Genomic DNA, 115,343 nt, shown 5'->3' with positions numbered 1-115,343 from the left:
CCGCTTCGGCATCGATTTCAGTGCGCAGGGCGGTGTCGGCCTGGGGCAGTTCGGCCAGCCCCTGCAGCAAGGCACGAAAATACAGCATCGTTCCGCCAACCAGAACGGGAATCCTGCCCGCGGCAGTGATTTCCGCCATGGCCGCCAGCGCATCGCTACGAAAGCGCGCGGCAGAATAGCTTTGCTCTGGTGAAATCAGGTCGATCAAGCGGTGCGGATAATGGGCCAATGTGGCCTGATCAGGCTTGGCTGTGCCGATATCCATGTCGATGAACACTTGCGCCGAATCGACACTGATCAGTTCGACCGGCAGATGGTCGGCCAGTGCCATGGCGGCGGCGGTCTTGCCGGAGGCGGTTGGCCCCATGATCAGGATGGCGGGGGGCAGGGCTGGTTTCATGGCGGCGAATGCTAGCATGGTGCACGGCAGACTAAGATTTCTTGTCTGCCGATGTTGTTGTCTGTTTGATCTGCACGAATGCGATGGGTCAGTTTTTTTCCTGTCGAAGCAGGGCTTCGGCTTGCGCCGCGTCGCTCGGGCGACCGAAGTGGTAACCCTGCATCAACCGGCATCCCTGGCTGAGCAGGAAATCGATCTGTTGTGGCTGTTCGACACCCTCGGCAATAACTTCCTTTTGCAGACTTTCGGCAATCGCGATGATCGCACGCACGATGGCGATGTCGTCGGTATTGTCAGGCAAGTCACGAACGAAGGATTGGTCGATCTTGATGCGGTCGAAAGGCAATCGTTTCAAATAGCCCAAGCTGGAATAGCCCGTGCCGAAGTCGTCTACCGACAGCTTGATTCCGAGTGCACTGAGTTGTTGCAAGACTTCGATGATGCGTTCGGTATCGCGAATGAAGGCGCTCTCGGTAATTTCGAGTTCCAGCCATTGAGGCGCCAGCTTGCTTTCGGTGAGTACCGTGGCAACCCTTTCGGCAAACCCGCTCTGGCGCAACTGCATGGCGGACAGATTGACCGCCATGACGACGGGCGGCAATCCCATGTCCTGCCACGCACGGTTCTGGCGACAGGCTTCGCGTAGTACCTGATCGCCGATCTGGTTGATCAGGCTGCTCTCTTCGGCGATCGGGATGAAGCGACTGGGTGGGATATTGCCTTGCTCGGGGTGATGCCAGCGAACCAAGGCCTCAAAGCCGATCAGTCTGGTATTTTTGACATCGACCTGCGGTTGGTAATGCACGTGAATCTGCTCACTGTGAAGTGCCCGGCGAAGGCTGTTTTCGAGCATGACGCGCTCGAAGATGCTGGCGTTCATTTCCGGCATGAAGAAACGGTAGGTGTTACCGCTGGCAGCCTTGGCTTGATACATCGCGGTATCGGCATTCTTCAGGAGTGCGCCGATATCCTGCCCGTCCTGTGGATAGGTGCTGATGCCGATACTGGCGCTGACCCGCAGTTCGTGGCTTTCTACCGCAAAGGGTTCGGACAAGACATCGTTGATCCGCTGGGCGATCATTGCCAGGCGTGCCGGTGTGCCGTAGCCACGAATAAGAATGGCGAATTCGTCTCCGCCCTGTCGGCTGATTGTGTCGCGCTCATCAAGGTTGGCACGCAGGCGCTGGGCAACCTGGAGCAGGAGTTGATCCCCGATTTCATGGCCCAGGGTGTCGTTGATGTTTTTGAAATGGTCGAGGTCGAGAAAGAGCAAGGCAATTTCTGCCTGTGGGCCGAGCGTTTCAGCCAGTGCGCTGGCCATGTGGGTGCTCAGCAGGCTGCGGTTGGGCAAATCGGTGAGTAGATCGTGTTCGGCCAGATGGCGGATGCGTTCCTGGTCATCGCGCAGTTGCGTGATGTCACGCGCTACGCCAGCCACTCCGGCCAGTTCTCCTTTGTCGTCGAAAACTGGCGTGGCGACATATTCGAAATGCCGTTGCTTGCCGTTGTCCAGTAACTGGCTGTCCAGGCGTTTTTGCTGGCACTGCTGCGTGAGTGCGCTGCTATCCAGTTCGCTCAGCAGACGGGCTGCGTCTTCCGGCCAGACTTGTTCGACGGTCTGGCCGAGGATGGTTTGTGCCGGCTTGCCGGCCAATGCGGCATAAGCATCGTTGACCGCAATCAGGCGGTATTCCCGGTCACTCAACCAGGCGGGGTCGGGCAGGCTGTCGAGCAGGGCGCGGGTGCGGCGGAAGGTGGTTTCATAAGCGCTGGTCATGCCCTGGGCAATTTCCCGTGCACGGTCGTAGGTGCGTAGCCAGACGATGATCCAGCCGCTCAGTACGACTGTCAGGACAAGGATGCTGAGCAAGCCCCAAAAAAGCTGTTGGTACCAATTCGCCAGGTAGTCGGATTCTGCATGTCCGACCAGGACGTAGAGTGGATGATTGCCAACCTGCCGGACGACGTACAGACGCTCGATGCCATCCACGGCGGACAGCGTGGTGTAACTGGCGTGCTGCTTTCCGGCGCTGATCATTTCCTTGAGATAGCTGCTCTCCAGCGGTTGCCCCAGTTTTTCCCGGGCAATTGGGTAGCGGGCGATCAAGCGTCGTTGGGCGTCGATCAGCGTAATGCTCTGGCCTGGTCCCAGATCGAGATTGGCAAAGAAGTCCTGGAAATATTCGGCGCGAACCGCGGCTTGGACCAGTCCGGCAAATTGTCCACCACTGGCATTTAGGCGGCGACTCAGGGTAATCACCCAGTTATGGGTGATACGGGCGAAGAGCGGTTCGGAAATGACCAGTTTTCCCGAGGTGTCGTCCCGGTTCTGGCGGAAGTAGTCGCGGTCCTGGATGCGTGCTGGAAAGAGGGTGCCCGAGGCATCATGAATGAAGCTGCCATTGGCGTCGGCGACGCGCAGGCTTTGCGACTCATCGTTGATCAGTGCCAGATAACGGCCCAGTGTCGTGTTGAAAGCCGTTTGGTCATGTGCTGCGACAGCGTTGTTTTGGTCAAGTTGTAGCTGGCTGGCGAGCAGGATTGTATCGATCTTGTCGATTGTGCTGCGCGCGTGACCTTCAAGAACGCGTCCCAGGTTTTCCAGGTTGCGCGAGGCGAATTCGACTTCGCGGTCATGGGCGATCTTGAGGCCGCCCGCGACCAGGACTGCATAGGTCAGCATCGCCAGGAGGCCCAATCCCACAAGGATTTTTCGCCGCCAAGGGTCCTGGCGATATGTTTGCTTGTTCGGCGAGCGGGGAAGCAGGCGTTTCATGCGGGCTCGAATTTTGGCGAAAGCCAATTATCGGCCGCGCATAAACAATTTGTCGAGTTCATTAAGCGACAGCGCCGTCCAGGTCGGCCGGCCATGGTTGCACTGGCCGGCGCGCTCGGTTTCTTCCATCTGGCGCAACAGGGCGTTCATTTCCGGAATGCTCAGTTGCCGGCGGGCGCGCACGGCGCCGTGGCAGGCCATGGTGGCGAGCAGTTCGTTGCGCCGGGCGGTGGCCAGCCGGGTGATGCCGTGTTCGCGCAGGTCGGCGATCAGCGCGCGTGCCAGCGCCACCGGATCGCCCGATTGCAGCAGTGCCGGCACGGCGCGCACGCCGAGCTGGTTCGGGCCGAGCGGGGCGATCTGGAAACCGAGTTCGGCCAGTGCGTCGCCATGTTCCTCGACCGCCGCGACATCGACCGGATCAGCGGAGAAGACCGCCGGAATCAGCAGGTTCTGCGTCGCCACCTGGCGATCGTCGAAAGCGGTCTTCAGTTTTTCGTAGAGGATGCGTTCGTGTGCCGCGTGCATGTCCACGATGATCAGCCCGCTGGCGTTCTGCGCCAGGATGTAGATGCCGTGCAGCTGGGCGACGGCGTAGCCGAGCGGCGGGCCGTCGCGACCATAGAGGCTAGTGCTGGTCCCAGGGGCGACGGCGATTTCCGGGCGGAATTGCGGCGCATCGGCCGGGGCGCTGCTGCCCGGTGTCAGGCGCTGGGCGGCTTGGGCGAAAGCCAGGTAGGCGGTGGCCGCGGGTTCGGCGACGCCGAGGCTGCCCTGGTGGCGCAATGGTGGCGGGAAATTCGTTGGCGGGCTGGAAATTGCCGGAATATTGCGGTCGACCGCAATATTTTGTGGATTTTCCGCTGGCGCAGCCTGGATCGGCGTTGCCAGCGTGCGCTGGATGGCGTGATAGACGAACTGGTGCACGGCGCGGCTGTCGCGGAAACGGACTTCGGTCTTGGCCGGATGGACGTTAACGTCGACCAGCGTCGGGTCGATTTGCAGGAACAGGCAGACGGCCGGCTGGCGGCTGCCGTGCAGCACGTCGCGGTAGGCTTCGCGCAGTGCGTGGCCGATGATCTTGTCGCGGACGAAGCGGCCGTTGACGAAGACCTGCTGGCCGTCCTTGATCTCGCCGGCGCGGGTCGGATCGATGGCGAAACCGCTCAGCAAAATCGGTCCGGCGGTAGCGTCGACCGCACGCGCGGCACCGAGGAAATCGTCGCCGAGGATATCGGCGATGCGCCGGGGGCGGTCGGCCGGCGCCAGCTGGAACAGCGTGCGGCCATTGTGGGCGAGGCTGATTGCCACGTCCGGCCGGGTCAGCGCCAGCCGTTTGACGGCGTCGGCGCAGTGGGCGAATTCGGTGCCTTCGGCCTTGAGGAACTTGCGCCGGGCCGGCGTGTTGAAATACAGGTCGCGCATCTCGACGACGGTGCCGGCCATCAGTGCTGCCGGTTCGGGTTCGGCGCCAGATTCACCGCGCAGTTTCCAGGCATGGCTGGCGCCACGTGCCCTACTGGTCAGCGTCAGCCGGGCGACCGAGGCCACCGAGGCCAGCGCTTCGCCGCGAAAACCCAGGGTGGCGACTTGTTCGAGGTCGTCGAGCGAGGTGATCTTCGACGTCGCATGGCGGGTCAGCGCCAGCGCCAGTTCGTCGCGGGCGATGCCGCAACCGTCGTCGGTGATGCGGATCAGCTTGATGCCGCCTTCCTCGAGATGCACCTGGATGGCCGTGCTGCCGGCATCGAGGCTGTTTTCGAGCAACTCCTTGAGCACGGAGGCGGGTCTTTCAACCACTTCGCCGGCGGCAATCTGGCTGATCAGGAGGTCGGGGAGGCGGGCAATGGTCGGCATGCGCGGATTATAATGCGCACTCGTTCATTCCCCGGTTCATTGCATGGAACTCCCATCCCGGTCAGCCAGCCTGAAATACGGACTGTGGCTGCTGCTTGCTTTTGCGCTGGGTGCCTGCTCGACCAAGTTGGGGCGGGATGGCTTCAGCGAAACAAAGGTGGACGCCAAATATCTGCTGAAAACCGAGGTTGACCGCATTGCCGATACCAACCGGGCCGAAGTGGTCGATGGCCTGCTGCGCATCGCTGACAAACTCTACCGGCGCAATCCGCGTGAATGGAAGCAGGCCGGCCTGACCAGCAGGGAAGCGGCGGTGGAACGTTTGCGTAAGCGTTATCGGCACGGCTGGCCGGAGTTGCTCGGCCAGCGCGAGCGTCTGGCTGCGGCGCAGGCGTTCAATGAAAACTACGCCGGCGACCGCGTCGCGGCATTGATGTTCGGCCTGCTGACGATGGTGGATGCAGCATTTGAGCACAAGGATGATTTCTACATTCTCGACAGCCTGAACGAAACGAAATTGTTCAATGCCGCGCGCAACATGGAAATTGCCATCTGGCGGTTGGGCAACGACCGCCAGCCATCCGGCGAACTGTTCCTGCTGTCCAATGAACTGGACCCGGCCAACCGCAACCTGTCCTTCGAGCGCGAATTCGGTCGCGTCATGGGCTTGCTCGACTTCATGGCGCATATCGTTGCCGACCGCAACGGTCGCACGCTGTCGCGCGTTACCCAATCGGTGGCGACTGCCATCTTTCTCCCTGTAGGTTTTTGAACATGAAAAACATCGTCATCCTGATTTCCGGTCGCGGCAGCAACATGGAGGCGTTGATCGCCGCCCGCGACGCCGGCCAGTTGCCGGTCAATATCGCCGCCGTGATCAGCAACCGGCCGGATGCCAAGGGGCTGGAGACGGCTTCACAGGCGGGGATTGCCACGCGCTGCCTGGATCACAAGGCCTATGCCGGGCGCGAGGCTTTCGATGCCGCGCTGGCCGAATGCATCGATGCCTTTGCCCCGGACCTCGTCGTGCTGGCCGGATTCATGCGCATTCTGACGGCGGATTTCGTGCGCCATTACGAAGGTCGGCTGTTCAACATCCATCCGTCGTTGCTGCCATCCTTCCCCGGTTTGCACACACATCAGCGGGCGCTGGATGAAGGCGTGCGGATTCACGGCTGCACCGTGCATTTCGTGACTGCCGAGCTCGATCACGGCCCGGTCGTCATCCAGGCGGCGGTGCCGGTGCTCGATGGCGACGACGAAGACAGCCTGTCGGCCCGCGTCTTGCGCCAGGAACACCGGATTTATCCGCAAGCCGTGCGCTGGTTTGCCGAAGGACGCTTGCGCCTGGAGAATGGCCGGGTTCGCGTGAGCGGCGAAATGGCGGAAAGTGCGGCGCTTGTCGTTCCCGAATTGCGCTGAGTTTTGATGCCGCGAGTCCTGTTAGCTGCGCTTCTGGGGTCCTTGGTCATCCATGCCGTGCTTTTGTTCGGTACGGATTTTCATTGGCCAGACGAAGTTCAGGAAAAACAGGTCATCCAGGCGACCTTGCTCAAGCCGCCGCCCGCCTTGCCGGTGGCGCAAGTCAAACCACCGGCCCCTGTAGCGGCACCTGCCAAGCTGCCGGTAAAGCAGCGCCGGCTCAAGCGGGCGCCTGAGCCGTCAAGTGATTTCCGGGATCCGGTGGGCGATGTGCTTGCGCCGCAGGAAATACCGGAATCCCTGCCGTCGACCGCAGAAATTGCGCCAAATCCCCCGCCCGTCAATCGCGTTCTCGAGCCTGTCCTGCCGTCGACCGGCGGTCTCAGCTTCGCGGTATACAAGGATTCGCTGGGTGTGCCGATCGGTCGTGCCGAACATCAGTGGGTGTTTCCTGGTGATGGCACATATCGCTTGACCAGCACCATGGAAACCAGCGGTTTGGTCTCCCTGTTCAAACCGGTGCGGCAGGTGCATGAAAGCCGGGGGCGGCTGACGGTCGGCGGTTTGCAGCCGGAGCATTTTGCCGTGTCGAAGAATGGCGAAGCCAGCACGGAAAATGCCGATTTCGACTGGTCGACCGGAGAAGTCCGTCTGGCGCGCGATGGCAGCGTGCAAGCGATTGCTGCCGGGACGCAGGATATGCTTTCGCTGCACTACCAGTTGGCCTATCTGGAAAAGCCGGAAGACGGATCAACGATTGGTGTGGTTACCGGTAAACGTTATGAGCGTTATGCGCTGGACTCGCTCGGCGAGGAATATATCGAAACGCCGGTCAGGCGTTTCCGCACCCTGCACCTGCGTGCAGCCGGTGAAACGCTGACTGAAATATGGATTGCACTCGATCAGCAGCGCTTGCCGGTTAAAATTCGCTTTACCGACAAAAAAGGCGATAGCTATGAGCTGCGTCTTACGGAAATTGGCGCCGATCTGCCGCCATCAGACTGATTCAGGATGCCCATGAAAGCTCGTTTTACTCCCGCCCTTTTTGCTCACGCCGAAGCCGTGCTCGACCAGTTAATGCGTTTTGAACATCCGGCCGATGCTGTTGTATCGCGTTATTTTCGCGAGCATCGTCAATTGGGGCATGCCGACCGCGCCTTTGTCGCGGAAACGGTATTTGCCGTTTTGCGCCGTGGACGCAGCCTGGAGGCGCGTTGTGCCGGGCGATTGTCGAATCGGCATCGTTTGCTGGTGGCCCTGGCCGTAACGCGTGGCTGGAGTCAGCGCGAGCTGGTGCCGGTGCTCAATAGCAATGAGGAAGGCTGGCTGGCGGCCGCCAAAGCCATGCCGGATAGCGACATGCCGCCGGCTGTGCGCTGCGATCTGCCGGACTGGTTATACGAGCGGCTGGTTGCCCAGTATTCGCCGGAAGCGGTACTGGAGCTGGCCGCCGCGCTGAATCAGCCGGCGCCGCTCGATCTGCGCGTCAATACCTTGAAAACCAGTCGCGAGGCGGTGCTGGAGCGCCTGGCGGCCGATGGCATCGGCGCTATCCCCGGCAAGCTTTCCCCGCTGTCGGTTCGGCTCTCCGGCAAACCGGCACTGGCCAGTCACCCGCTGTTTATCGAAGGTGCTGTCGAGGTGCAGGATGAGGGCAGTCAGTTGCTCGGCCTGGTCATGGAAGCCAAACGTGGCGAAATGGTCGTCGATTTCTGCGCCGGGGCCGGTGGCAAGACCTTGCTGCTTGGCGCGCAGATGCGCAATACCGGCCGGCTGTATGCCTTTGATGTATCGGACAAGCGGCTGACCAAATTGAAGCCACGGCTGGCGCGTTCTGGCTTGTCCAATGTGCATCCGGTACGCATCGAACATGAGCGCGACAGCCGGGTCAAACGCCTGTCCGGCAAGGCCGACCGCGTGCTGGTCGATGCCCCGTGTTCCGGCCTGGGGACCTTGCGCCGCAATCCCGACCTGAAATGGCGGCAAGGCGAGGAGTCGATTGCCGAATTGACCGCCAAGCAGACGGCCATTCTCGATTCGGCGGCCCGCCTGGTACGTCCCGGTGGTCGTCTGGTTTATGCCACGTGCAGCTTGTTGACCGCAGAAAACGAGGCCGTGGTCGACGCTTTCCTGGCCGGACATCCGGATTTTTCGCTACTTCCGGCCTCGATCGTCCTTGAGCGGCAAGGTGTTGCCTATGAGGGCGATTTATTGCGCCTGTTGCCGCACCAGCACGATACGGATGGCTTTTTTGCCGCCATTCTGGAACGCAAGGCATGATGGATAGCAGTACTCAGGCCCTGAAGCTGATTGGGCATTTGCTCGACGACTTTCAGAACCCGAATTTTGTCTGGCAGGTTGCTGCGTTGGTGGTCAGCCTGCTGGCTGCCTGGTTCATCGCCAGTTGGTGGCAATCGACGCATCCTTCGTCACCCGGTCGTTTGCAGCAGGCCGGTCGGCGCTTGGTCTTTCCGCTGGCCGGCATGCTGCTGACCGGGATTGCTCAACTGCTGCTCAAGCCTTTCTTTTCGATCACCTTGCTCAAGTTGGCCATGCCCTTGCTCGGCTCGATGGCACTGGTGCGCAGCGTGGTTTTTGTCTTGCGCCAGGCGTTTCCCGGTGCCGGTTGGTTGACGGCCTGGGAGAAAGCCATCGCAATGCTGGTCTGGGGCTGGTTGGCGCTCTATATCACTGACCTTGCACCGTATGTTATTGACTCCCTGGAGAATTTTGAATTTACGCTGGGCAAGCAAAAGCTCAATCTATGGCTGATCCTGAGCGCTGTTGCGACGGTTTTTCTGACCGTGGTATTTGCGCTATGGATCGGTGGTGTCATCGAAGCGCGCCTGATGCGCATGCAGACGCTGGACGGCAACTTGCGTATCGTCGGCGTGCGCATTGCCAAGGCAGTCCTGACCGTGATTGCCATCATTGCCAGCCTGTCGCTGGTCGGTATCGACATGACGGCGCTGTCGGTATTCACCGGCGCGCTGGGCGTCGGCCTGGGCTTTGGTTTGCAGAAGATTGCCAGTAACTATGTGGCCGGTTTCATCATCCTGCTCGACCGCTCCATCCGCATCGGCAACCTTGTTCAGGTGGGGGCCGATAGCGGTGAGGTGACACAAATCACGACGCGCTATACGGTACTCAAGCATCCGGGCGGGACCGAGTTCATCGTGCCGAATGAAACCCTGATCGGCACGACGGTACAGAACCAGACCTATTCGGACAACCGCCTGCGTCTGGCGACCACGGTCGGCGTGGCCTATGACAGCGATGTCGAATTGGCGATGCGCTTGATGGCGGAGGTGGCGGGGGCCACGGAGCGCGTATTGGCCGATCCGCCGCCCAAGGTATTCATTACCCAGTTTGCCGATAGCAGCATCAATCTCGAACTCGGTTTCTGGATCACCGATCCGGAAAACGGCAGGATGGGGGTGGTTTCCGAACTCAATCTGGGTATCTGGAAAGCCTTCAAGGCGAACGGTGTCGAGATACCGTTTCCGCAGCGTGAAATACGTGTTTTGAACAATCCGCCAGCGGAAACCGTATTGCCCGCCTGACTTCGCTTGTCGCCTGAACGGCGACGGCGGATCGGAAAGTTCGTGTTGCGCTCCGCCGAGCGAGCGCTGGCTTTTTGATTGTTTTTCCAGAAACCACTGCATATACTCCATCTACTGCTTTGATCTATTGGGGGTTTTATGCAGGCAGCGATGGTCAGTAAATATATCTTCCGGATCCGGACGCGTAATGGTGTGATTGTCGAACACCTGTCGCTCTATGGTCGGGATGAGGCTGATGCGCGACGCAAGGTCGAGCAGATCTACAATTATTGTGAAGTGCTGGCCTGCGTGCACCAGTTGGCACCTCTGCAAAGCCGCTCCGCTTCGATGAATTACGAAGACGTGGTTGACCTGATCAGCGCGGCGTGACCGGCAGGCAGCCCCGCGCAATCAGTTCGGTCAGCAGACTCTGGTAATCATGGGCGCCTGTGCTGCTGGGGTTGTGGCGGAAGACATCCTGGTTCAGGGAAGGGCTTTCCGCAACCGTCACATTTTCTGCAATGACGGTTTCCAGAACTTCATCACCGTAACGTTCGCGCAATTTGCTGCGCACGTCTTCACTCATGCGCCGCCGGCGGTCGAAACGGGTGAGCAGGTAGTAGCGATTGACCCGCCGCTTCATTACCGGTTCGAGGACTTGCAGGGTGCGACTGATGTGATCGGCGGCCTGCAATGACAGATAGTCGGTAGACACGGGAATGATCAGGTGGTCGCAGGCAAAGATGGCATTCAGGGCAAGTACGCCAATATAGGGACAGCAATCGATCAGGCATTGACGTTCAGGCTGTGTTTCTTCCAGCGCATCCAGTCCATAGCGCAATTTGTTGAGAATTGCCGGCCCTTTGCCGAAAATCGAATCGACCTTGATCAGTTGCTGATGCGCCGGAATCAAGCGCCCGATTTCTGCCCATTCAATTTCCAGATCCTGCAGTGTGCGAACTTCCTGAAAGAAGCCGAACAGGCTCTGGTTGGCTTCCAGCGGCGCCTGACCGTGAATGCTGGAAAGGTGACCTTGCGGATCGAGGTCGATCAGAAGTGGCGGGTTGCCTGAGCGATTCAGGGCAGCGCCGAGATTGAGTGCAGTCGTCGTCTTTCCGACGCCGCCTTTCTGGTTGAATATGGCGATTCGCATGGTTTTGCCGTTCTATACAAGGCGCTATTTTTCACTTAACATTCAGCTTTCTGCAACTGTTTCCGGATATTTCTTCGGTTTTGGTTGTGGTCGTTCCGGCGGCGGTGGCCGCCGTTTTCGTTTTATGGGGTTGTCTCATGTCGCATGTCATGAATACCTACGCCCGGTTGCCGGTGGCATTCAGCCACGGTCAAGGCAGCCGGATCACCGATACCCAAGGGCGCGAGTATCTGGATGCCCTGTCCGGTATTGCTGTCAATACCTTGGGCCATGCCCACCCCAAGCTGGTGGCCGCGATTGCCGCCCAGGCCGGGCGCATGCTGCACACCTCCAATCTTTATGGGGTTACCGGCCAGGAATTGCTGGCCGACAAGCTGACTGCGCTGTCCGGCATGCAGGAAGTGTTCTTCTGCAATTCCGGTTGTGAGGCGAATGAAGCAGCGATCAAGCTGGCGCGTTTTTACGGTCACAAGAAGGGCATCGAACTGCCCACCATCATCGTCATGGAAAAATCTTTCCATGGCCGGACCATGGCAACGCTGTCGGCTACGGGCAATTACAAGGTTCAGGCCGGTTTCGAACCGCTGGTCAGTGGTTTCATCCGGGTGCCGTATGGCGATCTGGAGGCAATCAAACAGGTTGCGGAGCATCACAACAACATCGTTGCCGTCATGCTGGAAGTGATCCAGGGTGAGGGTGGCATTCATCTGGCAGATCCCGCCTACTACCAAGGGGTGCGCGCACTCTGCGATAGTCAGGAATGGCTGATGATCTGCGATGAAGTGCAGTGCGGTATGGCGCGCACCGGCAAGTGGTTCGGTTATCAGCAGGTTGCCGTTCAACCGGATGTCGCAACGCTGGCCAAGGGGCTGGGTTCCGGCGTGCCGATCGGTGCCTGCATGGCGGGTGGCAAGGCGGCCGGACTGTTCGGGCCGGGTAATCATGGTTCGACCTTCGGCGGTAATCCTTTGGCCTGTACGGCGGCGCTGACCACCATCGAATGCATTGAGGAAGAGGGTTTGCTGACCAATGCCGATCAGGTCGGCGCGCTGATTCGCCAGTTGTTCGGTGAGGCGCTGGCCGGGGTCAAGGGCTTGGTCGATGTGCGTGGCCATGGCTTGATGATCGGTGTCGAACTGGATCGTCCCTGCGCTGCGCTGGTTGGTCAGGCGCTGGCGGCGGGGCTGTTGATCAACGTGACGGGCGATACGGTCATTCGCCTGCTACCGCCACTCAATTTCAGTGAAAATGACGCGCGTGAGCTGGTCGACCGCATGATTCCGCTCATCAAGGCCTTTTTGGCGGGGTAATCATGGCGATCAAGCACTTTCTGCAGTTCAAGGATTTTACGCGCGAGGAACATCAGTATGTTTTCGAGCGTACGCGCTGGATCAAGGATCAGTTCAAGTCGTATCAAAAATACTGGCCGCTCAGCGACCGCACGCTGGTGATGATTTTCGAGAAGGCCAGCACGCGCACGCGCTTGTCCTTCGAGGCTGGCATGCATCAGCTCGGCGGTGCGGCGATCTATCTGAATACCCGAGATTCGCAACTCGGTCGTGGTGAACCGGTTGAGGATGCAGCACAGGTCATCTCCCGCATGAGCGACATCGTGATGATCCGTACTTACGAGCAGGACATCATCGAGCGTTTCGCGGCCAACTCCCGCGTGCCGGTGATCAATGGGCTGACCAACGAATATCATCCGTGCCAGATACTGGCCGATATCTATACCTACATCGAGCATCGCGGTTGCATCCAGGGCAAAACGGTAGCCTGGGTTGGTGATGCCAACAATATGTGCAATACCTGGTTGCAGGCAGCGCAGGTGCTGGATTTCAAGGTGCATGTGTCCACGCCGCCCGGTTATGCGCTTGATCCGGCCTTGATCGCCGGGGTCGACGCGGCACACTACGAAGTTTTTGCCGATCCGATGGATGCCTGCCGTGGTGCCGATCTGGTCACCACCGACGTGTGGACGTCGATGGGTTTTGAGGCCGAGAACGAGCAGCGCATCAAGGCCTTCGCCGACTGGTGTGTCGACGGCGACATGATGCGCGTGGCCAATGAAAAGGCCGTGTTCATGCACTGCCTGCCAGCGCATCGTGGCGAAGAAGTGACGGCTGAAGTGATCGACGGCCCGCAATCGGTGGTCTGGGACGAAGCCGAAAACCGGCTGCACGTCCAGAAGGCTTTGATGGAATATCTGCTGCTCGGCCGCCTCAAGGCTTGATCGGCATCGTAAAACGCAACAAGGAAAGCAAATGAGCGACGTCAAGAAAGTGGTTCTCGCCTATTCGGGCGGTCTGGATACCTCGGTCATCCTGAAGTGGTTGCAGGATACCTACCAGTGCGAAGTGGTTACCTTTACCGCCGACCTCGGCCAGGGTGAAGAGCTCGAGCCGGCGCGTGCCAAGGCGCTGCAGTTCGGCATCAAGCCGGAAAACATCTTCATCGACGACCTGCGCGAGGAATTCGTCCGCGATTTCGTCTTCCCGATGTTCCGTGCCAACACCGTCTACGAAGGCGAATACCTGCTCGGTACCTCGATTGCCCGGCCGCTGATCGCCAAGCGCCTGATCGAGATCGCCAACCTGACCGGCGGCGATGCCATTTCGCACGGCGCCACCGGCAAGGGCAACGACCAGGTCCGTTTCGAACTCGGCGCCTACGCGTTGAAGCCGGGCGTCAAGGTCATCGCACCGTGGCGCGAATGGGATCTGCTGTCGCGCGAGAAGCTGCTGGCCTATGCCGAAACCAACGGCATTCCGATCGAGATGAAGCACAAACAGGGTGGTTCGCCGTATTCGATGGACGCCAACCTGCTGCACATCTCCTTCGAAGGTCGCCACCTGGAAGACCCGGCAGCCGAAGCCGAAGAAAGCATGTGGCGCTGGACGGTTTCACCGGAAGCTGCACCGGACCAAGCGGAATACCTCGATCTGGAATTCGCCAAGGGCGACCTGGTCGCCATCAACGGCCAGAAAATGAAGGCGCACGAACTGCTCGCCAAGTTGAATGAACTCGGCGGCAAGCACGGCATCGGCCGTCTCGACCTGGTCGAAAACCGCTACGTCGGCATGAAGTCGCGCGGCTGCTACGAAACTCCGGGTGGAACGATCCTGTTGCGCGCCCACCGCGCCATCGAGTCGATCACGCTCGATCGCGAAGTCGCCCACCTCAAGGACGACCTGATGCCGCGCTACGCCAGCATGATCTACAACGGCTACTGGTGGAGCCCGGAGCGTCTGGCACTGCAGTCGCTGATCGACTTTACGCAGCAGACGGTCAACGGCTCGGTGCGTCTGAAATTGTACAAGGGCAATGTCATCGTCGTCGGCCGCGATTCGCAGACCGATTCGCTGTTCGACTCGACCATCGCCACTTTCGAGGACGATGCCGGTGCCTACGACCAGAAGGATGCGGGCGGCTTCATCAAGCTGAACGCGCTGCGCATGCGCATCGCCGCCAACCTGAAAGCGCGCAAGGGATAATTGGCCATGGAAAACGGGACCGTCTTCGGATTCAACGAAGCGCAAATCGCTGACTTCTTTTCAACCTGGGGCGTCGGCGCGTTCATCCTGTTCATGCTGTTCATCATCGGCGAGATCGCCTGGAAGTCGAAAGCCGGCAAGACGGGCACCTTTGTGCTCTTCTTCGTGCTGGCTTTCGGCATGGTCGGCTTTATCGCCAAATCAGTCATTCAGAAAATCTGGGGTATTTAAATGTCGCAATACGACAACGTTTCCGTGGTCAAGAAGGCCAATGTTTATTTTGATGGCAAGTGCGTCAGCCACACCGTCGTGCTGGCTGATGGCACCAAGAAGACCGTCGGCGTGATCCTGCCGTCCAGCCTGACTTTCAACACCGGTGCGCCGGAAATCATGGAAGGCGTCGGCGGTTCCTGCCGCGTCAAGCTCAAGGGCGAAACCGAGTGGACGACCTGGGGCGAAGGCCAGTCGTTCAATGTGCCGGGCAACTCGTCGTTCGAGATTTCCGTTGCCGAAGGCGATGCTTACCACTACGTCTGCCACTTCGGGTAATCGCCATGCCGAGCTTTGACTTCACCTCCGAAGTGGACATGGTGGCGTTGAAGAACGCCGTCGATATCACCTCCCGCCAGATCGATAACCGCTACGACTTCAAGGGCACCTCGGCCAAGCTCGAGTTGAACGAGAAAGACAAGGTCATCACGCTGCATGGCGATTCCGATTTCCAGCTCGACCAGATCAAGGACATCCTGTTTCCCGCGATGGAAAAGAAGGAAACCGAGAGCACCAAGCGGCTCGATCACCAGCCGGTGCAGAAGGTGTCCGGCAACAAGGTCAAGCAGGAACTGAAGATCAAGAATGGCATCGAGACCGAAATGGCGAAGAAGATCGTCAAGATGATCAAGGACGCCAAGCTCAAGGTTCAGGCGTCGATTCAGGGCGAAGAAGTGCGTGTCCAGGGCGCCAAGCGCGACGATTTGCAGGAGTGCATCGCCTTGATCAAGAAATCGATCACCGACTTTCCGATCAAGTACGGCAATTTCCGCGATTGATTGCGGTTGACCTTGGGGCCAGCACTTGATTTTATGGTCCTGGGGCCAGCCGTTGTTTCTATGGTCCTGATAAAACGACAAAAAGGCAGCCGCGGCTGCCTTTTTGCTTTCTCTCACGGTTCAGCGCTGCAGGCCGCCGATCCACACCGAATAGAGCTGTTCCGATAGTTGCCGCATGACCGGCAAACGCTCGCTGATTTGTGCCAGCATTTCTTCCGGGGTTTGTACGCTGGGCTGGTCGGCAACGGCGATGGCTTCATCGGCCCATTGCTCGCACCAGGTGGCGATCATCTCCGGGGTCATTTCGACATGGCACTGCATGCCGAGGTGCGGGCCGAGGACGTACATCTGGTTGGCGCAGTAAGCGTTGGCAAACAGGCGGCTGGCGCCGGGGGGCAGGCTGAAGGTTTCGCCGTGCCACTGGAAAATGGTACTCGCAGCACTGGCCATATCGCCCAGCCAGTGACGTGCCAGGGCATCATCGCCAGACTCGGCGCTTCCCCAACCGATTTCCTTGACCGGATTCTTCGTGACCTGACCGCCGAGCGCCTTGCTGATCAATTGGCCGCCCAGACAATGACCAATGACCGGAATATTGCGCGCAACGGCATCGCGGATCAGCGCGCAAACCGGGGATATCCAGGGCAATGGATCGTTGACGCTCATCGGCCCGCCCATGAAGCACAAGCCGGAGTAATTTTCTGCTGTCGCGGGCACTGCCTGGCCTTCGTCGATGGCGATCAGCGTCCATGGAATCCCTTGCTGCTCAAGGAATATGGCAAAATAGCCCGGACCTTCTGTGGGGGAGTGGCGAAAAATGGCAACAGGTTTCATGGCTTCGACTCGGCTGGGGAAAACAGCCGCTGATTTTACGCTGCTCGGTCTGTGTTTTTTGCTATCGCTGCCGCTTAATGCTCAGGAGGTCGGGCTGGCAGGCATCATGGGCAACAAGGCCTTGTTGATCATCAATGGCGCGCCGCCACGTTCGGTGCCCTTGGGGGCGACGGTGGATGGGGTCAAGGTGCTGGCAGTGCAGGATAATCAGGTAATCATCGAACTGGGTGGGCGCAAGCGTCCGCTGCGTGTCGGCCAGCACGCGGTGGGTACCTCGACCGGAGGTGCTGAGCAGATGGTGTTGAACGCAGATTCGCGTGGGCATTTTTTTACCACCGGGACGATCAATGGCGTTTCGCTGCGTTTTCTCGTCGATACCGGTGCCAGCATGATTTCACTGGGTGCGAGTGATGCACGGCGCATGGGGCTGGATTTCAATCGCGGTCAGAAGGGGATGTCCCAGACTGCCAATGGCCAGGTTATGGTCAGCAAGGTGCAACTCGACAATGTCCGCATTGGCGGTGTTACCCTGCATCAAGTTGACGCCCTGATTCATCAGTCGGATATGCCGGTTGCCCTGCTTGGCATGAGTTTTTTGAATCGTATGGAAATGCAGCGTGATGGCAACACCATGACGCTGAAAAAACGTTTTTAGGAGAGAGAAGATGCCACACCGGGACGAGGAAATTGCGCTCTTGAGCGATGAGTTGGAAATGTTGATGCAAGAGCGGCAGTTCCTGTTGCGTGTTGTCGGTGCCAGTGCCGCCCTGATTGCTTCGCTGGACAGCAAGCATTTGCCGGTAGGGGCGATCGAAGCGGCCGATATGGTGGCGACGACGATCAACAGTTTGTCCGAGGAAACCCTGCAAGATGCACTTTCTGCGGTCCACGCTGAAATCGAGGAGAATTCGGCGGCGGCATGAGCATTGATCTCGAGCGCTTGCAGCGCTGTTTGCTGGCAAGTCCGCCGAATGGCGAGGCAGTGATCGAGGATGGCGCGCAGTCGGAAGCAGGCAAGCTGACCGCAGCTGCCGTTCTCTTTCCGATTGTTCGACGCGACAACGGATACACGGTTTTGCTTACCCAGCGGACGGCCCATTTGCGCGATCACGCGGGGCAGGTCAGCTTTCCTGGCGGCCGGGTTGAGCCTGATGACAATTCGCCGCTCGATACCGCATTGCGGGAGACCGAAGAAGAAATCGGTCTGGCACGTCAGCACGTGCAGGTTCTGGGTTATCTGCCTGAATACCGTACCGGTACGGGTTTTCGGGTGATTCCCGTGGTGGCTGTGGTTTCCCCACCATTTGAACTGAAGCCCGATCCCTTCGAGGTCGCCGAGGTTTTCGAAGTGCCGCTGGCCTTCTTGCTTGACGAATCGAATCATCAAAGGCATTCCGTTCATTTGCGCGGTGCCTTGCGGCATTACTTTGCCATGCCTTACGGCGACTATTTCATCTGGGGGGCAACCGCCGGCATGATCCGTTCGTTGACCGAAAGGCTTGTGGTATGTTGACGTTCTAAACCAAGACAACACGCCGCGAACGCTGTTTTTACCTTCATGAGTCTTTTCTCGCTGATTGCCGTTTTTCTGCTCGAGCAATTCAAGCCGCTGGATTATCGTCGTATCGTCGCGGAACCGCTGGGAGCCTGGGCGGCCTTCGTCGAAGCACGCTTCAATGCCGGTGCCCGCCATCACGGTGTGGCTGCTTGGTGCGTGGCAGTCGCTTTGCCGGTGCTGCTGCTTGGCCTGGTTTATCTGGCGTTGTACTGGCTGAATCCCTTGCTTGGCTGGACGCTCAATGTGGCTGTGCTTTATCTGACCATGGGGTTTCGCCAGTTCAGTCATCATTACACCGAGATTCAGTTGGCCTTGCGCTTGGGCGATCTTGATCGAGCGCGTCAGTTGCTTGCCGAATGGCAGGGACGTGCGACACATGACATGAGTGTGCAGGAAGTGGCGCGCTTGTCGATTGAGGGCGCGCTCGGTGCATCGCATCGCCATGTTTTTGCTGTATTGCTCTGGTTTGTGCTGCTGCCCGGCCCGTGCGGCGCGCTGCTCTATCGACTGGCACTCATCGTCCGTGATCAATGGACGTCCGACATCTCGGCGGAGCATAATGAATTTTCCTTATTTGCCCGTCGGGTTTTCGGTATTATCGACTGGTTGCCTTTACGCACGACAGCTGCAGCCTTTGCCGTTGTTGGCGATTTCGAGGATGCCGTGCATTGCTGGCGGACGCAACCGGCCATGTGGCCGGACCGTGATCTGGGTATTGTTCTGGCTAGCGGCGCTGGTGCGCTGGGGGTTCAACTGGGTGGCTCGGTCGTGGATGAGGTGGAAGTTTCCGACCGTGCCGAACTTGGGCTGGGTGATCCGGCCGATGTTGATTTCATGCAGAGTGCCGTCGGGCTCGTCTGGCGCGCGACGGTGTTGTGGATGTTGTTGCTCTTTTTGTTGGGGCTTGCCAGTCTGGCGGGCTAGAGAAATTTTTACGAGGAGTTCTATATGAGCAGAGATGTTGTCGTTCTGAGCGCAGTTCGTTCCCCGATTGGTTCTTTTGGTGGTTCCCTGGCCGATTTTGAAACCAGCGAACTCGCCGGTATCGTGATGAAGGAAGCTGTGGCCCGCTCCGGTGTCGATCCCCAGCAAATCAACTACGTCACCGTCGGCACGACGATGCCGACCGATTCCCGTTATGCCTACGCGTCGCGCGTTGCCTCCATCCAGGCTGGCCTGCCGATGGAATCCGTTGCCATGCAGGTTTCCCGTCTGTGCGCTTCCGGTCTGCAAGGTATTGTGACCACCGCCCAGAACATCATGCTGAGCGATGCCGACTACGGTATCGGTGGTGGTGTTGAAGTCATGTCCAAGGCTGCCTACCTGATGCCGGCGCTGCGTTCCGGTGCACGCATGGGTGACACCAAGGCCATCGACTCGATGGTTGCCGTGCTGACCGACCCGTTTGGCGTTGGCCACATGGGTATCACGGCAGAAAACCTGGCAACCAAGCACGGCATTACCCGCGAAGCCCAAGATGAGTTTGCCGTTGAATCGCAACGTCGTGCTGCCGCTGCCATTGCTGCCGGTCACTTCAAGTCGCAGATCATGCCGATCGTCAAGCAGACCCGCAAGGGCGAAGTGGTTTTCGATACCGACGAATACGTCAAGGCCGGCACCACGCTGGAATCCCTGGCCAAGATGAAGCCGGCTTTCAAGAAAGACGGTACCGTCACCGCCGGTAACGCTTCCGGCATCAACGACGGCGCTGCCTTCTTCGTGCTGGCCGCGGCCGACGTCGCTGCCAAGGCTGGTTACAAGGCCCGCGCCCGTATCGCCGGTTACGCCGTTGCCGGTGTGCCGAACGACATCATGGGCGAAGGCCCGATCCCGGCCACCAAGCTGGCCCTGAAGAAGGCTGGCCTGACGCTGGACCAGATGGATGTCATCGAGTCGAACGAAGCCTTTGCTGCCCAGGCACTCTCCGTTTCCAAGGTGCTCGGCCTGGATCCGGCCAAGACCAATCCGAACGGCGGCGCCATTGCCCTCGGTCACCCGGTTGGTTGCTCCGGTGCCTTCATCGCCACCAAGGCCTTGTACGAACTGGAACGCATCGGCGGCAAGTACGCGCTGGTCACCATGTGTATCGGTGGCGGTCAGGGTATTGCCGTGATCTTCGAACGCGCCTGATCGATTCGCGCTTCGCCAAAAAACCGCCGGTGTGTACCGGCGGTTTTTTTATGTCTGTGGTAATTCCTGCATGGACTTAAATGACCAGTTGCGTGCCAAGTTCGACCACGCGATTGGTGGGTATCTGGAAAAACTCGCTGGCATTGGTGGCGTTCTTCGACATAACGGCAAACAATCGGGCGCGTGGCAGGGAGAATTTTTTGGCCAGTGCGGGAACGATGGTTTCGCGCGACAGATAAAAAGTGGTTTCCATGAGGTCGAATCGTTCACCGAAGCGTTTGCATTGTTCGAGTGCGCCCGGCACGTCCGGACTCTCCATGAAGCCATAGCGCACAATCAAGCGCTTGAAACCGTGGTCCATTTTATGCAGAAAAATACGCTCGAAGTCGTTAACGTGCGGTGTATCGGTGGTCTGGATGGTCAATAAAATGACCCGCTCATGTAGCACCTGATTGTGTTTCAGATTGTGGAGCAGGGCCGCTGGTACGCCATCCTTGGAACTGCTCATGAATACAGCCGTACCTTGGACTCGGTGCACGTCGCCCAGCGAATCGAGGAAAGCGTCCATCGGGATGCTCTGTTTGGCCATTTCCTGCGAGACAAGACTGCGACCGCGTCGCCATGTCGTCAGAACAACGAAGGAGATGATGCCCATGGCGATGGGGAACCAGCCGCCATCCGGAATCTTGATGGCATTGGCCGAGAAGAAGGCGATATCGACGCTTAGCATCAACCCGGTGATCAGGGCGACGAGGAGTTTGTTCCAGCGCCACATCAAGACCATGACAAAGGCGATCAGGATGGTGTCGATCAGCATCGTGCCGGTCACCGCAATGCCATAGGCAGCCGCCAGGTTGGATGAACTCTTGAAACCGATGACCAATGCGACGACCGCCAGATAGAGCGTCCAGTTGGTAAAAGGAACGTAAATTTGTCCTTGCTCCTGGCCGGATGTGTGGATGATCTGCATGCGCGGCAACAACCCCATCTGGATCGATTGGCGAGCCACGGAAAATGCGCCGGAAATCACCGCTTGCGACGCAATGACCGTGGCTGCCGTGGCCAGGATAACCATTGGAATCAGGGCCCAGTCAGGTGCCAGATGGAAGAATGGGTTGGCAATGGCATCCGGCTCGGCCAGCAAAAGTGCGCCTTGGCCGAAGTAGTTCAGGACCAGTGCGGGCATGACGAAACCGAACCAGGCGAGACGAATCGGGAAACGGCCAAAATGGCCCATGTCGGTATACAGCGCTTCGCCGCCGGTGACTGCCAAAACCACGGAGCCGAGTGCGAGAAATGCCAGTGCCGGGTGCGTCTGGATGAAATGGAAGGCATAGCTAGGCAGCAAAGCCATCAAGACGCTGGGGTTGTGAATGATTTCAAGCACGCCCAACACGCCAAGAATACCGAACCAGGTGATCATGATCGGGCCGAAAAACATGCCGACTGTGCCGGTGCCACGCTTCTGGATGGCAAACAGGATGGTGATGATGACCAGGGTAATCGGGATCACGTAGTGTTTCAGTCCGGGGGCGATCAGTTCGATACCTTCGACCGCCGAGAGTACCGAGATGGCCGGTGTGATCATGCTGTCCCCGTAAAACAGGGCGGCAGCAAAAATGGCCAGCAGCGTAATGATGCGCGCGAGTACCGGGTTCTTTGCCCGTTCCGTGATCAGTGCCAGCAAGGCCAGTGACCCTCCTTCGCCACGGTTGTCGGCGCGCATGATGATGGCGACGTACTTGATGGAAACCAGGGCCACGATGGACCAGAACACCATGGACAGAATGCCCAGGATGTTTTCCGGGGTGACCGGGATGGGATGATGGCCGTTGAATATTTCCTTCAGGGCATACAACGGACTGGTGCCGATGTCGCCAAATACCACGCCAATCGCGGCAACGGTAATTCCCGGCAACATGGCCTTTGAACTGGATTTCATTTTTTCCCCCGATATCACGCGCCGCCGATACTATGAAATCAGGTGTAAAAAAGCTGTAAAAACGATGGGGGTGAGCGCTGTTGAATTGCCTCTTTAGTCTTCCTGGCAACTCCTGCCGGTATTTGGCAAGCCCGAGCATGCTGCATGCTTGGCGTCGAATGTTCACAAATTCCTAATGTTTGCACCAGCATGAGTTCATTTGGCACCACAATGGGGCAGTGGTTATAGGTATGTTTTGCTAATTCACTGATTCAACGTGTATTTGTTGTGTGGCACGGAATCTGCTGAATTTCATCCGAGAGCATCCTCAGTGACGAGTCCAAAATGAACTTCTATAACGAGATGTACGACGCCAACGGCGGGGTCAGGGAGCACTACAAGGGTTACGAGACATGGCTGGCGGCAACGCCGGCAGAACGTATCGAACGCAAGCGGGCGGAGGCCGATCTGGCATTTCACCGTGTCGGCATTACTTTTGCGGTCTACGGTGAAGAAGCCGGAAAAGAGCGCTTGATTCCCTTCGATGTCATCCCGCGCATCATTCCGTCGAAAGAATGGAAAGCGCTGCAAAGCGGCATGCGGCAACGGGTCACGGCGCTCAACATGTTCCTTTGGGACATCTACCACGATCAGGAAATTCTCAAGGCGGGAAAAATTCCGGCTGAACAAGTCCTGAACAATGCCCAGTATCGTCCTGTGATGCAGGGGATCGATGTGCCAGGCGGGATTTACGCGCACATTGCCGGCGTGGATATTGTTCGGGCTGGCGAGGGCGAGTTCTACGTATTGGAAGACAACCTGCGGGTGCCATCGGGTGTCTCGTACATGCTCGAAGACCGCAAGATGATGATGCGCCTCTTCCCCGAATTGTTTGCCAAGCACAAGGTGGCTCCGGTGCAGCATTACCCGGACATGCTGCTGGAAAAACTGCGCGCCGTGGCGCCTCAGGGCATCGCCGATCCGACCGTGGTTGTGCTGACGCCGGGGGCTTACAACAGCGCCTATTTCGAACATAGCTTCCTGGCCCAGCAAATGGGCGTCGAGCTGGTCGAGGGACGCGACCTCTTCGTCAAGAACGATACGGTTTACATGCGCACGACGCAGGGGCCGCAGCGCGTTGATGTGATCTATCGCCGGATTGACGACGACTTCATGGACCCGCTCGTATTCCGTGCCGACTCGGCACTGGGGGTACCGGGCATCCTGAAAGCCTATCAGGCCGGTAATGTCACCTTGTCGAATGCGATCGGGACCGGTGTGGCTGACGACAAGTCGATCTACCCCTACGTGCCGGACATGATCCGTTTCTATCTCGGCGAAGAGCCGACGCTGAACAATGTGCCGACCTACATGTGCCGCAAGAAAGACGATCTGGCCTACGTGCTCGATCATCTGGCCGAACTGGTGGTCAAGGAGGTGCATGGCGCCGGCGGCTACGGCATGCTGGTCGGCCCGGCATCAACGAAGGAACAGATCGAACATTTTCGCCAGTTGCTGATTGCCAAGCCGGATGGCTATATCGCCCAGCCGACGCTCGCCTTGTCCAATTGCCCGACCTTCGTTGAAGAGGGGATTGCGCCGCGCCACCTCGATCTGCGGCCCTTCGTACTGTCCTCGGGCAAGTGCGTGAACATGGTGCCGGGCGGCCTGACCCGCGTTGCCCTGACCAAGGGTTCGCTGGTCGTCAATTCGTCGCAGGGCGGCGGTACCAAAGATACCTGGGTTCTGGAGGATTAAGCCATGCTGAGCCGTACTGCCGATCACCTGTTCTGGATGTCGCGCTATATCGAGCGCGCCGAAAACCTTGCCCGTCTGCTCGATGTGACGTGGCAAACTTCTCTCGTGCCGCAATCCGAGGAAGCCGCCAACCAGAGTTGGGCTGCAATCATCGCCCTGAACAGCCTGGAAGAGGCTTATGCCGCCAAGTATTCTGCGGTCAACGGGGAAAATGTGCTGCGTTTCATGGTCAGTGACCACGACAATTATGCTTCGATCCATAGTTGCCTGCGCCTGGCACGGGAGAATGCGCATGCCGTGCGTGGCACCTTGACTACGGAAATGTGGGAAACCTTGAATTCGACCTGGCTGGAGGCACGTGAAAAGAGCTTCGAGCAGATCATGAATGCCGGTGTCGGCGACTTTTTCGAGTGGGTCAAGGTACGTTCTTCGCTATCGCGCGGTACGACCATCGGTACCTTGCTGCAGGACGAGGCCTTCCATTTCATTCGTCTGGGCACCTTGCTCGAGCGGGCAGACAATACCGCACGCATCCTCGATGTCAAATACCATGTGTTGCGTCCGCACGGCGATGAGGGCGCGACCGATTTCTACCAGTGGGGCGCCTTGCTTCGTTCGGTTTCGGGTTTCGAGGTTTATCGCAAGGTGTACCGCGATGTCATTACGCCGGAGCGAGTTGCCGAGTTGCTGATCCTGCATAGCGACATGCCGCGTTCGCTGCGTTTCTGTCTGTCCGGTGTGGTCAAGAACCTGGAGTTGGTGGCCAATAGCCATTCGGACGAAACCATGCGCCAGGCCGGACTGCTTTACTCGCAACTGCGTTATGGGCGGATCGAGGATATCCTGAAAGTTGGTTTGCATACTTGGCTGACCGACTTCATGGATCGCATCTACCTGCTCGGCGACGGGATCAGCAAGGACTTCCTGATTCCAATGAGCGAGGCAGCTTGAGGCCGGCTCAATCCACGCTTAACGCCTCTTGCCCTTCTTCGCCCGTTTCCTCGCTGGAGACGGGCGTTCCCAGCGGGACTGGGCTGAGTGTTTCCAGTATCGCCGCCGCCTTGTGCGCCTGTTCGACCAAGCGGCGCAATGCGCTGAAACCGCTCATTACTTCATCCATGCAGTCAATATTGATTGTCCCGGCGGCACCGGCCTCGAGCAGTCTGGCCTTGAGCGCGTGATAGTTCAGCTCGAAGTCGGCAAGCCGTTCGGCGTCGGGTAGCTGGAAATCCGCTAGTAGTGGGTCCAGTTGCTCAAGCAGGCCTACAGCTTGGCGTGCCAGCGTCCGGGATGCGTCGACCAGCGCCGCGTCAGCGATGGTCGGCAGGGCGGTATGAATCCTGCCGAGTTCGGCACTCAGTTCGTGGCAGGTATCGTAATAGCGATGAACGCGCAGCAGCGAGGCAAGATTGCGCGCGGTGTCCTGTGGCATCGGGTGCCGATTCACTTCGGTGACGAAATCGACGATGGCCCGTGCCAGCGGCGGGAAGGGATCGACTTTCGGCCAGGCTGATGGGCCATCGCCATCGGGCGTGGCGCGCCGGCGTACGGTATCGAGCACGATGTTGCCCAGGCGGGAAATTTCACGATGCAGCGCGTCGACCGCAAGAGCGGGCACCGAGCCGACATTGCGGTCGATATAGCGCGGCTGGCCGATTTCCTCTTCCTGGGTGCGGAAACGGCCCTGGAGAAAACGGGCAAGACGATCCGTCAGCGGCCACATCAATGCCACGCCAAGCAGGTTGAAGACGGTATGGAACAAGGCCAGGCTGACCGCCGGCTGGGCGCCCAGTTCCAGCCAGTCGCGCAGCATGGCGATCAGCTGGAGCAACAACGGCAGGCTGAGCAGGGCGACGACACCGGTCAGCAGATTGAACATCACGTGCGCCAGTGCCGCCCGGTGGGCGTTCGGGGTGGCGCCGATCGAGGCGAGCAGTGCGGTAGTCGTTGTGCCGATATTGGCACCAATGACTGCCGCCGCGGCCTCAGTCAGGGGCAGTACGCCAGCTTCGGCCAGCGTCAGCACGATGGCGAGGGCGGCCGCAGAAGCCTGCATCAGCACTGTCAGCACCGTACCGGCGAGGACAAAGGCCAGGATCGACCAGATACCGTGACCGGAGAGTACGCTCAGGTCAAGCGCGCTGCCGCCGCCGGCAAAGGCCTGCTGGAGAAAGCCGATGCCGAGAAAGAGCACGCCGAAGCCGCCGATCGCACCGCCAATCGCGCCGCGCCGGGTTTCCGGGCCGGACAGGCGCAGCATGATGCCGATACCGATCAAGGGTAGTGCTGCGGCTTCGAGCTTGAGCTTGAAGCCGATGACGGCAACCAGCCAGCCGGTGAAGGTCGTGCCCACGTTGGAGCCGAAAAATATCCACAGCGACTGGCCGAGTGGCAGCAGGCCGGCATTGACGAAGCCGATGGCGGCCACGGTGACGGCGCTCGACGACTGCACTAGTGCCGTGGCAAAGATGCCGAACAGCAGGCCGCGCAGCCGCGTTGCCGTCCACGTGTGCAGCAGCCTCGACAGCGAGGGGCCGACGGCAAGTTTCAGGCCGTCGGTCATCATCGTCATGCCGAGCAGGAAAAGCCCGACACCGCCGAGCAAGCCGCCGAGGTTGATTCCATCCATAAGGCACCATATGGTTTGTCGTAACCCAAGAGTGGCGCCGGAGGCCTGCGCCGTCAAGCACCGTCAGGTGCATAAGGGGCGATGTTAGAATCCGCCGCCTGATGCCCAGCGAAGCGGAGTGCCATGCAATTTGACGTGATCATCATTGGTGCCGGTGCTGCCGGCATGATGTGTGCCGCCCAGGCCGGTTTGCGTGGCCGGTGTGTGCTGCTGGTCGATCATGCAGAAAAGCTCGGTGAGCGTATCCGGATTTCCGGTGGCGGACGTTGCAACTTCACCAACCGCACGGTCAGCGCCGAGAATTACCTGTCGCAGAATCCGCATTTCTGTCGTTCGGCCTTGGCCCGCTTCACCCAGCACGATTTCATCGCCATGCTGGACAAGCGCCGCATTCCATACCATGAGCGCGAACACGGCCAATTGTTCTGCAACGACTCGGCCGAGGACATCATCGCCATGCTGCGCGATGCCTGTGAGGACGCCGGCGTGCGCTGGGCCATGCCGTGCCGTGTGGCACAGGTCGAATGCCTGCCGGGCGATGTTGCGCTGCCTTGGCGCTTGAGTACCGACCAGGGGAGTTTTCGCAGTCAATCGCTGGTCGTTGCCACGGGGGGGCTGGCGATTCCGAAAATTGGTGCTAGTCCTTTTGGTTATCGGCTGGCTGAGCAATTTGCCATCCCGGTCGTGCCGCCACGACCGGCACTGGTACCGCTGGCGCTGGCACCGGAACTGCTGGAGCCGTTGAAGCCGATGGCCGGCGCCACACTCGACGCCAGCGCCCGCTTTGATCAAGCGGCCTTCCGTGAAAACGTGCTGATCACCCATCGTGGCCTGTCCGGCCCAGCCATCCTGCAAATCTCCAGTTACTGGCAGATGCAGGAGTACGGCAGTGGGAAAAAGCAGCCGGTCGAGATCGATTTGCTGCCCGGTATCGATGCCGGGGCCTGGCTGGAGCAGCATCGGCAGGGGCGCGTGCATTTGCCCAACTTGCTGGCCGAACATTTGCCCCGGCGTTTCGCCCATGAATGGTGTGCGCTGTATGGCGGCGACAAGGCGGTCAATCGGCCGATCGGCGAACTTGGCCGGCGCGATCTCGAACAACTGGCCGGCAAACTGAATGCCTGGCCGCTGATGCCGGCCGGTACCCTGGGTTTTGCCAAGGCGGAAATTACCCTGGGCGGTGTGTCGACCGCAGCATTGTCGTCCAAGACCATGGCAGCCCGGGATTTACCGAGTCTGTTCTTTATTGGTGAAGTGGTCGATGTCACCGGTTGGCTCGGTGGCTACAATTTTCAATGGGCCTGGTCTTCCGGCTGGGTGGCCGGGCAGTTTGCCTAGGTGTCCGGCGTGCAGCCGCCGCCCGCCCGGTTTCTCGGGACATGGGGATTTATTTTCTGTAGCGCTTTTGCCGGACAATCCACCGCCATCCCGGCTCATTTAGAATTTCAACGATGAATCCCGCCAGTCCTTTCAAGCAAGTTCAATCTCTGCCACGGTTTGCCTGGTTGATCCTTGGTGCGCTCGCTTATTTCCTGACGGCAAAACTGGGAATGGCGTTGTTTTCCTTGCAGCCAAGCAATATCACGCTGCTCTGGCTGCCATCCGGCATCGGTTTCGTGATGTGCCTGTACGGTGGGGGAAGGGCGGTCCCCCTGATCCTGCTGGCCAGTTTTGTCGCCAATTTCCCCGGCATGTCCTTGCCCTCGGTCGGTATGCACCTTCTGCACACCCTGATTGCTGCGCTGGCCGATACCTTTGCCGCCTGGCTGGCTGCATTCATGATGCGCCGGCATCTGCCCGCAGGCTTGTCCCGGCCGCTGGACCTTCTGCTTTTCATCCCGCTGGTATGCGTCCTGCCGACACTCGTTTCGGCCGCCATACTGGCTGCCAATCTGGCCGTCGGGGCTTATATTCCCTGGTCGGCGGCAAGTGCATTCATCGGCATGTTGTTGCTGGCCGACAGTCTCGGTATCTTGATCCTTTTCCCGCTCGTCGAAGCCTGCAAGACGGATTGTTCCCGCTTGCGGGCAGCGTTTGGTTCGTGGCTGCTCATGATGCTGGTCGTCTTTGCCTTGATTTACCTGGCTTTTTCCGGGATGCCCGGGCTCATCTTTCTGGTGATCCCGGCATTGCTGTACATGGTTTTTCTGGGGGATCGGCTGGGGACTCATCTGGCGCTGGCGCTGGTGGTTTGTCTGATCGTCGGTCATGCCGCGCAGAATCTAGGGCCATTCGATATTGCCAATACCGCGCAAGGGCAGTTGATGCTGGTGATTTATCTGTTTTCCACGGCCCTGATCGTGACCGGCATGTTGTTGCAGCAGTATCAGTTGATGTGCGAGCAGCGGCACGTTGTGGAGCAGACGCTTGCGTTGCGCCAGGCCAAGGAGGCGGCAGAAGCAGCCAACCTGGCCAAGAGTTCATTTCTCGCCAACATGAGCCATGAATTGCGCACGCCGATGCACGGCATCATGGGCATGATTACCCTGGCGCGTCGGCGGATGAGCGATCCCAAGGGGCTGGATCAACTGGGCAAGGCGCAGGCTGCCAGTGAGCATTTGCTGGTGATCATCAATGACATACTCGATATCGCCAAGATCGAGGCCAATCACCTGGTGCTGGAGAAGCGAGAATTCAAGCTGGGTGAGGTTCTGGAAAACCTGCATGTTCTGGTTAGCGGCAAGGTCATGGAAAAGGGACTGGCGCTGAACATTGTTGCGGCGCCTGACTTGCTCAAGGAATCTTTTGTCGGCGACGCGTTTCGTTTGGGGCAAATCCTGCTCAATCTGACCGGCAATGCGATCAAGTTCACCGAACAGGGTGCCATTACGCTCCGGGTGTGCCGGATCGAGGCGGGGCCTGCGGCGGACTTGTTACGCTTCGATATTCAGGACACCGGTATCGGAATCAGCGAGGAAGCAAAAAGCCGCTTGTTCGCGGCCTTCGAGCAGGCCGATGGATCGATGACCCGGAAATACGGCGGAACCGGTCTGGGTTTGGCCATCAGCAAACGCCTGGCCTTGATGATGGGTGGCGAAATCGGTGTCGATAGCGAACCAGGGCAAGGCAGTACTTTCTGGTTTTCCGTCTTGCTCAACCGGTCGCAACGGGATACCGACCAACTGCATCAGCAAGCCGCTGCATCTGATTTGCTGGCGAGCACATTATCCGGAAAGTACCGGGGAAGCAGGGTCTTGCTGGTCGAAGATGAACCGATCAGTCAGGAGGTTACGCGGGACATGCTGGCCGAGATCGGCCTCAGTGTGGACTTGGCGGAAGACGGGCTGGCCGCTCTGGCGTTGGCTGGGGCGACGCGTTATGACTTGATCCTGATGGACATGCAAATGCCCAACATGAATGGTATCGATGCAACGCAGGCAATCAGGGTGCAGTCGCTGAACCGGCAAACGCCAATCCTGGCCATGACGGCAAATGCCTTTGAAGAGGACAGGCAGCGTTGTCTTGCTGCCGGCATGAATGATCATATTGCCAAGCCGGTCAATCCGGCCTTGTTGTTCGCTACCCTGGCCAAATGGCTGCCGCCAGCCTCGGCAGGCGAACAGGGTAAGCCGCCCGCCTGATCAGGTTGTCATCGCCCGCGCCAGCGCTTCCGCTACCTTGATGCCATCGACACCCGCCGACAGAATGCCGCCAGCGTAACCGGCGCCTTCGCCGGCCGGGTAAAGGCCGCGTGTGTTGATGCTCTGGAAATCGGCGCCGCGCTTGATGCGGATCGGCGAAGAGGTACGTGTCTCGACGCCGGTCAGCACTGCGTCGGCCATGGCGAAACCCTTGATCTGCCGGTCGAAAGCTGGAATGGCTTCACGCAGCGCATCGATCACGTAAGGCGGTACGCAGGTCGACAAATCGGTCATGTGCACGCCGGGCTGGTACGAGGGATCGACACTGCCGAGTGCGGTCGACGGCTTGCCGGCGAGAAAATCGCCGACCCGTTGGGCGGGAGCGGCGTAAGTGCCGCCGCCGGCGACGAAGGCTGCTGACTCCCATTGGCGCTGGAAATCGATGCCGGCCAGCGGATTGGTCCGGTAGTCGCCGGGGAAGTCGGCCGGTTCGATATTGACCACCAGCGCCGAGTTCGCGTTGCGTTCGGCGCGTGAATACTGGCTCATGCCATTGGTCACCACGCGGCCCGGTTCCGAGGTTGCGGCCACCACCTGGCCGCCAGGGCACATGCAGAAGCTGTAGGCGGCGCGGCCGTTGGCGCAGTGATGCACCAGCTTGTAATCGGCGGCACCGAGAATTTCGTTGCCGGCATTCGGGCCGAAGCGGGCGTGGTCGATCAGTGTCTGCGGGTGTTCGATGCGGAAACCGATGGCGAAGGGCTTGGCTTCGACATAGACGCCGGCGTCGTAAAGCATCTGGAAGGTGTCGCGGGCGCTGTGGCCGATGGCCAGCACGACGTGTTCGGTGGCGACCTGTTCGCCGCCGGCCAGTTCGACGCCACGTACTTGATGGTTATCGATAATGACGCGGTCGACCTTGCTGCCGAAGCGAATTTCACCGCCCAGCCCGGTGATCGTGGCGCGCATGTTTTCGACCATCTTGACCAGCCGGAAGGTGCCGATATGCGGCTTGCTGACGTAGAGGATTTCCTCCGGTGCGCCGGCCTTGACGAATTCTTCCAGCACCTTGCGGCCGTGGAATTGCGGGTCCTTGATCTGGCTGTACAGCTTGCCGTCGGAAAAGGTGCCGGCGCCGCCTTCGCCGAACTGGACGTTCGATTCCGGGTCCAGCGTGTTCTTGCGCCACAGGCCCCAGGTGTCTTTGGTCCGTTCGCGCACGGCCTTGCCGCGCTCCAAAATGATCGGCTTGAAGCCCATCTGGGCGAGCAGCAGTCCGGCCAGCAGGCCACAGGGGCCAGTGCCGATGACGACTGGCCGGCAGGGCAGCACGGCCGGTGCCTGCGCGACGAACTTGTAGGCCATGTCCGGTGTCGGCCCGATGTGGCGGTCTTCGCTCAGGCGTGCCAGTACGGCAGCTTCGTCGCGTACCTCGGCATCGATGGCGTAGATCAGCAGAATGGCGGATTTCTTGCGCGCGTCGTAGCTGCGTTTGAAAATCGTGAAGTTCAGCAGATCGCCGTCGGCGATGCCCAGACGCTGGCAGATGGCCGGACGCAGGGCGTCGGCGGCATGGGCTAGCGGCAGCTTGAGTTCGTTGATGCGCAGCATGGTGGGTCAGCGTGCCTTGAACGGTTTATGGCAGTTCTGGCAGGTTTCGTAAACGGCCTTGTAGGCCGTGTCGACCGCAGATTTTTCCTTCTTTTGTGCGGCAGCCAGCAAGGCGTCGGTGGCGGCAAAAAAGGCCACGCGTTCGCGCTCGAAACGTTCGGTTTCCTGCCACAGCAGTGCGGTGGCCTTGGTCGGCGGATAGTTGGTATCCGGCCCGAAATGCGTCCACGGGGCATCGCGTCGGGCGATCAGGTCATTCGCCATGCTGAGGAATTTGTCCGCATCGTAGCGGTCCTGCCGCAGCATCACACCCATCGGCTCAAAGGTCTTGATGATCTCCTTGAAGGCGGTTTGCCGGGTCTTGACCGGCTGGCCGGGACGCGTGTCCTCGACCTCGCCGCAGCCGGCAATGAATATTGCGGTCAACAAGGCAACAAGGGGGAAAATCGATTTTTTGGCCATGGGGTTTCGGGTCATGCTTGGGGAAGGGGGGCATTATACCCGGCTAGATTCACCCCCCGAACGCCCCGGCCAGCTTTCTACCAGCTTCTGGCCCCCTTCAGGTAATTGCGCATTTCGCCAACCTGCCTCGATGTGGCGACTTCACTGATCGGCGGATTGTTTGCTGCCTGTTCCGGGACCACCGGCAAAAGGTAATCGCGCAAGCGCAACACCATGATCAGCAGGTCTTCGTCGTCGGCAAGATCCTCAATTTCATTCAATCGTTGCCTGGCATAAGCGGGGTCGCGGGTCAGTCGTTCCAGATCGACCGATTCGCCGAGTGTGCGCTTCGCCTGTAATTTGAAGCGGGCCAATAATTGAGCCATTTCCATCTGCTTGTTCATTGTGCAATTTCTCCTTATGGGTGCAGCGCCCTGCTGTTAGGGGGGCAGGAGAATTTAGCGAAAATCATGCCGGCCGATGCAAGCTGCATCAGCTGAATGAAATCAATTGCTTAGTGTTTTCAGCAGAAGACGGGAAATGCGGTCTCCTGGTGCGGTCGACCGCATTTTTGGAGAGATTCTGGTGCATTGCCTTGTGTCTGCTTGGGGCAGCGAGGCGCCAGCATCAGCGTCCCGGCTTTGTTCGGCCGGGATTGCTGGCAGGTATTACTGGCGAATTTCCCGCGTGTTGTCCGGCGTGTCGAATTCGCCGGTCTGCCGGAACGGGTTGATGTCCAGCCCGCCGCGCCGCGTGTAGCGGGCGTGCACGGCAAGCGCGGCTGGGGCGCAATGACGGCGGATGTCGCAGAAAATGCGCTCGACGCACTGTTCGTGGAATTCGTTGTGGTCGCGGAACGACACCAGGTAGCGCAACAGGCCGGTCTGCTCGATCGGACGGCCACGATAGCGGATGACCACCATCGCCCAGTCCGGCTGGCCGGTGACCAGGCAATTCGACTTGAGCAGGTGCGAATACAGCGTTTCTTCGATTTCCGGCGCGTCGACCGCAGAAAGCAGGCTGGGGGCTGGCTGGTAATCGGTGCAGGCGATATCCAGCTCGTCGAGCAGCGTACCTTCGGGGTAGCGGATTGCCGCCTGCGGGCGCTGGTTCAGTGGGGTAATCTCCACGACAACCGGCGCGCCAGCCGCTGCCGACAGGTCGCGGCAGACGATGGCGCTGACTTCTTCCTGGCTGGCGAAGGCTGTCTGGTTCAGCGAATTGAAATAGAGCTTCAGCGACTTCGATTCGATCAGGCGCGGGCTGTCGGCCGGCACGCGCAATGTGCCGACGGCCACGACAGGTTTGCCCTTCCCATTGAGCCAGGACAATTCGTAGGCATTCCACAGGTCTTCGCCGACAAAGGGCAGGGAGTCGGCCGTGATGCCCAACTCGTCGCGCTTCAGCTGGCGGGCAATCGGAAACAGCAGTTCCGGGGCGTACTGACTGGCGTAAGCGGTGCTTTTGCCGAGTGGCGAATGGCGGTGATCGGTTTGCGTGGTCATTTTCGGATTTTACCGGACGCTGGCTTTGCGGGGGGCTCCTGGGTTAAAAGGGAGGTATCGATGTTTTGTTGAAGGAAATGGTCTTGAGCACGAGCTTGCAAGCAATCGAACTGGAGCATGGCGGCCCGGTGGCGTATTCGGTTATCTGGTTGCACGGCCTGGGGGCGGACGGTTCGGATTTTGTTCCGGTGGTGCCGGAACTCGGTCTGGAGGAATCGCCCGGTGTGCGCTTCATTTTTCCGCATGCGCCGGAAATCCCGGTGACCTGCAATGGCGGTTATGTGATGCCGGCCTGGTACGACATCATTTCGCTGGCGCCCCATGCGCGGCAAATTGATGTGGCCGGGCTGAGTCGTTCGCGCGATGCGATTCGCCAGTTGATCGCCCGGGAAAACGCGCGCGGCATTCCGGCGGCGCGGATTTTTCTTGCCGGGTTTTCACAGGGCGGCGCGGTGGCCTACAGCACGGCGCTGACGCATCCGGAAGCCCTAGCCGGCGTCATCGCGCTATCCACCTACATTCCGTCTACCGACTTGCTGTTGCCTGAACTGAGCGTGGAAAACCGGCAGATTCCGATTTTTGCCGCCCACGGCAGTCTGGATGATGTGGTTGCGCCGGCCCTGGGTAAACAGGCGCGGGATTTCCTGCTGGGCGAGGGCTATGCCGTGCGCTGGCAGGAATATCCGATGCCGCACACCGTCTGTCTGGAAGAAATTCAGGCCATCGGTGCCTGGCTGGCCGAGCGTTTGGCATGAGCGAGGCAGAAGTCGAAACAGGAGCCGAAGCCGAAGTCAGTCGCGACGATCTGGCAGCCGAGTTGCCGCTTTATCCGGGGCTGGGGCTCGACCGGATCACCTTGGTGCAGTCCGATGCGCAGCGTGCCCTTGCCGCGCAGGCGTTGCTGGCGGCCGATGCGATCGGTTTTGACAGCGAATCGAAGCCGACTTTCCGCAAGGGTGAGGTGTCGACCGGGCCGCATCTGGTGCAACTGGCGACCGACGATCATGCCTACCTGTTTCCCGTTGCAGACGCTGCCGGGCATGCGCTCTTGAAGGAAATTCTTCAGGCGCCGGGGGTACTCAAGGTCGGTTTTGGTCTGGGCAATGACCGCAGCGTGCTCAAGGCGCGGCTCGACATCACCCCGCAAAACCTGCTCGATCTCGGTGAAACCCTGCGTGGGCCGGCTCATCGGGGAACGGTGGGGGCGAAGGTGGCGGTGGCGCATTTCTTCGGTCAACGCTTCCAGAAGTCGAAAAAGACCGGCACCAGCAACTGGGCGCATCCCCGCTTGAGCGAGCGCCAGTTGCTTTACGCCGCCAACGACGCACATGTGGCCTTGATGCTTTATCGCGCCTGGCTGAAAAACCGCTGACCGGGATATCCGGCCGTTTATTCTTGATTTTTTGTCGTTAAGAGATTGTTCGATGTCCGATAACTTGTCCTCGCCTTCCCTGGTGCTTGCTCCGCTCGAAATACGCGTTCTCGGTACCTTGATCGAGAAGCAGCGAACCGTGCCCGATACTTACCCGCTCTCGCTCAATGCGCTGGCGGCCGGTTGCAATCAGAAAACCAGTCGCAATCCGGTGATCGAAGCCACTGAACCGGAAATCCTGCAGGCGCTGGAAACACTGATCGCGCTTGATCTGGTCAGTGAAGTCAGTGGCAGCCGGGTGGTGCGTTTCGCGCATCAATTCGAGAAAGTGCTGGGTGTGCCGAAGCAGGCCAGCGCCTTGCTCACCGTATTGATGCTGCGCGGACCGCAGACCGCTGGCGAATTGCGCCTGAACTGCGAACGGCTGCATAAATTCGCCGATATTTCAGCGGTCGAGGCTTTTCTCGAAGAACTGGCCAGTCGCGAAAGTGGCGGGCTGGTGCAGGAACTGCCACGGCTGCCGGGAGCGCGGGAAAATCGCTGGACCCACCTGCTGGGTGGTCAGCCGGTGCTTGATGCGGGGAGCGGGCGGGGCAGTCAGCCCGTTACCCATCCGCTCATTGATGCGTTGAGCGCCCGGGTTGCCGTGCTGGAACAGGAACTGGACGAATTGAAGGAAACGGTGTCCCGGCTGCTGGCCGGGAAACCGTAGATTACGTCAGCGTGGTTTTACATCAGCCGAGCACGTATCGGGTGAGCGATTAGCGACCGAGGTCATCGATGGCATCAACCACCATGCTGGTGCCGATGGCGATCATCAGGATATCCGATGCGACGCGCACATATTTGTGCCCGCTGGGCGGCGGCCCAAGGTGGATGAGAACGTCGCGTGGCAGGTCGTAGTAGCGTACGTCTCTGGGCAAGGCATAACCCTTGCGCCATTTTTTGGCTTGGCCCGGCGGCTGGCAGCCGTTGTTTTTCTTGGCCAGCCCCGGTGGGCAATGACCCGAGTGTGAGCGCTCGGCGTAATAGGCGTGCAGGTCGTTGCGCTGCCGGTCATTGAAGCGGCCGGATTCATGGCTGTTGCGCCGATCGTGGCGCTTGTCGTATTGCCGGTTGTCATCGCGGCGTTCGTGCTGGCGTTCATCGGCACCGCGCGCGTCTCCTCCGTGTGAATTGTGAGCATTGTTTTCCGACCTGCCATGATTGCCCTTGTCCGGCTTGTCGGCCAAGGCTGGCCCGCAGGCGAGCGTGAGGCTGAGTAACAGCGCGAATATCGATTTTCTGTGGGGAATACGCATTTTTCTATCTCCTGATCTTGATATGGCTTGAGACCTTGCTTGCCGCATGGCGTTTCTTGCCAGCCAATGATTTTTACAAGGAGCGAGTTTCATCATGGCACGATCCGTCGGTGCCGGATAGACAAGTTGTGTACGCGCTGCGCGTCTTGTTCAGGCGGCCGGTTCGGCGGCCTTGGTCAACCATTGCAACAGGCTTGAGAACAGGCGTTCCGGGCTGACCGGTTTGCTCAGGAAATCGTCCATGCCGACGGCCAGGCAGGCTTTGCGGTCTTCGTCGAAGACATTGGCGGTCATGGCCAGAATGGGCGTGTTGCGGTTCAGCGAATTGTTGCGGATGGCCCGGGTGGCTTCGAGGCCGTTCATGTTGGGCATCTGCATGTCCATCAGGATCAATTCGTAGCGCTTCTGACGGGCGAGATCGAACGCTTGTTGGCCATCTTCGGCAATGTCGACTGCCAATCCGGTGTCTTCGAGCAGACACAGCGTGATTTCCCGGTTGATCGGTTCATCCTCGACCAGCAGGATGCGGGCACCGGCGTGGTCGCGCTGCAATTGTCGTTCGGCATCATGCGTTTCTGCGGTCGACGTGCTGGTCGGGGTCAAATTACTTTTGGCCAGCGTAATCGTGAAGCTGAAGACGCTGCCTTTTCCTGGCTGGCTTTCGACGCTGATTTCACCACCCATCAGTCTGACCAGGCGTTGGCTGATTGCCAGCCCGAGGCCGGTGCCGCCATATTGGCGGGTCATCGAGTTGTCGGCTTGTTCGAATGCCCTGAACAGCCGGCTCAGGACATCGGCAGGCATGCCGATGCCGCTGTCGATGACGGAAAAACATAGCTGCACCTCGTCTGTTTGATCCGCTATCGCCTGTACGCGCAAGGTAACGCCTCCTTGCCGGGTGAATTTGATTGCGTTGCTGCTCAGGTTCAGCAAGACCTGACCCAGGCGCAGCGGATCGCCGATCAGCGCCTGCTCTGCCAAACCGGCAGGTATTTCGAAGTTCAGTTGCAGGTCTTTTTCGCTGGCGCGCAGTTCGATCAGGCCGCGCAGGTTGCGACAAACCTCCGCTAGCTGAAAGTCGGTTTGTTCCAGGGTCAGGCGTTCGGCTTCGATCTTGGAAATATCGAGGATGTCGCTGATGACGGCGAGCAAGTGCTTTGATGCTTGTTCGACCTTGGCCAGTTGTTCGTGCTGCTGTCGATCTTCGGCGCGACGCAAGGCCATTGCCGTCATGCCGATGATGGCATTGAGCGGGGTGCGCAGTTCATGGCTCATGTTCGCCAGGAAGGTGCTTTTTGCCCGATTGGCTGCTTCGGCCGATTCCTTGGCGATGGACAGGGCGGTTGTTCGTTCTTCGACCAGCGATTCCAGGTGCTGGCGATGCCGGGCCAGTGCGCTGCGCGCATTGGCGAGACGAATAAACAGCAGACCGATGGTGAACAGCGCAATCAGAAGTAACGTGATCGGCCATTGATAGCGCGTCCAGACATCGGATAGATGGAAATCCGCCTGTTCATAGGGCGGCAGGCGCAGGGCGCGGGCCAGTTGATCTACGGTTTGATAATCCGCCGGGATCGTGAAACCGTAAATTCCGGCGGCGCGGGCAACCGGCATGTCGGGTTTGATGGTCAACAAGGCCAGGTTGACGCGCTTGACCACGTCTTCCGGTACCGAAGGGAGAGCGGCAAAGGCCCATTCCGGATAAAGCCGGGTGGAGCTGGCAAAGGGAAAATAGGGGAGATTCTGCCGATTGATGATTTGCAGCCGGTCTTCCTGCCAGCGACCTTCGTGAATCAGCGCTTCGACCATGCCGCTGCGGACAAACGCAGCATCTGCCTTGCCGGCCAGCAGGGTTTCGAATGCCTTGTCGTGTGCCCCAGCTTCAATCAGGGTGGCGTCGTCAGGGAGGTGAATGCCCGCCTGCTGCAATTCGTAAGCCTGGGCCTGGTAGCCGCCCAGGTATTTTGGCCCCGGGATGACGATGCGCTTTCCCTTCAGGTCTTTCAGTTGCTTGATCGGGCTGTTCATTGGCGCCAGGATGACGCCGCCGAGCGAGTCGCTGATCAAACCGTTTTCCAGCGTTTGCAGCGTGGCGATGGCGCCCGACAAATGATTGTCGTGCCGCAGACGAACAAAATGGGAGGGATTGGTGAACAGGAAATCCAGACGTTTGGCAGCCAGTGCGCTTTCAATTTCGTGCTGATCCAGGTATTCGACCTTGAAGGTGTAACCTGGGGTGGCCTGGCTCAGGTAGATGCCAAGCTCGTCATATTTTTGCGCCATGACCGGTTTGGGGCGAAAGGCAAAAATGCCGACGGTCAAGGTTGGCTCGGCCGCCAGCAAGGGACAAAAGGCGAGCAGAAAGAGCGGAATAAAACGTTTCATGCGCAAGAGTCAGAAAGCATCAGTTGGCGTTGTTTGTCGGGGCGCCTTCATCCAGTGCCGCTTTAAGGGCGCTGGTCAGTTCGGGCAGTAGCTGCGCCAGTTCATCCAGCACCACAGTGGCGGCTGCTGCATCCTGTTGTTTCAGCAGCGCGTCGAGACGGATGGCGACCTGTGCCAGCGCCGTCGCCCCCAAGTTGCCGGCGGCACTTTTCAGTGAATGGGCGAGGCGTTCTGCGGTCAACAGGTCGTTGGCGGCAAAAAGGCTGCGCAGGCGGGAGACTTCATCGCCATGTTCGGTAACGAACAGGCGGAGAATGCGCGCGTAGCTGCTCAGTTTGCCGCGCACCATCATCAGTCCGGTGTTTACGTCGAGGCCGGGAATGGCTTCAAGCCGGCGGCGCAAGGCATCGTCGGTGTTACCGTTGCTGGGCGTGCGGTACGGTTGTGCGGCGACAGCTTCGGGACGCGCCAGCTCAGGCGTCGCTGCATGGCGTGAGGACAGCCATTGCAGCAGTGTGGCGTAGAGCTGTCCCGGTTCGACCGGCTTGGCAACGAAATCGTTCATGCCGGCCTCGGCGCAAGCCCGCCGGTCTTCGGCGAAAGCATTGGCGGTCATTGCCAGAATCGGGATCCCGGCCCAGCCGTGGAGTTTGCGGATGGCGCGGGTTGCGGCAAGGCCATCCAGATTCGGCATCTGGACGTCCATCAGCACCAGGTCGTATTTATGCAGGCGGGCTTTTTCCAGTGCTTCGACGCCATCTTCGGCGATATCCACGGCCAGCCCGGCGCCGTGCAGCAATTCGAGCGCCACTTCGCGATTGATCGCATTGTCTTCGGCCAGCAGCAAGCGGGCGCCCACATGTTGCGCGCGCAGTTGTTCACTCGCATCCTGGACGATCTGTTCGCTGGGCGGCAGGATGCCGTGACCGCGTTGCAGCCGTGCTGTGAACCAGAAGGTGCTGCCCTGGCCTGGCAGGCTTTCTGCCCCGACATCGCCACCCATCAGTTCGGCCAGGCGACGGGTGATGACCAGCCCAAGGCCAGTGCCGCCGAATTTTCGCGTGGTTGACGGATCGGCCTGCTTGAAGGCCCGGAATAGTTCGGAGAGGCGTTCCGGTGCAATGCCGATGCCGGTATCGAGCACTTCGAAGCGGACCAGCAGGTCGTCGCCGGATTCTTCAAGTAGTTTGGCGTGCAGGCTGATGTGGCCGTGTTCGGTAAATTTGAGCGCATTTCCCGCCAGATTGAGCAGGCCCTGACGCAGACGCATGACATCGCCCTTCAGCCAGAGCGGGACGTGATCGTCATCGATCAGGATTTCCAGTCCCTTGCTCTGGGCGGCGTCGGCCAGCAAGGAACGAACATGGTCAAGGACAGACGACAGGGCAAAGTCGCTGTGTTCGAGTTGCAGTTTGCCTGCCTCGATCTTGGAGATGTCGAGAATATCGTTGATCACCGAGAGCAAATGCCGGCCAGCTGCATCGATCTTGCTCAGGCGTTCGATCTGCGCGGCGCTTGCTTCGCTGCGCAGCAGGTGAGTCAGGCCGAGGATGGCATTGAGCGGTGTGCGGATTTCGTGGCTCATGTTGGCGAGGAACATGCTCTTGGCCTGATTGGATGTTTCGGCCGCTCCTTTGGCAATTTCGAGCTCGGCGGTGCGCGATGTCACCAGTTCTTCGAGGTGCAGTCGATAGGTCTCGAGCTCGGCCTGACTGCGCCGATGTTCGGCCAGCAAGGTGGCCAGTTCTTCGATGCGCGATTCAATGGCGCTGGCCATGCGTGCGAAATTCCGGCTCAATTGCCCGATTTCGCCAGCTTCTTCGGTTGGCAAGGCGACCTGGTAATCGCCTGCGGCAATCCGCGTACTGGCGCTGGCCAGAGTTGCCAGATGACGGGTCAGCCAGTAGCCGATGGCAAACAGCACCAGCCCGGTCAGAAAAACGCCAAGCAGCGCAATCAGGATGCCCTGGATCAACAATTCGTGGCGGGCGGTTTCGAGAAACTTGAGCGACAGGCCGTAATGCAGGTAGCCGTAATGCTGACCATAAACCTCGATCGGGAAATTGCTGTGCAGCAGTGGGGCATCGGCAGCCTTGCCCGGTGCTGGCAAGGGTTCGCTATCCGGCCAGGCGATGTTGGCCAGACGCTTGCCCTGGATATCGCTGAGGACCAGGTACTCGATTTCACCCGGTGCCTGCCAGCTTTCAAGGATGTCGTACAGGCTGGCGTAATCGCGATCGGCCAATGGAATGGCGATTGCCACTTTGTAGGCGCGCTGGATGGCAGATTGGTGGCGTTCCGTCTGTTCCGATAGCTGTTGATCAATCAGGCGCAGGCTATTGCCGAGCAACAACACGACGATCAGAATTTCAATCGCCAGGCTGGCAAGCAACAGGCGAAAACGCAGACTTCCGGTAAAGGCGGGTAATTTCAAGGGGGCTACCTCATCATCTTGACGGTCAGATTGATGAAGGGACGGAGTTTTTCCAGGTCGGCGGGAGTTACCTCCGCATAACCCTGATAGCCGGTCTCACGGAAAAAGGTTTGACCGCTCGTCGTATTGCCAAAGCTGAGCAGTGCTTGCCGCACTCGTTCGATTTCTGCTTTGGGCAGGCGGCTATGGGCCAAGGTCATGACGTGCGGCAGCCGGATATCGGTAGCGAGCAAGCGGGTTTTTACCCGGGTACTCTCCGGTGCCTGTTGCCAGGCGCTTGCCGCCGAGAGTGTGATGTCGACCTCGCCAGCGACCGCAGCGGCAATGGCGGCGCCGTGCGAGGCGTATTCAATGCTCTGGTAATCCAGACCGAGGCGCAGTCCTTGGTCGTCCAGCCATTTGATGCTGCTGCTTGAAATGACGGCAAGCCTGTGCGGCATGCCCAGCCGCTTACCGCGCAGATCGCCGATCACTTTGATTGGCGAGTCGGTGGGGACGACAAAACTGGGACGCAGGTCTGCCGCATAGCGGAACAGGGGGCGATAGCCTTTTTCGGCGGCCATTATGGCGAAGTGCGGTCCGGTGATTGCCAGATCGAAATCGCCGGCCAGCAATTGATTGATATGGGTGAAATAGTCGGCCGACGTCAGTAGCTGGATCTTGCGTCCCAATGCCTGTTCAAGATGTGCTGCCAGTGGCTGATGGGTACGAATCAGCGCCAGCGTACTGTTGAACGGCATGATGCCGAGCTTGAGCGGGGCGGTTTCTGCGGCTGTTGCATGCAGTGCGATGAGCAGACATGAGCACAGAATCAGGCGGGCACGATGAGCCAGGAAAGAGATGTTCGACACGCAAAACCCCTATGCATTCTGTGGTATTTGCCCATTATGGTGCGTGCGGGGGGCACCAAGCAATTGGATTAACGCTTTAGTGCAAAGTCGAGGTTTGTTCTGGCTATCCTGTGGCCAGGGAAATACTGCGGTCGACGGTGAAAAATGCTGGATTTTTGCCGTCGACCGCAATTATTTCGTGTTGCTTAGTCCTGCGATTTTTCGATGGCAGCGAGTAACTTCAGTGCGCGTTCGCGGTTCTTGGCGATGGCAGCGGCGCGTTCATCGACATTGGCAGAATCGGCGAGTGATGCCTTGAGCAGGGCTTGATGTGGCGTCAGGCCGCCAAGCGCAGCATTGAGCATGCTGTCTGCGTAGGCTTCCAGGTCTTTGTCCGACATGGGCATATCCCTTGAGATGGTAGTTTCATTGTCCGACATGGAAAAGGCCCCGCGAATCTCGCGGGGCCTTTTTTGTTTCGGGAGGCCCGAGAGACTTACTTGCCTTGCTTGGTAGCAGCAGCGATGTTCTTTTGTGCGGCTTCGGCAAATTGCTTGGCGACACTGTTCATGTTGCCGAAAGCGGAGTTTGCTGCAGCAATGGCGTTCTGGATTGCGGCAACGGCGCTTTCCGAACCAGCCGGGGCAGACTTGGCAGCCTTTTCCAGCATGCCGGCAACGGATTTCTGGAAGTCGCCGAACTGGGCTTCAACCATCTTGGCCAGTTCTTGCTGGGTCTGGGCAGTGATTTCGTACATCGAACGCGAGTAGGCAACAGCCTTCTCGACAGCCGGCTGGGTCAGCGCGGTCTGGGCGGCCAGGGCAGCTTGCGGGTCCTTGGCGCTCATCACGGTCTTGACGCCGGAAACGGTGTCTTCCAGCGTGGCGCGGGCGGTGTTCAGGTTCAGGGCAGCGATGCGCTCGGCCGAAGCCAGGGCGGTGTTGGCAACCGACAGCAGGGAATCAACGGTAGCTTTGTTGGCAGCGGCGAATTGTTCGGTATTGATGGACATGTTTGTCTCCAGAATTAGGTGGTCAATGTGTTCGGGGGTGAGTATAACGCAGTTGCCAATAGAATTGTGCACCGCAACAAAATGATTTCGATACATTTTGTGCTGTGCGTCGTCTGATCTTGCCTTGGTGGCCGCTCGGCTTGGGCTGCTTGTTGCACCAGTGTGGTGCGTTGCTTTGGGTGTCGAGCCTTTGCCGGGTGCATGGGAAAAGTCCATGTTTTTAAAAAACAATGACTTGCAAGCTGGTTCGTGTCTTGCTTTTAAGCCCTTAGTCATTTTGTCTGGAGCAAACCTGTGTCTATCCATGTCGCACTGAATCACGTCACGCACTATCACTATGATCGCCTGATCAATCTTGGGCCACAGGTCATTCGCTTGCGTCCGTGTCCACATTCCCGGACGCGCATCCTTTCCTATTCCCTGAAAATCGGTCCGGAAAAACACTTCATCAACTGGCAGCAGGACCCACAGGGCAATTATCTGGCGCGCCTGGTGTTTCCGGAAAAAACCCGCGAATTCAGGGTAGAGGTTGATCTGGTCGCCGAAATGTCGGTGATCAATCCCTTCGATTTCTTCCTTGAGCCGCATGCCGAAAAAATTCCCTTTGCCTACGAAGAAGGCGAACGCCAGGATCTGCTGCCTTTCCTGAGCAAGCTGCCGGCCACGCCGGCCTTCCAGAAATACATCGACGGCATTTCGCGTGAGCCGTTGCGCAGTGTCGATTTTCTCGTGGCGATCAATGCCCGATTGCAGCAGGACATCAGCTACACCATCCGGATGGAGCCGGGCGTGCAGACGCCGGAAGAAACACTGACCAAGCGCTCCGGTTCCTGCCGCGATTCGGCCTGGCTGCTGGTGCAGGTGCTGCGCCACCTGGGCCTGGCCGCACGTTTCGTTTCCGGCTACCTGATCCAGTTGACCGCCGATGTGAAGTCGCTCGACGGCCCGTCCGGCCCGGAAAAGGATTTCACCGACCTGCATGCGTGGACCGAAGTCTATCTGCCCGGTGCCGGCTGGATCGGTCTCGATCCGACCTCCGGCCTGTTCGCCGGCGAAGGCCACATTCCGCTCGCCTGCACGCCGGAGCCATCGTCTGCCGCGCCGGTCAGCGGTGCCATCGACGAATGTGAAACCGAGTTCACGCATTCGATGGGCGTCACCCGCATCTGGGAAGCGCCGCGCGTGACCAAGCCGTATACCGATGAGCAGTGGGTGGAGATCGAGGGACTCGGCCACCAGATCGACGAAGCGCTGATGCGCATGGACGTACGTCTGACCCAGGGCGGTGAGCCGACTTTTGTTGCGGTCGACGACCCCGATGGCGCCGAATGGAACACCGCCGCGATGGGGCCGACCAAGCGCTTCTTCGCCGCCGAACTGTTCCACCGCCTGCGCGACAAGTATGCGCCGAACGGCCTGATGCACTTCGGTCAGGGCAAGTGGTACCCCGGCGAGCAGTTGCCGCGCTGGTCGCTGAACTGTTTCTGGCGCAAGGACGGCGAGCCGATCTGGAACAACCCGGCGCTGTATGCCGACGAGCGCAAGGATTACGGTGTCACCGCCGATCAGGCCGGGCACTTCCTCAAGCGTGTCGCCGAACGCCTGGGCGTGACTGCCGACTACGTTTTCCCGGCTTTCGAAGACGTTTTCTACTACATGTGGCGCGAGCGCCGCCTGCCCGGCAACGTCGATCCTTTCGATTCGCGCGTCGACGATGCGCTTGAGCGCGAGCGCCTGATGAAGGTGTTCACGCAAGGCATGACCTACACCGTCGGCCACACGCTGCCGATCATGAAGAACGTTTACGGCGAATGGCAGACCGGGCCGTGGTTCCTGCGCGCCGAGCGCTGCTACCTGTTCCCCGGCGATTCGGCGATGGGCTACCGCCTGCCGATCGACTCGCAACCGTGGACGGCGCAGAGCGACTATCCCTACGTCAATGTCCCGGACGCCGAGACGGCGACCGACCCGTTGGCCAGCTACGCCGCACTGCGCGCCCGCGTCAGCGGCCAGACCGGCGCCCGTGGGCCGCAGATGCAGGACCGGCGCAGCGCTGCCGTCGGCATCGCTGGGGACGGCAAGGGTCGGGCCTGGGAAAAGCCGACCGACACCCGCCCCGGTTTCAAGGAATCCGCCGGCTGGATCACCCGCCTGGCGATGTGCGCCGAGCCGCGTGACGGCAAGCTGTACATCTTCATGCCGCCGACCGAAAAACTCGACGATTACCTGGAAATCGTCGCTGCCGTCGAGTCGACCGCAGAAGAGATGGCCCTGCCGGTGATCATGGAAGGCTACGAGCCGCCGTCCGACCCGCGCCTGACGCATTTCCGCGTCACCCCCGATCCGGGCGTCATCGAAGTCAACATCCATCCGGCCAAGAGCTGGGACCAACTGGTCGAGCAGACCACGCATCTCTACGATGCGGCCCACGTCACCCGCCTGACCACGGAAAAATTCATGGTCGACGGGCGCCATACCGGCACCGGTGGTGGCAACCACTTCGTCCTTGGCGGCGCGACGCCGAACGATTCGCCCTTCCTGCGCCGGCCGGACCTGTTGAAGAGCCTGGTCGCCTACTGGCAGAATCATCCCAGCCTGTCCTACCTGTTCTCCGGCCTGTTCATCGGGCCAACCAGCCAGGCGCCGCGCATCGACGAGGCGCGCAACGATTCGCTGTACGAACTGGAAATTGCCTTCAGCCAGATTCCGCCGGCCGGCCCTGGTGTTGCAAATTCGGTGCCGCCGTGGCTGATCGACCGCATCCTGCGCAACCTGCTCACCGACGTCACCGGCAACACGCACCGTTCCGAGTTCTGCATCGACAAGTTGTATTCGCCGGACGGTCCGACCGGTCGCCTTGGCCTGCTCGAACTGCGCGCCTTCGAAATGCCGCCGCACGCGCGCATGTCGCTGGCCCAGCAACTGCTGCTGCGGGCACTGATCGCCCGTTTCTGGAACGAACCGTACAGCCCGCAACGCCTGGCCCGCTGGGGCACCGAGCTGCACGACCGGTTCATGCTGCCGCATTTCGTCGAGCAGGATTTCCGCGACGTCATGGAAGAAATGACCGCCGCCGGCTATCCGTTCAAGCACGAATGGTTTGCCCCGCATTTCGAATTCCGCTTCCCGAAATACGGCGATTTCGCCGTCAAGGGCATCGAGTTCGAACTGCGGCACGCGCTCGAACCCTGGCACGTCATGGGCGAGGAAGGCTCGGCCGGCGGCGCCGTGCGCTATGTCGATTCGTCGGTCGAGCGCGTCCAGGTCAAGGTCACCGGCATGGCGCCGGATCGCTACATCCTGACCTGCAACGGCGAACCGGTGCCGCTGACCAATACCGGCAAAAACGGCGAGTTTGTTGCCGGCGTCCGTTACCGGGCCTGGCAACCGGCGTCGTGCCTGCATCCGACCATCGGCGTCCATGCGCCGCTGGTGTTCGACATCGTCGATACCTGGATGCAGCGTTCGCTGGGCGGTTGCCAGTACCACGTCGCGCATCCGGGCGGGCGCAGTTTCGACACCTTCCCGGTCAATGCCTTCGAGGCTGAAAGCCGTCGTCTGGCCCGCTTCTTCCGCTTCGGCCACACGCCGGGCAAGATGCAGGTCAAGGCGCCGCAGATCAGCGCCGAGCACCCGTTTACGCTAGACTTGCGCCGTAACTAAACCAAGAAAAACGCACCCTGCGGTCGGTTGACCGCAGCAACAGGCCGAAAAGGCCTGTTTGCGTTATAGACGAGGCCGAATGGCACGCACCCTCCTGGCAATTTATCCCCACAGCGCCCGCCGCTACGACGAAATGTTGAAAGCGGACGGTGCAGTGCGTCCGCACTGGCAGCGTTTTTTCGATCATCTCGATTCCGTATCGCCTGAAGAAATGCGCAGGCGCCTGGATTTCGCCGACCGGCGAATCCAGGAAAATGGTGTCACCTACAACGTCTATGCCGATCCCAATGGTGCCGACCGACCGTGGGCACTCGACCCACTGCCGCTGATCATTCCACCCGACGAGTGGGCGCAGGTGTCGGCGGCGGTTGCCCAGCGGGCGACCCTGTTGAATGCCATCCTGGCCGATCTGTATGGCGAAAAGACCTTGCTGGCCGAGGGCCTGCTGCCGCCGGCGCTGGTTTACGGGCAGCATGGTTATCTCTGGCCCTCGCAGGGCATCAAGCCACCGGGCGGTATCTGGTTGCACCATTACGCCGTCGATCTGGCGCGCGCACCGAACGGTCGCTGGTGGGTCATCGCCGACCGTACCCAGGCGCCGTCTGGTGCCGGTTATGCGCTGGAGAACCGCCTGGTCGTCTCGCGTGTTTTTCCGGAGATGTTCCGCGACTTGCATGTCCAGCATCTGGCCGACTTCTTCCGCGATCACCAGGACGGCCTGACGGCGCTGGCGCCGGTTGAGGGCGACGAGCAGCCGCATATCGTGCTGCTGACCCCGGGGCCGTACAACGAAACCTATTTTGAGCACGCCTACCTGTCGCGCTACCTGGGCTTTCCGCTGGTTGAAGGTCAGGATCTGACGGTACGCGGCGATAGCGTCTATCTGAAAACCCTGCGTGGCTTGAAGCGCGTGCATGTCATCCTGCGCCGGCAGGACGACGATTATTGCGATCCGCTGGAACTGCGCGGCGATTCGGCGCTCGGTATTCCCGGATTGCTCAACGTGGCGCGGGCCGGCCGGGTGGTCATTGCCAATGCACTGGGCAGCGGCATGCTGGCGTCCAGCGCCTTGATGGGCTTCCTGCCCGCGATCTGCCGCCATCTGCTGGGGGAAAAACTGGCGATGCCGTCGGTCGGCACCTGGTGGTGCGGTGAAAAGCCGGCGCTCGACTACGTCAAGGAGAACTTTGACGATCTGGTGATCAAGCCGGCCTATCCGACGCAGCGCATGGAGCCGGTATTCGGTCATGAACTCGAAGGCGAGGCGCGGGAAGAAATGCTGCGCCGGATCGAGGCCAGACCGCATGCCTACGTGGCGCAGGAAATGGTCAATCTGGCCCAGGCGCCGACCTGGAGCCGGGCGCATGAACGGCGCCTGATCGCCCGGCCGGTCGGCCTGCGGGCCTACGCGGTGGTCAATGCCGACGGGGGCTATTCGGTCATGCCTGGTGGTTTGGCCCGCGTTGCCCAAGGGGCTGGCGCACGGATCATCTCGATGCAACGGGGCGGGGCATCGAAAGATACCTGGGTGCTGACCGATGGGCCGGTCAGCGAATTTACCCTGCTCAAGCCTTCGATAGGCGTCCGCGATCTGGTCCGTTCCGGGGCCAATCTGTCGTCCCGGGTCGTCGAGAATCTTTTCTGGCTGGGGCGTTATTCCGAACGTTTCGACAATAGCGCGCGGCTGTTGCGCGTGGCCTTGGCCCGTCTGGTCGACGTCGGTGGCGAAAAGACGCCGGCGGTGGCATCGGTGCTGGAACTGGCCGAGCGTCTGAAAGTCTTGCCGACCCCGGAAGAAGATAGCCCACCGAGTGAAGGTGGCGAACATGTCTTGCTGGAAGCGATCTACGATCCAGCGCAACCGGGCAGTCTGGCCGCCAATATCCGCAGTCTGATGTGGTCGGCCTCGCATGTGCGCGAGCGTTTGTCGCTGGATCACTGGCATTCGCTGAATCGCTTGCAGCGCGAACAGCAGGCGGCACAGAAGACGCATCCGACGCTGACTGAAGCGATTGCCTTCCTCGACCGTGTGCTGCTGGTCTCGTCCTCGCTCAACGGTTTTGCCATGGACAACATGACGCGCGATGACGGCTGGCGTTTCCTGATCATCGGTCGTCGCCTGGAGCGCTTGTCTTTCTTTGCTCGCAGCATTGCCAGCTTCCTGCGCATGGAATCCACTCGGGGACCGGGGTGCCTGGAATGGTTGCTCGAACTGGCCGACTCGATCATCACCTATCGCTCGCGTTATTCCCGTTTTCCCGAATTGCTGCCGGTACTCGATCTGCTGGTGTTCGACGAAAGCAATCCGCATGGCGTGATGTTCCAGGCCAGCGTGCTTGGCCGCTATCTCGAACGCATGACGCGGGAACTGGGGGCTGATGATGATCCTGGTCTGAGCAAGGCAATCGAACGTTTGCGTAATTTCAGTCTGGAGCCGTTTGAAAATATGCAATTCAATCAGTGTGTCAGCTGTTTGCCCTGTGAAGAGCTGGCTCTTCTGCTTGATCAACTGGATGCTGCCGCCGGCTGTTTGTCGGATGCACTGGGCATGCGTTATTTCACGCACGTCGGCGATGTCAGCCGGCAAACGATGGCTTTGTGAACATGGAACCCGTTCGTTACCACGTACTGCACGAAACGCGTTACGACTACGGCAGCACGATTTCGTTGTCGCAGCAGCAACTGCATCTGTCACCCCGTTTCTTGCCCTGGCAGCAGATTGTCGAGCAACGCATCGATATCGAGCCGGCACCGACCTGGCGGCGCGATGGTCAGGATGCCTTCGGCAATCCGGTGACCTGGATTTCCTTCCACGCGCCGCATGATCATCTGTGCATTCGTTCGACGATGAATATCGCCGTCTTGCCGCATTTGCCGGATGCGGCGATGCTGGCAGAGTCGATGCCCTGGGAAGCGGTGCGTGAACGCCTGGCCTACGATTCATCGGCACCCGAGGCAGAAGATCTTGATGCCGTGCGCTTCCTGTTCGAGAGCCCGCACGTCCGGGTCAAACACGAACTGGCCGATTATGCCGCCGATTGTTTTCCCCCCGGTACGCCGGTGCTGGTCGGGGCAAAAAAATTGATGAGCAAGATTTTCGACGAGTTCGAGTTCGATCCGGAAGCGACGACCGTGTCGACGCCGGTGCTCGAAGTGCTGGAGAACAAGCGGGGTGTTTGCCAGGATTTTGCCCACCTGATGATCGCCTGCCTGCGCGCGCTGGGCTTGTCTGCGCGCTATGTCAGCGGTTACCTGCTGACCCGCCCGCCGCCGGGCAAACCGCGCCTGATCGGGGCCGACGCCTCGCATGCCTGGGTTTCCGTGTATGCGCCGGGTAGCACCGACAATTGGGTCGATTTCGATCCGACCAACAATCTGCTGCCGGATACCGAGCACATCACGCTGGCTATCGGTCGGGATTTCACCGATATTTCGCCCTTGCGCGGCATCATTCTCGGCGGCGGCGGTGCCGAACCCGAGGTTGCGGTGACCGTGGTGCCGCTCGACGAAGAAGAAATGCCGGCCGGCCTGCTGGCTGTCCCGGTGGTCGACAAAGCGGAAGCCTGATGCGTACCGTCGTCATTATCGGCGCTGGTCCGGCCGGCTTGATGGCGGCCGAACAACTGGCAACTTCCTGTGCCGCGGCCATAAAAGCACAGACTGGTCCTGGGACCATAGAACCAACGGCTGGCCCTGGGGGGGATGGACTGGATATCGTCGTTTTTGATGCCATGCCGTCGGTTGGCCGAAAGTTTCTGATGGCCGGCAAAGGCGGCATGAATATCACGCATGCCGAACCATTGCCTGATTTCATTGCCCGTTATGGCGAGCGTGCCGCCCAGGTCGGACCTTTGCTGGATGACTTTGGGCCCGCTGCGCTGCGTGAATGGATTCATGGCCTGGGGATAGCGACTTTTGTCGGTACTTCGGGCCGGGTTTTTCCGACGGAGATGAAAGCCGCGCCGCTGTTGCGCGCCTGGTTGCACCGCTTGCGCGGACTGGGGGTGCGCTTTCATGTCCGGCATCGTTGGCTGGGTTGGAGTGGCGATGGCCAATTGCGGTTTGCGACGCCAGCGGGCGAGATCGCCGTGGCAGCCGATGCTACCGTGCTGGCACTGGGCGGCGGCAGTTGGGCCAAGCTGGGTTCCGATGGTCGCTGGGTGCCACTGCTGGCAGCAGAAGGAATCCCGGTGGCCCCCTTGCAGCCCGCCAATTGTGGCTTCGATGTCGCGTGGACCGCACATTTTCGTGAGCGCTTTGCCGGTAGCCCGGTCAAGCCGGTGTTGGCCTCTTGCGGTCAACTGCATCAGCAGGGCGAATTCAACATTACCGAAACCGGCATCGAAGGTGGCCTGATCTATGCCATGTCGGCCCCGTTGCGCGATGCGCTGAGTGCCGGAAAACCGGCCGAGCTGTGGCTCGATCTGGTGCCGGGGCGCAGTCTGGAACGTTTGCGCACCGATCTGGCTCGGCCGCAGGGGCGTGATTCGCTGGCTAATCACTTGCGCCGCCGGGTCGGGATCGATGGCGTCAAGGCCGGCTTGTTGCGCGAATTGTGTCCGCCCGAGGTGTTGACCGCAACAGATCGTCTGGCTGCGGCACTGAAGGCGTTGCCAGTCCCGGTGACGGCAACCCGGCCGCTCGACGAGGCGATCAGTACGGCTGGCGGGGTTTGCTTTGCGGCGCTGGATCAATGCTTGATGGTGCGTGAGCGGCCCGGCTTGTTTTGCGCTGGCGAGATGCTGGACTGGGAGGCACCGACCGGCGGTTATTTGCTTACTGCCTGTTTGTCCAGCGGTTACCGGGCCGGTCGCAGTGCCGCCGACTGGTTGCTGCAGTAGTTTATCGCCGGCTTGGCGGCACAATCAGGGCAGGCGGGCCAGGGCGGCATCGAGTTGTTCGGCCGCTGCTTCAAAGTCGAAATCGGCAATTTTCCGGTCGAAACTGGCGAACTCGCTACCCAGTAGCTGTTGCAGCACAGCCGTGTCAGCTTGCAAGCGACTTTGCACGGCAAAATCGCACTCCTTGAGTTGCCGGGCCAAGGTACCGAGCTGCTGGCGCAGACGTTCTGACGTCATGCCGGCATTTTCCTGATCCAGTGGCTTAAGCGTCGGTTGCTGCAATGCCAGAATCGCATGGTGCAGCTGGTTGTAATGCATTTCGCATTGTTCGATCAGTGCCGGTAGCTGGTCTATTGGCGTTTGCTGGCGGATGGACTGATCCAGTTCGGCGGCTGACTGAAAAACTGCCATTGCCCCTAGTGTGCCGGCTGCTCCTTTGATCGAATGGGCGAGTCGACGTACTTCTTCTGCGTCTCCCTGGGCCAGTAATTCGCGCATGTGGCGAAAGTCAGCCAGATGATTGGTACTGAAACTTGCCAGCAGGCGTTGATAGGTGGCCAGTTTGCCGCGTACAGCATGCAGTCCCGCCTTGCAGTCAAGGCCTTCAATTCGGCCAAGGGCATCGATCTGGGCTGCTTCATCGATGCCGGATAGCGCAGGCATGGACGCGCCGTCGGTTGGCCGGATGAGCGGCGCTGGCGGGCGTTTTTCTTCCACAGCAGCGTCGACCGCAAGCAAGTTGATGGTGAAGCAGAATTGGCTACCGCTGCCATAGGTGCTGCTGACTTCGATCCGTCCTTCCATCAGTTCGACCAGGCGACGGCTGATCGCCAGTCCCAAACCGGCCCCGCCATGACGCCGCGTGGTTGAGCTGTCGGCCTGGGCAAAGGGCGTGAACAAGCGCTTTTGGACTTCCGGTGTGATACCGATGCCCGTGTCGTTGACACAAAACCGCAGGGTCAGCCGTTTGCCCTCACGGGCTTGCTCCTGAACGGTCAGTCGGATGCACCCCTGTTCGGTAAACTTGATGGCGTTGCTCAGTAACTGCAACAGGATCTGCCGAATGTGCGGTGCGTCGCCGCGCAGGCGGGCCGGGATTTTCGGTTCGATCTCGATGCCGATGTCGAGTCCTTTGCTGTGCGCCTTATCGAGAACTTGCTGACGGGTTTCCTGCAGTGCATCAGCCAGGTGGAAGTCGGCGTTGCTCAGGGCCAGGTTGCCGGCTTCCAGGCGAGACAGGTCGAGAATGTCGTTGAGCAGTTGCATCAACTGGTTGGCGGCATCGGCAATGCGGCCCAGACGTTCGGTGGCCTCGGTGTCGGCGGTATCGCGCTGAAGCAGATGGGTGACGCCAAGAATGGCGTTCATCGGCGTCCGGATTTCATGGCTCATGTTGGCCAGGAAGCTGCTCTTGGCTCGGTTGGCTGCTTCGGCCTCGTCCTTGGCCTGTTGCAACTGCCGGGTGCGCTGTTCAACCAGATGCTCAAGTTCCTGGCGATAACGTGCCAGTTCGGCCTGGTCACGCTTGATCTGGGTAATGTCTTCTTCAATGGCGAGGTAGTGCGTGACTTCGCCACTTTTTTGCCGAACCGGAGAAATGATGGCCCGCGCGATGTAAAGCGATCCATCCTTGCGCTGATTGGCGAACTCACCACGCCAGATGTCGCCATTCAGCAGGCTGGACCACAGGTCGGGCGGCGTGGGGCGCTGACTGTTTGTCGGTTTCAGGATACGAGGATTGCGGCCGATGATTTCCTCGGCGGTATAGCCCGTAATGTCGACAAAGGCCTGATTGACATACTCGATGCTGCCATCCTTGCGCGTGATGACGATGCTGTGCGGGCTTTGCTCAATGGCCAGCGATAGCTGCCGCTGGCTGGCCTCGCTGACAGCAAGGGCTTGCCGTGAGCGCTGCATGGCAATACCGAGACCGATTTCTCCGGCCAGATCGCTGAGTAGTCCTGCTTCCTCGGCGTCGATGTGGTGTCCGGCTTCAAGGCCAAGGAACAGGTGACCAATAATCTCGCTATCGCTGACGATGGGCAGCGAGTAGTCGGCGGCCAGGCTGGGTGCTGGTACTGTCTTTGCGGCAACGAAAGCTGCAGAACGATAGCCACCGATTTCGGTGGCCAGCCGGCAGGCAGTATCCAGCAGGGCCGATTCGTCTATCTCGCGTACCACGCTGCGGGCTATGCCACCAAGCAGGCGCAAGGAGCGATTTTGCCGCTCGATGCGATGACGGTCGGTGCGCCTTTGGGAGATGTCGGTCAGGATGCCACTAATGATCAATGGCTGGTTCTGGCTATCTCTTTCGGTAGTGCAACCGCGATCTTCGACCCAAAGCCAGTGTCCCAAAGCATGCCGGATACGGTATTCCATCCGGTGCTGCGGAATTTTTTCGTGCAGGACATGCTGCATCACCAGATCGTAATGTTCCTGATCCTGCGGATGAATGCGCTCGCGCCATTCGCCGATGGCGAGAGGCGTGCTGTTGGTTGTATCGCCGAGCAGATTCAGCAGGCTGTCGCTGCTGATGAAGCGGTCTTCGTGTGGGTGATATTCCCAGGCACCAGCCCCTGCTGCAGACAGGGCAAGATTGAGGTGGGCCTCCAGACGGAGTTGGTTGCGCTCTTCGCACAATTGGTGCAAGGTCATTTCAAGCTCATGCAATGCCAGTTGTTCGAACAGGCGGTGCTGGCTGATGACGCCACTGACTTGTCCGTTGTTGCTCAGAACCAGCATGTGCCGGACGCGGTTGCTGGTCATGGCATCCAGGGCATCGCTGACTGATTGCTCAAGCGCAATGTAATGCAAGGGCGTCGTCATGGCTTGAGCCAAGATCATTTCACTGGCATTGGGCTGCTGGCTGAGCAGTCGCGGAATATCGCGTTCGGTCAGGATGCCCAGCGGTTTTCCTTGTTCGCTGACCAGCACATAGTCACTGGCCAGTTGCAGCATTTTGGTCAATGCATCATCAAGCCGGGCCGTTGGCGGAAGTTGTGGCATTTCCCGATCCATTGCACCTTCCAGCGTGCTCAGGTGCTGAAAAGCCAAGGCGCCGAGGTGGCGACGGAAGTCGGTTTCGCTGACGATGCCGATGGTTTTTCCCTGCGGGCTGACAATGACAAGATGGCGAATCTTGTGTTTTTCGATCAGTCGGCGGGCATTCAGCAAGTCAAGATTGAGTGGCGCGGAAACCAGCGGCTGCGACATGACTTCGCTGATCGGCGTGCTGCCGGGCAAATGCCAGTGCAGTGCGCGCAGCATGTTGCTTTCGGTGATGATGCCGATGCTTTTTTCGGATGACCCGATCAGCAGGCTGGAGATGCGTGCCTCGCTCATGATGCGGGCGACCTCCTGCAGCGATGTCGTTGGTGCGACGCTGAGTACATCGCAGGTCATGATGTCGGCGAGTATGGCGGGAAGGCGCGGGTTCATGGTGAGAACGTGGGGCTTTTCCATTGGCGGCACGCTGGTTTTCTAGCAGCCTGCCGCCATGTTGGATTGCATCGGGTTATTCGGCGTAGGCCGCTGCAATCCGTTTGAACGCTTCGAATTCACGAATGAAAGTCGAAACGACATCGGGGTCGAAGTGGGCGCCACTGCCACCAACAATGATGTCGTAGGCTTCTTGCATCGGCATGGCCGGTTTGTAGACGCGAGCGCAGATCAAGGCGTCGAAAACATCGGCCAAGGCCATCAGGCGAGCGGAAATCGGGATTTCGTCGCCAGCCAGAGCGTTTGGATAACCGCTGCCATCCCATTTTTCGTGGTGGCAGCGGGCGATTTCCTGGGCGATACGCAGAAATTCGACCGGTCGTGCCGAGTCGGCTTCAGCCTGGGCAATGGCCTGAGCACCGATTTCAGCGTGGGTTTTCATGATTTCCCACTCTTCCGGCGTCAGCTTTCCCGGCTTGAGCAGAATGTGATCGGGAATGCCGACCTTGCCGATATCGTGCAGTGGTGCCGATTGGGCGAGGGCGTTGATCGTCCGGTCGTCGAGATAGGCAGAAAAACGTGGATGATCCTGCAGGCTGCGCGCCAGCGTACGGACGTATTCCTGGGTGCGGCGCAGGTGATTGCCGGTTTCCGGGTCGCGGGTTTCGGCCAAGTGGGCCAGTGCATGGATGCTGACTTCCTGGATCAACTGGTTTTCCGCCATGCGACTGGCGACTTCGCGTTCCAGGTAGGCGTTCTGGTCGCTGAGAATGTCGCGCGCCTTTTTCAGTTCCAGCTGGGTACGTACCCGGGCTAGCACGATGGCCGGGCGAATCGGTTTTGTGATGTAGTCGACCGCACCACCATCCAGGCCGCGCTCTTCGTCTTCGGTGCCATCCATCGCGGTGACGAAAATCACCGGAATGTCACGGGTTAGTGGATTGGCGCGTAATTCGGCAAGTACGCCGTAACCGTCCATATCCGGCATCATCACGTCGAGCAGAATGATGTCCGGCGGCGGCAAGGTATTGGCGATCTGCAGCGCGCGCCGGCCGGAGTTGGCGGCGCGGACGCGATACATGGGTTGCAACAATTCGCCGAGAACGCTCAGATTTTCGGGAACGTCATCAACGATCAGGATGCTGGGCTGCGTAATGATTTTTCTCCAGCCGTTTCAAAGTGTGGTGCGGTGATTATGGCTTGCCAGGCGCCTTCTGGCTACTATCTCGCGCATTAGCTTAGGTTGGCCAGGCCAAGTACGCGTCGATAGCAGGCAAAGCGGGAATTTTCGATTTTCCCGGTGTTGACCGCAGTACGCAAGGCGCAATCCGGTTCCTTGTCGTGGTGGCAGTCGCGAAAGCGGCATTTGCCAAGAAAAGGACGGAATTCGCGGAAGGCGTATTCGATTTGCCCACGGTCCAGGTGGCCAAGACCAAATTCCTGCAGGCCGGGCGAGTCGATCAGATGGCTGTCGGCGTCGAGGTGATAGAGCGTCGCGTGCGTGGTTGTGTGTTTGCCCGAATCGAGCGCCTGGGATATTTCCCGGGTGGCGGCGCGGGCTTCCGGGATCAGCGCGTTGACCAGGGTCGATTTGCCCATGCCGGACTGGCCGACCAGTACGCTGGTCCGGCCCTGCAGATGCGGGCGCAAGGCATCGGCGTGGGCCAGAGCCGACAGTTCGAGGATGGGATAGCCCAGCGTTGCCAGGACGGCAACCTGGCGCCGGGCGGCCACCAGTTGATCGGCCAGGTCGCATTTGTTGAGCACGATCAGGACGTCGATGTCTTCGCTTTCCGCAGCAATCAGCGCACGCGCCAGCAGATCGTCGGAAAAGGCCGGTTCGGTGGCGACGACAACGACCAGCAGGTCAACGTTGGCGGCAATCAGCTTCTGGCGGTATTCGTTCGAGCGGTAAAGCAGGCTTTGCCGCGGCAGGATGGATTCGATGACCCCCTGATCGCTGGAGCTTTTTTCGATCTCGACATAGTCGCCACAAACGACTTCACTTTTCTTGCCGCGGGGGAAACACGGCAGGCGTTCGCCGGCTTCGAGTTCGACGACATATTGCCGGCCGTGGGCGGCGACGACGCGGCCGCGCATCAGTCCTTGAACTTATAAAAGTGCTGGTTCAGGTAGGCGGCGACTTCGGCCTCTTCCTCCGGGAACCAGCCGGCTTGCACCTGCGAATTGCAGGCTGCCGTACGTTGCAGGATATCCAGCTTGGTTGACAGCATCCGGCCATCGCGGGTGTACATCTTGCTGCCGTCGCCGCCATACATCTTGACGTGGCAGGCGACGCATTTTTCTGCGTGCTTGGCCTGCCCCGCTTTTGCGTCAGCCTTACCCCACGGGTCGGCGGCCAGGGCGGGCAGGGCGGGAAGCAGGAATGCGGCGAACAGTACGGTCAGCGGTTTCATGTGGATTTCTCCAGAAGTTGCAGGTGCGCGATACGTTGCGCCGCTGGCGGGTGGGAATCGTGAAACAGGGAGTGTAAGGGGTCGGGCGTCAGGGTTGAGGCATTGTCGTCGTAGAGTTTGACCAGTGCCCGGATCAGGTCGTCGGCGGCGGCGTGTTCGGCAGCGTAAGCATCGGCTTCGAATTCGTGCTTGCGTGACAGCCGACTGGATAGCGGGGCCAGCGGGAACAGGAAGATCGGCACGATCAGAAAAAACAGGATCAACGCCAGCACCGTGCTTTGTGCCGGGACGCCGAGGCCGGCGTAGAACCAGGGGGCATCGATCAACTGGCCGAGCAGGTAGAGGAAAGCCAGCGAACCGGCGAACATCAGCACGATGCGCTGCACGATATGGCGTTTGCGGAAATGTCCCAGTTCGTGCGCCAGCACGGCTTCGATTTCCGTTGGTGTCAGGCGTTCGAGCAGGGTATCGAAGAAGACGATGCGCTTGTTGTTGCCGAAGCCGGTGAAGTAGGCATTGCCGTGGCTGGAGCGTTTCGAGCCGTCCATCACGAACAGGCCGCTGCTGCGAAACCCGCAGCGCAGCAGCAGGGCTTCGATGCGGGTTTTCATTTCGCCCTCGGCCAGCGGTGTGAATTTGTTGAACAGCGGGGCGATCCAGGTCGGGTAAATGAACAGGATGAGCAGGTTGAAAACGCTCCAGAACAGCCAGACGTAAAGCCACCAGAATGGGCCCATGGCACCCATCAGCCAGAGCACGGCGGCAATGATCGGGGCGCCGATGGCGATGCCGAGCAGGGTTTGCTTGACCAGATCGGTCACAAAGAGGGCGGGTGTCATCCGGTTGAAGCCGTGCCGGGCTTCGATGACGAACTGGCTGTACAGCGATAGCGGCAGGTCGATCAGGCCGGAAATGAACATCACGCTGAAGATCATCGCCAGGCCGTAGGGGAGTCCGTCTAGCCGTGCTGCCCAGAAATCGTGCAAGGCAGCCAGGCCACCGCCGAGCGTGAAGGCGAGCAGTATGCCGGCTTCGAGCAGGATGGCGAAAATTGCCGTTTTACTGCGGTCGACCGTGTAATCGGCCGCTTTTTGGTGCGAAGCGAGGCTGATACGTTCGGCGAACTCGGCCGGTACAGCTTGACGGTGGGCGCCAACGTGGCGGATATGGCGCAACTTGAGCCACAGGCGGATGGCCAGTGTCAGTGTAAAAACAACGAGAAATAACAGGGTGAAATTCTGGGTCACGGTCGGTATCGGGAGAGTCTGCAGGTGGGAAGCTGTGAGAAAATGCGCGTTTTAGGTTTTGGGCGATTATATGGCAGGCAATGCAAACAACCTCGTCTGGCTGGACATGGAAATGACCGGTCTGAATCCGGAAGGCGACCGCATCATTGAAATTGCTTTCGTGGTGACCAACTCCAATCTCGAAATGGTCGCCGAGTCGCCAGCTTGGGTGGTGCATCAGTCCGACGAAACCTTGGCGGCCATGGATGATTGGAACCAGAAAACCCACGGACGTTCAGGTCTGATCGACAAGGTGCGCGCTTCAACGATGGATGAAGCCACGATTGAGGCCGAAGCGTTGGCTTTCTTGCACAAGTATTCGAGCAAGGGGCATTCGCCGATGTGCGGTAATTCGATCGGCCAGGATCGTCGTTTCATGGTGCGTTACATGCCCACGCTGGAAGAGTTTTTCCATTACCGTAATCTCGATGTCAGCACGCTGAAGGAGTTATGCAAGCGCTGGCAGCCGGAAATTTACAAGGGCTTCAAGAAGAAAGGGCGGCACACGGCGCTGTCCGATATCTATGAATCCATTGATGAACTGAAGTATTACCGCGAACATTTCCTGATCAAGCCAGCCGTGTGAGTTGGCGCCGGTGGAATGCCCGCAGTGGCCCGCCGGCAAATTGTTGCGGTCAACGGCGATAAAGGCGGAATTTTTCCCGCCGTTCGCCGGGGCGGCGGCCTTCCCAGACCTGACGCCATTGCGCGCCGGGGGCCGCCAATTCCTTCTTCGTATCGCCGACGACCAATAGCCAGTCGCAGTCGTTGCCGGCCGGGCTGTTGTAGGCATGCGGGGAAATGTTGACGAAGTAGGCGAGCGAAGCGCGTTGCGCATCGCTTAAATCTTGCTCAGCCAGGCAGCGTTTTTCGCTCGGCAGCGTTTTGGCAACCGCTTCGGCGATCGGGCGGTAACTCTTGCCGTAGTCGAACCATGGCAGGATGAGTGCGGTAGCCATCAGCCACAACGTGGTGAACCCGAGTGTCCAGTGCATCAGGCTGCGATAGGGGGAGCGTGGTGCCGTGACGATCAACCAGCCCCACCAAAGTGTGGCGGCGCAGCCAATGAGCAATCCGGTGAGGTCAAATTCGCTGATAAAGCCTGGGCGTAGCGCCACCACCCGTTGTGCCAGACGTTCCGGGATGCCCAGCACCATGGCCGACCAGGCAAGCCAGACCAAGGCGGCAAAGAGGCTGAAAACACTCATCGCAAACCAGTCGAAGGCGTTGGCTGCACCGCGTCGCAGACTCAGGGCGCCGGGGGTGGCGAGCAGGGCGACCGATGGCAGTAGCAGCAGAGCGGGAATTTCGCGTGGTCGGTAGGCCCAGGCCAGCAAAAGCAGCGTCAGCAACAGGAAGGACAGCGGGAGTAGTTGGGCGGGCGCGCACCATTGGCTGCGTCGCGTCCAGAGTGTCCAGGCCGCCAGTGGCAAGGCGGGGAAGGCAAACCAGGGCAGCATGGCTAAAAAACGGCCCAAGCCCAGCATTGAAAATGCTGTTTTCAAGGGCGTCAGTTCCATCGTCAGCCAGGCGGACAGGCGCGCAGGTTGCTCAATCAACAGGAGGAGTGGCCAGGGCAGGGCTAGCAGGGCAGCGATGCCCAGTCCAATGAACAGCGTGTGCAGTGCCTTGCTGCGATCCGGTGAAAGCCACCAGGCAATCGGTGCAATTGCCAGCAAGGGCAGTGTCGGTGCAATACCTGCACCGAGCAGGCATGCGGCCAGGGCGATGCCATAAAAGGCACCGGTCAAGCGCGGTTTTCGTCCAATGGTAGCCAATGCCCCAAGCCCGCCGGCGTAAGCGGCCAAGGCAACCAGCATGGGTTGCGCATCGTGGGCATGGATGAGCAGACCGGCACAGCCGGCCAGCAAGAGTGGACTGGCCGCTGCGCTGTCGGTGCCGTAGAGCTCGCGACCCGCATAATAGAGGCCGGTCAGGGTCAGGGCGATCCAGATGCCGCTGGCTAGACGAATGGCTTCGTGGGCTGGCAGTAACCAATTGAAGAGCCAGCCGGTCAAGGCGGCGCTCCAGTAATACAGAGGCGGTTCGTGGAAAGGTCGGCCAGCCAGTGAAGGGCTGAGCCAGTCGCCGCTCGTCAGCATTTGCCAAGCGGTACCGATATGGATGGCGTCTTCACCCTTCCAGGGGTCGCGGCCAAACAGCCCGGCCAGTACGTAGAAGGCGAGCATGCCGGCAAGCATCCAGCCGCCGGGAGGCAGGCGGATGCCGCGACGGATCAGGCGGCTGAAATCAGGCATCTGATGCAGCAAAGAAAAAGGCAGCCCACAGGCTGCCCTTTACTGGAGCGGTAAAGCCGATCAGGCGGCAGCCTTGCCGCGCATGGCGCCGAACTTCTGGTTGAATTTCTCAACGCGACCAGCGGTATCGACGATCTTTTGCTTGCCGGTGTAGAACGGGTGGCAGGCAGCACAGACTTCAACGTGGAAGGCTTGCTTGTTCATGGTCGACTTGGTGGTGAAGTTGTTACCGCATGAGCAGGTAACCTGAACTTCGTTGTAATTCGGGTGAATATCGGCTTTCATTTTTTGTCCTTTAAGCAAGCGACCGGCGAATGTGACCGATCTGGGAAGCCCATGATTATCCTTGAATAATCACGGCGCTGCAATATTTTTCTCGTTGGCGGTTAACCCCGGCGCATTGCGTCGAAGAATTCCTGGTTACCCTTGGTCGATTTGACCTTGTCGAGCAGGAATTCCATTGCTTCGAGATCGTCCATCGGGTAGCACAGCTTGCGCAGTACCCACATTTTCTGCAGCACGTCCGGTTTGAGCAGCAGCTCTTCGCGGCGGGTGCCGGAGCGATTGACGTTGATCGCCGGGTACATCCGTTTCTCGGCCATGCGACGATCGAGGTGGATTTCCGAATTGCCGGTGCCCTTGAATTCTTCGTAGATCACTTCGTCCATGCGCGAGCCGGTGTCGATCAGCGCGGTAGCCAGGATGGTCAGCGAGCCGCCTTCCTCGATATTACGCGCGGCGCCGAAGAAGCGCTTCGGCTTCTGCAGCGCATTCGCGTCGACGCCTCCGGTCAGTACCTTGCCGGAGGCCGGCTGTACGGTGTTGTAGGCGCGGGCCAGTCGGGTGATCGAGTCGAGCAGGATGACCACATCCTTCTTGTGCTCGACCAGACGCTTGGCCTTCTCGATGACCATTTCGGCCACCGCGACGTGGCGCGAGGCCGGTTCGTCAAAGGTCGAGGCGACGACTTCGCCCTTGACGGTGCGCGTCATTTCGGTGACTTCTTCCGGGCGCTCGTCGATCAGCAACACGATCAGTACGGCTTCCGGGTGGTTGGCCGAGATGGCGTGGGCGATGTTCTGCAGCATTACCGTCTTGCCGGTTTTCGGCGGGGCGACGATCAGTCCGCGCTGGCCGGCACCGACCGGTGAAATCATGTCGATGACCCGGCTGGTGATGTTCTCGTCGGACTTGATGTCGCGTTCGAGCTTGAAGTGACGCGTCGGATGCAGCGGCGTCAGGTTCTCGAACATGATCTTGGTCTTGTTGGCTTCCGGCGGGAAACCGTTGATCGATTCCAGCTTGGTCAACGCAACGTAACGCTCACCATCTTTGGGCGTACGGATCTCGCCTTCGACTGTGTCGCCAGTGCGCAGGTTGAAGCGGCGGACTTGCGACGGCGATACATAAATATCGTCCGGATTGGCCAGGTAGGACGTGTCGGACGAGCGCAGGAAACCGTAGCCGTCCTGCAAAACTTCCAGTGTGCCATCACCATAGATGGTTTCGCCATTCTTGGCCTTGGCCTTGAGAATTGCGTAGATCAGCTCCTGCTTGCGCATGCGGTTGGCGTTTTCGATGACGAGTTCGGTCGCCATGTCGAGCAGCTTGCTGACGTGTAATGTCTTGAGTTCGGAAAGTTGCATTGAGTAGTGTGTGGCGCCGGAAGGGTGCGCGGGAATGAACCCGGTCAACGGGGCGCAAGGGCCAAAAAGCGGGGAGGTTTGAATGGATGCCGTGGCGTGCGTCGTTGGCATCCGCCTGAAGGCGCGGAACGCACCTTCAGGCAGGGAGACTACGGAGATTACAGCGTGCTGTCAATAAACGCAGCGAGTTGTGACTTGGAGAGGGCGCCAACCTTGGTTGCTTCGACATTCCCGTTTTTGAAGATCATCAGTGTCGGGATGCCGCGAATGCCGAATTTTGCCGGCGTTTGCTGGTTGTCATCAATGTTGACCTTGGCGACCTTGAGTTTGCCAGCGTATTCGGCAGCGATTTCATCAAGGATCGGAGCGATCATTTTGCATGGGCCACACCATTCGGCCCAGTAGTCAACCAGTACCGGTTGCTGTGCTTGCAGCACTTCGGCCTCGAAAGTGTCGTCAGTGACGTAGTGGATGTGCTCGCTCATGATGGCCTCGTGGTCTTAGGGGGAGTTTGTTCGATAGAGAAGGCAGAAGCGCCTTGTAAATTCTGCCGTGATGCTAGCTAAAAAAATCGGTCAAGGGAAGCATTAGCGACCGCTTTTAAATAGATTGGCTAGCTCGACTGCTGTTTTGACTTGCATTTTGTCGAAGAGATTTGCCCGGTGTACTTCGACGGTGCGCATGCTGATATTCAGTTCGTCGGCGATGACTTTGTTGTACTTGCCGGCTAGCACCAGTTCCATGATCTGACGTTCGCGGGTGGTCAGGCAGGAAACCCGAGCATTGACCGAGTCAACCGTGGCATTTTGCGCCCGTTGCCGGGCGTCCAGGGCCATGGCTTCCTCGATGCGGCTGACCAGTTCGTTGTCATTGAGCGGCTTTTCAAAGAAATCGAAGGCGCCGCGTTTCAGGGTTGCCACGGCGAGCGGCACGTCACCATGGCCCGTCAGGAAAATAACCGGCAGCCTTGAACCGCGCTCGATCAATGTGTCGAAACAATCCAGTCCACTCATACCCGACATGCGCATGTCGAGGACGATGCAACCGCTGGTCGCATTGCTCCAGTTCGCTAGGAAGCTTTCCGCCGAGTCGTAGCTTGCATAGGGCAGTCCGCGCGACTTGAGTAGCCAGGACAGGGCATCGCGAATCGCTTCGTCGTCGTCGACCAGATGGGCTTTTGCAGTGTTCATTCGCTTTCCAGTGGCAGGGTGAAAATGAAGGCGGTGCCGCTTCCGGTGGGTGAATTCTGTAGCGTTTCGGTCCATAGCCGGCCGCGGTGGAATTCGATGATCGACCGGCAGATCGATAGCCCAACGCCCATGCCTTCCTGCTTGGTGGTGAAAAAGGCTGTGTAAAGTTTGTCGCGAATTTCCGGCGCGATGCCACAGCCTTGATCGGCGACGGTAACCCGGATTTCGTTATTCTCGACCATTGCCGTGATGCGCAAGAGGCGATCAGCAAGTGGCGATTCGGCCATTGCGTCCATGCCGTTACGTATCAGATTGAGCAGTACTTGCTCCAGCATCAAGCGGTCCGCCGGAACGAGGGGCAATGCCGGAATTTCGGCCTCAATGCGAATTTGCCGTTTGCGTGCATCGGGTTCGACGAAGCCCAGGCAGTCGTCAATTACCTCGCCCAGTGCGCAGGGCGCGCGTTTTGGCTCGCTCTTGCGGACAAAATCATGGACCCGGCGAATGATCTTGCCGGCACGTTGGGCTTGGGCCCCGAGCTTTTCCAGCGCCGGTTTCAGATCCTGGCAGTTGACCTGATCGCTGGCCAGCAAATTGAGGCAGCCGGTGTTGTAACTGGCGATGGCCGCCAGTGGTTGATTCAATTCATGTGCGAGCGTCGAGGCCATTTCGCCCAGCGTGACCAGACGGGCGGTGAATTGCAGTTGTTCCTGCTGCTGGCGTGCCAGTTCTTCGGCGTGTTTGCGCTCGGTGATATCGAGTACAGAGGCCATCCAGCCGGTATGTTGTCCATTGCCATCGATCAGTTTGGCTTCATACACCAAAGCTTGAAAACGTTCGCCATTTTTTCGCATGAAGGTGATTTCGAAACCTTCGGTTGGGGCTTGGCCGGCCAGCACCACGCGATGCATTGCCTCGGTGTCATCCAGGTGTTCCGGTGCCCAGTACGGCATGGGTGGTGTGCGGTCGACCAGTTCTTCGGCGGAAAAACCGGTCATCCGGCAAAATGCCGGGTTGACGTAAATGATGCGCCCGTTCAGGTCGCGGGCACGCATGCCGACTGTCAGCGAATCTTCCATGGCCGCACGAAAAGCGTGTTCGGACCGCAGGGCCTCTTCGGCCCGCGTGCTTTTTTGCATCAGGCCGCGAATCAGCCACAGGCTCCAGAAAACGCCGCCGGCCAGCAGCAGGATGGCCAGCGTCAACAGGCGCTGCAGGATGCTCTGGTCGTTGGGGTAGTTACTCACCTTCAGGCGTAAACCGTGGCCCGGTGGATCGAATGGGATCTGGTAACTATCTGCGTACAAGCCTTCCAGATTGGTCTTGCTGGCAAACAGGGTGTCGTTGTCGTCGACGATTTCGACTTTGTATTTTTCAGTGAACCACCAGGGAACCTGGCTGTTCAGCAGATCATTGAGCGGGTAGGTGGCAAGTAGCATGCCGCCAAGTTCGGCGCCGTTGTAAATCGGTATCAGCAGTTCAATGATGCTTTGTTGTGATTGGTTGAAAAACGGCTGGCTGTAAGCCGGTTTGCCCAGTTTTTTTGCCACTTCAAATGCTTGCTCTGTCGGGCTTGGTCCTTTCTGGTTTGCCGCACTGTCGGACAGGTTGCGGCTTGGTACGGCGATGATCGGTTTGTTTTCGGAGTCCAGCCAACTGATCTGGGAAATTTCTGGACTGTTTTTCAGCAGATGGGTTGAGCGGACGCGAAACAAGCGCGCTCTTTCTTGCGGTTCAGCCATGTCGACCGCCAGTTGTTGCAACAGGTCGCGATTGCCTTCCAGGTGGAAGCGCAGGTTTTGTTCAAGCCACAACACATCCTTGATCAGGATGTTGCGCTGTTCTTCGCGCTCCGATTGCTGCAAAAGCCAGAGCAGTGCCATCAATGCCGCCATCAGCAGAACGATGCCGAATTTTGGCAGTGCCAGTAGCCAGGGCAGGCGATGTTTGTCCGGGTTGTGATGGGCGATGGGCGAGTCCATGCTGTCGATGGTAACCCGGCTGGGAATATGTGGATATCCACAATACGCAGGAATTACGTCTTTCGTAATACTTTCACCCAGTCGCAATTTGTTCTTTTGCGGCATTCAAATTATTGGAGGAGAAACCAATGAAAGTATCCAAGCTTTTAGTCGGTCTGTTTGCCTGTGCCGTTTCGCTCGGCGCTTATGCGCAGAATCCGATTGTTATCAAGTTCAGCCATGTGGTGGCCAATGACACGCCGAAGGGCAAAGCCGCCGATTATTTCGCCAAGAAAGCGACTGAATTGACCGGTGGCAAGGTCAAGGTTGAGGTGTATCCCAACTCGACGCTGTACAAGGACAAGGAAGAAATGGAAGCGCTGCAACTGGGTGCGGTCCATATGCTGGCCCCGTCGCTGGCCAAGTTCGGCCCGCTCGGCGTGCGTGATTTCGAAGTCTTCGACCTGCCGTTCATTTTCGGCAGCTATGCTGACCTGCACACCGTCACTACCGGTCCGGTCGGCAAGCAACTGCTGGCCAAGCTGGAACCCAAGGGCATCAGCGGTCTGGCTTTCTGGGACAACGGCTTCAAGTCCTTCTCTGCCAATACCCCGATCAAGAGCCCCGATGATCTGAAGGGCAAGAAGTTGCGCATCCAGTCGTCCAAGGTGCTTGAAGAGCAGATTCGTGCGTTGAAGGCGATGCCGCAAGTCATGGCCTTCTCCGAGGTCTACCAGGCACTGCAGACTGGCGTGGTCGACGGCACGGAAAACCCGATTTCCAACTTGTACACGCAGAAGATGCACGAAGTGCAGAAGCATCTGACGCTGACCGAACATGGTTATCTGGGTTATGCGGTGATCGTCAACAAGAAGTTCTGGGACGGTTTGCCGGCTGACATCCGCAAGCAGCTTGACGAAGCCATGGTTCAGGCAACACGTTACGCCAACCAGATTGCCAAGGTGGAAAACGATAGCGCGCTGGAAGCAGTGAAGAAGAGCGGCAAAACCCAAGTCTACACGCCGACTGCCGAAGAGCGCGCGGTCTTCAAGAAAACCTTGGTGCCGGTACACAAGAAGATGGAGAGCCGTATCGGCAAGGAAACCATCGACGCGGTGTACAAGGCGACCAGCTTCAATCCGAACAAGCTGTAATCGATTCAGTCCTCTGGACGCCCGCTGTTGCGCTTCGTGGCAGCGGGCGTTTTTGCAAGGAGAGGGTAAATGGGAAAAATAATAGACTACCTCGAAGAATTCATCATTGCCTCGCTGATGGCGGTGGCCACAGTGGTGATCTTCGTTTCCGTGGTGCATCGCTACGGCACGGGCTTTGAAATCCCGGTGCTCCAGGACTGGCTGTTGTCCATCGATATGGGCTGGGCGCAAGAGTTCTGCATCATTCTTTTTGTCTGGATGGCGAAGTTTGGTGCCGCTTACGGCGTGCGCACCGGCATCCATGTCGGCGTCGACCTGCTGATCAACAAGCTGTCGGAAAAACCGCGCCGGGCGATGATCCTGCTGGGATTGTCCTGCGGCATCCTGTTCACCGCTGTGATCGGCATTTTCGGTGCCTATTTTGTCTGGGAAAACGGCATGGCCTACGTCACGCTGAATGCTTTCGGCCTTGAGCTTGGCGAGTTTTTTGAAGGGCCGACGACGCCCGATCTGGAATGGCCGACCTGGATGGTGTATTCCGCCATTCCGCTGGGCTCCTTCCTGATGTGTTTCCGTTTTATCCAGGTGATGATCAATTTCTCCCGTACCGGCGAGTTGCCGACGCACGACCACGGTCACGTCGAAGGGCTGGAAGAAGGCGAAGTACTGCAGGTTGGTGAAGCGATTGCCATTGCCGAGCAGCGCGAACATGCGCATGCCGGCCTGAGCGAGCGCGAGTGGGAAAAACAGCATCCTGCGGTCGACGACAAGAAAGAGGAGAAATAAGCCATGAGTGCACTCATTATCTTTGGCCTCCTCCTGACGCTGATGGTGGTTGGTATGCCGATCGGTGTGGCGCTTGGCCTGACCGTGCTCGGCTTCATGTTTACCTTCACCGATACGCCGATCGCCTCGGTGGCGCTGAAGATGTTCACCGGCATCGAGAAATTCGAGATCATGGCGATCCCGTTCTTCATCCTCGCTGGCAACTTCCTGACCCATGGCGGCGTCGCCCGGCGCATGATCAATTTCGCCTCGTCGATGGTTGGTCACCTGACAGGCGGTCTCGGCATGTCGGCAGTGCTGGCCTGCGCCTTGTTCGCAGCGGTTTCCGGTTCGTCGCCGGCAACCGTGGTGGCAATCGGCTCGATCCTGATTCCGGCCATGCTCAAGCAGGGTTTTCCGATGAGCTTTTCCGCCGGTGTCGTCGCTTCGGCCGGTGGTCTCGGTATCCTGATCCCGCCGTCGATCGTCATGGTGATGTACGCGGTGACGACCAACTCATCGGTCGGTGCCTTGTTCATGGCGGGCGTCATTCCTGGTTTGCTGCTGGCGCTGGTGCTCGGTGCAACGACCTGGTGGCAAGCGCGCAAGGGCGGTTACCCGCGTTTGCCGAAGGCGTCCTGGGGGGAGCGTTTCCGCACCTTCCGCGAAGCCTTCTGGGGCTTGATGCTGATCGTCGTGGTTATGGGCGGGATTTATTCCGGCATGTTCACGCCGACCGAAGCGGCAGCGATGTCTGCGGTCTACGCCTTCTTCATCGCGGTTTTCGTGTACAAGGATTTGACCTTCAAGCAGATTCCGAAGGTCTTGCTCGATTCGGCCAACATGAGCTCGATGCTGCTGTTCATCATCGCCAGCGCCATCCTGTTCTCGTTCATCCTGACTTCCGAGCAGATCCCGCAGGGTATCGCTGACTGGATCATTCATCTGGGTCTTGGCCCGGTTGGCTTCCTGATCATCGTTAATCTGCTGCTGCTGCTTGCCGGTAATTTCATGGAGCCGTCGTCGATCATCCTGATCCTCGCGCCGATCCTGTTCCCGGTTGCCGTTGCCCTGGGGATCGACCCGGTGCATTTCGGCATCATCATCACGGTGAATATGGAAATCGGCATGATCACGCCGCCGGTCGGTCTCAACCTCTTCGTCGCCAGCGGCATCACCCGCACCGGCCTGACCGAGATGTCGACTGCCGTGCTGCCTTGGTTGTATGCGATGCTCGGATTCCTGATCGCGATTACTTACATCCCGGAAATCTCGCTCTGGTTGCCGAGAACGCTGGGTATGCTCTAATCGGCTTGAAGCTCAATCAAAAGCCGCGCTTCCGGTAACGGAGCGCGGCTTTTTTGCGTGATTCATGCTGATTCAGGTGGGGTGCCGAGGCGTGCCCATCGCCCGTCAATCAAGCCTTCAATCGGCTGGAAGTTGGTCTTGTAGGCCATTTTCCGACTTTCGCCGATCCAGTAGCCGAGGTACAGATAAGGCAGGCCTAGCGCCTTGCATTGGGCGGCTTGCCACAGGATGTTGTATGCGCCATAACTGGCCCCCGGTGTGTCCGGGTCAAAGAAGGTGTACACCGAAGATAGTCCGTCGTCGAGAACATCGATCAGGCTGACCATGCGTACTTTGTTATCTTCTGAAAACGCCACCAGCCGCGTGTCGACCTGGCTTTGCAGCAGGAACTGGGCGTACTGGTCGCGACTATCCTCGTCCATACCGCCGCCCGGGTGACGGCTGGTCTGGTAGCGGACATAAAGTTCAAAGTGTTCGGCGAAAAAGATCAGGGGCAATTCGCGGGCGACAAGATTGCTGTGCCGTTTGAGGGCGCGGCGCTGGCTGCGCGTGGTTTTCAGTTCATTGACCGGTAGACGAACCGGGACGCAGGACTGGCAATCGTCACAGTGTGGGCGATAGGTGTACATGCCGCTCCGCCGGAAACCGGCGCGGATCAAGGTGCTGTAGATTTCGCCATTGATCAGATGCGCCGGTGTAGCGACTTGCGAGCGGGCTTCGCGGTCCGCCAGGTAGCTGCAGGGGTACGCTGATGTAGCGTAGAACTGCAGCAGCGAATAGGGTAGTTCGGCGTCGTCGGGCTGTGACATCGGGCTCACCAAACTGGATTGAGTTGATCGATCGACCAAGTGCTACGTTCGCTACCGCTGGCGGTCAATTGCTGCAAGCGCTGCAGAAATTCCTCACGCGGGATTTCCCTGGCGCCCAGCGAGGCCAGGTGTTCGGTATACATCTGGCAGTCGATCATGCCGAATTCGTGCTCGAGTAAATGCTCGATCAAGTGGGCGAAGGCGAACTTGGAGGCGTTGTCGCGGTGAGAGAACATCGATTCTCCATAGAACATGCGACCGATAGCCAGACCGTACAAACCGCCGACCAGTTCACCTTCTGCCCAGGTTTCGACCGAATGTGCCCAGCCAAGTTCATGCAAACGAATGTAGGCTTCCATCATGTCCGGCGAAATCCAGGTGCCGTCCTGACCGGGGCGGGCAGTGGCTGCACAGGCGGCGATAACGCCAGCAAAATTGGTGTCGAATGTTGCGGTCAACGGCCCGTTGCGCAGGATTTTGCGCAACGATCTGCTCAGTCGGAATTCTTCCGGAAAGAGCACCATGCGCGGGTCCGGGTTGTACCAGATGGGATGCCCCTCAACAGTGCCCCAAGGGAAGATGCCTTGCCGGTAAGCCGCCAGTAATCTGTCCGGAAAGAGGCTTCCGCCAACTGCCAGTAGTCCGCCCATATCGGCGCGCGCGGCGCTCACCGGCGGAAAGGCATCGAGTGGGCCGAGGAAGGTAATCATCGGGTGGCGCGCAGCCTCAGCCGTGCCAGGCGATAGGTTTGGAGGCGTGCTGTTCGAGTTTGATTTCGCATTCGGGGTCACCATCGCAAGCGTCGTGACGCTTGAAGGCAATCACGTGGTCGGCATCAAGACGGATGCCGATTTTTTCGCCTAGTGCGTGATTGTGATGCGACGGGACCAGGGACAGCACTTCGTTACCGCTGGCCAGGCGAAGGGTGTAGAGAATGTCGGCACCGCGAAATGCCTTGTGCAGGACTTCAGCCTGTACAAGGCTGGCGTCGTCATGCACGATGTCGTCGGGGCGCAGCAGGATGTCGACGGTGCAGCCGTCTTCGCAATGTGCACAGCTTTCATGGCATTCGACCGGGGTGTCGGAAATCAAGGTGCCCAGTTCCATGCGCACGCTGTTGCCTTCGCCGACCACGCCGGCAACGAGTACGCCCTGACCGATGAAGTCGGCAACAAAACGGTTGGCTGGTCGGTGATACAGGTTATAGGGCGAGTCCCACTGCTGGATGCGGCCGTTGTGCATGATGCCGATTTCGTCGGCCATGGCGAAGGCTTCGTTCTGGTCGTGGGTAACCATTATTGCGGTCGACCCTTCGCGTTTGAGAATTTCCCGGACTTCGACCGAGAGCCGTTCGCGCAAGCCGACATCGAGATTGGAGAAGGGCTCGTCGAGCAGGATCAGGGCCGGGCGGGGGGCGAGCGCCCGAGCCAGTGCGACGCGCTGTTGCTGACCGCCTGACAGTTCATGCGGGTATTTGCTGCCTTGCCCGCTCAAACCGACCGTCGCCAGCAGTTGCCGAACCCGCAATCCGGCCTCTTCCTGCGAGATATGGTTCAGGCCAAAGGCAACGTTTTGTTCGATCGTCAGGTGCGGGAACAAGGCGTAATCCTGGAAAACCATGCCGATCCGGCGTTTTTCCGGGGCGATGCGGGCGCCGGAGCGACTAACCACTTCACCATGCAAGCGGATTTCGCCGTCTGCAATATCTTCAAAACCGGCGATGCAACGGAGCAGGGTCGTCTTGCCACAACCTGAAGGACCAAGCAGGCAGGCAATTTGCCCGGCTTCAAGACGAAAGTTCACCCCGTCCACAATGGTGGTTTTCCCGTAGCGTTGAATAACGCCATTCAATTCGAGCTGTGTCATGGTGCTCGATTATAATTCGCAATCATTCCTATGCGCGCAGCTACATACTCTCCCCTTCTCATCGTGGCTTTGGTCGTTGCCTTGTTGGCCGGCTTGCCGGTGGTCAGCGTCGGCCTCAACCTGTTTGTTGGCGGCACTAGCGATACTTGGTCGCATTTGTCGCAAACGGTGTTGCCGGAATACATCGCGAATTCGCTATGGCTATGTATAGGTGTCGGCCTTGGTGTCGGTGTGGTCGGCGTGACGACTGCATGGTTGACTGCGATGCACGATTTTCCCGGCCGGCGCTTCTTTGAGTGGGCGCTGGTCTTGCCACTGGCTGTGCCGGCCTATGTGATGGCCTATGTCTATACCGATTTCCTGCAGTTTGTCGGGCCGGTGCAGAGTGCCTTGCGCAATCTGTTCGGCTGGGAATTCGGTGATTACTGGTTTCCCGATATTCGTACCTTGCCCGGTGCGATCCTGATGTTCATTTGCGTGCTTTATCCCTACGTCTATTTGCTGGCCAGGGCAGCTTTTCTCGAACGGGCCAGCGGCATGCTCGAGGCGGCACGCACATTGGGCATGGGGCAATGGCGCGCTTTCTTTTTCGTGTCTTTGCCGTTGGCTCGGCCTGCCATCGTGGCTGGTGTTGCACTGGCGTTGATGGAAACGCTGGCCGATTACGGAACGGTGGCTTATTTTGCGGTCAACACGTTTACAACCGGCATTTATCGCGCCTGGTTTTCGTTGGGTGATCGGGTTGCCGCAGCACAACTCGCGGCAATGCTGCTGGGCTTTGTCCTTTTCCTGCTGATGGCCGAGCGGATTTCCCGCGGCCGCGCGCGTTATCACAATACGACCGGCCGCAATCGGCCAATGGCTGGCGCACGGCTCCGCGGCATCAAGGGATTTGCCGCGCTAAGTGCTTGTGCGCTGCCCTTGCTGCTGGGCTTTGTCCTGCCGGCTATCTTGCTGCTCAAGATGGCATTTACCGATGGGGATGCCCAGTTTGGCGAACGTTTTCTGATCCTCTCCCGCAATAGCTTCCTGCTGGCTGGTACGACGGCGGTGATCGGGGTCTTGCTGGCTTTGCTGCTGGCTTATGGTGCGCGCTTGTCCAAGACTTCTTTTTCGGCCGGGCTCAATCGTCTGGTTGGTCTGGGTTACGCGGTGCCGGGGGCGGTGATTGCCGTTGGGGTGCTGATTCCGGTGACACGACTGGATCATTGGCTGGCCGGTCAGTGGGCACTATGGTTCGGTAGCAATCCGGGACTTTTGCTGACCGGGGGTATCGCTGCACTGATTTATGCCTACCTGGTGCGTTTTCTTGCGGTTGCACTGCATACCGTGGAGTCGAGTCTGGCCAAGATTACGTCCAGCATGGACGACGCTGCGCGCAGTCTCGGGCTCGGGCAGAGTGAGACCTTGCGTCGGGTACATACGCCCTTGTTGCGCGGTAGTTTGCTGACGGCTGGCCTGCTGGTCTTCGTGGATGTGATGAAAGAATTGCCAGCAACGCTGGTTATGAGACCATTCAACTTTGACACGCTGGCGACGCAGGTCTATACGCTGGCATCAGATGAGCGGCTGGCTGAGGCATCAACGGCTTCTTTGGCGATTGTGGCAGTTGGTTTGTTGCCGCTGATTTTGCTCTCGCGCCAGATTTCTGCGTCGCGCCGCGCCTGATCCTGATTGGCCGAGCCCGCTATTTTTTCTGATCAATATCAGGGAGCAGGGGTTTTACAGAGCCATCGGCAACCGGGGCTTTTTCCCAAGCTCCCTTATTGCGTTCAAAATCGATATTCAGAACATTGGTGTCCACGCCATAGACGCCCTTGAGTTCAATTTGTTCGAATACCTGCGAGGGTGCCGCGGGGGCGTCGTATTCGATCACATTGTCGTGCTTTATGGGGGGGGATTGGCGAATTTCGGGTTTGCTGTCTTTCCGGACGGGGATTGCGACAAATTCCAGGCCTTGCTCAAGCTCCTCGGCACGTATTGATTGTTCTGATGAAATTTCTTGCGCACGTTTGAATAGTTCCGGAGGTATTTCTAGATCAAACGGGATTTGTGCGTGCTTGGACAGCAGAAGCGCAACAACTTCCGTGTGCCCTGCCCGCAAGGCGAGTCTTACCGGAGCGCCTGGGCCATCGGCAGTCACTGCATTGATGTCCGCGCCTCGTGCCAGCAGCGTTCGAATGATCGGAACGTTGCCTGAGAAGCAAGCCGTGCGCAGTGGCAGGCCGTGGTAGCCGTGAATGTCAGCTTCTTCAATGTTGGCGCCGTCATCCAGCGCGGCAATAACCCGATCAATGCTGTTGGCCCGAATTGCACCAATCAATGCGCTAGCGCCAAAGCTACTTTCTCCCATGTTTTCCTTCCTTGCAATAGTAGGATTTTATGGGATGCAGATCGCTTTGGCGAGGGTGAAAATCAGTGATTACTTGAAGCCTGCACGATCGAAAATCATTTGCGCCTTGACTTGATACATGGCAAGGCTGTTGACTGGCAACTGGTCGGCCTTGAATTTGCCAAGCTTCGTCAGTGCCGGATTGTCTACTTTTGCCGACTCGACAACCGGCCATTCATTATTGCCATCGGCAAAATAGCGCTGTGCCTGATCTGATGCGAGGTATTCCAGGAACTTGATGCCAGCTGCCTTGTTCGGGGCGTATTTCAGGATGCCACCGCCGGAAACGTTAATGTGGGCGCCAGTCGACGTTTGGTTAGGCCATACGACACCAATTTGTTCCATGATTTTTTGATCTTCCGGCTTGGTTGACCGCATTAGTCTTGCGACATAGTAGCTGTTGGTTATGGCAACGCCACATTCTCCCGCCGCTACCGCCTTGATTTGGTCGGTATCGCCACCCTTCGGGGCGCGGGCAAAGTTGCTGACCATGCCGCGTGCCAGTTCTTCAGCCTTGGCTTCGCCTTCATGTGCAATGATCGAGGCGAACAGGGAAAGGTTATAGGGGTGGGAGCCTGAGCGCGAACAGACTTTGCCTTTTAGCTTCGGGTTGGCCAAGTCTGCATAATTTTGCACATCAACTGCCTGAATTCGTGCCTTGTTATAAACAATCATGCGTGCGCGGGTTGAAAAAGCGGCCCATTCTGCCGTGCGCAGATGGCTGGGTATCCTGTTTTCCAGAAGTTTTGACTGGAGAGGGGCAAACAGTCCTAATTCCCGTGCTTTGGCCAAGCGTGAGGCATCAACCGTAAGCAAGACGTCTGCCGGGCTGTTGCTGCCTTCATTCCGGATGCGCTCCAGAAGTTCATCTTCCTTGCCCTCAATGCGGTTGATCTTGATTCCGGTCTGTTTGGTGAAATCCGCATAAAGTGCATCATCGGTTTGGTAGTGACGAGCCGAATAAAGGTTCAGCACTTTTTCCTGGGCGATGGCTGGCTGGAGGGCTGCAGTTAAAGACAGAGCAACAAGCGTGGCTTTCAACTTCATGGGAACTCCCGAGGTGGCGGTATGAGAATTGTTTCAGTTTACTTTATATTTTTTGTAATGAGAACTGTTATTGATTTTTGTAATAAAAAAACGGCCGTCAGGCCGTTGGTCTTTTGTTACTGACCTTCGATGATTCTGCGTGCGCCATTGAAACGCGTCATCCAGTAACTGCTATTCATGTTTTCCACGCGAACTTCCGATCCTGCACGCGGGGCGTGCAGGAAATGGTTATCTCCCAAGTAGATACCAACGTGAGAGAAAGCGCGTCGCATGGTGTTGAAAAATACCAGATCACCCGGCTTCAACTGGCTTGCATCAATCTGTTCGCCTACCTGACTTTGTTCGCGTGCAGTACGTGGCAGGTAGGCGCCAATACTTTCCTTGAACACGGTTTGAACGAAGCTGCTGCAGTCGAGTCCGTTGTCGATACTGTTTCCACCCAGTTTGTAGCGCACGCCAACCAGCTTGAAGCCTTCAAGAATGACGTCCTGAGCTGCACTCGTATAGCGCTCGATGAAGGACATCGGGGCTTCCTGAGTGCGGTTCAGTTCTGTTGCGTGGCTGGTGCTCAGGCCACCGAAAGCTAGAACTGCTGCGGTTATTAGGGGAATAATTTTAAGACGCATAGTCGCGTAATTTATTTGAAATCTTCCTGACTGTAAAGCCGATTGGCTGCAAAGTCTGCTTTCGCCAGATAGAACTATGTTCATAATCCGTAATTATGAATACAATTTCAACACTGTTTAGCGAGGAGCACATCACTATGGATTCCTTCAAGGCGCTGCTGATAGAGGAACGCGAAGGCAAAGTCGGACATCGTTTTGTCGACATGGGTATCGAGGAGCTTGATGCGGGCGAGGTGCTTATTCGTGTCGCCTATTCGAGCATCAATTTCAAGGATGCCTTGGCTGCGACAGGTGCCGGGAAAATCATCCGGCGATTTCCATGTGTCGGTGGCATCGATCTTTCCGGAACGGTGGTTGAAAGTACCAATCCCCGTTTCAAGGCAGGTGACCCGGTCATTGCCACCAGTTTTGACATAGGGGTCGCACACCACGGGGGTTATGCAGAGTTTGCCCGTGTGCCAGCGGATTGGGTGGTGCCCTTGCCGGTCGGATTGAGTCTTTACGAGTCGATGATTCTGGGGACCGCCGGTTTTACCGCCGCCCTGGCAATCGTTCGCATGGAAGAAAATGGCCTTTCTCCTGAGAAAGGGGCTGTCATCGTGACTGGTGCTACCGGGGGGGTAGGCAGTTTGGCCGTGGATATGTTGGCGCATCGGGGTTACCGGGTTGTCGCGCTGACTGGCAAGGAGAGCGAGTCCGGTTATCTGCGGAGTTTGGGGGCTTCGGAAGTGATGTTGCGTCAGGATCTCGATCTGGCAAAAATTCGGCCACTTGATCGGGCGCGCTGGGCTGGGGCCGTCGATAATCTGGGCGGCGACGTACTGGCGTGGATTGCCAGCACAATGGAGCAGGGTGGGACGATTGCCAGCATCGGTCTGGCTGCCAGCATGTCATTGAATACGACTGTGGCCCCGTTCATTTTGCGCGGTGTTTCCTTGCTTGGCGTGGACTCCGGTTATATCCGGGAGCCGTATCGCACAGGAGTCTGGCAGCGTTTGGCGGGCGATCTGAGGCCGCCTCACTTGGCAGATATGGCGCGTACCATCGCACTTGCCGATTTGCCTGCGGCTTTTGAAGAATATATTGCAGGGCGTGCCAAGGGGCGGGTTGTTGTAGCTGTGGCCGGGAGTTGAGGTGCCGGATCTGCCCCGTATCCTGATTGTAGATAAGGCGAAATCGAACCGAGCCGCGCTGATTCAGCATCTTGCATTGCATTACGACGTGCGGGAGGCTGAAGATGGTGATGCGGCTTGGGAGGCGCTTGTTCTTGACCAGTCGATACGGGCAGTTGTATCCGACCTTCTGATTCCAAAAATGGGCGCTTACCAGTTGGTCGAGCGTTTACGTTCTTCCCGTCTCCGCCATTTGCAACAAATGCCCTTTGTCCTGGTTTTAGACGAAGGCGCTGAAGAAGAGCGTAGTAGAGCGCGCACGCTCGGTGTTTCTGACTTTATTGGTAACTGGTCTGGTGGCGGCGAGTTGTTGTCCAGACTAGGTAATTTGCTGCTATTGCCGCAGGCTCGGGCGGCCACGGATCAAGGTCGTGAGCATATGGTGCATGACCCGGTCAGTGGTTTGTTTACCCGTAAATACCTTGAGTTGCAGGCAGCGCAGGCTTTGTCGCATTCCGCCCGGCATGGCATTGACGTCAGCGTGATGGTCATTGGCTTCGATTCGTATGCAAGGCTATGCGAAATGCTTGGTCCGGTGATGGCGGATGAGGTGGGTACTCGTTTCACCAAAATGCTCACCGCCAAGGTGCGACAAGAGGATAGCCTGGGGCATCTGGCTTCGGGGCAGTACGCAGTAGTTTCTCCCGGAACGGCACTGACTCACTGTGGCAGTTTTGCCGAGCGCGTTCGACAAGCTGTTGAAGTATCCAAGGTGACGGTGAAGGGCCAAGCTTTTTCGTTGACTGTCAGTATTGGTCTTGCCGGTGTGCCTGCTGATCGGGTGACGTCGGCTGGGGCACTGCTTGATCTTGCTGGGCAGCGCATGAAACTGGCGATGGCGGCCGGTGGGAATCGGACGGAAGCTGGTGGTTCGCTACCGGCGGTCAAACCGATTTCTTTGGCGCATGCGCTGGAGTTGCTTGAAGCGAATCGGGCCGAGCAGGTAGTGCCGCATCTTGATGTCTTGTTGGCCCAATTGATGCCGCTGCTTGCTTTGATGGATAAGGAATTGGACTTGACTCTGCCGGTGGCGGAGCTTGAGCGTTATTTGGGCGAACGGAAACCAAAGCAAAAATAATCCGTTCATTCGTTTGGTGTGCAGGAAATCATCATTTTTAGAGGACGTTTTATGGCGACTTACAAGGAATTTCATCAGTATTCGATTGAACAACCCGATGCGTTCTGGACCGAGCAGGCCCAGCTTGTCGATTGGAAAGAGCCGTTTACCCAGGTTTGCGATTTTTCGCGCCCGCCATTTGCCAAATGGTTCGTCGGCGGCAAGATCAATCTCTGTCACAACGCGATTGATCGTCATGCAGCGAAGCGCCCGAACGACGATGCCCTGATTTTCGTGTCGACGGAAACTGACGAGGAAAAAATTTATTCCTTCGCCGAGTTGCAGGCCGAAGTCGAGCGCATGGCAGCAATTTACAAAAGTTTGGGTGTAAAGAAGGGTGATCGTGTCCTGATTTATATGCCGATGATTCCACAAGCTGCATTTGCCATGTTTGCCGCTGCACGTATCGGTGCGATTCACTCGGTGGTGTTTGGTGGTTTTGCCTCTGGATCGTTGGCTACTCGCATTGACGATGCCAAACCAACACTGATCGTTTCTTCCGACGCCGGCATGCGTGGCGGGCGTGCCGTTCCTTATAAGCATTTGCTGGATGAAGCAATCGATTTGGCTGAGCACAACCCAGCCAAGGTATTGATGATTGATCGTGGTCTGGACAAGGAATTCAACAAGGTCGCTGGCCGTGACGTCGACTATGCAGCGCTGCGTGCGGAGCACATGAACGCACGCGTTGAGTGCGAGTGGCTGGAGTCTTCCGATCCGTCGTACATCCTTTATACCTCGGGTACGACAGGAAAGCCGAAAGGTGTGCAGCGCGATACTGGTGGCTATGCGGTGGCGCTGGCATCGTCGATGAAGCATATTTATTGTGGTGGTGAAGGCGAGACCTTTTTCTCGACCTCGGATATCGGCTGGGTCGTCGGTCACTCCTACATCATCTACGGTCCGTTGATCGCCGGCATGGCGACGATCATGTACGAAGGCACGCCGTTGCGCCCGGATCCGGGTATCTGGTGGCAGATCGTCGAGAAGTACAAGGTTTCCGTGATGTTCTCGGCACCGACTGCCGCTCGCGTGCTGAAGAAACAGGATCCGGCCTACATGCACAAGTACGACCTGTCGACCTTGAAGCATGTGTTCATGGCCGGCGAGCCGCTCGATCAGCCGACGCACGAATGGTTCCAGAACGAACTGGGGCGCCCGGTCATCGACAACTACTGGCAGACCGAGACCGGTTGGCCGATGCTGGCCGCCTTGCACGGTGTCGAAAAGACGCCGATCAAGTTCGGTTCGCCGAGTTTTCCGGTCTACGGCTACAACCTGAAGATTTTCCGCGAGGACGGTTCCGAATGTGGTGCCAACGAGAAGGGCATCGCTGCGGTCATTCCGCCGCTGCCACCCGGCTGCCTGTCTACTGTCTGGGGTCAGGACGATCGTTTCGTCAGCACCTATTTCACGCTGTTCAAGGAGCCGCTGGTTTATTCCTCCTACGACTGGGCGATCAAGGACGACGACGGGTATTTCACCATCCTCGGCCGTACCGACGACGTGATCAACGTGGCTGGCCATCGTCTGGGGACGCGTGAAATCGAGGAGGCCATCCAGAACCATGCGGCAATTGCCGAAGTGGCCGTGGTTGGTGTCGAGGACAAGCTCAAGGGGCAAGTGCCGATGGCTTTTGCTGTGGTCAAGGACGCCACCCGGGTAGCGACGCCGGAACTGGTCAAGGCGCTGGAGAAGGAAGTGTTTTCGACCGTCGATGGCATTCTTGGTGCGATCGGCCGGCCGGCCCGCGTGCATTTCGTTACCGGTCTGCCGAAGACCCGTTCCGGCAAGATGCTGCGCCGCTCCCTGCAAGCCTTGGCCGAAGGCCGTGACCCGGGCGACCTGACGACCATTGAAGATCCGTCTACGCTGGAGCAGATCAGGAACGCCCTGGCCAGTTGATTTTTCTGTCAGGTCCACGCAAAAACCCGCCGCTTCAGCCCCGGCGGGTTTTTTTTCTACATGTCTTTGTAAGAATTTACCGTGAGGCAGGGTGCTAAAATCGCGGTCCGCCTGATTTAGCGATGATGCCTAGCAATGATTTATGAAACCGTAGCTGCGGTCGACCTCGGTTCTAACAGTTTTCGCCTGCAAGTCGGGCGGGTTGTCGATGATCAGATTTATCCACTCGATTCGCTCAAGGAGCCGGTCAGGCTGGCTTCGGGGCTGACTACGGAAAAGCTCCTTGATAGCGAAGCGCAGGAGCGTGCGTTGGTTGCTCTGCGCCGGTTTGGTGAACGTTTGCGTGGGCTGGATCGCGGGGCCGTGCGGGCGGTTGCGACAAACACCATGCGGGTCGCCAAAAATGTCGGTGAGTTTTTGCCGCAAGCTGAAGAGGCGCTGGGTTTTCCCATTGAGGTCATTGCCGGCCGCGAAGAAGCGCGACTGATCTATCTCGGGGCTTCGCATTCCTTGCCGAGTGCAGCGCACAAACGCTTGGTGGTCGATATCGGCGGGGGGTCGACCGAGTTCATCATTGGCAAACGTCACGACCCGCAGTTGATGGAGTCGCTTTATATGGGCTGCGTCAGTTTCACCATGCGCTATTTTCCTGGTGGCAAGGTGGACAAGCGCCGGTTGCGTGAAGCGCAGATTGCGGCAGCCAAGGAAATTGAGTTGATTGCCCACGACTATCAGCGGATGGGCTGGAAAGAGGCGGTGGGCTCTTCCGGTTCGGCGCGTGCCATCGCCGATATCCTGGAAATGAATGAGATGAATCCGGGCGGGGAAAGTGGAATTACCCGTGTTGGTCTGGAACGATTATGCGCCATGCTGATCAAGGCAGGCTCAGCTGATGCGCTCGATTTACGTGGGGTCAAGGGGGATCGGATGCCGGTGCTGCCTGGTGGTATCGCCATCATGTCGGCTGTTTTCGAAGAGCTTGATCTTGAGCGCATGACTTATGCTGATGGCGCCTTGCGTCTTGGTGTGCTTTACGATCTGCTTGGGCGTTTCCATCATCACGATATGCGTGATGCAACGGTGGCGCATTTTCGCCGACGCTATCAGGTTGAGCGCGATCAGGTCGAGCGGGTAGAGGCTGCGGCCATGTCCGCGCTGACGCAGTTAAGTGCCGGGGCGCCGGATGAAAGCGATGTCCATTTCTTGTCCTGGGCATGCCGGCTTCACGAAATTGGTATTTCGGTTGCACATAATGCCTACCACAAACACGGTGCCTATATTTTGACCTATGCCGATATGCCGGGTTTTTCCAAAAAGGATCAGGCAAGATTGGCCATGCTGGTGCTCGGGCATCGCGGCAAATTGGAAAAGCTCGGGGCGCTTCCTGCGGTCGACAGTCTATGGACGCTGGTTTTCTGCTTGCGACTGGCCGTTGGATTGCATCGTACACGTGATGACCGGGCACTTCCCGCTTGGCGGGTGTCGTCCACCGGGCGCGGCTTCTTGCTTGAATTGCCCGATGAGTGGTTGGCAGAGAATCCTTGGACTGCTGCCGCCTTGGGGGAAGAAGCGGTTATCTGGAGGCAGATTGGCCGGGAGTTTTTGGTCCGCCCGCTGAATTGACTAGGCTAATCAGGGATTCCGTTTGCGCGGCAAGCCCTGTTTAACTGGATATTATCCGTTCAGCGATGCGCTGCTTCAGGTCGCCCAAGTTATCGTCAAACGGGGCGTAGTGCATTAGCGACAAGCCAAATACGCAAGCGTAAAGCAGCAGGCTGCGACTCTTGGCTTCAGCATCCGACATTCCCGCGGTGACGAATAGTCGGCGGGTGCATTCCAGTCGGTAGAGGTCGACGGACTCGACGATTGCTGCTGCCCGAGTGTCGTGACGCGCCCAGTCGCGGACGGCCAGTTCGATTGACATGCCCTTGCGGTTGCGACTGGCCCCGTACACTTCGATCACGTAATGCAGTTGTTCTAGTTCGCGCCCAGCCAGGCCGGAGGTTGTCTTTTCGATGTCGCGGATGCGACCCTCGCGCCAGCGTTCAAGAATTGCATCAAGCAGGGCTTGACGGTCCTTGAAGTGCCAGTAGAAACTTCCTTTTGTTACGCCGCAGCGTTTTGCCAGCACTTCAACGCGCAATCCGGCAACGCCTTCCTTGGCCAAGACGTCAATTGCCGTATCAACCCATCGTTCGGGGTCAAGTTGAGTGCGTGTCACGGCAGCCTTGCCGGTGGCACGGAGACGCGGAGTTTTTTCAGGGGGCTTGACAGTTTTATTTTCCATACGCTACCGTATGCTTTTCCATACGACACAGTATGGAGATTGTGCGGTTTGGCAAGTCGTCTGTCAAACGCCGATTGTTTCTAAAAATACTGACCGATAAAAGGAGATGCTTGTGAAAATTCTCGTTCCCGTTAAACGGGTGGTGGACTACAACGTCAAGGTTCGGGTCAAGGCCGACGGTTCCGGTGTCGATCTGGCTAATGTGAAAATGAGCATGAACCCTTTTGACGAGATTGCCGTCGAAGAGGCTGTCCGTCTCAAGGAAGCGGGGATCGCGACCGAGGTGGTCGTGGTTTCCTGTGGCCCGGCGGCTTGTCAGGAGACCTTGCGTACGGCCATGGCAATCGGTGCCGATCGTGGCATTCTGGTCGAGAGTGATGTTGAATTGCAGCCGCTGGCTGTTGCCAAGCTGCTGAAGGCGCTGGCGGATAAAGAGTCGCCGCAGTTGGTGATTTGCGGCAAGCAGGCCATCGATGATGATGCCAATCAGACCGGTCAGATGCTGGCTGCGCTTGCTGGTTGGCCGCAGGCTACCTTTGCTTCAAAGGTCGTGTTGGCGGATGGCAAGGCAACGGTGACGCGTGAAATCGACGGTGGTCTGGAGACGCTTCAGTTGTCTTTGCCGGCTGTTGTTACGACAGATCTGCGTTTGAATGAGCCGCGCTATGCAACCTTGCCCAATATCATGAAGGCGAAGAAAAAGCCGCTCGAAACCGTCAAGCCGGAAGATCTTGCGGTCGACGTTACGCCGCGCCTGAAAACCCTGAAAGTGGTCGAGCCGGCCAAACGCTCCGCTGGTATCAAGGTGGCTGATGTGGCCGATCTGGTGAATAAACTGAAGAACGAAGCGAAGGTGATCTGACATGACCATTCTCGTAATTGCAGAACACGACAACAAGAGCCTCAAGGCAGCTACCCTGAATACCGTTGGTGCAGCATCCAGGATCGGTGGGGATATTCACGTCCTGGTAGCTGGTGCCAACTGTGCTGAAGCCGGCAAGTTGGCTGCTGTGCTACAGGGGGTTGCCAAGGTTTTGCTTGCAGATGCCGGGCACTATGAAGCCCAAACAGCAGAGAATCTGGCTGCGCTGGTGGTGGCAAATGCCGCGACTTACTCGCATATTCTTGCGCCGGCGACGACCTTCGGCAAAAACCTGTTGCCACGTGTTGCCGCCTTGCTTGATGTGGCGCAGATTTCCGAAATTACCGGTGTCGAGTCGGCTGATACATTTGTCCGTCCAATCTATGCCGGAAATGCGATGGCCACCGTGCAGAGCTCTGATTCCACCAAGGTCATTACCGTGCGTACAACCGCCTTTGATGCTGTTGCTGATGGCAATAATGCACCAGTGGAGGCGCTGGCGGCGCTTGCAGATAATGGCCTGACGCAGTTGCAAGGGCGTGAGCTGACCAAGTCGGAGCGTCCCGAATTGGGGGCGGCAAAAATCATTGTGTCCGGTGGTCGCGGCCTAGGCAGTGGTGAAAATTATCATAAGTTGCTGGAGCCTCTGGCTGACAAGCTTGGTGCGGCTTTGGGGGCCAGTCGTGCTGCGGTCGACGCGGGTTTTGTGCCAAATGATTACCAGGTCGGTCAAACGGGCAAGATTGTTGCCCCGCAACTTTATCTGGCAATCGGTATCTCCGGCGCAATTCAGCATTTGGCGGGGATGAAGGATTCAAAGGTGATTGTTGCTGTTAACAAGGATCCGGATGCTCCTATTTTCCAGGTGGCTGATTATGGTTTGGTGGCCGATTTGTTCGAAGTGGTGCCGCAACTGGAGGCGGCGCTCGGCTAAAATGGCCGGGTGAATCTGACAGATAACCTGCTGGGCGAAATGTGGTACTGGGTGGCTTGGGGCGCCTGGCTTCCGCTTTTCGCCCGTAGCATTTGGTTGGCGCCATGGCGGCGCTTGGCTGATTCCGAGCAGTCCAACGTCTGGTTCGGCATGGTCGTCGTGCTGATTTTGCTCTGGAGTCTCAAGGCTGGTGTAAAACCCGGCTTGTCACTGCATCTGCTGGGGGCAAATTTATTTACCCTGGTTTTTGGGCCGCATCTCGCGTTTGTCGGACTGTGTCTGGTGCTTTTCGGGATTACGCTGAATGGTGCCGCCGGTTATTTTTCTTATGCTACCAATGCGATCTTGCTGGCAGGGGTAGGGGTTTTTTTGAGTCACCAGCTATTTCGTCTGTTGTCTGGCGCACTGCCCAAGCATTTTTTTGTCTATATATTCGTAAATGGTTTTCTTGGCGCGGCCCTCGCCATGGTTGGTGTTGGCATCGTCTCAACGATTGTTCTGGCGCTGGCTGGTGCTTATGCTTGGGATTACCTGATCGAAGAGTATTTCCCTTATTACTTCCTTTTGGCCTTTTCTGAGGCTTGGCTGTCCGGTATGGTCGTCACGCTATTGGTTGTTTATCGCCCTCAATGGGTTGGAACATTCGACGATAACAGTTATCTTTCCGGTAAATAGCTCCGCAGCATTGTTTTTGCTTAACCCCGTCTAGAGATTATTCGTTGATTCAAAACCGTTTTTCTTTTCTCCTTGGTTTTTTCCTGCTCGTCATTTCAGGAGCGGCGTCAGCCATTGGGTTGGGAGAGTCGGGTGGGGCGGCAGTTTTGGGAAGTCGCTTGGCGTTGACGATTGATCTTTTGGGGGCAGAGAAAATGCTTCCTGAGGCGGCCTGTTTCAGGGTGGTTAAACCAAGAGGCAACGATGACTTGCCTTGGTTGAAGCAGGCAAGCTTCAATGTTCGATCCGGAAGTCAGCCTGTGCTTGAGGTTCGGACAACTGAGGTTTTGCGCGAGCCGATCATTCAGTTGGCTATCCAGTTATCTTGTGGTCATGAGGTTTATCGCGAGTATACCTTGCTTGCCTCTCCGCCTTCAGGGGCTTCTCCGTCGCCTGTGCCGGTTGAGTCGGTGCTGCAAAAGCCCAAAAGGGAAAATGAAAGCTCGATGCTTCGTCGCATCAAGCCCGTTTCCGGTGATGGGCGCGGCTTGCCAAAATTGCCGCCCAAGCTTCCGGTTGTTGTGCCTGTTGCTGAGCCTTTATCTGATCGTTTGTTGCTTTCTGCTGACGATCTGACGACAGAGTCTTCGTTGCGTTTGTCTACCGTGCTTGGTCAGGGGTTTGTTGCTGGCGAAGCACTGGGCGAGGCGCAGCGTGAAATCCTGCGTCTGGAGTTTCGTATCCTGATGGCGTTGCATGAGCAGGCAAGTGGGCAGCTCAACGCGGCGGAGAGGTTGCGTCATGCTGAGACTGCTCTGGAGGACTTGCAGGGCAAGACATTGAAATTGACAGACCGTGCTTCGGTGAATCTTGTGGAGAAGGCCGATGCGCTACCGTTGGCTGACGTAGAGCTTACCGGGGCAGCCAAAAAATCTCAGTCGGCATTGCTTCTCGAAGAGGGGTTTTTCTCCGGTTGGATTTTTTATGGAATGCTGCTTGGTGTTTTTCTCGGGCTTGGTGCTTGGCTGTTCTGGCGTAATTATCGTGAGTATGAAAATCGGCAGGCTCAAGCTGATCAGGCACCTGAGTTTTTTCCACCAATTTCCGATGTGCCGCTCAGTGATAAGTATGGAGAGGGCGCGGAGCTGGATCTGAGTCTGGAGCCGGTAAGCCCAGGTGTTTCGGTCAAAATGGATGTGGAGTTGGATGGGGGTGGGGATGCCGTGCTCGAGCATGTCAAACCAACAGACTCATCTGCTCGGCTTGTTGAGGCAACGGTTGACGAGCATTTTGAGGCTAATCCCGTGATGGAGTTGGCTGACATCATGCTTTCCTTTGGTCGCGTAAAGGGGGCGGCGCAGGCGCTGCAGGAGTATGTCGATAACAATCCGCAAGAGGCTTTGCAGCCTTGGATGCGCTTGATGGATGTTTATCGCCTGGCCGGTATGCGGGAAGAATTTGCCAAGGTGGCGGCTGATCTGAATAAGTATTTCAATGTTGAAGTCCAGTCTTGGGAGATGGTCGGTGATGGGACTTCGGTCGACTTGGTACTGGATTCGGGTGAGGGGGGGGGCGGGCACAGCTCGTCTGCGCCGGCGGTGCGAGGGCTGGAAGACATGCCTCGTATCATCAGTAGCATCGTCCGTATGTGGGATTCGGAAGATGTGGTCGGTTATATGTATGAGTTGTTGCGTGACAATCGTGGTGGACAACGGCAGGGGTTTTCCGCTTTTGTGGCTTCCGAAATCTTGTTTTTAATTGAACTCAAGGAAACTGCCAACCGGATGAGTCGCGAGCTTGAGAGGCGGGGCGAGCATCCTGTCCTGCCGGTGTGAGTTCGCCCGTGTGTTGGTGGCGTCTGTAAGTGCGGGTAGTGTCATTTCCCAATTTGTTTTCTGAAAGAGCCAAATCGGTGTTATAGTTTTGGGCTTTTCCACCTTGCCCTACCGCTAACGCATGACGGGGGGTTCATCCCAAAAGGAGTTTGCATGCGCCATTATGAAATCTGCTTTATCGTCCATCCGGACCAAAGCGAACAAGTGCCCGGCATGGTCGAGCGCTATCGCGCCATCGTTACCGCCAAGGGTGGTTCGGTACATCGTCTGGAAGACTGGGGTCGTCGTCAATTGGCCTACCCGATCCAGAAGATCCACAAGGCACATTATGTGCTGATGAATATCGAGTGCGACGGCGAAACGCTGGGCGAGCTCGAGCATTCCTTCAAGTTCAATGATGCTGTGTTGCGTCACCTGACCGTCAAGATGAAGGCTGCAGTGACGACACCTTCCCCGATGATGAAGGAAGAAAAGTCGAAGTCCCTGCTGGCTGGCGAAACCGAGGCTGTTGCCGAAGTCGCAGCTGCCTGATCCGGTTTTCACGGGACGTAGCGTACTGAACTGCATCACGCTCTCTGGTAGCTTGGTCGAGCGCAAACCATTGCGCTACACACCTGCAGGCATACCGGTCAGTGAAGGGCGACTGCAACATCAATCGACACTGCTTGAAAATAAAGCTGAACGTTTGGTGGAAGTGGAAATGGCAGTTGTTGCCTTGGGTGATGTGGCTCGCTGGCTGGAAGCGGCACCGTTAGGTGGTTTATTGCGAATCGAAGGATTCATTGCCGCCCGGGGTCGCAACAGCAGAACGCCTGTGATACACGCCAACACTATCGAATATTTGGAAGGAAACGAAAATGGCACGATTCTTCAAAAAGAAGATTGATGACAAGAAAAAGCGTCGCGGCAACAGCCTGTTCAAGCGTCGCAAGTTCTGCCGCTTCACGGCAGAAAAGATCGAACAGATCGACTACAAGGATGTTGATGTCCTGAAGGAATACATCCAGGAAAACGCCAAGATCATGCCGGCTCGTCTGACCGGTACCAAGGCCGGCTATCAGCGCCAGCTGGGCACCGCGATCAAGCGCGCCCGCTTCCTGGCCCTGCTGCCTTACACCGACAACCATCAATAATTTCCGGGGAGACGAAACATGCAAATCATTCTGCTCGAGAAGGTTGTTAACCTGGGTAACCTGGGTGACGTGGTCAAGGTCAAGGACGGTTACGCCCGTAACTTCCTGATTCCGCAGCGTATGGCCAAGCGTGCTACGCCGGCTGCCATGGCTGAGTTCGAAGTGCGTCGTGCCGAACTGGAAAAGGCTGCTGCCGAGAAATTGGCTGCTGCCCAGGAGCTTGCCGAGAAGATGAACGGTACTGCCGTTTCTGTTGCTCGCAAGGCTGGTATGGACGGTCGTCTGTTTGGTTCCGTGGGTAATGCTGACGTCGCTGAGGCACTGAAGGCTGCTGGTTTCAGTATCGACAAGTCTGCCATCCGTATGCCGGACGGCCCACTGAAGGCGATTGGCGAGTTTCCGCTTGATGTTGCCCTGCACACCGATGTGCTGGCCAATATTACGGTTGCCGTTTCGGCCGAGTAATTTTCGGGCTGTTGGGTCCGTATGAAAAGGCCTCGCAATTGCGAGGCCTTTTGCTTTTTTACTGCGGGATTGTTGTCGATGGATGGTGGGTAGGGTGCGGGCTGGTCAATTCTCCGGGTTTTTGCGACTTTCTCTGTGGCACAATCAGCTCCCCTTGCTTTTGTTTTTTTCCATGAAATTTGCCCTCTCGCTTATTGCGCTGATTATCGCCGCGCTGGTTCTTCCTTTCTTTTTGCCTGTTTCGGGTAAGCAGGAGGGTATTGACCCAAATGTCAATTTGCCTTGGCAGATTGACCTTGATGGGCAGGGAGGGAGTCGTGTTTTTGGTGTGCGGCCCGGGCTGGATACATTGGCTGAGGTGCGTGCGGTATTGGGTGGTGATGCTGAGGTCGCCATTGTTGCTGCGCCGGATGAGGTTGGCTCATTGGAGGCCTATTATGCTCAATTGCCTTTGGGTTTTGTTTTGGCCAAGGTGATTCTTACGGTCGACGCTTCTCCGGAGCTGATTGTTGCGATGCGCGATCGGGCCTTGAAGGCCGAGCACATGGAGAGTACGACGCGAAAAATTCGTTTGCATCCGGATGATCTGATTCTGGCGGAGCGCTTGCCGGTTAAGGCAATTAGTGTGATACCTACCGTAAATCTTGATGAGGCGACTGTTTTGCAGCGTTTTGGTCCGCCAGGAGAGCGTTTGTTGGTATCGGAAAAGCGCGTCCATCTGCTTTATCCGGAGAGAGGGCTGGATGTTGTGGTTGATGCGGATGGTAAAGAGTTGTTGCAATATGTTGCCCCGCGTCATTTTTCCCTGCTGCGCGAGCCTTTGCTTAAGTCTTCCGTTGGGCAGTGAGGCGGGTGTGTCCCGTGCTTATCTGCTAAAATCTCCCGTTTTTCAACTGACTAGCTTTTTCGGAGCAATCACATGGCTATAGAGCGCACCCTTTCCATTATCAAACCTGATGCAGTCAAGAAGAATGTCATCGGTCAGATCTATTCCCGTTTCGAAGGCGCTGGCCTGAAGGTCATCGCTGCCCGCATGACCTGGCTGTCCGAGCAGGAAGCTGGCCAGTTTTACGCCGTGCACAAAGAGCGTCCTTTTTTCAAGGATCTCGTCGAGTTCATGACTTCCGGTCCGGTGATGATCCAGGCTCTGGAAGGCGAGAATGCCATCCTGAAGAATCGCGAGCTGATGGGCGCTACCGATCCGAAGAAGGCTGACAAGGGCACTATCCGTGCTGACTTCGCCGAATCGATCGATGCCAATGCCGTACATGGTTCCGATGCTGCTGAAACCGCTGCCGTGGAAATTGCCTTTTTCTTTCCGGGCATGAACACCTATTCCGGCCGTTAATTTTCCGCCGAAGCAGTACATCGCATGACCGTCAATCTGCTGGATTTTGATGCTGAAGGCCTGACTGCATGGTTTGCCGAGCAGGGTGAAAAACCCTTCCGGGCCAAGCAGGTCTTGCGCTGGATGCATCGTTCCGGTGTGGCGGACTTCGACGCCATGACCGACATTGCCAAGAGTTTGCGTGAAAAGCTCAAGGCGAGGGCGGTTGTGGCGCCACCCGCGGTGGTTTCCGACAAGCTGTCGGATGATGGAACGCGCAAGTTCCTGATTGATGTCGGGGGCGCCAATGCAGTCGAGACAGTGTTTATTCCCGAAGATGATCGTGGGACGCTTTGTATCTCCACGCAAGCAGGTTGTGCGCTCGATTGCGCCTTCTGTTCCACTGGCAAGCAAGGTTTTAACCGCAACCTGACGGTAGCGGAGATTATTGGTCAGCTCTGGCAGGCCAATAACGCACTTGGTGCGGTCCACGGTGATGAACGGATTATTTCCAATGTCGTCATGATGGGCATGGGCGAACCGCTCGCCAATTACGACAATACAATTACTGCGCTGCGCTTGATGCTTGACGACCATGCTTATGGTTTGTCGCGTCGGCGGGTGACGGTCTCCACCTCGGGCTTGGTGCCGGCGATGGACCGGTTGCGTGAGGATTGTCCGGTGGCGCTTGCCGTTTCCTTGCACGCGCCGAATGACAAATTGCGCGATGAGCTGGTGCCGATCAATCAGAAATACCCCTTGAAGTCCCTGATGGCGGCTTGTCAGCGTTATCTGGAAAAGGCACCGCGTGACTTCGTGACTTTTGAATACACGATGATGGCCGGCATCAATGACGGCGATGCACATGCACGTGAGTTGCTGGCCTTGGTCAGAGATGTGCACTGTAAATTCAATCTGATTCCCTTCAATCCTTTTCCTGGTTCGCCATTTCGGCGTTCGCCGGCTGATCGGGTACGGCGCTTTGCCGATATCCTGATCGAAGCCGGTGTTGTGACGACAACGCGCAAAACGCGTGGCGATGACATTGATGCAGCTTGTGGCCAGTTGGCTGGACAAGTTCAGGACAAGACCCGGCGTACTGCCGGCTTGGTGATTCCCATTCAGGAGCTCAGGACATGAAGTTGTTTTTACGGAAGCTCGGTTGTGGGGTCATCTTCGGGCTCATCATGGCTGTATCGTCAGCTTTGGCCCAGTATGACGCAGCAAATTTTGAACAAAATGGTCAAGTAGGCAACTCGGGCGAGGCTTCGGTTTCTGATCCACGCAGCCGGGCTAAAATCCATACTGAATTGGGCGCCTTGTACTTTCAGGCTGGTAATCCTGCTGCGGCACTCGAGCATCTGGCATTGGCGCTGGAAATCGACTCGCGTTTTCATCAGGCCAATAGCGTACGTGGTCTGGTCTACGCCTCGCTAAGGGAGTTTGCCAAAGCTGAGGCCGATTTTGCTCGCGCCTTGTCCCGTGCGCCGGATGATCCCGAGGTCAATAACAACTATGGTTGGTTTCTTTGCGAAACGGGTAAGGAAGCACAGTCCATCGCGTATTTTTTGAAGGCGCTGAAGGACCCATTGTATGAAACGCCGGATCGTGCTTATGCCAATGCGGGAAACTGTGCCCTGAAGGCTGGTGACCTGGATAAGGCTCAGGGGTATTTGTTACAGGCAATTCGCCTGTCTCGTGATGGTGCGGTGTCGGCACGCTTGGCGCTGGCAAACATATTTTACAAGCGCGGTATTTTTGCCGAATCACGCGTCTATCTAGGTGATGTATTGCGCATGATGGAGCCGCCAACAGCCGAAGCTTTGTGGCTCGGCTTGCGTCTGGAGCGCAAATTGGGCAACAAAGGTGCAGAGGGGGGATTTGCCGCTCAACTGCGTAGCCGTTACCCGACATCGAATGAATACCAGGAATTCCTCAAAGGTAATTTTGAATGAGTGAGCAGATCGATAATGAGCTTCCTGCAGAAGTGCCGGAAGCCATTGCAGAAATTCCTTCGGTCGGCGCTGCTTTGCGTGCCGCTCGAGAAGCTAAAGGTTTGCCTGTTGCCGATATTGCCAGGGCGCTCAAGTTGGGGCAGCGTCAGGTTGAAGCGCTGGAGCAAGATGAATGGTCTGGTTTGCCGGGAACAACATTCATTCGGGGATTTGTGCGTAATTATGCGCGTATGGTGGATATTGATCCGACGCCATTGATGCTCAGTCTCGATGCTTTGTTGACGAAACCGGTCGATACCTTGAAGGTGTCAGACACCGCGCCGGCGCCGATAAGTACATCTTCTCGTTCCAGGGATGGTTTGGTAGTGGGGGTTGGTGCTGCGATGCTGGTGCTTGCCGCACTGGGGTATTTTTTGTTGCCAAATGACCTCAGCGAATTGCGATTGAGTATTCAACGGTTGATTGACGGTGATGTCGCCGTGCAAACCGTTGGGCTCAGTCCTCAGCCTGTTCCGGCGCCTGCGCAACCGTCTCAAGAAGGTTTGTTTCCTCCTGGGGTGACGGCAAATCAGCTGATTGCACCGCAACTTCCGGGGGCTGTCAGCGTCGCTGAGTCAGCAGTTTCGCCTGCGCAGGAGCTTCAGCCTGTTGTTCAGCCGGCAGTGCAGCCGGAAAAATTACCTGGTCCGGCTCTGAATCCTCCGCAGTTGCGTTTCGTTGTAATGCAGGAGTCATGGGTGGAGGTTCGTGATCGTGATGGCGCTGTGGTTTTCTCACAACGCTTGTCGAGTGGTGCGGAGCAAGCGGTTTCCGGCAAGGGGCCTCTTTCGTTGGTGATCGGTTTTGCGCCGGGGGTTCGATTGTTCTCCTATGGCAAGGTGGTTGAACTGGCGCCGCACACCAAGGGCGATGTGGCTCGCCTGGTTCTGGAATAAACGAGGATGGCAGTGAACAAGCGCTCGACGCGCAGTTGTCAGATTGCGCATGTCAAACTGGGCGGCGATGCTCCCGTCGTCGTGCAGTCCATGACCAATACCGATACGGCGGACTATCTGGCAACTGCCATCCAGTGCGCCGAATTGTCACGTGCCGGTTCCGAACTGGTGCGCATTACGGTCAACTCTCCGGAAGCTGCTGCTGCCGTGCCGAAAATCCGTGAGCATCTCGACCGGATGAACTGCAATGTGCCGCTGATTGGAGACTTCCATTACAACGGTCATCGTCTGCTGCTCGATCATCCGGGCTGCGCCGAGGCGCTGGCCAAGTACCGGATCAATCCGGGTAATGTGGGGTTCGGCAAGAAGAAAGACGAGCAGTTCGCCCTGATGGTCGAGCTGGCCTGCAAGTACGACAAGCCGGTACGTATCGGCGTCAATTGGGGTAGTCTCGATCAGGAATTGCTGGCCCGGATCATGGATGAAAACTCGCGTCGACCGCAGCCGCTGGATGCGAACGAGATGATGCGCCACGCGATGGTGACGTCGGCCCTCGAATCTGCCGCCAAGGCGGAGGAAGTTGGCCTGGCCGGTGAGAAGATCATCCTGTCGTGTAAGGTGTCGAGCGTGCAGGATTTGATCGCCATCTACCGCGAGCTGGCGCAGCGCGCCGATTACGCCCTGCACCTTGGCTTGACCGAGGCCGGCATGGGATCGAAGGGAATTGTTGCGTCGACCGCAGCATTGTCTGTTTTGCTGCAGGAAGGCATTGGCGACACCATCCGTGTGTCACTGACGCCGGAGCCGGGTGGTTCGCGTTCGCAGGAAGTGATCGTTGCCCAGGAAATCCTGCAAACCATGGGCCTGCGTGCTTTCACGCCGATGGTTGCGGCTTGTCCGGGGTGTGGGCGAACGACCAGCACCCTGTTTCAGGAGTTGGCTGGCGAGGTGCAGAACTTTGTTCGTGCCCGCATGCCGGAGTGGAAGCTTCATTACGACGGCGCCGAGAACATGACGCTCGCCGTCATGGGCTGCATCGTCAATGGTCCCGGCGAGTCGAAGCATGCCAACATCGGTATTTCTCTGCCGGGTACCGGCGAGGCACCGTCGGCGCCGGTCTATGAGGATGGTCAGAAGACCGTCACGCTGAAGGGCGACAATATCGCCAATGAATTCAAGGACATCATCGAGCGCTATGTCCAGCGCACCTACAAGAAGAAACTGCAAGCATGAGTCAAGCATTACAAGCCGTGCGCGGGATGAACGACATCCTGCCCAGCGAAGCCGCTTTCTGGGAGTTGTTCGAGGACACCATTCGTTCCTGGCTGAAAAGCTACGGCTACCAGCCGATCCGTATGCCCATCGTCGAGCCGACCCCGCTGTTCAAGCGCGCAATCGGCGAAGTCACCGATATTGTCGAGAAGGAAATGTATTCCTTCATCGACGGTTTGAATGGCGAGGCGCTGACCTTGCGTCCGGAAGGTACGGCCGGTTGTGTGCGGGCGGTGATCGAGCACAATCTGGCAGCCCGCCAGACCCAGCGTCTTTATTACATCGGCCAGATGTTCCGTCACGAACGGCCGCAGAAGGGGCGCTATCGCCAATTCCACCAGGTTGGTGTCGAGTCCTTCGGGATTGCCGGTCCGGACATCGATGCCGAAATGATCCTGATGGGCGCACGTCTGTGGAATGACCTGGGACTGGACGGGATCGAACTGCAAATCAACAGTCTTGGTCAGCCGGATGAACGCGCCCAGCATCGTGCTGCGTTGATTTCGTATCTGGAAGAGCATGCCGAAATTCTCGACGAAGAAGCCAAGCGTCGTCTGTATACCAATCCGCTGCGCATTCTCGATACCAAGAATCCCGCGCTGCAGGAGATGTGTGCGGCAGCACCCAAGTTGATCGATTATCTCGGCGAAGCCTCGATGGCGCATTTTGCCGGCGTGCAGCGCGTGCTGCGCGATGCCGGGGTGCCATTCACCATCAATCCGCGTCTGGTGCGCGGTCTGGATTACTACAACCTGACGGTTTTCGAATGGGTGACCGACAAGCTTGGTGCGCAGGGAACGGTTTGTGCCGGCGGTCGTTACGATGGTCTGGTCGAGCAGCTTGGCGGCAAGCCGACGCCGGCCTGTGGCTTCGCCATGGGGGTCGAGCGCCTGATTGCGCTGATCAAGGACTCGGGTGGTGAACCTGCTGCACCGGTTCCCGATGTCTACGTCGTGCATCAGGGCGATGCAGCGGCTCGTATGGCTTTCCGCGTGGCCGAAGGCTTGCGCGATCAGGGAATCGATACGCTGCTGCATTGCGGTGGCGGCAGCTTCAAGTCGCAGATGAAGAAGGCCGACGGCAGCGGTGCCAGTTTCGCGGTCATTATCGGCGACGACGAAGCGTCGACCGGAGAAGTTCAGCTCAAGGCCTTGCGTGAAGCAGGTGTGGAACAACGTAAACTGAAGGTTGATGAACTGGCCGAGGCCATCATCGATCACATGATTGATTCGGACGAAGAGGAATAAGCAGCATGGCGCATTACGACCTCGAAGAACAGGAACAGATCGATTCCCTGAAAACCTGGTGGAAGATGTACGGCAATCTGCTGACGTCGCTGATTTCCGCCGTCGCACTGGCTGTCGTCGGCTGGCAAGGCTGGAACTGGTACCAGAATAATGAGGCAGCCAAGGCCTCGTCGGTATTTTTGGTTCTTGAACAGGCTGTGCAGGCAGGGGATGCCCAGCGTATCAAGGCAACGGCCGGCGAGTTGACCGAGAAATTCGGGCGTAGCGGCTATGCCGGGCTTGGTGCGCTACTGGCGGCGAAGCATTCTTTTGATGCGGGCGATCTTAAAACGGCCAAGGTGCAATTGGCTTGGGTTGCCGAGAACTCCAAGGATGAGTTGCGTGATGTTGCGCGTTTGCGACTGGCTGGGGTGCAACTTGACGAGCAGGCCTACGATGAGGCGTTAAAGCAACTGAATGCGACACCAGCCCCGGCTTTTGCCGCGCGTTTTCTTGAACTGAAGGGTGATGTGCTGGCTGCTCAAGGCAAGAAATCCGAGGCTCGCGCATCGTATCAGGGGGCGCTCGACAAACTGAGTGAAAAAGCTGTGGGTGCCGGCCGTGAATTGCTGCAACAGAAGCTGGATAGTCTGGGAGAGTCGGCATGATACGCCGTTATTTTTTGCCAATTGGCTTGTTGTCCAGCGTTTTGTTGGCTGGGTGTTCGACGGTTTCGAGCACGCTGGATGCAATTAATCCATTTTCCAGCAGTAGCGCAAAAATTGCGCCTTTGCCGGCGTTGACCGCAACTGCCGAGGCACGAACCCTGTGGTCGGCAAGCGTAGGCAAGTCGGCCGACTATCTGTTCAAGCCAGCTGTTGTTGGCGATGTGGTTTATGTGGCCGATCAGAAGGGGGCGCTTTATCGCATGGAAGGCGGCAAGATCGTCTGGAAGGTCGATGCGGGTCAGAAGTTGTCGGCCGGCATCGGTGCGAATGGACAAATGCTGGTGGTCGGAACGGCCAAGGGGGCGGTTCTGGCATTTGCCGCTGATACCGGCAAGCCTTTGTGGCAAGCTCAGGTCAGCAGTGAAGTGCTGGCGGCTCCGGTTGTTGGGGATGAGGGAGTTGCGGTGCGCAGCGGCGATAATCGGGTTTTCCTGCTTGACGCACGCGACGGTACGCGTAAGTGGGTCTATCAACGACCTATGCCCGCACTTTCCATTCGCTCCACTGGTTCGCCGATTTTTGCTGACCGCTATCTGTTTGCCGGTTTTCCCGGCGGCAAGTTGGTTGCGCTTTCGCTGCAGAATGGTGCATTGATCTGGGAAGGGACGGTTGCTCAACCAAAGGGTACGACCGAGCTGGATCGTGTGGCTGATATCGTTGCTGCGCCGGTGATTGATGGTACGCAAATATGCGCGGTCGCTTTTCAGGGGCGGGTTGCCTGTTTTGACATGGGGCAGGGAGGGGCCATGATCTGGTCGCGCGATATTTCATCGGCTCGCGGCTTGGTGCTTGATGGCCGCTATCTGTACGTGACTGATGATCAGGATGTGGTCTATGGACTGGATCGCCTGACTGGCGGCAGCTTGTGGAAGCAGGATAAACTCAAGAATCGCGCAATTTCTGCACCAACAGTGCGGAGTGGCGTCGTAGCGGTTGCCGATGGCGAAGGTTACGTACATTTCCTGTCGCGTGAGGAGGGTGCGTTTGTGGCTCGCCATAAGACCGACGGGACTCCTATTCGTGTTCCGCCGCAGGTGCTGCGCGGCGCTTTCCTGACCCAGTCTACGGGCGGTGATGTCAGGGCAATCGAGATCCAATGAAACCAACTATCGTACTGGTCGGTCGACCCAATGTCGGCAAGTCCACGCTGTTCAATCGTCTGACCAAATCGCGCGATGCCATCGTGGCCGATATACCGGGTTTGACCCGGGATCGTCATTATGGTCACGGCAAAATGGGCAAGAAGCCGTTTCTGGTGGTCGACACCGGCGGGTTTGAGCCGCTGGTCAAGGATGGCATCCTGCATGAAATGGCGCGCCAGACCGAGCAGGCGATTGCCGAAGCCGATGCGGTGATCTTTGTGGTGGACGGTCGTACTGGCCTGACGCCGCACGACAAGGAAATTGCCAACAAGCTCCGGCGGATCGATCGCCCGGTCTTTGTTGCGGTCAACAAGGCCGAAGGTCTGAATTCCGGCATGGTTGAAGCAGATTTTCACGAGCTTGGTTTGGGTGAGCCGAATGCCATTTCTTCCGCCCACGGCGAAGGTGTGCGCGGCTTGGTCGAGTTGGCGCTGGAAAGCTTCCCTGAGCCGGAAGATGATGAGTGGCACTCTGCCTCCGTGCGTGTCGCCATCGTCGGTCGACCGAATGTGGGGAAATCGACGCTGGTAAATACCTTGCTTGGCGAAGAGCGGGTTATCGCTTTCGATGCACCAGGGACGACACGTGACTCCATCGAGATTGACTTCGAACGCGGTGGAAAAAAATACGTTCTGGTCGACACTGCCGGCATGCGCAAGCGTGGCAAAGTATTTGAAGCGATTGAAAAATTCTCGGTAGTGAAGACCTTGCAATCCATTGAGGATGCCAACGTGGTCATCCTGATGGTCGATGCGCAGGCTGACGTCTCCGATCAGGATGCGCATATTGCCGACTTCATCCTGCAGTCCGGTCGCGCACTGGTTGTTGCAGTCAACAAATGGGATGGTCTGGATTCCTACGTCCGTGAGCAGACGCGCCAGACCCTGCAGCGCAAATTGAAATTCCTCGACTTTGCCAAGTTCCATTTTATTTCTGCCCGCGACAATGTCGGCCTTGGCAATATGTTCAAATCGGTTGATGCTGCCTACGCGGCGGCCATGACCAAGCTGTCAACGCCTCGCCTGACTCGTGTTCTGGCAGATGCCGTGACCAAGCAGGCCCCGGCCAAGAATGGTTTGTTCCGGCCAAAACCGCGTTATGCCCACCAGGGGGGATCCAATCCGCCGATCATCGTCGTGCATGGCAGTGCAGTGGAGGCGATCAGCGACAGTTACAAGCGCTATCTCGAACACACCTTTCGAGAAGCATTCCATTTGCAAGGAACGCCATTGCGCATTCAGTTTGTTTCCGGAAAGAATCCATTTGCTGACAAGGAGCGCCGCTGAGTCACAAATCAACCACAAAATTGCCAACAACAAACTTCAAATTTGGGTACATTAAGACCCTCATAACAACACACATGGAGTCCACACCATGAGCAACAAAGGGCAACTCTTACAAGACCCCTTCCTCAACGCCCTGCGCCGTGAGCATGTTCCCGTTTCCATCTATCTGGTAAACGGTATCAAGCTTCAGGGGCAGGTCGAGTCTTTCGACCAGTATGTCGTCCTGCTCAAAAACACCGTGACCCAGATGGTTTACAAGCATGCCATTTCCACGGTTGTGCCTGCCCGTCCGGTTAATCTTCAGCAAGAGCAGGCCGCAGAATAAAACGTTTCATCCAGCTGCCCCGCGCAAGTGGGGTAGTGTTTTCTCCCGTTGGAATATCCCATGCTTGAGCGTCCCGCCGCTGGCGAACGCGCGGTTATCGTGCAACTCGATTTCGGCCAGCCGGATATTGAAGATCAGCTTGAAGAAGTACGCCTTCTTACCGAATCGGCCGGTGGCTCCGTTGTAGCCGAAGTGTTTGGTCGGAGGCACAGCCCGGATCCCAAAACCTTTGCCGGCAGGGGCAAGGTTGAGGAAATCGCTGCAATGATCGCTGCCAGCGATGCGCAACTGGTGATTTTCAATCACCCGCTTTCGCCAGTTCAGCAGCGTAATCTCGAGCGAGATCTCAAGTGTCGCGTGGTTGACCGTAATAGTCTGATTCTCGACATCTTTGCTTTGCGGGCATCCAGTGCCGAAGGGAAATTGCAGGTTGAGTTGGCCCAATTGGAGCACTTGTCTACCCGTCTGGTGCGCGGCTGGACCCACCTTGAGCGGCAGAGAGGTGGTATTGGTATGCGGGGGCCGGGTGAAACGCAACTGGAAACGGACCGTCGTTTGCTTGGTAATCGCGTGAAGTTGCTCAAGGAACGGCTGAAAAGACTTTCCCGGCAGCGTGGTGTACAACGCAAGGCACGCATGCGGGGCGATACGTTGAATGTTTCCCTTGTTGGTTATACCAATGCAGGCAAGTCGACTTTGTTCAATGCCTTGACCCATGCGGGTGTCTACGAGGCAGACCAGTTGTTTGCGACGCTGGATACGACGTCGCGTAAACTCTGGATCGAAGGTGCTGGCAATATCGTCATCTCCGATACGGTCGGTTTTATTCGCGATCTGCCTCATTCGCTGGTCGATGCATTTCATGCCACGCTCGAAGCGGCGGTCGATGCCGATATTCTGTTGCATGTCGTTGATAGTGCCAGTCATGCGCGCGATGAGCAGATGTCGGAAGTTGACAAGGTGCTTGAAGAAATTGGTGCGCGTGATGTGCCACAGGTCATCGCCTGGAACAAGATCGATCTGACCGAGGCCGGGCCGGGAGTCGAGCCCGACGAGTATGGTAATATCGCCAAGGTTCGCGTCAGTGCGCGCTCAGGCGAAGGCTTGGAACTATTGCGCGAAACGCTGGCCGAATATGCCCGGGTCAAAGCTGAATCGCGTCGTAAGGCGCTGGACGAAGCATCCCAATTGGCACAACTTGATTTCACTCTTTGACTCCCCCGAGACCCATGATCCCAACCTTAGGTATTCTCATGTCGATCAATGACCCGCAGTGGGGTAACCGCAGTGGCGATGACGACAAGCCAAAAAATAGCGGGCCTCGGCGCCCCAACGATGGTCCGCCTGATCTCGAAGAGCTCTGGCGGGATTTCAATCGCAAGCTGACCGGTATGATGGGCAAAAAAGGTGGCGGCAACGGCAGTAATGGTGGCGATGGTCCGCGCATGCCGCCGGTGGATTTCAATCCACGCTTTCTCAGTGGTGGCATTGGCGTGCTGCTCGGGTTGGTGGCAATTGTCTGGTTGGCCTCCGGTTTCTATATCGTCGATGCGTCGCAGCGCGGTATCGTGCTGCAGTTCGGTAGCCTCAAGGAAACCACGGAGCCTGGATTGCGCTGGCGCTTGCCCTATCCGATCCAGTCACATGAATTGGTCAATTTGACCGGCGTACGGACAGTTGAAATTGGTTATCGCGGCAGTGAGCGTAACAAGGTGCTCAAGGAAGCCTTGATGCTGACAGACGATGAAAATATCGTAAATATTCAATTTGCCGTCCAGTACATCCTCAAGGACCCGGTTGAGTATTTGTTCAATAATCGACATCCGGATGAAGCGGTGGTCGGCGCTGCCGAAACTGCAGTACGCGAAATCGTCGGCAAGAGCAAAATGAATTTCGTGCTTTATGAAGGGCGTGAGCAGATTGCGACCGACGCTGCACAATTGATGCAGTCCATCATGGATCGCTATAACGGCGGCATTCTGATTTCCAAGGTGACGATGCAAAATGCTCAGCCGCCGGAGCAGGTGCAGGCGGCATTTGATGATGCGGTCAAGGCGGGGCAGGATCGCGAGCGGCAAAAGAATGAAGGACAAGCCTACGCCAATGATGTCATTCCTCGGGCGCGCGGTACGGCTGCCCGCCTGATGGAAGAGGCGCAAGGCTACAAGCAGCGCGTGATTTCCTCCGCCGAGGGCGATGCGTCGCGCTTCCGCCAAGTGTACACGGAGTATGCCAAGGCGCCGGAAGTGACCCGTCAGCGCATGTATCTGGAAACCATGCAGCAAATTTATACCAACACGACCAAGGTCATGATCGATGCCAAGGGGCAGGGTAACTTGCTTTATCTGCCGCTCGACAAGTTGATGAATGCTGCGGCTGGTGCTGCCGTTACACCTCAAGGCCTGGTTGATGGTGCTACTCAGGGGGCTGCTGCGACACGGCAGACGACGGCTTTTGCTGGTGAAGTCCCGCCGCAGTCTGAGCGCCCGCCGGCAACAGGCGGTAATTCCTACAATGCAAATGCGCGTGCCGGTTCGCTGGGTTCGCGTGATCGGGAGGCTCGCTGATGAGTTCGCGTCTCAATGTGCTGGGTGGTTTGCTCGCCCTGATTCTGGTTGTTCTGTCGATGTCCATCTTCACGGTGGATCAGCGCCAGTTCGCACTGGTTTTCCAGTTGGGTGAAGTCAAGCGGGAGATCAATGAGCCTGGTTTGAACTTTAAAATTCCGATGGTCCAGAATGTGCGCTATTTTGACCGGCGCATTCTGACGCTCGATAGTAATGATCCGGAGCGTTTCATCACCTCCGAAAAGAAAAATGTGCTGGTCGACTCCTATATCAAGTGGAGAATTATCGATCCCAAGCTTTATTACATCTCGGTTGGTGGTGATGAGGCACGTGCCCGTACCCGCCTGAGCCAGACCGTCAATGCCGGTTTGCGCGAAGAGTTTGGCAAGCGTCTGGTGCATGACGTCATTTCTGGCGAACGCGATAAAATCATGGAGCAGATGCGCGAAAAAGCCGACATTGATGCGCGACGGATTGGCGTACAGATTGTTGACGTTCGTCTGAAGCGCGTAGAGTTGCCTGATGAGGTCAGTGGTGCGGTCTACAGCCGGATGGAGGCAGAACGCAAGCGTGTTGCTAACGAACTGCGTTCTGAAGGCGCTGCCGAAGCGGAAAAAATCCGCGCCGATGCGGATCGTCAGCGTGAAATCATAGTGGCCGAAGCCTATCGCGATGCTCAGAAAATCAAGGGTGAAGGCGATGCCAAGGCGGCTGCGACCTATGCTGATGCGTTTAGTAGAAGCCCAGAGTTTTATGCCTTCTATCGTAGTCTGGAAGCTTATCGGAGCAGCTTTGCCAACAAGAGCGATGTTCTTGTGGTTGAGCCTAATTCTGATTTCTTCAAATACATGAAGAATATCGGTCGCTAAGCAGGATCCGATGACTTCTACAATCTTGCTCGCCTTCGCGCTGATGTTGCTGCTCGAAGGCGCCATGCCCTTCATCGCTCCGGCGGCTTGGCGGGAAACCTTTCGACGTCTGATCCAGCTGTCGGATGGTCAAATCCGTTTTATCGGATTGACCTCCATGTTGATCGGACTCATATTGCTGATGCTTTTCTCATGAACTGGCTGCTGCCCGAATATATTGCCGATGCCTTGCCGCCCGAAGCGGCACGCATCGAAAACCAGCGTCGTACGCTACTTGATTACTTCCGCGTGCGTGGTTTCGAATACGTCATGCCGCCGCTGCTGGAGTATCTTGAATCCTTGTTGACCGGTGCCGGACAGGATTTGAATCTGCGGACTTTCAAGCTGGTCGATCAGCTTTCCGGTCGGACGATGGGGGTGCGGGCCGACATGACGCCGCAAGCAGCGCGTATCGATGCGCACTTGCTGAATCATCAGGGGGTGACCCGACTCTGTTATTGCGGAAGCGTCTTGCACACTTTGCCGGCGAACGTTTCAGCCGGTCGTGAGCAAGTTCAGCTTGGTGCCGAGCTATATGGCTATGCCGGGGTTGAAGCAGATCTCGAAATCGTGCGCTTGATGGCTGGTGCTTTTGAGCAAATCAAGTTGCCGTTGGCACGCATTGATCTAGGGCACGTTGGTATTTTTCGTGCGCTTGTTGAAGCCGCCGGTTTGCCCAACGATGCCGAAAATGAATTGCTCCAACTGCTGCGCGATAAGGATGTTCCGGGTTTGGCATTGGTAACCGGGCACCTCGCATCACCCTATCGCGAGGCGTTGTTGGCGTTGCCCAAGCTTTATGGCGGCCCGGAAGTGCTTGAACTTGCGCTCAGTGTGTTGCCTGACTTGCCGGAAATTACCCGTGCGCTTGAGCAGTTGCAGCATCTGGTTTCCAGTGCCGCCGAGTTGCCGTTCTCGATCGATCTGGCCGATTTGCGTGGCTATCATTATCACAACGGGATTGTTTTTGCTGCTTATTGCCCAGGGTATCCGGCGGCAATTGCGCTGGGTGGGCGCTATGATGGCGCGGGTGAAGCTTTCGGTCGGGCCCGTCCGGCAACGGGTTTCTCCCTGGATTTGCGCGAAGTGGCGCATTTGGCGCCAGTTGGCAAATTGACGCAGGGGATTCTCGCGCCGTATTCAGGTACCGATCAGCGCTTGGTGGCGCATATCGCGGCTTTGCGTGAACGTGGCGAAGTCGTTGTCGAACAGTTGCCGGGTGAAACTGCTTGTGAAGGACCGGTTTGTGATCGCAAACTGGTGCTGGTGGGTGGGCACTGGATTATTGAAGCAATACAAGAGGATTAAAAAATGGCCAAGAATGTCATCGTCGTGGGGACCCAGTGGGGCGACGAAGGGAAGGGAAAAATTGTCGACTGGCTGACCGATCATGCGAGCGGCGTCGTCCGTTTCCAGGGTGGTCATAACGCCGGTCATACGCTGGTTGTCGGCGAGCAGGTATACAAACTTAACTTGGTGCCTTCGGGCATCGTGCGGGCTGGCGTCGATTGTTATATCGGCAACGGTGTCGTACTGGATATTCATCACCTGATTTCTGAAATCGCCGAGCTGGAAAAGGGCGGCATCGATGTGCGTTCGCGCCTGAAAATCAGCCCGGGATGCCCGCTGATTCTGCCGTATCACTCGGCGATCGATCAGGCACGTGAAGCCGCCAAGGCAGGTGACAAGAAGATCGGCACGACCGGCAAGGGCATCGGTCCGACCTACGAGGACAAGGTTTCCCGGCGTGGGCTGCGGGTCTATGACCTGTTCCACCCGGAGCGTTTTGCCGAGAAACTGAAAGAAGTGCTGGAATACCACAACTTCGTTCTGACCCAGTATTTCAAAGCACCGGCGGTCGATTTTCAGACCGTTTACGACCAGGCTATGGCTGACGCCGAAATCATCCGTCCGATGGTGGTCGATGTTTCGGCGGCGCTCTACGAAGCCAACAAGGCTGGGAAAAACATGCTGTTCGAGGGCGCCCAAGGCACCTTGCTCGATATCGACCACGGTACCTATCCCTTCGTCACCTCCTCGAACTGTGTTTCCGGACAGGCTGCGGCAGGCGCTGGTGTTGGACCGGGTATGCTGCATTATGTTCTTGGTATTACCAAGGCTTATTGCACGCGGGTTGGCGGTGGCCCATTCCCGAGCGAGTTGGACATTGATACCGAAGGTACGCCGGGGCATCAGATGTTCAGCGTTGGCAAGGAATTCGGTACGGTGACCGGACGCAAGCGGCGTTGTGGCTGGTTTGATGCTGCCTTGCTGCGTCGTTCTGCACGTATCAACGGGCTGACCGGGCTGTGCATCACCAAACTCGACGTACTGGATGGCCTGCCGGAAATCAAGATCTGTACGGGATATCATCTTGATGGCAAGGTCGTCGATTTGCTGCCGATTGGTGCCGATGATGTGGCACGTTGCGAGCCGATTTACGAAACCATGCCGGGTTGGAGCGATACCACCTTTGGTGTCAAGCGCTGGGATGATTTGCCGGCGGCTGCGCAAGCCTATCTGAATCGCCTGGAAGTGTTGTGTGAGGTGCCTGTCGCCATCGTGTCGACCGGGCCTGAGCGCGACGAAACCATTCTCAAGCAGCATCCGTTCAATTAATACTTTCTGGCGGATTGGCGAAGAAAAAAACGGGCCGCTTGGCCCGTTTATATTCGTACTGTTGCTCAAGCGAGTTTTCAGTGAGGCGGTACCGCCTGCCAGCCTTCCGGGCAGGCAGGCGTGTAGGGGTAATACTGTCCGGAAGAGCCGCAGAAATACTACTGGCTAGCCGCTGGTGCTGGTGGCGCTTCGTAGATATACGCGGGCGCTGGTGGGGGCGTACGGGAGTAGTGAAGCGCTGTTCCGATGGCTAGGCCGCCTAGTGCGATGATTGCAGCGGGGGCGATCCAGTCCCGTCCGCGGTGTCGTTCGCCTCTTGGCGTGTGCTGGTCTTGGTCATACCTTTGGCTATGCGATGGACGATGGTCGTGCCAGTCGCGCTGATCCGATCCGGCGCTGGCGTTGCCGGTCAGGCCGATGGCCAGACTGGTGGCGAGCAGGATGCTGACGATCTTGTTCATGACTATGTTTAACCTCGCAGAAGTAAAATGTTGCGCAGTCAAAATAGCCAGTTGCTTGCAGCAATACTGCAAGCAAGTGTTAGCAATTGTTAAGTTTGGGAAGGTGATGCCTGTGAGACAATTTGTGCCGTTGATGCATGGCATCGGAAATGAAAAAAGGCCTTGCCAGAGCAAGACCTTTATCAAAATCGCTGGTGCCCAGGAAGGGACTCGAACCCCCACGCCTTGCAGCGCTAGTACCTGAAACTAGTGCGTCTACCAATTCCGCCACCTGGGCACAGGTGCGAAGAGCCGTCATTATAGAGAAAGAATAAAAGATGTCAAGAAAAAAACTGTCAAAGATTCGCCGGGCCGATCCATTTTTCGAGCGTGAGAGCAAGCGCTACGAGTTTCCGTTGCCTTCCCGCGAATATATTTCGCAGACTCTGGCCGATGAAGGGCGCCCCTTGTCTTTCGATGATCTGACGACGATCCTCGATATCGCCAACAGCGAACGCGAGATGTTCCAGCGCCGGCTGGGCGCCATGGAGCGCGAGGGGCAGGCGTTGCGCAATCGCAAGGGCGATTACATTCTGCCTGAGCGGGCCAGTCTGACCTTGGGGCGGATTCAGGGACATCAGGATGGTTACGGATTCCTGGTGCCGGATGATGGCAGTGCCGATATTTTTCTCGACCAGCGCCAGATGGGCAAGGTGCTGCACGGCGACCGGGCTTTGGTGCGAGTTTCCGGCGTCGACCGCAAGGGGCGGCCGGAGGGCAGTATTGTCGAAGTAACCGAGCGGGTGAATACCCGATTGGTCGGCCGGGTATTCGTCGAGCACGGTGTGGTCATCGTGGCCCCGGAAAACAAGCGGATTTCGCAGGATGTGCTGGTGCCGCCGGAGAAAAAGGCGAAGTTCAAGCCAGAGTCCGGTCAGGTCGTGATGGTCGAGATTATCGAGCAGCCGAGCAAGTTTTCCCAGCCGATCGGCCGGATCATCGAGGTGCTCGGCAACTACGCCGATCCCGGGATGGAAATCGAAATTGCCTTGCGTAAGCACGATTTGCCGTTCGAGTTTTCCCGCGCCGCGCTGGAAGAAAACAAGAAGATGCCGGACAAGGTGCGCAAGCTCGACCACAAGGGGCGTGAGGATTTGCGCAACTTGCCGCTGGTCACCATCGACGGCGAAACGGCTCGTGACTTTGATGATGCCGTTTTCTGCGAGAAGCAGGGGCGGGGCTGGCGACTTGTCGTGGCGATTGCCGATGTGTCGCATTACGTGCAACCCGGCATGGCACTCGACAAGGAAGCGCTGGAGCGCGGCAATTCGGTTTATTTCCCGCGCCGGGTCATTCCCATGCTGCCGGAAAAGCTGTCCAACGGTATCTGTTCGCTGAATCCGGATGTCGAGCGTCTGGCCATGGTTTGCGACATGTCGATCAGTGCGGCCGGCAAGATCGGCAAATACCGCTTCTATCCGGCGGTATTCCGTTCGCACGCCCGGTTGACCTACAACAAGGTCTGGTCCTGGTTGTCCGGTGAAAAAACGCCGGATAACGACGTCGACCGCAATGTTCTGCCGCAGGTGCAGGATTTGTACAAACTGTACGCGGCGCTGCACAAGGCACGCGGTCAGCGCGGGGCAATCGATTTCGAGACGACCGAGACGCAGATGCTGTTCAATGATCAGGGCAAGATCGAGAACATCGTGCCGGTCGTGCGCAACGATGCACACCGGATCATCGAAGAGTGCATGTTGGCGGCTAACGTCTGCGCTTCCGATTTCCTGGCCGAGCACAAACAGGTCTGTCTGTACCGCGTCCATGCGGCGCCGTCCGACGACAAGCTGAAAAACCTGCGCGCCTTCCTTGGTGAATTCGGTCTGGCGCTCGGGGGCGGCGAAGATCCGCGGGCCAAGGACTATTCGATCCTGCTCGAGCAGATCAAGCAGCGTCCGGATTTCCAGTTGCTGCAGACGGTGATGCTGCGTTCGCTCAAACAGGCCATGTACAGCCCGGACAACGTTGGCCATTTCGGTCTGGCCTACGAGCATTACACGCACTTCACCTCGCCGATCCGGCGTTATCCCGACCTGCTGGTGCATCGCGCCATCAAGGCGGTGCTGGCCGGCGAAAAATACGAGCCGGTACGGCCGTGGGACGATATCGGCCTGCAATGTTCGGCCACCGAGCGGCGTGCTGACGAAGCGACCCGCGATGTTGAAAACTGGTTGAAGACCTTCTTCATGAAGGAGCGCATCGGCGAAGTGTTCGATGGCACCATTTCCTCGGTCACGGCCTTTGGCATTTTCGTCGCCCTCGATACTGTCTATGTCGAAGGCCTGGTCCATGTTTCCGAACTGGGCAAGGACTATTTCCAGTTTGATAACGTCAAGCATCAGATGCTGGGCGAACGGACCGGTGAACGCTTCAGGCTCGGCGACCGGGTGCGGGTCAAGCTGGTACGTGCCGATCTTGAATCGAACAAGATTGATTTCGTGCTGGTGCGCGACGAGCACGCTGGTGGGTACGGCAAGTCGGCGACTGCTGCCAAGGGCGCTGGTGCTGGCCGGACGGGAAAGTCGGCAGTCAAGGCGGTTAGCCGGACTGTCGCCACGGTTGTGCTCAAGGCTGCGGAGAAACCGCGGGCCAAACCGGCGGCTAAATCTGCCAGCAAACCTGCCGCCAAATCGGTCGCTAAGCCGGCTGCAAAATCCACTGCGAAGACGACGGCCAAGAAACCGGCAGCCAAAACAGTGAGCAAGCCGGTGGGCAAACCAGCCAGCAAACCGGCTGGCAAGCGTAGTGCCAGTCAGGCGCCGGCCTCGGCAAAATCCACCCGGAGCAAGCGTTGACCGCAGGATTCTGCGGTCAACTGCCGCTCTGCGTTAAAATCCGCCTCCCCGAAAACTGGAATCTGCCATGTCCTCTCGCCTGATCTACGGCTTTCACGCAATCACCGCAAAACTGCGTCAGGACCCGGAATCGGTCAAGGAAATCCTGATCGACGCCGACCGCCAGGATGCGCGGGCGCGTGATCTGTTGAAGCATGCTGAACTGCAGGGGGTGAAATTCATCCTCGCCGACAGCAAGCGGCTCGACGATCTGGCGGGTGGCGGCCGGCACCAGGGCGTGGTGGCGCGCATCGAAGGCGGGCGCAAGCTGGCCCACCTCGATGATGTGCTGGATACGCTGGAGGAGCCGGCCTTCCTGCTCGTACTCGATGGCGTGACCGATCCGCGCAATCTCGGCGCCTGCCTGCGTGTCGCCGATGCAGCCGGCGTGCATGCGGTGATCGCACCCAAGGACAAGGCTGCCGGACTCAACGATGTGGCGGTCAAAACCGCGTGTGGCGCGGCCGAAACCGTGCCCTACGTGATGGTGACCAATCTGGCGCGGACCCTGCGCGAGCTGAAGGAACGCGATATCTGGGTGGTCGGTACGGCCGGCGAAGCCGAAAAGGATCTTTACGCCGCGACCTGGCCGCAGGCTACGGCCTGGGTCATGGGCGCCGAAGGCGAGGGCATGCGTCGCCTGACCCGCGAAACCTGCGATCAGTTGGTCAGTATCCCCATGCACGGCAGCGTCGAGAGCCTGAATGTCTCGGTCGCCGCCGGTGTCTGCCTGTTCGAAGCGCGCCGCCGCCTTTCCTGAGCGCATGACGCATCGTTGCGCCGTTGCGCTGATGGTGCTGGTGACGCTCCTGTGGAGCATCGCTGGCGTGGTGGCGCGTCATCTGGAAGCGGCGCAGGGCTTTGAAGTCAATTTCTGGCGCAGCGCCTTCAATGCCCTGGCTCTCGCTATCGGCCTGACGCTGCTGCGCGGGTCGGGCCTATGGTCCGGCTTGATACACGCACCGCGTATCGTCTGGATCTCCGGCCTGTGCTGGGCGGTGATGTTCACCGCCTTCATGCTGGCGATCACGATGACCAGTGTCGCGATGGTGCTGGTGACGATGGCCATCGGGCCGATGGTCACGGCACTGTTCTCCCGTTTCTTCCTGCGTCAGGATTTGCCATTGCGCACCTGGGTGGCGATTGTCGTCGCCGGCCTGGGCATCGCCTGGATGTTTGGCGCCGAAGCCGGCAATGGCGGTCAACTGCTCGGTTCGCTGGTGGCTTGTGCGGTCCCGCTGGCGGCTGCGGTCAACTGGACTTTGCTGCAAAAAACTGGGCAGGCTGCCGAGGCCGGGCCGGACATGCTGCCGGCGGTGTTGATCGGTGCCGTGTTGTCGGCGGCATGTACCTTGCCGCTGGCCCTGCCGCTGCAGGCGACAGCCCATGATCTCGGCCTGCTGGCTTTGCTCGGCGTCGTGCAACTGGCCATTCCGTGTTTGCTGGTGGTCCGCTTGACGCGCATTTTGCCAGCACCGGAAATTGCGCTGCTGGCGTTGCTTGAAGTGATTTTCGGCGTCGCCTGGGCCTGGCTGGGAGCGGGAGAGCAGCCGTCGGCCAGTGTGCTTGGCGGCGGCGGATTGGTTCTTATGGCGTTGATGGTCAACGAAATTTTGGCGATGCGACAGCCGCCGAAGGGAATTTCTCTCTAAGCCGAAGGTAATATCAGTACCTTTGATACGATACGTCGAAAACAGGGAGAGTCCACATGGGCAATGTAGCGATTGCCGGTATCGGTGCGTCAGCGGGGGGGTTGGAGGCGATTACGCAACTGATTGCCCGTTTGAAGCCGGACTTGCCTTGCGCCTATGTTGTTTTGCAGCATCTGTCGCCAAGTTATCGCAGCATGATGGTCGAAATTCTCGGGCGTGAAACCTCTCTGCATGTCAAAGAGATGGAGCAAGGGGATCGTCCTGAGGCTGGCGTAATCTATGTGGTCCCCGCTAATTCGAATGCCTTGATTCGTGAGGGACGCTTCTCTCTGGCGATGGCGGCGCCCGAGGTGGTGCCCAAGCCGTCGATCAACCAGTTCCTGATATCGCTGGCGGCTGAAGAAGGCGATGCCGCCATTGGCATCGTTCTCTCCGGTACCGGTTCGGATGGCGTCGCCGGTTTGCGGGCCATCCAGGCGGCAGGCGGCTTCACGTTGGTGCAGCGCCCGGATAGTGCGAAATACGACGGCATGCCGCGCGCTGCGATTGAGGCTGGCGTTGTCGACCATATCCTCACGCCGGAAGAAATCGCCGCCAAAATTCCGCGTTTGCTCGAATTGCCGGCTGCGGGCAGCGAGGCCGAGGCGCCGCCCGACTTGCTGCAGAGCCTGCTGGTCAGCCTGCGCGACCGCTTGCAGTTCGATTTTTCCGGTTACAAGGTTGGCACCCTGATGCGGCGCATTCGTCGTCGCCAGTTCGCGACTGGAGGCGAGGACCTGGCGGCATACCTGCGCTGGGTAGAAGGCCATCCCGAAGAGCTGGAATTGCTGGCCCGCGACATCCTTATTTCAGTGACTGCGTTCTTCCGTGACCGCGAAGCCTTTGCCGCTTTGCGCCGGGTGATCGGCGATATTGTGGCGCGCAAAGTGTCGGGAGGGGAAATCCGCGCCTGGGTGGCCGGTTGCGCCACCGGTGAAGAGGCCTACTCGGTGGCCATGCTGTTTGCCGATGCGCTGGGCGACAAGTTGCTGCAGTATCGGGTGCAGATATTTGCCACCGATGTTGATGACGAAGCGCTCAATGTTGCCCGCCGTGGCGTTTATCCGGCGGCATCGATGAGCGAAGTCGGACCGGAGCAGCTTGACCGCTATTTCAAGCAGGTCGGGATTACTTATGAGGCTGGCAAAGTATTGCGCGACATGATCGTGTTTGCCCGCCACAATTTGGTCAGCGATCCACCTTTCATGCGACTGGATCTTGTCACCTGTCGTAATGTGCTGATCTATTTTGACGCGCCGCTGCAAAGCAAGGTACTCAAGATATTTCATTTCGGCCTGGCCGCTGAATCCTATTTGTTCCTGGGGCGTTCCGAGAGCATTGCCCAGGCGGAACAGTTCTTTTCCACGCTTGACCGGCGCGAGCGCCTCTTTCGCAAGCAGGGGGATTCGGTTCCGATCATCTCGACATCGTCGAACTTGCCGGTCAGCTCGCTGCGCACGCCAGCACAGCGGCGTGACCGGCGGCTGGAAATGTTGTTGTCCGGACTGGTTTCACATTTCAAGCTGACGGTGGCGGTCTGCGACCGGGAAGGCAACGTGCTGCACACGGCCGGTGAGGTCGAGAAACACATGGTTTTCCCGGTTGGTGTTTCGCGTCTGACCTTGGGCGATGTTGTGGTGCCAGAATTGCGCGGCGAGATACTGACCCTGTTGCGTCGCTGCCAGACGCAGAATGCCACACAGAAGGGCCGGCGTCGGCGCCTTGGGCGCGAATTCCTCCGTCTCATCGTCGAACCCGTCTCGGACGGTTCGGGTGAGTTGCTGCTGGTCATTTTTGCCCCGGAGCAGGTCAAGGAAGCTGTTGTCGAGGAGGTGATACCCACTTCGACGCAGCAGTTGGAAGACGAACTGCTGACCACGCGCGAACACCTGCAGGCTCTGATCGAGGAAATGGCGACCGCCAACGAGGAGATGCAGGCGCTCAACGAGGAATCGCAGGCTGCCAACGAAGAGTTGCAAGCAACCAACGAGGAACTGGAAGCGGCCAACGAGGAAATGCAGGCAACCAACGAGGAACTGGTCAGCCTGAACGAAGAACTCAACGTCAAGACCATCGAACTGTCGCGTTTGACGGAGGATTACGCACACCTCTACGACGCGCTGGAATATCCGGTTCTGGTATTTGACCGAGCCATGCAGTTGGTACGCTTCAATGCACCGGCGGCACGTCGTTTTGACCTGAGATCGACGGCGCTGCGTCAGCATCTGTCGCGCTTGCGCCTGCCAGATACCCTGGCTGAAATGGAAGCTTGGCTGGGTCGGGCATTGGCTCACGGTGACCGCGAACAGGTGATGGTGCAGATCGACAAGCGTGACCTGCGTGTGCAGATTTCACCAGGGCTTGGAAAAACGGGAAACATCAGCTCGCTGGTGGTCAGTTTTATCGATGTGACCGATATCGTCCGCACTCAGGAGGCGCTGTCGCAATCGGAAGAGCGTCTGAACGCGCTGATGGAAAACACGACGGTTATCTTCGCAATGCGCGATGTCTCCGGTAACTACATTTACGCCAATCACCGCTTTGTCGAATTCTTCGGATTTGAGGACAAGCAGGTTCTGGGCAATAACGACTTTTCTTTGTTCGATCATGCCTTTGCCGTTAGTTTGTGGGATGGCACGGTATCCTCGCTACGTAACCGGCAGGCGGTAACGGCGGAGTATCAGGTTATTGATGCGCGCGGACTCCGCTATTTGCGGGTAGTCCATCAGACCTTGTGCGATCCTTCCGGCAATCCCGTGGCCTTGATCCTGGAAGCCGAAGATATTTCGGCCACCAAATTAGCCGAGGAGCAATTGCGCATCACTGCCCGGGTCTTCGATCAGGCTGGCGAGGCCATCGTCGTGACTGACGCGGAGGGGGTTATCCAGACGACCAACAAAGCATTCGTGGCCATTACCGGCTACAGCACCGAGGAATCTGTGGGCAAGCAGGTTGGCCATTTGCTGAAGTCAGGACGCCACAGCAAGGATTTTTATGTGGAAATGTGGGCTTGCTTGCGTGATAAGGGGTTCTGGCAGGGGGAGATATGGAATCGGCGCAAAAATGGCGAAGTTTTTCCCGAATGGCTGACGATCAATCGGGTTGATGATGCCGATGGCCGGGTCGAACACTTTGTTTCTGTTTTTTCTGACATCAGCGATATCAAGAACGCCCAGCGCAAGGCTGAATATCTGGCAGCACACGATGTGCTCACCGGGCTGCCCAATCGTACCCTGTTCCACGACCGCCTGCGTCATGGGCTGGCCCAGGCGCGGCGCAAGAAGGAGCGGCTGGCACTGATGTTCATCGATCTCGACAACTTCAAGGATATCAACGACACCCTCGGCCACGACTTCGGCGACGATCTGCTCCGGCAGGCCGCCAATCGTCTGCAACAGGTGATGCGTGACGTCGATACTGTGGCGCGCCTCGGTGGTGACGAATTTACGGCCATCCTGTCGGATTGCGAAGCGGAGGTTGCAGGCCAGGTTTCCCGGCGCATCGTCGATGAACTGGCGGCTTCCTTCGATGTGCAGGGGCGCCAGCTTTTCGTTTCAGCAAGTGTTGGTGTGGCTTTTTTCCCCGAGGATGGACAGGACAGTAATGCCTTGCTCAAGGCGGCCGATACCGCGATGTACCGGGCCAAGGAACTGGGCCGGAATCGGGTCGAGTTCTTCGTCCCCGATCTCCATGTCCGACTGCTCAAGCGGGCAACGATGGAGAGTGCGATGCGGGCGGCGCTTGATATGGGGCGCCTGCGTTTGGTCTATCAACCCAAGTTCGGTTTGCAGCCAGGTCAACCCCCGGTTGGTGCCGAGGCCCTGTTGCGCTGGCGTGACCCCGAGCTGGGTGATATGTCACCCGCCGAGTTTATTCCGGTTTGCGAGGCTTGCGGCCTGATCAAGGAAGTTACCCGGGCGGTTCAGCGGATGTTGCTGGCGCAGTTGTCCACCTGGCTGCAGTTGGGATTGCAGGTACCACCGATTGCTTTCAATTGTTCGCCACGCAATATGCGGGAAATAGACATGGCCGATGCACTGGTTGCGGCCCTTCAGGCAAGCGAAGTGCCTGCGAGCCTGGTGCAGGTGGAAATTACTGAAGGCGCATTGCTTGAGAGCAGTGAGGTAGTGATTGGTAACCTGAACCGCCTGCACGAAAATGGCATCGCAATCAGTGTCGATGATTTTGGCACAGGTTATTCGTCGCTGATTTATCTCAAGCGCCTGCCGCTGGCCGAGCTCAAGGTCGACAAGAGCTTTGTCGATGGCCTGGGTAGCGACTCCGATGACGAGGCCATTGCCTGGGCTGTGCTCAGTCTGGCGAAGGCCCTGGGCTTGCGCACAGTCGCCGAAGGGGTGGAAACAGAGCGCCAGCTCCAGTGGCTGGCCCAACATGGTTGTGAAGTCGTGCAGGGTTATTATTTGTCCCGGCCGCTGGAAGCGGTCGATTTTGAAGATTTGTTGGCGAGGGCTGAACGTGGATAGACGTTTTATCGACGAGTGTGAAAAGGAAGAGTTGCATCTTTCGGGGGCCATACAGCCGCATGGTGCCTTGCTGGTGATTGACGCGCAGTTCAGGATCAGTCATTTCTCGACCAACATCGGTGCCTTTCTGCCGCCGAATGTCGTGGTTGCAGTTGGTGCGGAAATCCCTTCGGTACTTCTCGAGATGGCTGCCGAGCTTGGTGAGCGTGCCGGAAGCCGCCTGCAGTACGACGCGGCAATGCCTGGCAGCGAGGGCATGCTCGATGTAGTCTTCAGTCGGAATACCCAGGGGCAGATCATTGTTGAATTGATAGCTCGCCATGACGAGGAAACTTTTCGAGGTATCTTCAGCCAGGGGGTTGTCCCACCGGCCAGTAATAGCGAGGTCGAACTGCAGCGTCAGGCGCTGATCGAGAAGGTGTGTTTTCAGACAGGTTTCCAGCGGGTGATGTATTACCGTTTTCTCGAAGATGGTGATGGCGAGGTGCTGGCCGAGGTCCGTCAGGATGGGGTGGGCGGTTCCTATCTGGGGCTGCGCTTCCCGGCCAGCGACATTCCGCAGATTGCTCGCGCACTGTATCAGCAGAATCCTTGGCGCCTGATTCCCGATGTGCTGGCCGAGGCCGTTCCCATCGTCGGTCGCGATGCGCAGGTGCCTGATCTCAGCTATTCCGACCTGCGCAGCGTTTCGCCAGTACATGCTGTCTATCTCGCCAACATGGGGGTCGGTGCTTCCCTGTCCTTCCCTATCGTCGTCGGTGGTCAGTTATGGGGATTGATTGCCTGCCATAACGCCACACCCCGCCGTGTCGGGCTGGGGAAACTGAGCCAGGCATCGCAGGAGGTCCGTTCCCATACGCTTGGGCTGGCGGGATATTTCGCGCAGCGGCGCATGCAGTTGCTCGACGGTCTGGTGCGCCGTTTCGGTGAAGCCCGGGAAATCGTGCATGATGCCGGTGATATCGTCGCTGCCTGGCCCAGGCTCGGTAGTTGGCTGGCGGGTGAATTCGCTGTTGACGGGGTGCAGCTTTGCCTGAACGAGGGGCATGTCGACTGGGGTGAGGGGTTCGAACCCGATGCGTTGTCCAGTGTGGATAACTGGTTTGTCAGTCAGCAACTCGATTCGGTCTGGCTGGCGGAGTCGCTGCAACGTCAGTTGCCGGATTGTCCGCTATCACGGGTTGCCGGCGTGTTGGCGGTAAAGGCGAAGACGGCCGACGGGTTGATGCTGCGCGTCTATCTGACGCGTCATGAGCATATTCATGATGTGGCCTGGGGGGGGAATCCGGACAAGCCGGTGGAACGTCATGACGGCGTATTTGGCATTGCGCCACGTCGTTCCTTCGAAAAATGGGTCGAGAAGCGGCTTGGTCGTTGTCGCCCCTGGGACAACGAAGCACGCTTGCTCGGCCTGAAACTGCGTGAACTGGTGATGCAGCTTGGTCGGCGCAACTGATCCGCTGGTTGGGCTGCGCGCCCGCACGGCGATATTGCATCGACAACTGGAATCGGCAACTG

Annotated in this window: 103 protein-coding genes and 1 tRNA gene (2 of these 104 only partly in view); 68 read left to right on the top strand and 36 right to left on the bottom strand. The window is 58.1% G+C overall.

What is annotated here, in order from left to right; genetic code table 11:
- The 3 genes from miaA to mutL all read right to left on the bottom strand — a co-directional run.
- A protein-coding gene (gene miaA / locus RCI20_RS08285) for a tRNA (adenosine(37)-N6)-dimethylallyltransferase MiaA (RefSeq protein WP_306604297.1) crosses the window boundary here: on the bottom strand, positions 1-400 show its 5' end (the start). Its footprint begins 548 nt before the window's first position; only the first 400 of its 948 coding nucleotides appear in the window; its start codon is at positions 398-400; its stop codon lies beyond the left edge, outside the window.
- Between the two features lie 88 nt (positions 401-488).
- Positions 489-3,176 carry an EAL domain-containing protein gene (locus RCI20_RS08280; protein WP_306604296.1) on the bottom strand — a complete coding sequence of 896 codons (2,688 nt, stop codon included), beginning with the start codon at positions 3,174-3,176 and terminating at the stop codon, positions 489-491.
- Between the two features lie 27 nt (positions 3,177-3,203).
- A complete protein-coding gene (mutL, locus tag RCI20_RS08275) occupies positions 3,204-5,033 on the bottom strand; it encodes a DNA mismatch repair endonuclease MutL (RefSeq protein WP_306604295.1) in 1,830 nt (609 codons plus the stop codon).
- 43 nt (positions 5,034-5,076) lie between these two features.
- Between mutL and RCI20_RS08270 the strand changes: the two genes are divergently transcribed.
- The 6 genes from RCI20_RS08270 to RCI20_RS08245 all read left to right on the top strand — a co-directional run bounded on the left by RCI20_RS08270 (position 5,077) and on the right by RCI20_RS08245 (position 10,387).
- On the top strand, positions 5,077-5,805 hold the full coding sequence (locus RCI20_RS08270) for a hypothetical protein (RefSeq protein ID WP_306604294.1): 729 nt from the start codon (positions 5,077-5,079) through the stop codon (positions 5,803-5,805).
- A gap of 2 nt (positions 5,806-5,807) precedes the next feature.
- Complete coding sequence (gene purN / locus RCI20_RS08265; RefSeq protein WP_306604293.1) at positions 5,808-6,455, top strand: phosphoribosylglycinamide formyltransferase; 648 nt, start codon at positions 5,808-5,810, stop codon at positions 6,453-6,455.
- A 6-nt stretch (positions 6,456-6,461) separates the two neighbouring features.
- A complete protein-coding gene (locus RCI20_RS08260; protein ID WP_306604292.1) occupies positions 6,462-7,460 on the top strand; it encodes a DUF3108 domain-containing protein in 999 nt (332 codons plus the stop codon).
- A 12-nt stretch (positions 7,461-7,472) separates the two neighbouring features.
- The gene (locus tag RCI20_RS08255) at positions 7,473-8,735 is read left to right on the top strand and encodes an RsmB/NOP family class I SAM-dependent RNA methyltransferase (RefSeq protein ID WP_306604291.1); all 1,263 of its coding nucleotides are present in this window, start codon (positions 7,473-7,475) and stop codon (positions 8,733-8,735) included.
- On the top strand, positions 8,732-10,018 hold the full coding sequence (locus tag RCI20_RS08250; protein ID WP_306604290.1) for a mechanosensitive ion channel family protein: 1,287 nt from the start codon (positions 8,732-8,734) through the stop codon (positions 10,016-10,018). The genes RCI20_RS08255 and RCI20_RS08250 overlap by 4 nt, the downstream gene beginning before the upstream one ends.
- A 150-nt stretch (positions 10,019-10,168) precedes the next feature.
- A complete protein-coding gene (locus RCI20_RS08245; protein ID WP_306604289.1) occupies positions 10,169-10,387 on the top strand; it encodes a hypothetical protein in 219 nt (72 codons plus the stop codon).
- On the opposite strand, the gene RCI20_RS08240 is transcribed toward RCI20_RS08245, so the two are convergent.
- The gene (locus RCI20_RS08240) at positions 10,374-11,150 is read right to left on the bottom strand and encodes a ParA family protein (protein WP_306604288.1); all 777 of its coding nucleotides are present in this window, start codon (positions 11,148-11,150) and stop codon (positions 10,374-10,376) included. The genes RCI20_RS08245 and RCI20_RS08240 overlap by 14 nt on opposite strands.
- A 137-nt stretch (positions 11,151-11,287) precedes the next feature.
- On the opposite strand from RCI20_RS08240, the gene RCI20_RS08235 reads away from it, so the two are divergent.
- Genes RCI20_RS08235 through RCI20_RS08210 form a run of 6 tightly spaced genes read left to right on the top strand, consistent with a single transcriptional unit; the run spans position 11,288 to position 15,693 of the window.
- The gene (locus tag RCI20_RS08235; protein WP_306604287.1) at positions 11,288-12,460 is read left to right on the top strand and encodes an aspartate aminotransferase family protein; all 1,173 of its coding nucleotides are present in this window, start codon (positions 11,288-11,290) and stop codon (positions 12,458-12,460) included.
- Between the two features lie 2 nt (positions 12,461-12,462).
- Entirely contained in the window at positions 12,463-13,383 is a 921-nt protein-coding gene (argF, locus tag RCI20_RS08230; protein ID WP_373691497.1) for an ornithine carbamoyltransferase, read from the top strand.
- Positions 13,384-13,414: 31 nt separating this feature from the next.
- The gene (locus RCI20_RS08225) at positions 13,415-14,644 is read left to right on the top strand and encodes an argininosuccinate synthase (RefSeq protein WP_306604286.1); all 1,230 of its coding nucleotides are present in this window, start codon (positions 13,415-13,417) and stop codon (positions 14,642-14,644) included.
- 6 nt (positions 14,645-14,650) lie between these two features.
- Complete coding sequence (locus RCI20_RS08220; RefSeq protein WP_306604285.1) at positions 14,651-14,875, top strand: DUF2788 domain-containing protein; 225 nt, start codon at positions 14,651-14,653, stop codon at positions 14,873-14,875.
- Positions 14,876-15,193 (top strand): pyrimidine/purine nucleoside phosphorylase, encoded by a 318-nt coding sequence (locus RCI20_RS08215; RefSeq protein ID WP_306604283.1) that lies wholly within the window; start codon positions 14,876-14,878, stop codon positions 15,191-15,193.
- A gap of 5 nt (positions 15,194-15,198) precedes the next feature.
- Positions 15,199-15,693: a YajQ family cyclic di-GMP-binding protein gene (locus tag RCI20_RS08210; RefSeq protein ID WP_306604281.1), complete on the top strand. Its 495-nt coding sequence runs from the start codon at positions 15,199-15,201 to the stop codon at positions 15,691-15,693.
- A 120-nt stretch (positions 15,694-15,813) separates the two neighbouring features.
- Here RCI20_RS08210 and RCI20_RS08205 read toward each other — a convergent pair whose 3' ends face one another.
- Positions 15,814-16,527, bottom strand: a complete 714-nt coding sequence (locus RCI20_RS08205; protein WP_306604279.1) for a type 1 glutamine amidotransferase — start codon at positions 16,525-16,527, stop codon at positions 15,814-15,816.
- Here RCI20_RS08205 and RCI20_RS08200 point away from each other — a divergent pair.
- Genes RCI20_RS08200 through RCI20_RS08180 form a run of 5 tightly spaced genes read left to right on the top strand, consistent with a single transcriptional unit; the run spans position 16,526 to position 20,215 of the window.
- Entirely contained in the window at positions 16,526-17,182 is a 657-nt protein-coding gene (locus tag RCI20_RS08200) for a TIGR02281 family clan AA aspartic protease (protein WP_306604277.1), read from the top strand. The two genes, RCI20_RS08205 and RCI20_RS08200, sit on opposite strands and share 2 nt — an antisense overlap.
- Before the next feature lie 10 nt (positions 17,183-17,192).
- Positions 17,193-17,450 carry a hypothetical protein gene (locus RCI20_RS08195; RefSeq protein WP_306604275.1) on the top strand — a complete coding sequence of 86 codons (258 nt, stop codon included), beginning with the start codon at positions 17,193-17,195 and terminating at the stop codon, positions 17,448-17,450.
- Positions 17,447-18,040 carry a CoA pyrophosphatase gene (locus RCI20_RS08190; protein ID WP_306604273.1) on the top strand — a complete coding sequence of 198 codons (594 nt, stop codon included), beginning with the start codon at positions 17,447-17,449 and terminating at the stop codon, positions 18,038-18,040. The genes RCI20_RS08195 and RCI20_RS08190 overlap by 4 nt, the downstream gene beginning before the upstream one ends.
- Positions 18,041-18,085: 45 nt before the next feature.
- The gene (locus RCI20_RS08185; RefSeq protein WP_306604272.1) at positions 18,086-19,009 is read left to right on the top strand and encodes a CobD/CbiB family protein; all 924 of its coding nucleotides are present in this window, start codon (positions 18,086-18,088) and stop codon (positions 19,007-19,009) included.
- A 24-nt stretch (positions 19,010-19,033) separates the two neighbouring features.
- A complete protein-coding gene (locus RCI20_RS08180; protein ID WP_306604270.1) occupies positions 19,034-20,215 on the top strand; it encodes an acetyl-CoA C-acyltransferase family protein in 1,182 nt (393 codons plus the stop codon).
- Between the two features lie 76 nt (positions 20,216-20,291).
- On the opposite strand, the gene RCI20_RS08175 is transcribed toward RCI20_RS08180, so the two are convergent.
- Positions 20,292-22,157: a potassium transporter Kup gene (locus tag RCI20_RS08175; RefSeq protein WP_306604268.1), complete on the bottom strand. Its 1,866-nt coding sequence runs from the start codon at positions 22,155-22,157 to the stop codon at positions 20,292-20,294.
- A 324-nt stretch (positions 22,158-22,481) separates the two neighbouring features.
- Between RCI20_RS08175 and RCI20_RS08170 the strand changes: the two genes are divergently transcribed.
- A complete protein-coding gene (locus RCI20_RS08170) occupies positions 22,482-23,894 on the top strand; it encodes a circularly permuted type 2 ATP-grasp protein (protein WP_306604266.1) in 1,413 nt (470 codons plus the stop codon).
- Positions 23,895-23,897: 3 nt separating this feature from the next.
- The gene (locus tag RCI20_RS08165; RefSeq protein WP_306604264.1) at positions 23,898-24,845 is read left to right on the top strand and encodes an alpha-E domain-containing protein; all 948 of its coding nucleotides are present in this window, start codon (positions 23,898-23,900) and stop codon (positions 24,843-24,845) included.
- Positions 24,846-24,852: 7 nt separating this feature from the next.
- On the opposite strand, the gene RCI20_RS08160 is transcribed toward RCI20_RS08165, so the two are convergent.
- On the bottom strand, positions 24,853-26,523 hold the full coding sequence (locus tag RCI20_RS08160) for a Na/Pi cotransporter family protein (RefSeq protein WP_306604263.1): 1,671 nt from the start codon (positions 26,521-26,523) through the stop codon (positions 24,853-24,855).
- A gap of 123 nt (positions 26,524-26,646) precedes the next feature.
- On the opposite strand from RCI20_RS08160, the gene RCI20_RS08155 reads away from it, so the two are divergent.
- Positions 26,647-27,861, top strand: a complete 1,215-nt coding sequence (locus RCI20_RS08155) for an NAD(P)/FAD-dependent oxidoreductase (RefSeq protein WP_306604262.1) — start codon at positions 26,647-26,649, stop codon at positions 27,859-27,861.
- Between the two features lie 113 nt (positions 27,862-27,974).
- Positions 27,975-30,104 carry a response regulator gene (locus RCI20_RS08150; protein WP_306604260.1) on the top strand — a complete coding sequence of 710 codons (2,130 nt, stop codon included), beginning with the start codon at positions 27,975-27,977 and terminating at the stop codon, positions 30,102-30,104.
- Here the strand turns inward: RCI20_RS08150 and RCI20_RS08145 are convergent, their stop codons facing one another.
- The 4 genes from RCI20_RS08145 to queF form a co-directional block, all read right to left on the bottom strand.
- Complete coding sequence (locus RCI20_RS08145; RefSeq protein WP_306604258.1) at positions 30,105-31,715, bottom strand: NAD(P)/FAD-dependent oxidoreductase; 1,611 nt, start codon at positions 31,713-31,715, stop codon at positions 30,105-30,107.
- 6 nt (positions 31,716-31,721) lie between these two features.
- Positions 31,722-32,177 carry a cytochrome c gene (locus RCI20_RS08140; protein WP_306604256.1) on the bottom strand — a complete coding sequence of 152 codons (456 nt, stop codon included), beginning with the start codon at positions 32,175-32,177 and terminating at the stop codon, positions 31,722-31,724.
- 77 nt (positions 32,178-32,254) lie between these two features.
- Positions 32,255-32,560 carry a hypothetical protein gene (locus RCI20_RS08135; RefSeq protein WP_306604254.1) on the bottom strand — a complete coding sequence of 102 codons (306 nt, stop codon included), beginning with the start codon at positions 32,558-32,560 and terminating at the stop codon, positions 32,255-32,257.
- 264 nt (positions 32,561-32,824) lie between these two features.
- Complete coding sequence (gene queF / locus RCI20_RS08130) at positions 32,825-33,661, bottom strand: NADPH-dependent 7-cyano-7-deazaguanine reductase QueF (RefSeq protein WP_306604252.1); 837 nt, start codon at positions 33,659-33,661, stop codon at positions 32,825-32,827.
- Between the two features lie 83 nt (positions 33,662-33,744).
- On the opposite strand from queF, the gene RCI20_RS08125 reads away from it, so the two are divergent.
- Genes RCI20_RS08125 through RCI20_RS08115 form a run of 3 tightly spaced genes read left to right on the top strand, consistent with a single transcriptional unit; the run spans position 33,745 to position 35,745 of the window.
- Entirely contained in the window at positions 33,745-34,416 is a 672-nt protein-coding gene (locus RCI20_RS08125) for an alpha/beta hydrolase (protein ID WP_373691496.1), read from the top strand.
- A complete protein-coding gene (locus tag RCI20_RS08120) occupies positions 34,413-35,033 on the top strand; it encodes a 3'-5' exonuclease (protein ID WP_306604248.1) in 621 nt (206 codons plus the stop codon). The genes RCI20_RS08125 and RCI20_RS08120 overlap by 4 nt, the downstream gene beginning before the upstream one ends.
- Before the next feature lie 52 nt (positions 35,034-35,085).
- Positions 35,086-35,745, top strand: a complete 660-nt coding sequence (locus RCI20_RS08115; RefSeq protein WP_306604246.1) for a YceH family protein — start codon at positions 35,086-35,088, stop codon at positions 35,743-35,745.
- Between the two features lie 49 nt (positions 35,746-35,794).
- On the opposite strand, the gene RCI20_RS08110 is transcribed toward RCI20_RS08115, so the two are convergent.
- From RCI20_RS08110 to RCI20_RS08085, 6 genes are all read right to left on the bottom strand, one after another.
- Positions 35,795-36,334, bottom strand: coding sequence for a hypothetical protein (locus RCI20_RS08110; protein WP_306604244.1), 540 nt, complete (start codon positions 36,332-36,334; stop codon positions 35,795-35,797).
- Positions 36,335-36,484: 150 nt separating this feature from the next.
- Complete coding sequence (locus RCI20_RS08105) at positions 36,485-38,719, bottom strand: PhnD/SsuA/transferrin family substrate-binding protein (RefSeq protein WP_306604242.1); 2,235 nt, start codon at positions 38,717-38,719, stop codon at positions 36,485-36,487.
- Between the two features lie 19 nt (positions 38,720-38,738).
- The gene (locus RCI20_RS08100; RefSeq protein ID WP_306604240.1) at positions 38,739-41,153 is read right to left on the bottom strand and encodes a response regulator; all 2,415 of its coding nucleotides are present in this window, start codon (positions 41,151-41,153) and stop codon (positions 38,739-38,741) included.
- Positions 41,154-41,158: 5 nt separating this feature from the next.
- Positions 41,159-42,004: a phosphate/phosphite/phosphonate ABC transporter substrate-binding protein gene (locus tag RCI20_RS08095; RefSeq protein ID WP_306604238.1), complete on the bottom strand. Its 846-nt coding sequence runs from the start codon at positions 42,002-42,004 to the stop codon at positions 41,159-41,161.
- 185 nt (positions 42,005-42,189) lie between these two features.
- Positions 42,190-42,384 (bottom strand): hypothetical protein, encoded by a 195-nt coding sequence (locus RCI20_RS08090; RefSeq protein ID WP_306604235.1) that lies wholly within the window; start codon positions 42,382-42,384, stop codon positions 42,190-42,192.
- 95 nt (positions 42,385-42,479) lie between these two features.
- Positions 42,480-42,995, bottom strand: coding sequence for a phasin family protein (locus tag RCI20_RS08085; RefSeq protein WP_306604233.1), 516 nt, complete (start codon positions 42,993-42,995; stop codon positions 42,480-42,482).
- A gap of 294 nt (positions 42,996-43,289) precedes the next feature.
- Between RCI20_RS08085 and RCI20_RS08080 the strand changes: the two genes are divergently transcribed.
- The 4 genes from RCI20_RS08080 (at position 43,290) to RCI20_RS08065 (ending at position 51,499) form a co-directional block, all read left to right on the top strand.
- Positions 43,290-46,658 carry a DUF2126 domain-containing protein gene (locus tag RCI20_RS08080; RefSeq protein ID WP_306604232.1) on the top strand — a complete coding sequence of 1,123 codons (3,369 nt, stop codon included), beginning with the start codon at positions 43,290-43,292 and terminating at the stop codon, positions 46,656-46,658.
- Between the two features lie 79 nt (positions 46,659-46,737).
- The gene (locus RCI20_RS08075) at positions 46,738-49,260 is read left to right on the top strand and encodes a circularly permuted type 2 ATP-grasp protein (RefSeq protein ID WP_306604231.1); all 2,523 of its coding nucleotides are present in this window, start codon (positions 46,738-46,740) and stop codon (positions 49,258-49,260) included.
- Positions 49,261-49,262: 2 nt separating this feature from the next.
- A complete protein-coding gene (locus RCI20_RS08070; protein WP_306604230.1) occupies positions 49,263-50,225 on the top strand; it encodes a transglutaminase family protein in 963 nt (320 codons plus the stop codon).
- Positions 50,225-51,499: a TIGR03862 family flavoprotein gene (locus tag RCI20_RS08065; protein ID WP_306604229.1), complete on the top strand. Its 1,275-nt coding sequence runs from the start codon at positions 50,225-50,227 to the stop codon at positions 51,497-51,499. Before RCI20_RS08070 ends, RCI20_RS08065 begins: the two co-directional genes overlap by 1 nt.
- Positions 51,500-51,523: 24 nt before the next feature.
- Here the strand turns inward: RCI20_RS08065 and RCI20_RS08060 are convergent, their stop codons facing one another.
- The 5 genes from RCI20_RS08060 to RCI20_RS08040 all read right to left on the bottom strand — a co-directional run bounded on the left by RCI20_RS08060 (position 51,524) and on the right by RCI20_RS08040 (position 58,601).
- Positions 51,524-54,937, bottom strand: a complete 3,414-nt coding sequence (locus RCI20_RS08060; protein WP_306604227.1) for a CBS domain-containing protein — start codon at positions 54,935-54,937, stop codon at positions 51,524-51,526.
- Between the two features lie 76 nt (positions 54,938-55,013).
- Positions 55,014-56,093, bottom strand: a complete 1,080-nt coding sequence (locus RCI20_RS08055; RefSeq protein ID WP_306604459.1) for a two-component system response regulator — start codon at positions 56,091-56,093, stop codon at positions 55,014-55,016.
- Positions 56,094-56,170: 77 nt separating this feature from the next.
- Positions 56,171-57,037, bottom strand: coding sequence for a ribosome small subunit-dependent GTPase A (gene rsgA / locus RCI20_RS08050; protein ID WP_306604226.1), 867 nt, complete (start codon positions 57,035-57,037; stop codon positions 56,171-56,173).
- On the bottom strand, positions 57,037-57,354 hold the full coding sequence (locus RCI20_RS08045) for a cytochrome c (protein WP_306604225.1): 318 nt from the start codon (positions 57,352-57,354) through the stop codon (positions 57,037-57,039). Before RCI20_RS08045 ends, rsgA begins: the two co-directional genes overlap by 1 nt.
- Positions 57,351-58,601 carry a M48 family metallopeptidase gene (locus RCI20_RS08040; RefSeq protein ID WP_306604224.1) on the bottom strand — a complete coding sequence of 417 codons (1,251 nt, stop codon included), beginning with the start codon at positions 58,599-58,601 and terminating at the stop codon, positions 57,351-57,353. The genes RCI20_RS08045 and RCI20_RS08040 overlap by 4 nt, the downstream gene beginning before the upstream one ends.
- A gap of 70 nt (positions 58,602-58,671) precedes the next feature.
- Between RCI20_RS08040 and orn the strand changes: the two genes are divergently transcribed.
- Complete coding sequence (orn, locus tag RCI20_RS08035) at positions 58,672-59,226, top strand: oligoribonuclease (RefSeq protein ID WP_306604223.1); 555 nt, start codon at positions 58,672-58,674, stop codon at positions 59,224-59,226.
- A 49-nt stretch (positions 59,227-59,275) separates the two neighbouring features.
- Here orn and RCI20_RS08030 read toward each other — a convergent pair whose 3' ends face one another.
- The 6 genes from RCI20_RS08030 to RCI20_RS08005 form a co-directional block, all read right to left on the bottom strand.
- The gene (locus tag RCI20_RS08030) at positions 59,276-60,898 is read right to left on the bottom strand and encodes a glycosyltransferase family 39 protein (RefSeq protein ID WP_306604222.1); all 1,623 of its coding nucleotides are present in this window, start codon (positions 60,896-60,898) and stop codon (positions 59,276-59,278) included.
- 60 nt (positions 60,899-60,958) lie between these two features.
- Positions 60,959-61,183: a 50S ribosomal protein L31 gene (gene rpmE, locus RCI20_RS08025; protein WP_306604220.1), complete on the bottom strand. Its 225-nt coding sequence runs from the start codon at positions 61,181-61,183 to the stop codon at positions 60,959-60,961.
- 101 nt (positions 61,184-61,284) lie between these two features.
- Positions 61,285-62,544, bottom strand: a complete 1,260-nt coding sequence (gene rho, locus RCI20_RS08020) for a transcription termination factor Rho (protein WP_306604218.1) — start codon at positions 62,542-62,544, stop codon at positions 61,285-61,287.
- Positions 62,545-62,702: 158 nt separating this feature from the next.
- Entirely contained in the window at positions 62,703-63,029 is a 327-nt protein-coding gene (gene trxA, locus RCI20_RS08015; RefSeq protein WP_076096228.1) for a thioredoxin TrxA, read from the bottom strand.
- A 102-nt stretch (positions 63,030-63,131) separates the two neighbouring features.
- Positions 63,132-63,734 carry a response regulator transcription factor gene (locus RCI20_RS08010; RefSeq protein WP_306604214.1) on the bottom strand — a complete coding sequence of 201 codons (603 nt, stop codon included), beginning with the start codon at positions 63,732-63,734 and terminating at the stop codon, positions 63,132-63,134.
- Positions 63,731-65,716, bottom strand: coding sequence for a sensor histidine kinase (locus tag RCI20_RS08005; protein WP_306604211.1), 1,986 nt, complete (start codon positions 65,714-65,716; stop codon positions 63,731-63,733). The genes RCI20_RS08010 and RCI20_RS08005 overlap by 4 nt, the downstream gene beginning before the upstream one ends.
- A gap of 128 nt (positions 65,717-65,844) precedes the next feature.
- On the opposite strand from RCI20_RS08005, the gene RCI20_RS08000 reads away from it, so the two are divergent.
- The 3 genes from RCI20_RS08000 to RCI20_RS07990 all read left to right on the top strand — a co-directional run bounded on the left by RCI20_RS08000 (position 65,845) and on the right by RCI20_RS07990 (position 68,922).
- The gene (locus RCI20_RS08000; protein ID WP_306604209.1) at positions 65,845-66,849 is read left to right on the top strand and encodes a TRAP transporter substrate-binding protein; all 1,005 of its coding nucleotides are present in this window, start codon (positions 65,845-65,847) and stop codon (positions 66,847-66,849) included.
- Positions 66,850-66,918: 69 nt separating this feature from the next.
- On the top strand, positions 66,919-67,635 hold the full coding sequence (locus tag RCI20_RS07995; protein WP_306604207.1) for a TRAP transporter small permease: 717 nt from the start codon (positions 66,919-66,921) through the stop codon (positions 67,633-67,635).
- Between the two features lie 3 nt (positions 67,636-67,638).
- Positions 67,639-68,922, top strand: coding sequence for a TRAP transporter large permease (locus RCI20_RS07990; protein ID WP_306604205.1), 1,284 nt, complete (start codon positions 67,639-67,641; stop codon positions 68,920-68,922).
- 62 nt (positions 68,923-68,984) lie between these two features.
- On the opposite strand, the gene RCI20_RS07985 is transcribed toward RCI20_RS07990, so the two are convergent.
- From RCI20_RS07985 to RCI20_RS07975, 3 genes are read right to left on the bottom strand one after another with little or no spacing between them, the layout of a single operon-like run.
- Positions 68,985-69,731 (bottom strand): arginyltransferase, encoded by a 747-nt coding sequence (locus RCI20_RS07985; protein WP_306604203.1) that lies wholly within the window; start codon positions 69,729-69,731, stop codon positions 68,985-68,987.
- A 5-nt stretch (positions 69,732-69,736) separates the two neighbouring features.
- A complete protein-coding gene (gene aat / locus RCI20_RS07980) occupies positions 69,737-70,441 on the bottom strand; it encodes a leucyl/phenylalanyl-tRNA--protein transferase (protein WP_306604201.1) in 705 nt (234 codons plus the stop codon).
- 16 nt (positions 70,442-70,457) lie between these two features.
- Positions 70,458-71,597 (bottom strand): ABC transporter ATP-binding protein, encoded by a 1,140-nt coding sequence (locus RCI20_RS07975; protein ID WP_306604199.1) that lies wholly within the window; start codon positions 71,595-71,597, stop codon positions 70,458-70,460.
- A 30-nt stretch (positions 71,598-71,627) separates the two neighbouring features.
- On the opposite strand from RCI20_RS07975, the gene RCI20_RS07970 reads away from it, so the two are divergent.
- Positions 71,628-73,265 (top strand): iron ABC transporter permease, encoded by a 1,638-nt coding sequence (locus RCI20_RS07970; protein ID WP_306604197.1) that lies wholly within the window; start codon positions 71,628-71,630, stop codon positions 73,263-73,265.
- A gap of 19 nt (positions 73,266-73,284) precedes the next feature.
- On the opposite strand, the gene RCI20_RS07965 is transcribed toward RCI20_RS07970, so the two are convergent.
- The 3 genes from RCI20_RS07965 to RCI20_RS07955 all read right to left on the bottom strand — a co-directional run bounded on the left by RCI20_RS07965 (position 73,285) and on the right by RCI20_RS07955 (position 75,560).
- Positions 73,285-73,950: an ankyrin repeat domain-containing protein gene (locus RCI20_RS07965; protein ID WP_306604195.1), complete on the bottom strand. Its 666-nt coding sequence runs from the start codon at positions 73,948-73,950 to the stop codon at positions 73,285-73,287.
- A gap of 69 nt (positions 73,951-74,019) precedes the next feature.
- The gene (locus tag RCI20_RS07960) at positions 74,020-75,036 is read right to left on the bottom strand and encodes a Fe(3+) ABC transporter substrate-binding protein (protein WP_306604193.1); all 1,017 of its coding nucleotides are present in this window, start codon (positions 75,034-75,036) and stop codon (positions 74,020-74,022) included.
- 116 nt (positions 75,037-75,152) lie between these two features.
- Positions 75,153-75,560, bottom strand: coding sequence for a C40 family peptidase (locus tag RCI20_RS07955; RefSeq protein WP_306604191.1), 408 nt, complete (start codon positions 75,558-75,560; stop codon positions 75,153-75,155).
- Between the two features lie 239 nt (positions 75,561-75,799).
- Between RCI20_RS07955 and RCI20_RS07950 the strand changes: the two genes are divergently transcribed.
- The 4 genes from RCI20_RS07950 (at position 75,800) to ppx (ending at position 81,479) form a co-directional block, all read left to right on the top strand.
- Positions 75,800-76,795: an oxidoreductase gene (locus RCI20_RS07950; protein ID WP_306604189.1), complete on the top strand. Its 996-nt coding sequence runs from the start codon at positions 75,800-75,802 to the stop codon at positions 76,793-76,795.
- A 1-nt stretch (position 76,796) separates the two neighbouring features.
- Entirely contained in the window at positions 76,797-77,912 is a 1,116-nt protein-coding gene (locus tag RCI20_RS07945) for a diguanylate cyclase (RefSeq protein ID WP_306604187.1), read from the top strand.
- Positions 77,913-77,963: 51 nt separating this feature from the next.
- Positions 77,964-79,856 carry a propionate--CoA ligase gene (locus RCI20_RS07940; RefSeq protein ID WP_306604185.1) on the top strand — a complete coding sequence of 631 codons (1,893 nt, stop codon included), beginning with the start codon at positions 77,964-77,966 and terminating at the stop codon, positions 79,854-79,856.
- A gap of 135 nt (positions 79,857-79,991) precedes the next feature.
- Positions 79,992-81,479 (top strand): exopolyphosphatase, encoded by a 1,488-nt coding sequence (gene ppx, locus RCI20_RS07935; RefSeq protein ID WP_306604183.1) that lies wholly within the window; start codon positions 79,992-79,994, stop codon positions 81,477-81,479.
- A gap of 40 nt (positions 81,480-81,519) precedes the next feature.
- Here ppx and RCI20_RS07930 read toward each other — a convergent pair whose 3' ends face one another.
- Positions 81,520-82,143, bottom strand: coding sequence for a TetR/AcrR family transcriptional regulator (locus RCI20_RS07930; protein ID WP_306604181.1), 624 nt, complete (start codon positions 82,141-82,143; stop codon positions 81,520-81,522).
- A 112-nt stretch (positions 82,144-82,255) separates the two neighbouring features.
- On the opposite strand from RCI20_RS07930, the gene RCI20_RS07925 reads away from it, so the two are divergent.
- The 25 genes from RCI20_RS07925 (at position 82,256) to RCI20_RS07805 (ending at position 104,316) form a co-directional block, all read left to right on the top strand.
- Entirely contained in the window at positions 82,256-83,005 is a 750-nt protein-coding gene (locus tag RCI20_RS07925; protein ID WP_306604179.1) for an electron transfer flavoprotein subunit beta/FixA family protein, read from the top strand.
- 1 nt (position 83,006) lies between these two features.
- On the top strand, positions 83,007-83,939 hold the full coding sequence (locus RCI20_RS07920; protein ID WP_306604177.1) for an electron transfer flavoprotein subunit alpha/FixB family protein: 933 nt from the start codon (positions 83,007-83,009) through the stop codon (positions 83,937-83,939).
- Between the two features lie 9 nt (positions 83,940-83,948).
- Positions 83,949-84,614 (top strand): energy-coupling factor ABC transporter permease, encoded by a 666-nt coding sequence (locus RCI20_RS07915; protein ID WP_306604175.1) that lies wholly within the window; start codon positions 83,949-83,951, stop codon positions 84,612-84,614.
- A 44-nt stretch (positions 84,615-84,658) separates the two neighbouring features.
- Positions 84,659-86,428, top strand: coding sequence for a FimV family protein (locus RCI20_RS07910; protein WP_306604173.1), 1,770 nt, complete (start codon positions 84,659-84,661; stop codon positions 86,426-86,428).
- Between the two features lie 153 nt (positions 86,429-86,581).
- Positions 86,582-86,959, top strand: a complete 378-nt coding sequence (rpsF, locus tag RCI20_RS07905; protein WP_306604172.1) for a 30S ribosomal protein S6 — start codon at positions 86,582-86,584, stop codon at positions 86,957-86,959.
- The gene (gene priB / locus RCI20_RS07900; RefSeq protein ID WP_306604170.1) at positions 86,937-87,314 is read left to right on the top strand and encodes a primosomal replication protein N; all 378 of its coding nucleotides are present in this window, start codon (positions 86,937-86,939) and stop codon (positions 87,312-87,314) included. The genes rpsF and priB overlap by 23 nt, the downstream gene beginning before the upstream one ends.
- A complete protein-coding gene (gene rpsR / locus RCI20_RS07895; protein ID WP_306604168.1) occupies positions 87,286-87,561 on the top strand; it encodes a 30S ribosomal protein S18 in 276 nt (91 codons plus the stop codon). The genes priB and rpsR overlap by 29 nt, the downstream gene beginning before the upstream one ends.
- A gap of 18 nt (positions 87,562-87,579) precedes the next feature.
- The gene (rplI, locus tag RCI20_RS07890; protein ID WP_306604166.1) at positions 87,580-88,026 is read left to right on the top strand and encodes a 50S ribosomal protein L9; all 447 of its coding nucleotides are present in this window, start codon (positions 87,580-87,582) and stop codon (positions 88,024-88,026) included.
- A gap of 172 nt (positions 88,027-88,198) precedes the next feature.
- Positions 88,199-88,873, top strand: a complete 675-nt coding sequence (locus RCI20_RS07885; protein ID WP_306604164.1) for a hypothetical protein — start codon at positions 88,199-88,201, stop codon at positions 88,871-88,873.
- Between the two features lie 72 nt (positions 88,874-88,945).
- On the top strand, positions 88,946-89,374 hold the full coding sequence (gene ndk, locus RCI20_RS07880; RefSeq protein WP_306604162.1) for a nucleoside-diphosphate kinase: 429 nt from the start codon (positions 88,946-88,948) through the stop codon (positions 89,372-89,374).
- A gap of 24 nt (positions 89,375-89,398) precedes the next feature.
- Complete coding sequence (rlmN, locus tag RCI20_RS07875) at positions 89,399-90,493, top strand: 23S rRNA (adenine(2503)-C(2))-methyltransferase RlmN (RefSeq protein ID WP_306604160.1); 1,095 nt, start codon at positions 89,399-89,401, stop codon at positions 90,491-90,493.
- Positions 90,490-91,308: a type IV pilus biogenesis/stability protein PilW gene (pilW, locus tag RCI20_RS07870; protein ID WP_306604158.1), complete on the top strand. Its 819-nt coding sequence runs from the start codon at positions 90,490-90,492 to the stop codon at positions 91,306-91,308. The genes rlmN and pilW overlap by 4 nt, the downstream gene beginning before the upstream one ends.
- Positions 91,305-92,243: a RodZ domain-containing protein gene (locus RCI20_RS07865; protein ID WP_306604156.1), complete on the top strand. Its 939-nt coding sequence runs from the start codon at positions 91,305-91,307 to the stop codon at positions 92,241-92,243. Before pilW ends, RCI20_RS07865 begins: the two co-directional genes overlap by 4 nt.
- Positions 92,244-92,255: 12 nt before the next feature.
- On the top strand, positions 92,256-93,476 hold the full coding sequence (ispG, locus tag RCI20_RS07860) for a flavodoxin-dependent (E)-4-hydroxy-3-methylbut-2-enyl-diphosphate synthase (protein ID WP_373691492.1): 1,221 nt from the start codon (positions 92,256-92,258) through the stop codon (positions 93,474-93,476).
- A complete protein-coding gene (gene hisS / locus RCI20_RS07855; RefSeq protein WP_306604152.1) occupies positions 93,473-94,762 on the top strand; it encodes a histidine--tRNA ligase in 1,290 nt (429 codons plus the stop codon). Before ispG ends, hisS begins: the two co-directional genes overlap by 4 nt.
- Before the next feature lie 5 nt (positions 94,763-94,767).
- The gene (locus tag RCI20_RS07850; protein ID WP_306604150.1) at positions 94,768-95,409 is read left to right on the top strand and encodes a tetratricopeptide repeat protein; all 642 of its coding nucleotides are present in this window, start codon (positions 94,768-94,770) and stop codon (positions 95,407-95,409) included.
- Positions 95,406-96,569, top strand: coding sequence for an outer membrane protein assembly factor BamB (gene bamB / locus RCI20_RS07845; RefSeq protein WP_306604148.1), 1,164 nt, complete (start codon positions 95,406-95,408; stop codon positions 96,567-96,569). Before RCI20_RS07850 ends, bamB begins: the two co-directional genes overlap by 4 nt.
- Complete coding sequence (der, locus tag RCI20_RS07840; protein ID WP_306604146.1) at positions 96,566-97,897, top strand: ribosome biogenesis GTPase Der; 1,332 nt, start codon at positions 96,566-96,568, stop codon at positions 97,895-97,897. Before bamB ends, der begins: the two co-directional genes overlap by 4 nt.
- Positions 97,898-97,985: 88 nt before the next feature.
- Positions 97,986-98,222, top strand: a complete 237-nt coding sequence (gene hfq / locus RCI20_RS07835) for an RNA chaperone Hfq (protein WP_011288708.1) — start codon at positions 97,986-97,988, stop codon at positions 98,220-98,222.
- Positions 98,223-98,282: 60 nt separating this feature from the next.
- The gene (gene hflX, locus RCI20_RS07830) at positions 98,283-99,437 is read left to right on the top strand and encodes a GTPase HflX (RefSeq protein WP_306604135.1); all 1,155 of its coding nucleotides are present in this window, start codon (positions 98,283-98,285) and stop codon (positions 99,435-99,437) included.
- 38 nt (positions 99,438-99,475) lie between these two features.
- On the top strand, positions 99,476-100,789 hold the full coding sequence (hflK, locus tag RCI20_RS07825) for an FtsH protease activity modulator HflK (protein ID WP_306604133.1): 1,314 nt from the start codon (positions 99,476-99,478) through the stop codon (positions 100,787-100,789).
- Positions 100,789-101,658 (top strand): protease modulator HflC, encoded by an 870-nt coding sequence (gene hflC, locus RCI20_RS07820; RefSeq protein WP_306604130.1) that lies wholly within the window; start codon positions 100,789-100,791, stop codon positions 101,656-101,658. Before hflK ends, hflC begins: the two co-directional genes overlap by 1 nt.
- Positions 101,659-101,668: 10 nt before the next feature.
- Positions 101,669-101,854, top strand: coding sequence for a DUF2065 domain-containing protein (locus RCI20_RS07815; protein WP_306604128.1), 186 nt, complete (start codon positions 101,669-101,671; stop codon positions 101,852-101,854).
- On the top strand, positions 101,851-103,005 hold the full coding sequence (locus tag RCI20_RS07810; RefSeq protein ID WP_306604126.1) for an ATP phosphoribosyltransferase regulatory subunit: 1,155 nt from the start codon (positions 101,851-101,853) through the stop codon (positions 103,003-103,005). The genes RCI20_RS07815 and RCI20_RS07810 overlap by 4 nt, the downstream gene beginning before the upstream one ends.
- A 3-nt stretch (positions 103,006-103,008) precedes the next feature.
- Positions 103,009-104,316, top strand: a complete 1,308-nt coding sequence (locus RCI20_RS07805) for an adenylosuccinate synthase (RefSeq protein ID WP_306604124.1) — start codon at positions 103,009-103,011, stop codon at positions 104,314-104,316.
- Positions 104,317-104,969: 653 nt separating this feature from the next.
- On the opposite strand, the gene RCI20_RS07800 is transcribed toward RCI20_RS07805, so the two are convergent.
- Positions 104,970-105,054 (bottom strand) — tRNA-Leu (locus RCI20_RS07800).
- 40 nt (positions 105,055-105,094) lie between these two features.
- Here RCI20_RS07800 and rnr point away from each other — a divergent pair.
- The 6 genes from rnr to RCI20_RS07770 form a co-directional block, all read left to right on the top strand.
- Positions 105,095-107,611, top strand: coding sequence for a ribonuclease R (gene rnr, locus RCI20_RS07795; protein WP_306604122.1), 2,517 nt, complete (start codon positions 105,095-105,097; stop codon positions 107,609-107,611).
- A 67-nt stretch (positions 107,612-107,678) separates the two neighbouring features.
- Complete coding sequence (gene rlmB, locus RCI20_RS07790; RefSeq protein WP_306604120.1) at positions 107,679-108,410, top strand: 23S rRNA (guanosine(2251)-2'-O)-methyltransferase RlmB; 732 nt, start codon at positions 107,679-107,681, stop codon at positions 108,408-108,410.
- Positions 108,355-109,302 carry a DMT family transporter gene (locus tag RCI20_RS07785; protein WP_306604118.1) on the top strand — a complete coding sequence of 316 codons (948 nt, stop codon included), beginning with the start codon at positions 108,355-108,357 and terminating at the stop codon, positions 109,300-109,302. Before rlmB ends, RCI20_RS07785 begins: the two co-directional genes overlap by 56 nt.
- Positions 109,303-109,358: 56 nt before the next feature.
- A complete protein-coding gene (locus RCI20_RS07780) occupies positions 109,359-113,825 on the top strand; it encodes an EAL domain-containing protein (protein ID WP_306604116.1) in 4,467 nt (1,488 codons plus the stop codon).
- Positions 113,818-115,281: a GAF domain-containing protein gene (locus tag RCI20_RS07775; RefSeq protein WP_306604115.1), complete on the top strand. Its 1,464-nt coding sequence runs from the start codon at positions 113,818-113,820 to the stop codon at positions 115,279-115,281. The genes RCI20_RS07780 and RCI20_RS07775 overlap by 8 nt, the downstream gene beginning before the upstream one ends.
- Positions 115,265-115,343, top strand: partial view of a biliverdin-producing heme oxygenase gene (locus tag RCI20_RS07770; protein WP_306604113.1) — the 5' end (the start) only. It continues 512 nt past the right edge of the window; only the first 79 of its 591 coding nucleotides appear in the window; the start codon lies at positions 115,265-115,267; its stop codon lies off the right edge, out of view. The genes RCI20_RS07775 and RCI20_RS07770 overlap by 17 nt, the downstream gene beginning before the upstream one ends.

It is taken from the genome of Azonexus sp. (genome assembly GCF_030824335.1).
GTDB lineage: Bacteria > Pseudomonadota > Gammaproteobacteria > Burkholderiales > Rhodocyclaceae > Azonexus.
Note: the sequence above shows the minus strand (reverse complement) of the source record. Positions and strands in the feature narration are given on the sequence as shown.

Coding starts and splice junctions, on each gene's coding strand:
- RCI20_RS07805 (WP_306604124.1), top strand. CDS start 103,009: ATGGCCAAGAATGTCATCGTCGTGGGGACCCAGTGGGGCGACGAAGGG.
- rnr (WP_306604122.1), top strand. CDS start 105,095: ATGTCAAGAAAAAAACTGTCAAAGATTCGCCGGGCCGATCCATTTTTC.
- hisS (WP_306604152.1), top strand. CDS start 93,473: ATGAGTCAAGCATTACAAGCCGTGCGCGGGATGAACGACATCCTGCCC.
- RCI20_RS07975 (WP_306604199.1), bottom strand. CDS start 71,597: ATGACACAGCTCGAATTGAATGGCGTTATTCAACGCTACGGGAAAACC.
- orn (WP_306604223.1), top strand. CDS start 58,672: ATGGCAGGCAATGCAAACAACCTCGTCTGGCTGGACATGGAAATGACC.
- RCI20_RS08145 (WP_306604258.1), bottom strand. CDS start 31,715: ATGCTGCGCATCAACGAACTCAAGCTGCCGCTAGCCCATGCCGCCGAC.
- RCI20_RS08010 (WP_306604214.1), bottom strand. CDS start 63,734: ATGAACACTGCAAAAGCCCATCTGGTCGACGACGACGAAGCGATTCGC.
- purN (WP_306604293.1), top strand. CDS start 5,808: ATGAAAAACATCGTCATCCTGATTTCCGGTCGCGGCAGCAACATGGAG.
- RCI20_RS08090 (WP_306604235.1), bottom strand. CDS start 42,384: ATGTCGGACAAAGACCTGGAAGCCTACGCAGACAGCATGCTCAATGCT.
- RCI20_RS08215 (WP_306604283.1), top strand. CDS start 14,876: ATGTCGCAATACGACAACGTTTCCGTGGTCAAGAAGGCCAATGTTTAT.
- rsgA (WP_306604226.1), bottom strand. CDS start 57,037: ATGCGCGGCCGCGTCGTCGCCGCCCACGGCCGGCAATATGTCGTCGAA.
- RCI20_RS07940 (WP_306604185.1), top strand. CDS start 77,964: ATGGCGACTTACAAGGAATTTCATCAGTATTCGATTGAACAACCCGAT.
- RCI20_RS07950 (WP_306604189.1), top strand. CDS start 75,800: ATGGATTCCTTCAAGGCGCTGCTGATAGAGGAACGCGAAGGCAAAGTC.
- RCI20_RS08160 (WP_306604263.1), bottom strand. CDS start 26,523: ATGGATGGAATCAACCTCGGCGGCTTGCTCGGCGGTGTCGGGCTTTTC.
- RCI20_RS08115 (WP_306604246.1), top strand. CDS start 35,086: ATGTCCGATAACTTGTCCTCGCCTTCCCTGGTGCTTGCTCCGCTCGAA.
- RCI20_RS08220 (WP_306604285.1), top strand. CDS start 14,651: ATGGAAAACGGGACCGTCTTCGGATTCAACGAAGCGCAAATCGCTGAC.
- argF (WP_373691497.1), top strand. CDS start 12,463: ATGGCGATCAAGCACTTTCTGCAGTTCAAGGATTTTACGCGCGAGGAA.
- rpsF (WP_306604172.1), top strand. CDS start 86,582: ATGCGCCATTATGAAATCTGCTTTATCGTCCATCCGGACCAAAGCGAA.
- RCI20_RS08070 (WP_306604230.1), top strand. CDS start 49,263: ATGGAACCCGTTCGTTACCACGTACTGCACGAAACGCGTTACGACTAC.
- RCI20_RS08060 (WP_306604227.1), bottom strand. CDS start 54,937: ATGAACCCGCGCCTTCCCGCCATACTCGCCGACATCATGACCTGCGAT.
- rlmN (WP_306604160.1), top strand. CDS start 89,399: ATGACCGTCAATCTGCTGGATTTTGATGCTGAAGGCCTGACTGCATGG.
- RCI20_RS07955 (WP_306604191.1), bottom strand. CDS start 75,560: ATGTCCTTCATCGAGCGCTATACGAGTGCAGCTCAGGACGTCATTCTT.
- RCI20_RS08170 (WP_306604266.1), top strand. CDS start 22,482: ATGAACTTCTATAACGAGATGTACGACGCCAACGGCGGGGTCAGGGAG.
- bamB (WP_306604148.1), top strand. CDS start 95,406: ATGATACGCCGTTATTTTTTGCCAATTGGCTTGTTGTCCAGCGTTTTG.
- RCI20_RS07815 (WP_306604128.1), top strand. CDS start 101,669: ATGACTTCTACAATCTTGCTCGCCTTCGCGCTGATGTTGCTGCTCGAA.
- ppx (WP_306604183.1), top strand. CDS start 79,992: ATGATTTATGAAACCGTAGCTGCGGTCGACCTCGGTTCTAACAGTTTT.
- RCI20_RS08150 (WP_306604260.1), top strand. CDS start 27,975: ATGAATCCCGCCAGTCCTTTCAAGCAAGTTCAATCTCTGCCACGGTTT.
- RCI20_RS07885 (WP_306604164.1), top strand. CDS start 88,199: ATGAAATTTGCCCTCTCGCTTATTGCGCTGATTATCGCCGCGCTGGTT.
- RCI20_RS08200 (WP_306604277.1), top strand. CDS start 16,526: ATGGCTTCGACTCGGCTGGGGAAAACAGCCGCTGATTTTACGCTGCTC.
- ndk (WP_306604162.1), top strand. CDS start 88,946: ATGGCTATAGAGCGCACCCTTTCCATTATCAAACCTGATGCAGTCAAG.
- RCI20_RS07990 (WP_306604205.1), top strand. CDS start 67,639: ATGAGTGCACTCATTATCTTTGGCCTCCTCCTGACGCTGATGGTGGTT.
- RCI20_RS08260 (WP_306604292.1), top strand. CDS start 6,462: ATGCCGCGAGTCCTGTTAGCTGCGCTTCTGGGGTCCTTGGTCATCCAT.
- RCI20_RS07865 (WP_306604156.1), top strand. CDS start 91,305: ATGAGTGAGCAGATCGATAATGAGCTTCCTGCAGAAGTGCCGGAAGCC.
- RCI20_RS08140 (WP_306604256.1), bottom strand. CDS start 32,177: ATGGCCAAAAAATCGATTTTCCCCCTTGTTGCCTTGTTGACCGCAATA.
- mutL (WP_306604295.1), bottom strand. CDS start 5,033: ATGCCGACCATTGCCCGCCTCCCCGACCTCCTGATCAGCCAGATTGCC.
- RCI20_RS08210 (WP_306604281.1), top strand. CDS start 15,199: ATGCCGAGCTTTGACTTCACCTCCGAAGTGGACATGGTGGCGTTGAAG.
- RCI20_RS08120 (WP_306604248.1), top strand. CDS start 34,413: ATGAGCGAGGCAGAAGTCGAAACAGGAGCCGAAGCCGAAGTCAGTCGC.
- RCI20_RS07960 (WP_306604193.1), bottom strand. CDS start 75,036: ATGAAGTTGAAAGCCACGCTTGTTGCTCTGTCTTTAACTGCAGCCCTC.
- rpmE (WP_306604220.1), bottom strand. CDS start 61,183: ATGAAAGCCGATATTCACCCGAATTACAACGAAGTTCAGGTTACCTGC.
- RCI20_RS08185 (WP_306604272.1), top strand. CDS start 18,086: ATGAGTCTTTTCTCGCTGATTGCCGTTTTTCTGCTCGAGCAATTCAAG.
- hflX (WP_306604135.1), top strand. CDS start 98,283: ATGCTTGAGCGTCCCGCCGCTGGCGAACGCGCGGTTATCGTGCAACTC.
- RCI20_RS07785 (WP_306604118.1), top strand. CDS start 108,355: ATGTCTCGGTCGCCGCCGGTGTCTGCCTGTTCGAAGCGCGCCGCCGCC.
- RCI20_RS08280 (WP_306604296.1), bottom strand. CDS start 3,176: ATGAAACGCCTGCTTCCCCGCTCGCCGAACAAGCAAACATATCGCCAG.
- hflC (WP_306604130.1), top strand. CDS start 100,789: ATGAGTTCGCGTCTCAATGTGCTGGGTGGTTTGCTCGCCCTGATTCTG.
- RCI20_RS08045 (WP_306604225.1), bottom strand. CDS start 57,354: ATGAAACCGCTGACCGTACTGTTCGCCGCATTCCTGCTTCCCGCCCTG.
- RCI20_RS08190 (WP_306604273.1), top strand. CDS start 17,447: ATGAGCATTGATCTCGAGCGCTTGCAGCGCTGTTTGCTGGCAAGTCCG.
- RCI20_RS08155 (WP_306604262.1), top strand. CDS start 26,647: ATGCAATTTGACGTGATCATCATTGGTGCCGGTGCTGCCGGCATGATG.
- RCI20_RS08135 (WP_306604254.1), bottom strand. CDS start 32,560: ATGAACAAGCAGATGGAAATGGCTCAATTATTGGCCCGCTTCAAATTA.
- RCI20_RS08075 (WP_306604231.1), top strand. CDS start 46,738: ATGGCACGCACCCTCCTGGCAATTTATCCCCACAGCGCCCGCCGCTAC.
- rpsR (WP_306604168.1), top strand. CDS start 87,286: ATGGCACGATTCTTCAAAAAGAAGATTGATGACAAGAAAAAGCGTCGC.
- RCI20_RS08225 (WP_306604286.1), top strand. CDS start 13,415: ATGAGCGACGTCAAGAAAGTGGTTCTCGCCTATTCGGGCGGTCTGGAT.
- queF (WP_306604252.1), bottom strand. CDS start 33,661: ATGACCACGCAAACCGATCACCGCCATTCGCCACTCGGCAAAAGCACC.
- RCI20_RS07930 (WP_306604181.1), bottom strand. CDS start 82,143: ATGGAAAATAAAACTGTCAAGCCCCCTGAAAAAACTCCGCGTCTCCGT.
- RCI20_RS08195 (WP_306604275.1), top strand. CDS start 17,193: ATGCCACACCGGGACGAGGAAATTGCGCTCTTGAGCGATGAGTTGGAA.
- trxA (WP_076096228.1), bottom strand. CDS start 63,029: ATGAGCGAGCACATCCACTACGTCACTGACGACACTTTCGAGGCCGAA.
- RCI20_RS08175 (WP_306604268.1), bottom strand. CDS start 22,157: ATGAAATCCAGTTCAAAGGCCATGTTGCCGGGAATTACCGTTGCCGCG.
- RCI20_RS08165 (WP_306604264.1), top strand. CDS start 23,898: ATGCTGAGCCGTACTGCCGATCACCTGTTCTGGATGTCGCGCTATATC.
- rho (WP_306604218.1), bottom strand. CDS start 62,544: ATGCAACTTTCCGAACTCAAGACATTACACGTCAGCAAGCTGCTCGAC.
- RCI20_RS08000 (WP_306604209.1), top strand. CDS start 65,845: ATGAAAGTATCCAAGCTTTTAGTCGGTCTGTTTGCCTGTGCCGTTTCG.
- RCI20_RS08250 (WP_306604290.1), top strand. CDS start 8,732: ATGATGGATAGCAGTACTCAGGCCCTGAAGCTGATTGGGCATTTGCTC.
- RCI20_RS08240 (WP_306604288.1), bottom strand. CDS start 11,150: ATGCGAATCGCCATATTCAACCAGAAAGGCGGCGTCGGAAAGACGACG.
- pilW (WP_306604158.1), top strand. CDS start 90,490: ATGAAGTTGTTTTTACGGAAGCTCGGTTGTGGGGTCATCTTCGGGCTC.
- rplI (WP_306604166.1), top strand. CDS start 87,580: ATGCAAATCATTCTGCTCGAGAAGGTTGTTAACCTGGGTAACCTGGGT.
- RCI20_RS07780 (WP_306604116.1), top strand. CDS start 109,359: ATGGGCAATGTAGCGATTGCCGGTATCGGTGCGTCAGCGGGGGGGTTG.
- RCI20_RS07970 (WP_306604197.1), top strand. CDS start 71,628: ATGCGCGCAGCTACATACTCTCCCCTTCTCATCGTGGCTTTGGTCGTT.
- RCI20_RS08235 (WP_306604287.1), top strand. CDS start 11,288: ATGTCGCATGTCATGAATACCTACGCCCGGTTGCCGGTGGCATTCAGC.
- RCI20_RS07920 (WP_306604177.1), top strand. CDS start 83,007: ATGACCATTCTCGTAATTGCAGAACACGACAACAAGAGCCTCAAGGCA.
- RCI20_RS07985 (WP_306604203.1), bottom strand. CDS start 69,731: ATGTCACAGCCCGACGACGCCGAACTACCCTATTCGCTGCTGCAGTTC.
- hflK (WP_306604133.1), top strand. CDS start 99,476: ATGTCGATCAATGACCCGCAGTGGGGTAACCGCAGTGGCGATGACGAC.
- RCI20_RS08180 (WP_306604270.1), top strand. CDS start 19,034: ATGAGCAGAGATGTTGTCGTTCTGAGCGCAGTTCGTTCCCCGATTGGT.
- der (WP_306604146.1), top strand. CDS start 96,566: ATGAAACCAACTATCGTACTGGTCGGTCGACCCAATGTCGGCAAGTCC.
- RCI20_RS07810 (WP_306604126.1), top strand. CDS start 101,851: ATGAACTGGCTGCTGCCCGAATATATTGCCGATGCCTTGCCGCCCGAA.
- RCI20_RS08105 (WP_306604242.1), bottom strand. CDS start 38,719: ATGAAACGTTTTATTCCGCTCTTTCTGCTCGCCTTTTGTCCCTTGCTG.
- aat (WP_306604201.1), bottom strand. CDS start 70,441: ATGATTACCTTCCTCGGCCCACTCGATGCCTTTCCGCCGGTGAGCGCC.
- RCI20_RS08205 (WP_306604279.1), bottom strand. CDS start 16,527: ATGAAACCTGTTGCCATTTTTCGCCACTCCCCCACAGAAGGTCCGGGC.
- RCI20_RS08005 (WP_306604211.1), bottom strand. CDS start 65,716: ATGGACTCGCCCATCGCCCATCACAACCCGGACAAACATCGCCTGCCC.
- hfq (WP_011288708.1), top strand. CDS start 97,986: ATGAGCAACAAAGGGCAACTCTTACAAGACCCCTTCCTCAACGCCCTG.
- RCI20_RS08065 (WP_306604229.1), top strand. CDS start 50,225: ATGCGTACCGTCGTCATTATCGGCGCTGGTCCGGCCGGCTTGATGGCG.
- RCI20_RS08085 (WP_306604233.1), bottom strand. CDS start 42,995: ATGTCCATCAATACCGAACAATTCGCCGCTGCCAACAAAGCTACCGTT.
- RCI20_RS08255 (WP_306604291.1), top strand. CDS start 7,473: ATGAAAGCTCGTTTTACTCCCGCCCTTTTTGCTCACGCCGAAGCCGTG.
- RCI20_RS07850 (WP_306604150.1), top strand. CDS start 94,768: ATGGCGCATTACGACCTCGAAGAACAGGAACAGATCGATTCCCTGAAA.
- RCI20_RS08270 (WP_306604294.1), top strand. CDS start 5,077: ATGGAACTCCCATCCCGGTCAGCCAGCCTGAAATACGGACTGTGGCTG.
- RCI20_RS07965 (WP_306604195.1), bottom strand. CDS start 73,950: ATGGGAGAAAGTAGCTTTGGCGCTAGCGCATTGATTGGTGCAATTCGG.
- rlmB (WP_306604120.1), top strand. CDS start 107,679: ATGTCCTCTCGCCTGATCTACGGCTTTCACGCAATCACCGCAAAACTG.
- RCI20_RS08030 (WP_306604222.1), bottom strand. CDS start 60,898: ATGCCTGATTTCAGCCGCCTGATCCGTCGCGGCATCCGCCTGCCTCCC.
- RCI20_RS08110 (WP_306604244.1), bottom strand. CDS start 36,334: ATGCGTATTCCCCACAGAAAATCGATATTCGCGCTGTTACTCAGCCTC.
- RCI20_RS07995 (WP_306604207.1), top strand. CDS start 66,919: ATGGGAAAAATAATAGACTACCTCGAAGAATTCATCATTGCCTCGCTG.
- RCI20_RS08245 (WP_306604289.1), top strand. CDS start 10,169: ATGGTCAGTAAATATATCTTCCGGATCCGGACGCGTAATGGTGTGATT.